We start from the raw sequence: 95,211 nt of genomic DNA, 5'->3' as shown, positions 1-95,211 counted from the left end.
GCATTGTATTCTGACATGGCTCGTTTCCTTGTGCATGAGGCTCGGCACTCATGGTGCAACCCTCGTTCATCGTCTGCACACGATGGAGGCGAGCCAGGGACAGGGGCAAGCGTGAGGCTGCCAAGCGGTCATACCGTCTGGGACGACTGCGGTGTCCTCTTCATCAACCGCAACCCCGCCGGCGAGATCACCTCGATCCAGGTCCGCCACAACATGTTCCCCGGCGTGGATATGGTCGCCTTCCCCAAGCGGAACGACGACCAGGAGTAACGGCAAGGGGGCGGCGAAAGCCGCCCCTTCACCGTTCCATCCCGTCGCTGCCGCGACGGCCTGCGGCCAGACAGATCATGCGCGACCCGCGCGAGGGCGCGGGCCATGATGGGCTGAGGACGTGCCGGGGGATCGACGCCGGCTGCGCCCGCGCTCACTCCCGCCCCGACGATGTTTCCCTTTCCCTTGTCCGCCACGCATCCGGGGGTCTGCCGGTCAAGGGGCAAGCGCCGCGCGTGCCGCGCGTCGTCGTCCGGGCGGGCCGTGTCCTCGGCTGCGCCTGCGGGCCGCACCACCCCGCCTTCCCGACCCCGTGACAGTCATCCCCCCGGCCACGGGCAGGGCTGCGCCCTCCCCGCTTTGCCGTCCGAAAGGCATGGGGCCTTTCGACGACACGCAGAGAGGTCCCGCCCATCGGCGGAAAGCAGGCGCCAAGCCCGCGCCGCCCGTCGCAAGAGAAGGACGATGCGAGATGCTACGCAATTTTGACGACCTGACCCGGAATGACGGCCGCTGGCTCAATCTCTGGGGCGCATTCGATGTGACCGGGGAATATCTCGGCACCTTCACCCTCGATGAGTTGCGCGAGAAGGCGCAGGTGAAGGCCAAATGGGTCAGCGCCGTTCAGTATCTGGGGGCGGGACAGCGCATTGATGACGCCGCGCTGGTGCATGACTGGAACGGGTTGCCGTCCGGCACCTGCATTCTCGACTTTACCGGGTTCCGCGTCTCGCCCGTCCGCGACATGGGCGGCAGCATCGAGGTCTGCGATCCCGGCGAACAGGCGTTCTGGTCGGTCTATGGGTTTCATCGGGAGGCAGAGGAATGGCAGATCGTCCATGACGCGCTGTCGGACGATATCGGCGAATCCCTCGCCCGGATCGTGGAGCTGACCGGCGAGCTGGTCGAGTATCGCGACCTGTCGCATGCCTATGCCAACACCTGCCTGCCCGATCTGGTGGACCTGCTGTCGCAGCGCATCCACGACGAAATCCCCGGCTATGACGACCCGGAACACTTCCGCGAGGATGATTTTGACGCCCATCCCCTGACCTATCTGCGCGAGCAAATCCTTGCCGCAATCGAAAAGCGGAGGGGCTGATATGGGCTGGCTGGTCTATAACCACACCCCCGCCTGCATCCGCGACGAAATCGCCCGGCTTTGTGGCGGCGAGGATGAAGAGCGCCGCAGCTATCCCGTGCTGATCAGCCGCAAGGGATCGGTCTGGTATGCAGCCGTCAGGTCGGAACCCAAGACCTCTGGTCGGCGCGAGGACGGGCTTTGCCCTTATGGCGACTACGTGACCGACGCAACCGGCGGTTATGTCTTTGCCGCGATCTTCCTGACATCGACCAAGGGCGGTAAATGGGGCTACAAGTCGATGGCGGAGACCGCCGGCCCCACGGATGCCGCCGCCCATGCCCCGGAAAAGCTGCTGTCGCTGCTGTCGGAGACGGTCAATGATCATGCGACCGACTGGCGGCAGCGGTGCCGCGATCACGCGGCCAGGGAAAAACGCCCGCTGAAGCCCGGCGACGTGATCCGCTTTGCCGAGCCGCTGCGGTTCAGCGATGGCACCGAGGGCTGCACCTTCCGCGTGAAGAAGGAGCGCTTCGCCGGCGCGAACCGCGCGACCACCTTCTTTACCTGCATCGAGACCGGGAAGGACTGCCGGATCAGCCGCGTCATGGCGCGGGACTGGACCCGCATCTGATCAACCCACGCCGCGCCTGCGGGCGCGGCCCCCTGCCCCATTGCCCAAGGATTCAGACATGGCCCATCCCGCCGTGACCGATTTTCTGCGCGCGCTCGACAGTTTCGACCGCTCGAAGACCCGCACCGAGATCTTCCGCATCTTCTGCGAAATGGCCTGGTGCGCCCTGGCAAAGCGCGCCTCGCCCTTCCCCGACCAGCGCGACCGGCTTGAGGCCGACTACATGTCCTGTGTCGGGATGTTCCCGAACAAGGACGATGTGCGCCGGATGCCGGACATGATGGGCCTGGCCTTGCAGACCATCGCCGCCGGCGGCGTCGATTTCTTCGGCCAGGTCGCGGCCGAGATCGGCGCGCTCGATGCCCGCATGGGTCAGTTCTTCACCCCTTACGAGGTCAGCCGCATGATGGCGATGATGACCCTTGGCGATGTGGCGGCCCAGTTCCAGACGCAGGGCTTCATCACCATCTCGGAACCCGCCGCAGGCGCGGGCGGCATGGTGCTGGCCGTGGCCGATGTGATCGCGGAACAGGGCTTCGATCCGGCCCGCCATATCTGGGTCGAGGCCGTCGAGCTGTCCCGCGCGACGTTCCACATGGCCTATGTCCAGATCGCCGCGCGCGGTGTCGCCGGCCGCGTGATCAATGGCAACAGTCTCTCGCTGGAAAGCTTCGATCAGGCATTCACCCCTGCCGCGCCCGTGTTCCATGCGCTGAACGGCCACCCTTTCGCCAAACAGCGCGAGGCCGAACGCCGGGCGGCAGAAGCCGAAAAGGCCGCGCAGGCGAGGCGTCGCGAGCTGCTGCGCAGCCTCGCGCCGGCCACCGCGCGTGCCGTCTGGCAATGACGATTGACGCAGGCCGACCGGCCCCCTAGCCTCGACCCCGACATGACCGATCCTTCTGCGACGAAGGTTCAACTGGGCCGCCCTCGGGCGGCCCCTTTCTTTGCCGGCGAAGTTATCCACAATTTCTGGGGATCGTTCCGGGGAAAACCCGATCGCCAGAATGACGCGAAGAGCCCTTCCACGACATTTGCGGCGACCCCGCCGCACGTAACCGGGAAGGAAGCCCATCCTCGCTACATTGAGTTGGTGACGTTCTCGCTCATGCGCCCCGCCAACTCTCGGGCTGCATCGCCTTCGCTGCTCCAATCGTCCGTGACCTCGCCGAGATAAGCCCGTCGCGCATGATCGAGTGCCATAGCATCTGAGCCAGACAATCGCGGAATCGCCCATTCGGCGGCAGCATCCTTCGTGATGAACCTCCCCGTGCTGGCCGTGTGCCACATCCGCGCAAGCGTCAGCAGGACATTCCGCTCGTCCCCGCGCAATCCATCCAACAAGTCCGGAAGTGCATCGCGCATGGCTTGGTTGACATGCTCTGTCGAAACGTCCGTCAGCAGTTCGCTCCTCGGCGGTCCGAACAACGGAATGGCCTCCTGATGGGCCTGTGCGATAACCAGAGAATATTCAGGATCTCGTTCAGGCATCGGCGTCTCACCGGCCTCGAAAGCCTCCCTCAGCCACTCTCCATAAACGAACTCCGCTCGCGCCGGGTAGTCACCGCGGCTGAGCTCGGCTTGGCAAAACACCATAACCTCAAGGCAGCGGGCGCCTCCCGGCACGGCAGGATGGCGTCCGGAAAGGTGCAGCAAGTCCAGCAACAGGCCGTTGCGCTGGCTCTCGGTCAGCTCGGAATGAACCACTGCCAGTAGATCAATGTCGCTCTGCGGCCGGAGACCGCCGGATACGGCCGATCCATGCAGATACACACCAAGCAGCGCGTCGCCGAGACGGCGGTGCAAGATCAGCACAGCCGACTGTATCTGTTCTGTCTGATGGAGTGCCACCTGCATGATGGTTTTTTAACGGGCATAGCTCATTATCGGAAGGCAGCTATGTCCGCATAGCCGACCACCTCATCATTGATCCAGCAGCAAACCTGCGGCCCGCGCGAGGGCGCGGGCCATGATGGGCTGAGGACGTGCCGGGGGATCGACGCGGGCTGCGCCCGCGCTCACCCCCGCCCCGACGATGTTTCCTTTCGCTTTGTCCGCCACGCATCCGGTGGGATGCCGGTCAAGGGGCAAGCGCCGCGCGGGACGCGCGTCGTCGTCCGGGCGGGCCGTGTCCTCGGCTGCGCCTGCGGGCCGCACCACCCCGCCTTCCCGACCCCGTGACAGTCATCCCCCCGGCCGCGGGCAGGGCTGCGCCCTCCCCGCTTTGCCGTCCGAAAGGCATGGGGCCTTTCGACGACACGCAGAGAGGTCCCGCCCATCGGCGGAAAGTAGGCGCCAAGCCCGCGCCGCCCGTCGCAAAGGAGGCCGACATGGCAGCGAAGTTCGATATCTATCAGCATGTCACCGATCAGATCATTGCCAGCATCGAGGCGGGCACGCCGGCATGGCGCAAGCCCTGGACCGGCGATGCTGGCGGCATCCCCTTCCCCCGGCGCAGCACCGGCGAGTTTTACCGGGGCATCAATATCCTGATGCTGTGGGCAGAGGCGGCCGAAAAGGGTTTCCGCAGCCCCTACTGGTTCACCTATCGGCAGGCGCAGGAGGCTGGCGGACAGGTCCGCAAGGGCGAGAAATCCGCGATCGTCGTCAAATATGGCACCGTGGATCGCGAAGACCCCGATACCGGGGAGGAAAAGACCATTGGCTATGCCAAGTCTTACCGGGTGTTCAACGGTGACCAGATCGACGGATTGCCCGAAGCCTATCATGGCGCACCCATCGAGGAACCCCGCGACCTCGGGACCGAGGAAGATCCGGCCCTTGAGGCGTTCTTTGACGCGACAGGCATCGAATGCCGCACCAGCGACGATCCGCGCGCCTACTACGATATCGCCGGGGATTTCGTGCATATGCCGCCGGTTTCGACCTTTCACGATGCGGGCGGATATTATGCCACCCTCGCCCATGAATATTGCCATGCCAGCGGCGCAGGGCACCGGCTGGACCGCTTTTCCCGGTTCAGCGACCGGGCGGCGTATGCGTTCGAGGAACTTTGCGCCGAATTGGGGCAGGTCATGGTCTGCGCGCAACTGGGCCTGACGCCTGATTTTGGGCAGTCGGCGGCTTATGTCGCGTCGTGGTTGCGCGCGCTGAAAGACGACAAGCGGATGATTTTCAAGGCCGCGACCGAGGCCCAGAAGGCCGCCGACTGGCTCATGAAAACCGCACCCGCCGGGATGATCGAGGAAAGGGCCGCTGCATGAGCGGCCCGACACCCCTGCCCGTCCTGACCTGCCGCAAATGCGGCAGCGTCAACCCGATGGTGATGCTTGCGCCGGTTGTTGTGCCCGGCGATCCGGACGGAACCTGCATCTGCATGGATTGCGCGCAGGCGCGCGGCTGGCTCGACCGTGACGGCAACCTGAAACCCGGCATCGAGCTCTAGCAGGCCGTGCCATGATCTATGAATTGCGAGACCATCCCGACGATCTGCCGACCCCCTGCGATACGCTGGACGAAGCCCGCCGCAGGGCGAGGCATCGGGCAGAGCGGTTCGGTATCCCGGTCCTGATCTATGAAATGGACCCCTTCAGGGGCGAACGCTTCATCGAGGAAATCAACTGAGGACGATCCCCGGCCAGCAGCGTTCTGGCCGGGGGTGATTTTCGCGGCCAGGATTGCCGGCTGCGCCGCCCCTCCTGGCCGCGTCGGCGCCGCTGGCGCAGCGCCGGAAGCGGAGACGCGGCTTGCGCCGCGTCGCAGCCTTCTCTGGCTGTGCCACCCGGCACGTTACCCACAGATTTCCTCGCGTCCCTTCGCTCTTTTGGGGCGCGTCCCGCTCGTTCATCTGCGAGGCCCTTCCGCCTGACGGCGTTCGGGCTGGATAACCTGCCGGCCGGCGCCGCCAGACCGGGGCGTGGCGATCACCGCCCTGCGGTCTTCATCGGGCATATCGGCGAACAAGAGCTGCGCCAGCCGGATCTTTCCACGGCGGCCGAGCTGCCGGCGCGCGAGGCGCTTTCCACAGGCCAGGAAATACGCGCGCAGTTCCTCATATGTCGCCATCGCGGCCCAAAACTCCGCATCGTCTTCGATATCGCCGAAGGGCACCAGTGGTGCATCCGCGCGCGCTTCCTCCAGAACGGCGGACATGACCATCTCCGCGTCATGCCAGTCACAGGCTTCAATCGCGTCCAGAAGGTTCTGAAACCGTTCCCGCCGGGACATGCGGTCCCCCTGCCCTTCCGCCTTGCAATCGTTCCCGCGTTGATTGGTCATCTGCGCCCCCCGTATCCATCGGGGTGCCCCCAAATGGAGCCCGCCCCGAAAACTTCGGTTTTCGGGGTCTGGCCTCGCCGAGAGTGGGGGTAGCAGAGGCAAGGACAATCGACGGAAGTGGTGCGGCCCGCAGGCGAAGCCGAGGACACGGTTCTGTCTATTGTCCTTGCCGGCGCGAGGGGCGAAGCCCCATAGCTCTTCGGACAAAGGGTCGGGATCAGAGACGCCTTTACCCCGTGCCCTTACCGGCTCGTTTGATCCAGGAACCGCGCGACAAAGGCGGCCCCTTCATGTTGAGCCCAATGATCATAAATTCTCTTGGGATCGAGCAGGTTGTGCGGGTCGATATGGGATATGTCGCCGAGATCAACCGTAACCGTGGTCTTGTAGTAGCAATTCGGCACATTGTCCGTAAAAGGCTCGATATGCGTGCGTCCAGGTCGGCCGGTCCTCGCAGTTTCCTTGAACTCGCCCGCAAATTTTCTGGCAATGGCTTGCAGAACTGTCTTGACCGGCAGATTGGATGCCTTTGCAAATGCCATGAACATGTCTTCGTGGCTCGTGGGAACCTTGAGCATGAGGTTGATCGAGGTCTTTGCCGTATTTTTGCGAGGCATTGAATTCGTGGGTGTTTTAACGGGTTCGACTGCTCGTTTATCCACGTCTTCCACTGCGGGTGCCGGCGTCTTCGCATCGGCCGAGACAGGCTTTGGCGCTGGCCGGGGATCTTGCCTTGGGGCCGGTTTCTTTTCCTGGGACGGTTCGTTCGTTCCGGCACGAGTCATGAAATCCGATGCGGGGAGCGCCGGCTTTTTCTGGCGCAGCATCTTCAGATCGTCGAGAGCCTTGCTCATCATGCATTTTCCTTCGCAAACTTGCCTTCGGTCACTTCATCGAAGATGGCGCGGGCCAAAGTCATCACATCTTCATAATACTTGCGTTTGACCGCTGGCCCCTTGTCGCGCATGACATTGAGAAGGCCGCGCTGATCCATTTCATTCAAAGCCGTGCGCTCTGCCAACATCTCATCCAGGATGGCTTCGCCGTAACTGTCGAACAGCGCAGACATTTCTGCCTTGTGGGACTCGCCCGCGCTTTTCGGCGCATTTATGAGGATGCGTGGGCTCGCCACCTTTGCGCTTTGAGCCCGGTATAGATCGACATATCTCATGATCTTGCCGACTTCAGATGTGTCGCTGCGGGACAGCCGGGTTGGCACTACGATGAAATCGGATACCTCGAAGATCATTCCCATGATCTCTGAGGATGACCCCTGCGTGTCGATCAGGCACATATGCTGGCCTGGCGCCTCCTTCAGAGCGATCACATGGTCCAGGAGTTCCATCTGGTCCATCGTTTTGAGGCTTGTGACGCTTTCGGACCAGCGGTCGTTCTCCATCCCGGCGGCATGCCATTCTGCCACGGCCACAGATTCATCCGTGTCGATCAAGGTGACGGGCATGCCTCGTTCGTCAGCGACCGAGGCGAACATCCTCACGCAGGTCGATTTCCCGACACCGCCCTTGCGGTTCATGAAACTGATTGTCGTGCATGCCATCTGCTCGCCCTCGTAATGGTTGCCGCGGTTTCCTCAGCGGTGGTGCCGGGAACTTCTGTTCTCCAGCAACTATGCCATAGCTATCGGCGTATGGCGACCGGCCGATTGCCAGTAGCCGATGGGATATGGCGAAACTGCAACGGCGAATGGCCTATAGCTATCGGGACTCAGCACAACGCAGATGGCGGCTCCGCTGTGGCAATTATGAGATGGCAATTTGCACACAGCAATCGGCAAAACGGCAATCGCTTATACGAAACGGCGAGTATGCATCGGCAATCAGCAAAATGAAATCGGCATTTACGCAATCGCAGGCAGCAAATGGCGACGGGCAAATTGCGTATAGCAACTACGAAACGGCAATCATCATATGGCGAGCGGCCATTCGGGATCGGTCGTTACGCGCCAGCAGATCGCAATTGGCGTATCGCAATCCCGATATCGCATACAGCGAATGGCGAGCGGCGTTTAGCAATCGGCGGTTGGCACTTTGCGCATCGCCATTGGGCATCGGCGTATGGCGCTTAAAAATGTGCGGAGTGATTGGAGGACGGCCTGGCCTCGAAAACCCCTTTGGAAGTCGCTCTGAACATGGTAATGGAGGTTAGGGTTGAAGGCAAGTGGTTGGCAGGAAGTGCATATTGTAAGACAGAATTCGCGTAGAGCCGATTTGTCGAAGGGCGGGCAGGCGACCCACCTGACCACGGCGACCCGCGATCAGATCGTGGCGCGGCTCAAGGAGGGCGTGCCGGTGGGCCGGATCGCGTCGGAGTTCGAGGTCGCGAAGAGCACGGTCTACCGGCTTCGCAGTGGCGCCATTGCCCCGCAGCGCCCTGCATTTTCCCCGACGGAGATGGTGAACTTCCGGATCTCGGTGGGGGAGAAGGAGGCGTTCGAGCAGGAGCTGGCCCGTGCCGGGTTCAAGGATCGGTCGGATGCGTTGCGTGCGCTGGTGCGCAATTCGGTCGGATTGCTGGACCGGAACTTCGCGTTCGTGGGCGAGGTGAAGGCGCTTTACGACGAGGTGTCGGCGATCGGGGTCAATGTGAACCAGATCGCGCGGGCGGTGAACCGCGGCCAGGCGCCGCCTCTGAGGGAGGCGGGCAAGGATCTGGCGGAGCTTAAATCGCAGCTTCGGAAGGTTCTGCCGGCACTGAATAATGTCGTCCAGGAGGCTCGGCGATCCAACGAGCGGGTCTGGGCGGCGGCGCGGGCCTCTGACGCGGCGGGCGAGGGGGAGAGCGAGTGAGTTTCCTTGCCGACGACGATGAAGGCGTCACGATCCGCCCGCATCTGCGGAAGGTGCGGGGCGGTGGTCGTTCGGGTGGTCGGCGCGGGTCAGGCCTGTCGGGCAGCCTGCTGAACAAGTGGAATTTCGCGGAAGGCTCGCGGGCTGCCGTTTTCAAGAAGATCGCCAGCGGCGGGACGCATACGCGCCACCAGATGCGCCGGCAGATGGATTACATCAACACCAAGGCGCAATACACGTTCGGGTTCAGCGATGCGCTGACCGACGACCGGCGTCAGTCGGAGGCTTCGCTTGAGGCCATCGCGGATAGCTGGGAGGCCAGCTGGCAGGGCACGCCGAAGAACGGCCACACATCGCATCTGCTGATCTCTTTTCCGCCCGATACGGCGCCGCGCGATGCGGCGGCCATCGCCGAGGAAATGTGCGAGCGGGCGTTCGGGTCCGAGAAGGAATTCGCCGACGATCGTTGGGAGTACATTGCGGCGCTGCACACGGACCGGTCGCACCCGCATGTGCATGTGCTGGTCAACAATCGCGGGGTCGAGAACGGCAGCTGGTTCTATCTGTCGAACAAGCTGGATGCACCGTTCACCTACCAGGGTTTCCGGAACCTGATGGTGTCGGTGGCGCAGGATTACGGCGTCCATCTGGAGGCGACGACGCGCTACGAGCGTGGCGATCTTCAGTATTCGCCATCCTCGGCGCAGTGGCGGCAGGGCAGGGTACCCGGCCAGCGGGCGCTGACGGATCGCGTTCTGGGCATGCTGATCGACGAGGCGGACGAGTGGGGAGAGGTGGCGAAAGCCGCGAAGATGGTGGGCAACGCGCGCGTGGCGGAGGTTGCGGACCGGATGATCCAGGGTATCGCCACGCAGAACCCGATTTCAAGAAAGGAATTCGAGATGGTACTGGAGAATGTCGAGACCCCGGAAGATTTCGCGGCGGCGGTCAGAGGGTGGGCGGAAGAAGTACGAGACACCGTTCTGACGCTGCCCCCTGAAATGCAGGGCAAGCATTTCGCGGAAATCGACGGCGTATTGTCTGATATGAAACGGGACTACGGGCTTGTCATCGAGGTTGAGGGGATCGCGCATCCCGGCCCGATGGCGAACAGCCTGCATGCCGATGGCGACCTTCTGGCTCGCCGGGCCGAGGATTATGTGCCCGAGGGTCGCGACATTGGCCGCGAGACGCTGGCGACCGCCGTCGAGATGTTCTCGGCCGGGGTTTCGGACGAGGACGATATCCGGGCCTTCCCGGGCGCGGAGCTGGGCGACAATCAGATTCGCGATTACAAGACGTCGCTGCGCGCGGTCGAGCTTGCCAATGTCGATTACAGCTTCGAGGCACGGCCCGGCGCGGTGGCGGATTTCTGGCAGAAGTTCGACGAGCTGTCAGGTGATGCCGGGATCGACCGGCAGTACGCCAAGGGCGTGTTCGAGAACGACCTGCTGAGCGACGATCAGAAGCGTGATGTTCTGTCCTCGGCGGTCGATCCCGAACGGGGTCCGAAGATCTCGGCCGACGAGATGTTCGACAGGGTTCAGGACGTGCGGGGCGAGATGCGGGCCAATATCATGACGCCTGACAGGGATTACCTGCGGTCCTTCATGCAGCGGCTCACCGAGCGCGAGTATCCCTCCGCGGCGCCGGAGTTCGCCAACCGCGAGAGCGAGCGGGAATACGCGGCGGCGCTTCGTGCCGAGTTCGGGACCAGGGGCTTTGAGCGCATGGCCGAGGGGGATTACCGCGATCTCCAGGCCATCACGCCGAACCGGCTGCACCAGCGCGAGCTGGCGGCCTCGGTGATGGCGATGGCGGAGCGTCCGGAACATGCCGCGAAGTTCGACCTGTCGCGTGATCAGATCGCCAAAGGCTACGAGGCGGCGGACGAGCCCCACAAGGCGCGGCGTGTGCTCAGCCAGAGCAGCACCGGCGACGATTTCTCGCTCTGAGGGGAGGGCAGCATGGAACTTGACCTGAAAGACCGGGTGCGGATCGTCGCCGGCATCGTCATGACGCTTCTGATCGCGGTGATCGCATCGAGCCTGGTGCTGAACGGAGCGAGCCGCGATTTCAGCGGCAGTCCGGTCTCGATCCTCGGCGTGCTGCGCGATCTGAGCCTTGAGACCGAGGCGCAGAAGATCGCGGCGGCGATCTTTGTCGGCGTGGTTGCGCTCTGCATCGTGTTCATCGGGGTGATGGTCTACAGCACCACGACGACGCGCTACGGCACGGCGCATTTCCAGGGGATCAGGGAGATGCGCCGGAACGGCTTCATCACGCCGCTGGAAGAGGGCGGTCTGATCTTCGGCAAGGTCGCGCGCCCGCCGAAGGAGCTGCGCGGCAGACCGCTGGAGGTCGTGGAAACATCGCCGAAGGAAGCGCTCAAGGCGGAGTTCATCTCGGCACCGATCGACGCCTTTCCGCAATGCCTGCTGATCGGTCCGACGCGCTCGGGCAAGGGGGTGTCCTATCTCACGCCCAACTGCCTGTTGGCAGATGGCTCGCTGGTGGTGCTCGATGTGAAGGGCGAGATCTTCCGGAACACGTCGCGGATGCGGGTGGAGCTGGGCGACGAGGTGTTTCGCTTCGCGCCCTATGATTTCGAGCATGGCTCGCACCACTACAATCCGCTGGCGCGCATTGCCGCGATCACGCATCCGAACCGCCGGTACGCGGAGCTGGACAAGCTCGCGGACAATTTCCTGGTCGCGAAAGGGGAGGGGTCGGCCTCGAACTTCCTTGGCGGGGCCAAGCAATGGTTCATCGCCGGCTGCCTGCGTGCCATCGAGATGGGCGATCCGACGCTGACCCGTGTCCATGCGCTGATGTTCGGGGACGGCAGCGAGGTCGGGGTGAGCGACAGCGACCGCTACAACGCCATCGCGAAGACATCGGACAACCCCATCGTGCGCCGCGAGTTCTCGAATTACGGGAACCTCGATCCGAAGATCCGGCAATCCTACAGCCAGGTCATGAGCGACAGCGGGCTGAAGCAGTGGGCCAACCCGCAGATCCAGGCCGTGACCCGTCGCGACGATATCCGGTTCGACGATATCCGCTCGCGGCGGCAGTCGATCTATATCGTGGTGCAGTCGGACGATATCTCGCCGCTGAACGCGGTGATCCGGCTGATGTTCACGGACCTGATCGCCTCGATCCGGCAGACCAGCTCGGACCACGACAGCGGGCTGGGACAGGTGTTCATCATGCTCGACGAGTTCGACCAGCTTGGCTACATGCCGATCGTGCAGCAGTCGATGAAGCAGCTTGCCGGTCACGGGGCGCGCACGACGGTGGTCACGCAGTCGATCCCCGGCCTGAAATCGGTGGGCTACAGCGATGCGGAGGTCGAAAGCCTGATCGCCGGCTGCGAGATGAAGATCTATATCTCTCCCAACGATCATTCGACCACGGAAGAGATCACCAAGGCGCTCGGCACCCGGACGGGCTTCAAGGCGTCCTACAGCTATACGCTGAACGACTTCTCGAACCGCAGCGTCAATGTCTCGACCGAAGAGCTGCCGCTGTTCACGGCCTCGCAGTTGCGGGGCTTGCCCAAATCAAAGGTGTTGCTGATGCCGGAGGGGCACCAGCCGATCCTGGCGGACAAGATCGTCTATTACGCCGATCCTGTCTTCAAGCCGATCTTCGAGCGCCAGAAGGGGGCCTATCCCTATCCGTCGCGCCAGTTGCAGCATATCGACCGGCTGGAACAGCAAGTTGTGCGGACAGCCGTGGAAAACCGGCAGATGCTCGAAGCAATCGCGGAGGCGAAGACGTTCGAGGCAAGCCCACAACGCGTGGTGGAAGGTTCGATTGTGGACCTTCCGCGGGAAGAGGCGGCCGCAGTTTACGAGAGCCGGATGAACGCCATCAAGGGCGCGGCACAGCAGGACGCTTCAGCAGTTGAAGCTGGAAAGAAAGCTGAAAAGGAGAAAGCAGAGCGATTGGAGGCCAAAAGGGCGGCAGCGATGAAAAAAATAGACTCGCTGTAAATCTTCAGATGATCGTGGGCTGCGGTGAGCGGACGTTCTTGCGCCGCTTAGCCATAGTGAAACAACGGGGCGCCTCACGGCGCCCCGATTGCATCCAGAGACGGAAACCAGATTTCAGCGATGCCGCGTTTCCCGGTCCGGCGGTCTTCCATGACCTGGATCACGCAGTGGATCGACTGGCGGAAGTTCTCCAGCAGTTCGCTGTGGTCGATGCGGGCACCGGACTGGCGGATCAGCGAGGACAGTTTCTCGAAGGCCATGCGGGCAGTGCTGGCATGGATCGTGGTCATGGAGCCTTCATGGCCGGAGTTGATGGCCTCCATGAAGGTCTGGGCCTCCGGTCCCAGCAGTTCGCCGAGGATGATCCGGCGCGGGTTGAGACGCAGGCATGCCTGAAGCAGCTTTGTCGGATTGCGCGGGCTCGCCGGGTCCAGCTCGGATTGCAGCATCAGGCTATTGGGTTGCGTGGGGAACAGCTCCACACCCTTCTCGATGGTGATGATGCGCTCATCGGGCTCGATGAACGAGATATAGCGCCGGGTGAGGGCGGTCTTGCCGCTGTCGGTGGCGCCGGAGATCATCAGGTTCATGCGTTCACGGGCCAAAGCCGCCAGAACGTCGTCGAAGTCGCAATTGCCGTCCAGCGCCATGCCGAAGATCGCGCGGGCGTTCTCGGCAATCTCGGCCTCAAGCGATTTGCCGAGATCGCGCAGCCGCTCGAAGCGGAAGTCCTTCTGCGCATCGCCGGTCACGAAGGCGCGCAGCGACATGGCGACGGGGCCGCCGTAGACGGCCGGCGATCTCACGGCCTGAAAGCGGAACTTGCGCATCCCGCCCTCCATGCCCGCGACCCAGAAATCGAAGGTGCCGGTCGCAAGGATGCGGTCCTCATCGAACTTCTCGCCGGCAGCGCCGGCGCAGAGTTCGGTGATCTCGATCATCTTCTGCGGCGGCAATACCGGGACGCCCTGCGGTGTGTGCATCTGGGCATGACCCTGAAGCTTCACCCAGATCCGGCCATCGGCATTCATCGAGCATTCGACCAGATCGGGCCTGACCAGGACCGGGTGCAGGGGCGTCAGCGCGTCGATCAGCAGCGGGACCAGCATCAGTAGAATTCCAGGTCGCTATCGACGCGGATCGACACGTTCGATCCCTGGTGCACGAGGATCGTCGGTTTCTGGCCGAGATACCCCTTCATCACATCGCCCACGGCACCCGACAGGCTGGCGCTGATATTCGCCGCCGCATCGTTCGACGAACCGGACGAATCGTCGCCATCGTCCGAGAGCAGCAACGGCAGGGCGCTGATGACGCTGACCAACGCGGCCGAGCCGAAGCGGGAGGCAAAGTGATTGTTCACCTCGCTGACCATGCCGGAACGGCCGAGGCGGTCGGAGCCATAGGACTTGAGCGATACGGTCTGTCCGTCCGTGGTGGTCAGGCGTGTCCATGCCACCAGGACCCGCTTCTGGGTCTGTCCCATTTCGGAATTATAGGTCCCGAACAGCTTCGAGCCCCTGGGCACCAGGACGCGGGTCATGTCCATCGACCAGACATCGCGCGAGACGATGGCCGCGACCTGGCCCTGAAGGTCGGAATTGATCGCGACCTCCAGGGCCGCCTCGATGATCGTGCCCTGTCCGACCGTGTTCGAGGGATTGGCCGTCACGGTGGCCCGGCGGGTCTCGGTCGCGGCGGCACTGGCGATCAGGAATTCCCGATCGCCGGACATGGCCTGCCGCTCGGCGCCGACTGTTCCGTTCGCGAAGGTCTCCGAGCCGGTCTTTCCCATCACCGGGGGCGCCTGCATCCGGCGGGCCAGCTCTTCCTCGCGGCGTGCGCGTTCCTCTTCCAGCGCCCTGCGCCGGTCGGCTTCGGCCTGCTCGGCCGCCAGGCGCGCGGCCTGTTCGGCCGCGGCCTCGGCTTGCCTGCGGCTGTAATCGGATTCGAGTTCGGCCTGCATCGCCGCGAGCTGGTCGGCGTTCTCCTGCTCGATCTCGTCAAGCCGTTCCTCGAACAGCCTGCGACGTTCGGCGGCAGCTTCCTGTTCCTCGGCGATCTGCGCGGCCAGGCGCTCGTTTTCCGAGCGCAGGCGGTCAAGTTCGCCCTGATCGTCGGCAACGCGCGTGGCCTCGATCTCCGGCTCGCCGAGGTCGGGCACCATGAAGCCGCTGCGGTCGTTCTGCTGGATCGCGGCGGATTGCGAGGTTTCCAGAAGCGCCCCGTCAGCGGCGTCCGGCTGTGAGAGGACGTAATAGACCCCCGCGCCGCCGACGGCGGCGAAGCCTGCGGCCAGTGCGGTGGTCCGCATCCAGCCGCTTTTGCGCGGGGTCCGCTTCTGGTTCAGGATCTCGTTGCGGGCGGCCATGGCGTCACCCCTTTCCCTGCTTTGCCAGCGCGGCGCGCAGGCGGTCCGACCAGATGCAGATTTCCGAATCGCCGAGGCGCAGCACCCAGCGGTCCTGAACGCTTGGAATGATCATCACGCCGTTCTCGATCTTGGTCTGGACCGAGTATTCCCGACCGTTGCCATCGGCGCGGAAGGCCGCCGGCATCGCGGCGTTCTGCGAGAACTGCATGTAGGTCTTCGTCCCGTCATCCCAGATCCGGGCGGGCATGAAGCCGGTCGCCCGGCTGGCCTGCTTGACGTAGTAGGTCCGCGAGTTCGGGCCGGGGCCGCGGATGGCGCTGCGGGCGGCGGCGCCGGATTTGGGATAGGCGAACTCGACCAGGTACATCGGCCGCGTCGCGCCTTCGATCATCTCGAAGACATAGGTGCCGCGCGACGTGGCAACCGACATGTTCGTGCGGACGCCGGTCTGGGTCGGCTTGACGGCGAGGCTGTTGTCGCCGAGCTGACCATAGGTGAAGCCGACATTGTCGCCGAGGGCGACGTTGATGATGTCCTCGCCCGGACCGAACTCGATGGTTGTCGCGGTCAGCACCTTCGTGTCGATCCGGTAGACCTGCCGTTCGGTGAAGACGACGGTCCGGACCCGATCGTCGGTTGGGCTGACAGAGGGGGTGATTTCAGCGGTGGCGGCGCTGCAAAGAGCACAAAAGCCGAACATTGCAGATGCGGCGAGAGCCGGGAAACGGGGCATGGCCTTATCCTTCCGATTGATGGTCGATGCGATAATCCGTCACCTGGAAGCCGAAGGGGTTTTCCCAGATCATCCGGTCGGAGGCGGTGTTCGCGGGTTTGAAGCGCCAGGAGAGGGTGACGATGTAGTTCGACGTGCCTTCGCGGGTGCCATCGACGATACGTTTCTGCAGGCGGACCTGGGCGGTGTCTTCGCTCAGCAGCGTGATCGCGTTGATGGAGACGAACACACGGGCGTCGCGGGAGATGAGCTTGCGGATATAGCGCGAGGATCCGGGGTTCCAGAGATCGAGCAGATCGTCGCGGGCGGTGCTGACGGATCGGGAGATCACCCGTTCGAGACGCTGTTGCTGGTCGTGAATGTCATGGGTCTCGCGATCGAGGACATAGTTGTAGACCCAGCTTTCGATCACCGCATCCCGTTCGGTCAGCGTGGCCCGGCCGACCTCATAGGCACGGATCACGTCGCCGGACTGGCGGTCCACGAGGCCGAGATAGGCTTGCGTGGTCTTGAGCGGCATCATGACGAGGATCGCGGCAGCCAGCAGCAGGGCAGCCAGACCGGCGATGATTGCCACGATCCAGGCCAGTTGTTCGCGCCGCCTGATGCCGAAATACATGTCGCGGTTCAGTTGGGATCTGAGGGCCTGATCGGTCACTTCGATGCCTTTCTCAAACGGGCGATTTCTGAAAACTTGGCCTGCATGGCGCGGGTGCGATCCGCTGCATTGCTGCGGGCCGCCATACCAGCGCTTGCGTATGACTTGTCGCTGGCGCGGGCCTGCATCATCGGTGTGCGTCCGGTCAGATAGCCGGTGCCGAAGCTGCGGGCGCGGCTGCGCACGGCACCCATGGGGTTCACGGCTGCCGAGGCGGCACCCGACATGGAGCCGAGATCGATCTGGCCGACCATGTTCGCTGCGATGGACGGCACGTCCGCGAGCATCTTGATGCCCAGACCTGCCACCGTGATGAAGCCCAGAACGCTCCTCAGATCCTGAATGCCGCTTTCGCCGGTATTGATATGGACAAGCAGCCCGGCGATGGTTCCGATCACTCCGCCGATTGCCACCGGATAGATCAGGTAGCCGAAGACGGCGGCCAGCCAGGCCTCGAACATCGAGCGTGTGCGGGTGAAGAGCAGGAAGAAGCCCATCAGGGGCGCGATGGCGATCAGAACCGCCAGCAGCATCTTCGCGTAGGCTACAACAAGGATATACACCACGGCGAGAAGACCGAGGACCGCGAAAAGCAGTCCGGCCACGATTGCGCGCGTCAGGATCGCACGACCGGTGACAACAGCGTCAATGATGTTCGACAGGATGAAGAACATGCCTCTTGCTGCTTCCTCGCTGCCTGCGGCGGCATCACCGGCGACAAAGTTGCGCACGGTGTTTCCGACCGTATCGAAGAGGGACGTTCCGGCACTGTAGATGATGTTGAAGTTTTCCCACGAAAACAGGAACATGTAGATCGCACCGATGCGGATCATGATGCCGATCAGCTGCGGGAAGGAGAATTCCGTGAAGCGGAAGAGCACGTTGATGCCGTAAAGGACGATCAGCAGCACCGCCAGAATTTCCAATCCGCCAGTGAGGACCGATGCCAGACGTTCGAAGGTGTTCTCTGCAACCTGTGTTACGCGATCATCGATCAGTTCGATGATAATCGTGATGAACTCCATTGCTCAGCCTCGTTCACAGAAACTACGCGCTTCAACGTCCAAGGCGGTGCGGAACAATATGGCAATCTCGTTCATCGCGCGGTCTTTCGCGAAGCTTCCGCTGATTGTTTCGCTGCTCGGGTGGTTTGCCAGGCGGGAGAGCAAGCGCCATCCCTTTTCGATTGGCACGGTCTGAGTTGCACAGGAACAATCGCCGGTTTGGAGCGCTGCACGGTCGGCAAGGTAATCCAATACGCGCGCGACATCGGAAGCATCTGTGGGCATCGGCAGGGCGGCTTCGCGTGTCAGCACACGATCAATCCGCCGATATCGCGATGGATCGCAATCGAATTTGCTACGAGAATAGGTCAAGTCGCCGGCACGTTCGAAATCGGTGACGAATGAGGCGTTGTCGAGCATAGTGCGCCTTTCATCGCGCAGACCAACCTCTGCCATTGCAAAATCGAAGCCTGTCAGGTCGATGCTGTCGGGATCGAAACTGTCCCAATAGGCTGCGCCGCGCGCCTTGGCCTCGGCCCGCTCCACCTCGATCTCGGCCTGCCGTTTCTGGCGTTCCAGCCGCTCGCGCGCAAAATGCGCCTGCGCGTCGGCCTCCTCGGCCTCCAGCAGATCGGAGACTGCGTCGGCATCGCCGCTGTTCAGGATCTCCAGCTTGTCGTCGTCCGAGAGCTGCGCCAGATCGGCGGGGCTGTCGGAGGATGCCTGCCAGGCGACCAGCGCCCCGGCGAGGGCAAGGGCGGCAATGGCCGTGGCGCCGATCAGGCGTGACTTCGGGGTCGTCATTCCAGGTCCTCCGTTTGGGGTTCTTCGGGCGAGGTCGCAGCGTCATCGGCCAGGGCTTCGGCCTGTTCCTGACGCACACGCTCCATGACGGCGGCCGTTTCAGGATCGGCGGGTTGTTCAGGCTGAGGGGTCGAGAACGGCAGGGCGGTAACGTTCCGCAGCCAGAGCCAGCCTCCGATGGCGAGCGCAAGCGCGACGAGCAAGAAACCGATCCAGACATGCTTCATCCGTCACTCGTCCTCAATCAGAGCGTCGTCGCCGGTGAGCGACAGGAACTTCTCGTCATCGGCCATCGTCGCGGCGTCGATCACACCGGCCTGGCCCATGGAGACGGTCTGGATCGCCTCCATGTTGGCCTGGTTGATGAGCGCGATGACCAATTCGCCCGTCACGCGGGTGTTGAGGTCGATCGCCTGCTTCAGATTGGTCGCGTCGTCGATCTGCCCGATCAGCGTGGCGGTGCGGTCGAGCGAGGCCGAGGTCTGTTCGATCGCGTTCTCGGCCGCGGCCGAGGTATAGGCACTGGTCGCCGCCTGCGTGCCGACACGTTGCAGATCCGGTTTGTCGCTGGCGGTCAGCGCGTCCACGCCGTCCTGCGTCAGACCGGCGCTTTCATAGATCCCGGCAATGACGTCGCCAGCAGGAGATCCGCCGACCGTGCCGTTGCCGAACACGGCCCCCCAATCGCCCGAACGGGCCGCTGCCAGCTGATCCTGAAGATTGCCGAGATTGAGGCCGCCCAGGAGGTCATCGAGATTGAGGCCGGCCAGCAGCGTGTCGAGATCGAAGCCATCTGTCAGCGATGAGACGACCTGTTCCATCTCTTCGAGTTGCCGGATCAGTTGCCGGGTCTGCTCGTCGAGAATGCCGTTCGTCCGGATCGACTGCGCCAGCTCGTCCTGGCTGGAGTTCAGGAGCGCGATCAGTTCGGCCAGCGAACGCGGATCATGGGTCGGCACGCCCTGCGCGAAGGCCAGGCCCGCAGAGAGGCACAGACCCGTTGCGGCGGCGAGATTGCGGAACATGCTCATGGTCAGCCTCCTGTCGTGGGGGTGTCGGTCAGGGTGAGGAATTGTTCGTCGGCGATCTGTGCCTGGACCTGGGCTGCGAAGCGTTGCGCTTCGACGCGCCGCTGGGTGGCTTCCATGATCGTCATCATCGACGCCAGACGCGTGATCTCGGCGCGCAGATAGGTGTTGAGGTCGATGGCCTCGCGGGTGGTCGTGGTCTCGGGAATGCGGGCGATCAGGGCACGGACGCGCCGTGCCGAGAGTTCCAGCTGGTTCGACATGGAAAAACCGAGTTCCATGCCCGCATCGGCCATGTTGCCAAGCTCGGCCAGGGCCATGTCGCCCGCGACCATGGTGCCGAGATCGTCCGGTGAGCCCATGCCGGCGGCATAGGCATTCGCATAGCCCGTGATCTTGACGACGTAATCCTGTGTCTCGGCATATGGGGGGATGCCGCCATAGCGCTGGACCGCGCCCGGGCCGGCATTGTAGGCGGCAAGCGCCAGCGGCATCGAGCCGAAGCTGCCGAGTTGCATCAGCAGGTAACGAGCGCCGCCATCGAGCTGGACGCGGGGGTCGTTGCGCTGCGAGGCCGGAATGCCAAGCTGATCGAAGGTGCCCGGCATGATCTGGGTCAGCCCGCAGGCCCCCTTGTGCGAACAGACCCGAACCTGAAAGCCGCTTTCCTGCTTCACGAGCGCCTGGAACCAGGCCCGGAACCCGACCGGCGAAATCCCGGCGCGGGCCAGCGCCGGATGCGTCTGGTAGCGCTGGACGGTCTCCACGATCATCTGTTCGATCGTCACCCGGCCTTCGCCGAAGAGCCGGCTTTCCGCACCCGTGACGGCGGAGGTGTCATAGGCGGCGGACACCGCTGCACCGTCCAGGTCCTCGAATTCCGCAGGCGCGAAGCCGCTCGTGTTCATCGAGGCAATGGCCGCGTCGATGGCTGCCAGCTGATCGCGATGCAGGGCGTTCATGTCGATGCGCACGCTGTTGCCGTCCTCGGCCTCGCCCACGATCCGGCCTTGCAGCACCGAGAGCGTTCCGGCGCGCAGGGTCCGCAAGGCATCGCTCACGGGAACCCCCTGGGCGAGCGTCAGGCTCGCCACGGAGGCCCCGAGCATGAGGCCGAGTGCAATGCGCCGGCTCCGGATCATGACTTCGGCACTGCCACCAGCGCCGAGCTGAGCGCGCCGGGCTTCAGCTTGCCGAAACAGTTCGAGCGGCGTTCGGACAACTCGCCGCTCTGCGCGGCACAGCCGGCCACCGCCAGCGCAAGAAGGAGGCTCATCACGATACGGGTCATGCCGTGTTTCCTTTCCAGAATTCGGGATTGTCGCGCCAGTCGCTGCCGAAGCGCCGTTCGGCCGAGCGGCCGCCGCCAAGGACAGTGAGATAGGGGCCAAGGGCCGAGAGATCGGTGTCGAGGATGTTCGAGCTTTGCCCGTCCCGCCACAGCGCCCGGCGGCCGCCGGCCTGCGAGCCGAGCAGGAAGGACAGTTCGGCGTCAGACAGCGCCAACCCGTCATAGCTGTCGCGGCCTGCCTGGTGGTGTGGCAGGATCAGTTGGTTCTGCAAGCCTTCGAGGATCGAGGCCCCGGCGGCGCAGTCCCGGATCTGCGAGACGAACTGCACCAGCATGACCACGACGACGTTCTTCTTGCGCAGCGTCGCCAGCCAGGTCTTCAGCTCGCGCTGGAAGTAGAGATCGTCGAGGAACACGCCCGCCTCTTCCAGGACCAGCAGGGTCGGGGTGCGGGCGCTGACGGTCTTCTCGATCTGCCGGAAGAGATAGGCCAGCAGCGCGGTCCGCTCGATCTCCATGTTGAGAAGCGCCGTCATATCGATACCGACGATATCGGACGCGCTGAAATCCACGATCGGGGCGCTGTCCTGGCCGAAGACCCAGCCGTACTGGCCGTTGGGGGACCATTCACCGACCCGCGCGCCGATATCACCCTCGAAGGAGCGGAAACGTGTCGTGAAGTTGGTGAAGTCCCTGAAAGAGGCGAGGGCCGTCGCGTTGCTTTCGACGGTGCGCGCCAGCTTCTCGGAATCGCTGACCGAAAGCTGGTGCCCCTTGCGTTCCAGAAGCGCGGTCAGCCAGCTGCGCAGCCATGCCTGACCTTCCTCGTCGGTTTCCGAGGCCAGCGGGTTGAGCCCGGTGTTCCGGCCCGCGCGCACGGCGGTATAGGTGCCGCCAAGCGCGCGCAGGGGCATTTCCAGCGACTGGTCCTTGTCGAAGGCGATGATCCGGCAGCCTGTGCGCCGCGCCTGCGCGGCCAGGAAGGCCATGATCGTCGATTTGCCGGCATCGGGCGGGCCGACGATCAGGGTGCTGGCAAACGGCGGCTCGGACTCCGCATGGGCGAAGCGGCCATGGAACGAGAAATCATAGGGCGAATTGGCGCAGCTCTTGAAGGTCGTGATCGGCGTGCCCCAATAGCATTCGGAGGCGGGCTTGCCGAGCCGGACCATGTGCAGCGCGGCGAAGTCCGAGAAGTTCCGGTTGGAGATGGTCAGCGGGCGTTTCTGAAACCCGTGATTGCCCGGAAACCGCGCGAACCATGCAGCGGCCAGCCCGTGCTTTTCGACGACGATCTTGAGCTTCTTCGAGCGCAGGATGGCCGTGACCGCCGTCACCTTGCGCTTGAGGGCATCGGGGGTTGCGGCATAGACGGTGACGATGGTCTGGCTGTCGCCAAAGCCCATCTGGCCCATTTGCAGATCCTCTGCGGCCTCCTGAAGCTGTACCGCGATCTTGCCGCCGGCGCTTTCCTCAAGCGTCTGCTCAAGCCGGGTTGTCGCCTTGGCCGAGATCAGGTCAGGCAGAAGCGGCTGGTAGGTGCAGGAGATCAGGGTATCGGGATCTGTGTAGAGCGTGTCGAGAATGCCGCCATGGGTCTGGGGCGAGAGGTTCGCCACGCTGATCACCGAGGCATATCGCGTCTCGAAGTCGTCGCCGATTTCCACGGCCCGGTCGTAGATCTCGATGGGCGTGCGGATATCGTCCACGATGGTGCCGGTCTCGGACCGGGCCAGCGGCGCATAGACGCCCGTCGAGATGGCGCGCAGAAAGCCGGTCAGCGTGCCGTCGTCGATCGCAAGCAGCTCCGAGCCGTCGCCCAGGGTCTCGGCCACGCTCTGGGCGAGTTCTGCAAGATCGGACAGACGCTCGGGCAGGGCATCCTGACGTCTATGGCCGAGCAGTCCGCCAAGGATCGGCATGCGTTCCGCCATGGATTTGCGCTCGATCACCGAGAGGAACAGCACCGGGACGCAGAGGCCCGCCGAGGTGATGTGGGTGCGCCAGGCCTGGTCCAGTTCCTTGCCGAAGCCCGGTTCGACGAAGGCTTTGGGCTGATAGTCGAAATCGTGATAGGCCGAGCGGATCTTGTGGAAGTGGAAGCTGAAATTGTTGCCGGACTTGTCCACCAGCTCGGCCAGCCGGTCGTTGATATGGGCCAGTTCGCTTTCGCTGGCCGTGAACGGGTTGACGCCCGCGATCTTCACGACGGAGACCAGCGCCCCGCTGCGCGTGGCGATGGCATGGTTATTTTCCTCGAAGAGATAGGGCAGCATGTCTTCGAGGTCGCGGGCGCCGCCGAACAGCGCCCGGATCGGACTGGGGAAAATATCATTCATACCGGGATCCGGAGCTGGCGCGCAGCAGCCGCTCGGGCGTGCGCGTGGTCACGACCGCGATGAAGCGCGCGAAATGCGGATTGATGACCGATGCGGCCCAGAGAGCCGCCCAGAGAACGGGGATCGCCCAGAGATACCAGAGACTGTCGAGGAAGATGAACGTGAGGAACGGCGGGATGAAGGCCAGCCCGGCCAGCGGCAGCGGCAGGCCAAAGAACCTGGCCTGCCGGTTGAGCCCCTGGATATACACGTTCTCCCGCATCACTCGGCGGAGCCCCGGAAGATCGCGATGATCGACTCGGCGAGGTTGTCGCCGCCGAAGATGAAGAACAGCCCGACGACGGTCACGCCGATCCACTTCCAGTCGATGAACTTGGTGAAGATCGCCAGAAAGCCGATGATCAGCAGGATGAGGACGACGGCGGTCAGGGCAAGGTTGTTGTCGCGCAGCTGCGCGATGATGCTTTCGCCGGTATCCTCGAACCCGGACAGATCGACTTCCTGGGCATGGGCCTGGATGGCCGCCGCGCACCAGATCCCGGCGGCGACGAGCTTTTTCCTGAAGTTCGGCATGGGGCAATTCCTTTATGTCAAACGGTTGCGATAGATCGCCATGACCTTGCGGACATGGTTCCGGGTTTCCCGGTAGGGGGGGATGCCGCGATACTTGCGGACCGCACCGGGGCCGGCGTTGTAGGCGGCCAGGGCGAGTTCGGGCGTGCCGAAAGCGCCGAGTTGCATCAGCAGATAGCGCGCCCCGCCATCGAGGTTCTGGACCGGATCGCGGGGATCGACGCCGAGAAAGCGCGCGGTACCTGGCATCAGCTGCGCAAGCCCCATCGCGCCGGCCGAGGAATAGGCGGTGACCTTGAACCCGCTTTCGACCTGGATCATCGAGTGGAAGTAGGCGTCCCAATGCCGGGGCGAGAAGCCTGCGGCGCGGATCGCAGGATGGGATGCGTACCGTGCTGCGGCTGCCGTCACCATGTCCCGGATGGACACTGGCGCCTCGGTGGGGACCAGCATCGAGCGGATCAGTGCTGGCTCGTCACTTGCTGTCCGGGAGTATTCGGGATCGTCCTCGGGGCGCGCGAAGATATCACGGGCCGCGCCGGCGTTCAGGACGAAGCCGCGGGTCTCAGAGAGGACATCGGCGCCGGCCGCAAGGGGCGTCGCCAGCAAGGATGCAAGGAGAGCACGGCGGGATAGTGGCTTCAGGGTGCCAGAACGATTTCCCGAATATTCACGATTATGGCCGCTCGGTGCTTGGGGACAGTTGAGCGACCATGGTGACGCCTTTCGATCCGGGAATGACGGTTGCAGTAATGCCCAGATCAGTTTGAGCGTTAAAGAGCCCGGTCGTGGTCTTGATCTCTTTGTATGCGTAATCTGATGGATCGAGTGTTGTTCCAGACTGCTCCGCCCGACGTCGCTCCCGGTACAGGTCCCGCTGTGTGACCACGACGCCGAAGCGACCCGTTTCCGGCTCGACAGCGACGAGATACCATGAGCCTCGGACAGTGTTCTGAGCCGGGACGGGGTCCTCCGCACAGACAACGTGCAGCTCCCACCCTTCCAGCAACCTCTCTCTACACATCTCAAGGGTGAGCACCTCGTTGCTAACCTGTACTTGGTTGGTCATGCGACGCGCTCCAGAAAGTTGTCTGACGCGTCTGCGCCAGACTATCAAATTAAGTATCTGCATTTCAAGTAGGTGAAATGATAAATGGTCACCTGCCGTTGCTTTATCGTTGTTACGTTTATTGCTCAGGCGTTTTCAAGCCGCAGAAGCTGGGAAGGTGACCTTTAGGGTATCCCTCGCTTCAGGTGGGTTCAGCGACCCGACCCTACGGAAAAACCCACTGGCCACCGACATCTACACCACGCACCGGGACGTCACTTCACGGATCTCCCACGCCCTTCAATATCTGCCTATCCATATGATCCCCGTGCAAGACCGAAATATCACCGGTAGTCTCCAGCACGGCAGCGCGGACCGATGCCAGATCCAAAACATTAGCCTCGCGCAACTTGGCGATCAGATCTTCCTCGGCCACGCGAGTTGCGCGTACCGCATTTAAGGGCTCTGCCTCAATCTGTGTGGGGAGTGGACAGAACATGGGGGTCCTGCGGGGCGTTTTCTGTTTGCGACGGTCAGCCGACCATCGAGAACTGCGGCCCTTGTGACGGCTACTCCCTGCATTCCCGGCCGGAAGTCGCGCGGCAAACCCATCAAGCACGACAAACGCAGCTACAAACGACGCAACAGGATCGAGATCATGTTCGGGCGGCTGAAGGACTGGCGCCGGGTCGCAACACGCTACGATAGATGCCCGAAGGTCTTCCACTCGGCCGTTGCTCTCGCCGCTACCGTCATGTTCTGGCTATGAAACAAGAACGAGTCCTGACCCTAAATTCGTTCGGCAAAGCGCCTGATGCGTTGCACCAGGCGCCTCTTGTTCCTGTCACATCGCGTTACTTGATGGCGAGGATGTCGAAGTTGTGGACGTTAGCGACCACACCGTCGTCCCACCCGCCAGCGACCAACTCCGCTGCCCGTTTGTTCAGCAGCCCGGCGACTTGACCGGCAAAGTGTGCTTCACGGCCAGCATTGTTGGTGAAGATGTCGAAGATTGCGAAGGATGTTTCGTCAATCTGCAGCGCCGCCCAGAACAATGTGCCGGGTTCGGTTTCTTCGACGATGGGACCAGCTGCGGTCAGCAAGGCTGCCAATTCCGGCCCTTTGCCGGGTGCTGCTTCGAGCGAGATGTACGTGGCTGTCGTGGCCGAGTAGAGATCAACCGGTTCCCTCATCGACAAGACATCGGAATTGTTGATGTTCGCGACAACACCATCGTCCCAGCCTCCGGCGACCAGCGCGTCGGCATTTTGGTTCAAAGCCGCGGCCACGGCGCCGGAGAAATGCGCATTGCGCGCTTCTTCATCCACGAAGATATCAAAGATCGCGAGCGTATCTTCGGCTTGCAAGGCAAACCAAAGCAAAGTGCCTGGTTCGGTGTCCGCGACAATCGGGGCGGCTCCGGCCAGAAATTCGGCGAATGCTTCGGTCTGGCCTTCAGCAGCGGGCATGGCGATGTAGCTGGCAGTGTGATTTTCCATTGGGGTTTCCTGTGCGGCTGCAGATGTCGTGATCAAGGCCAAAGCGGCGAGTGTCTTGAGAATTTGGGCTTTCATGGTCGCCTCCTGATTGAGAGGTTGGTGTGTCTGGTTTCGATGCACCCTTTTCCCATGCCGAATGCCTCAGGCACCAATCCCGAACTTCTATTCTTTGATAGACATGTGCTATGGTGAACCTCATGGCGGAAAGTGACGGAGACTGTGGCAGTGGAGATGAACCAGATCAGGTATTTTTTGGCTGTCTGCCAGCATCGCAACTTCACCCATGCCGCTAGCGCCTCAAATGTTTCCCAACCGTCCCTGACGACCGCGATCAAGAAGCTTGAACACGAGCTCGGGGGTGATCTGTTTGTCAGGGACCGCGCGGGATGCAGGTTGACGGCACTCGGAAAACTCATGCAGCCAAGGCTACAGAAAGCGCATGACGAAACGCAGGCAGCTAAGGCAGAAGCCGTCCGCCACACGCGACTAGCGCGGGTTCCTATTTCTGTCGGTGTTGGCGAAACGATTGGTCACAACCGGATTTCAGCCGCCGTGGAACGCTTCCGTACACGATTGCCGCAAGCCGAAATAGAGTTGATCGTGGCGTCTGCCTCCAAGCTTCTGGCCGGATTGCGAGAGGGTGAATTTGACGTCGTTGTCACAGCGACGACGGTCAGTGAAGAACTCTATCGAATAGACCAGCTCTATGACGAGTCCTACAAGGTTGTGGTGTCCAAGTCGCACCCGTTGTCTGAACGAGACGCTATTTCTCTTTCGACACTCGCTGAAACTGACATGCTCGATCGACCCAATTGCGAAATGCGGGATGCGTTGCATGGGGCATGTGCAGACCAAGGTCACGAACTCTACGCGGCCTATCGGTCAAATCGCGTGGATTGGTTAGTCGAACTCGCGCGGCAGGGATTAGGCGCGGTGATTTTGCCAACCACGGCAATTCCAGCAGACAGCGGCCTCGTTTCGATACCCATCGACGGCCTTGAAATTTCGCGAACTGTTTCTGCTCTTCGTTATCGGCACCAAACGACGAGGCCAGAGACAAATGATCTGATCCGTGAGATTGCGCGTGTGTAGGCGTAGTATCATTGATGGCCGACATTCGCGCATAGTGCAGTAACTGGTACTTTGGGCTCCAGGTGGACCTTCGTTGCAATGAAGTCGAACGGCAGCTCTGGGGCCGAAAACGACGGAACCCGGCGGGTTTCCCCGCCGGGCCCGAGGGGGAGACCCCGTTCTTTTCAGAACGGGATCTCGTCGTCGCGGTCGACCAGCTCAGGGTTTTCGTTCTCGGCCGATTTGGAGCGGCTCAGGAAGTCGACCTTCTCGGCGATGATCTCGCAGCCGTAGCGATCGGTGCCGGTGGCGTCGGTCCACTTGGTGTAGTGGATGCGGCCGTGCACGAGGACCTTCATGCCCTTTTCGCAGTGCTCTGCGACGGTCTTGCCGAGACCGTTGAAGCAGGTGATGCGGTGCCATTCGGTGTCCATCACCCGGTAGCCGTTCTCGTCGCGCATCACGCGCCCTTCCGAGAGGCGCGGCCGCGAGGTGGCCAGGGTGAAGTTGGTGATCTTCGTGCCGCTTTGGGTCGAGCGCACTTCGGGCTTTTGACCGATGTTGCCAGCGAGGATGACGATGTTCTGCATTTTGTAGCTCCTGTGTTTTCTGTCCCTGGGACCGTCCCTTCGACAAGACCCGGAAAAAGCCTGTCGGCTGGGGCGTGCACGGGAGACGGAACGGCGACCGGAAACCTCCAGATGGCCGGGGTGGAGCGGGCAGGTGACGCATTTCCTCAGAAACGCTAGCCAACACGGCCCGGACTGACGCGGGGTTGCGCGCCAGAGGCCGAACAGGCTTAGGGGATTGTCAGTCGAAGGGATGGCACCGGGGATAGGGGCGACCTGGGGCTCTCGCTGAACTCGGCCTTCTTGGCCAAGGCAACGGGGTTGAAGCATTTTCGAAGGTATCGACCCAGCGGCTCAAGCCAACCTCACCCCCCTGCCCTATCGCGGTGACATCCGTAGGAGTTGCGATGTTGCGAACTGACGGTTATCCCGGACCCATCATTCAGGACACGAGGGCCCAATGGCTAATTTCAATCTCGAGGCACTGTCGCTCAGGCCTTGTTGCGCAAATGCGGCGGGGGATTCACTGCGCGAATCCAGCATGAAAGCTGGCGGCCATGAGCAGACCGGCGCCGTACAAGACCACCAACTGGCATAGCTACAATCAAGCGCTGAGGCAGCGCGGAGGTCACGTCCGTCAAGCTGGTGTAAATTCCCCGATGGCCTGAGGGCATGATCAGGCGGCTTTTGTAGTTATGCTGAGAATGGGGTCTATTTCCTCCTTGTCGATCTGGGCGAAGGCCTCGACCATCATGTAGCGGCTCGAGGTCTGCCATTCGTCGTTGGCTTCGAACAGCACGGCACCGATCAGGCGCATGATAGATGCCTCGTTCGGGAAGATCCCGACGACATCGGCGCGCCGCTTCACCTCCTTGTTCAGGCGTTCGATGGGGTTCGTGGAGTGCAGCTTGGTGCGGTGCTGTCGCGGGAAGGACATATAGGCCAGCACTTCGTGCTCGCTGGCTTCCATGAGATCGGCCAGCTTCGGCCAACGCGGGCGCAACTGTTCGGACACCTTGCGCCAGGTTTCGCCCGCATGGGCGCGGTCGGGCTGGTCGAATGCCTGCCGGATCGCGGCGGCAACGACGGTGTGCTGGCCGCGCGAGACATGCGCGAGGGCATTCCTGATCCAGTGAACGCGGCACCGCTGCCATGTGGCCTCGAGCACACGGGCGATGGCTGCCTTGAGGCCGGTATGGGCATCACTGATCACCAGCCTGACCCCGCCAAGGCCTCGGGCACGCAATGAGCGCAAGAACTCAGTCCAGAACGTCTCGGCTTCGGACGGGCCGATCGCCAGGCCAATGATTTCGCGACGGCCCTCGGTGTTCGCGGCCACAGCGATTATCGCCGCGACCGGCACGATCCGGCCACCCTGGCGCACCTTGAGGTAGGTGGCGTCCAGCCAAACATAGGGCCACTCGCCGGTCAATGGGCGGTTCAAAAACTCGCCGACGCGCTCGTCTATGTCTTTGCACAGCTTCGAAACGGTGCTCTTCGAGATGCCGCTCAGCCCCATCGCCTGCACCAGTTCGTCGACGCGACGGGTGGAGACGCCGCCGATCCATGCCTCCTGTATGACGACGACCAAGGCCTGCTCCAATGTCTTGCGGGCCTCAAGGAAGCCCGGAAAGTAGCTGCCCTGCCGCAGCTTCGGCACCCGCAGGTTCAGCGTGCCCAAACGGGTATCGAGAGCGCGCTCTCGATAGCGTTTGAACTTCGACCGCTTCGGCTTGTCGCCCTCGACGTCAGGCAGGCGCGAGATTCCATGCCGCTGCAGGCATCGATGCAGCGCTGATCGCGTCAGGTGCGGGATAGACGGCTGGAGGGCATAGAGACAGTCATCAAGCGGTAGCAGCTTATGGCGCCGAAATGCGACGATGGCCGCCTCCTCAGACCCCGTGAGGACCGTCGAACGGGGCTCCTTTGGACCGGTCTAAAGATCATCGACAGTCTGCCGTTTGCGCCACTTCGCAACCGTCGTGGGATTGATCCCGAGCTCCCGGCTCAACGTCACGAGCGAAGCTTGCGATCGCTGTATTGCTGCTCTGACGGCGTACGTGGTCGTGGCGCTTCCATGACGAACTTGTCCCATAGGGCTTCCTTCCATTACTGTGAAAGGACCACACCATCAAATCGTGGGATCAAACACCTTATGGCAGGGTTCTGCTGGCTCATCTGGCCGACTATGACAGAGGCAGCCTGAAAATCGGTTATCCGTCCTAACGCGGCACTTCAAATGCGAGACCTCAGCGATGATTGTTGCTTTAACCGCTGAGGTCAGCGTGATGTACTTTACTGGAGGGCGGTCTCCTGAGCTTCAGTTTGTACCTCGTCAGTGATCGCCTGATAGACCAGTTGCATCACGTGGCGACGGTAATACGCACGACTCGGACCGGCGCGTTGGGACATCAACACAGTCACAAGATTGTACTCCGGATCGACCCAGAAATAGGTCCCGCCGTAGCCCGCCCACATGAACTGGCCTTCAGCACCGGGGACGCTGGCAATGCCGTCTTGCTCGCGAACCATCACGCCAAGGCCAAAGGTGTATCCTGGTGATCCTATTAGGAGCTGACCGGGCCCTGCGCCCGGATCGATCTCCCCAAGATGGTCGGAGGCCATGAGGCGCACTGTGGAGGGGCTCAGGATCCGCACCCCGTCAAGTTCGCCGCCATTGGCGAGCATCTGCGCAAAGCGAAGGTAGTCCCCGGCAGAGGAGACCGCCCCTGCGCCACCGGAGTCATTGGCGGGCCGCTGGCTCACGTCGATCATCGGCAATGGCTCACCGCTTTCCGGATCGATGGCGAAGGGTTCGGCAAGCCGCGCTGCAGCGTTCTGGGGCACGTGAAAGCCGCTGTCCTGCATCTGCAGGGGGCCAAAGACGCGCTCCTCCAGGAAGTCTCCAAGCCGCTGGCCAGAGACGCGTTCGACAACCCGGCCAAGCACGTCTGTCGATAGACTGTACTCCCACTGGCTCCCGGGCTGCCGCGCAAGGGGTGCGCGGCCCAGGGCCGCCACCTGTTCGTCGCCGGAAAGTGCGCGAGCGTCGAAGGCCATGCCATCGGGATTGAAGGATCCGGCTTCGGCATAGGCAGCCTTGACAGCCTCGTTCTGGGTCAGTTCGCCATAGGCGAGGCCCGACGTGTGCCGCAGCAGATCCTGAACCGTCATTGGGCGGTCGGTGGGCTCGGCCCCCTGCCCCGCATCGTCGCCGGCACTGACCTCTAGCCCTTCGAACTCGGGCAGGAACTTCTGCACCGGATCTGCAAGCTGCAGCTTGCCTTCCTCCATGAGGATCAGGGCGGCGACGGAGGTCAGCGGTTTGGTCATCGAGTAGATGCGGAAGATCGCGTCATCGACCATATCGGTATCGGCCTCTGGGGCAAGTTCGCCTACTGCCGCCGAGTAAACCAGTTGGCCATCCCGAGCGACCATGATAACGGCGCCTGGAAGCTCCCCGCGTTCAACTTCGGCTTCAAAGGTCGCCTCGATCCGATCCAGGCGTTCAGAAGACATACCCACCGCACTTGGCTCGGCGGTCGGAAGGGCTTGTGCCCATACCCCGGCAGCCGAGAGCACCGCAGTACTCCAGATTGCCAAACCCATCATTGGCTTCATGTGATTTTCCTCCCTGTACGGCGCTCCTTAATTACCTTCGATTGATCTGAACGCAAGTCTGCGCGCAACTCCGGCATCACTGCGCCGTGCAGTTCAAGACCTCCAATGCCATGGGCGCGCCAAGCCGCCAGCAAGCGATGCAAGGTGCATTCCGCAATGCCGCACACGACCGCCATGAGGGCCAATGGAATATCCTGCTCCAGATAAGGCTGCAGGAGCCGGAAACGCGCGAGAGCCTTCGAGGAAGCAAATCCGGGATCTGACATGGCCGGATCCTTTGGCGAGAAACAACAAGAGCATCCGCCTGTTCAGGTCATCGCTCAAGTGCTTTATGGAAGATCATAGAGTCTGTCCGAAAATTATCCCAGCAGCGGGTAGCTGGACAACTTGATTTCTGGACGGCTTTGCGGACAAATGGAGTGTGTCGGATGCCCCGGCGCACAGTTTTCCGCCGGGACCCATGTCCCTAATTGGCTACGCCCGCGTCTCAACCGCCGAAGAGGATCTCACCCTTCAGCTCGACGCTCTCCATGCTGCCGGAGCAACCCGCACTTTCGAGGATCACGGAGTATCAGGCGCCAGGACCGAGCGCCCCGGGCTCAACGCGGCTCTATCGTTCCTGCGGGAGGGCGACATTCTCGTGGTCTGGAAACTCGACCGCCTCGGCCGGTCTATGACGCATCTGCTTCAGACCGTCGCCGACCTGGAAGATCGCAGCGTGGGGTTCCGGTCGCTGACCGAGAACATCGACACCACAACCCCCACCGGGCGGCTCGTCTTCCACATTTTCGGCGCCCTTGATCAGTTCGAGCGCGATCTGATCCGTAAACGGACGAACGCAGGGCTCACGGCGGCGGCAGCAAGGGGGCGAAAGGGGGGCCGGCCGATGGCCGCCACTCTGGAAAGGGTCGCACGTGCCCGCCATCTAATTGCGACCGGCCTCAACGTCCGCGAGGCCGCCGCACGCGTGAAAGTCGGCAAGTCCGCTTTGTACGCTGCCCTGAGAAATGGCGAACCGAAAAACGATACAAACCCATAGCGGTCATCCAAAGAGCAAGGCGCAACGGCTGGGATGCAGGACGAAGCGGACGTTCGCTGCGCCTGCCGAATAAATATGTCAGCATTGGCAATCCACACTTAATGCGGCATCCCGTTTTCCTTTGCAGCGCTGATAATGCGGTGCCTTGGCCAGCCCCGACCCTCTACTCAATTTTTCTATACAGTTCAGTCACTTGATCAATGCCGCGGACTGCCGGAACTGCGGGTTGCCGGCGCTCTGCAACCATTCAAAGACCACCATCTCGGTCGTGACGATCTCGGCGCCGTGGCGCTCCATACGGCGCAGAGCAGTCTCCTTATTCTCGGGATGGCGCGAGCCAAGCGCGTCGCGCACAACCCAGGTCTTCCGTGAGGCCGCGAGCAAGCCCAGCACCGTCTGTAGTGCACAGACATGCGCCTCGCATCCGAGTACGACGACATGGGCGTCTGCGGGGATGCGAGCGAGAAAGCCCTCCTCGCGGCAGGCATCGAAGAACTGCTTGTGAACCAGTCGATCTTGCGGGACCATAAGCTCGTCGACTGTCGGGCCGAGACCCTTGGCGTTCTGTTCGGTGAAGAGGCACGGGATGCCCATCAGCGCTGCAGCGTCGGTCAGCCGCCGCGCATTGCGGACCGCCAGCTCGCCCTCATGGATCGCAGGCATCAGGCGCACTTGGAAGTCGATGACGAGAAGTAGGGAGCGTGCGGGATCAATGGTCATCATGGTCCTGTCCTTCCACAAGCCGCTCGACGCGCTCATCGACGTAAACCTCCATCAACTCGGGCGCCGAGGCTCCGAACATGCGGATGCGGCCGGTATGGAGTAGCAGCAGAAGCCCCGTCGCATGGGCGAAGCAATCCACCATCAGCAGATTGGCGCGCTCCGCTGAGGCACCAAGTGCCAAAGCGGCCTCGGCAATTGGCCGCAGGGCGGCTTCGAGCGCTGCGTTCAGCCGCTCGTCACGCTTGCGTCCCAGTCCTGCCGGCTTCATGCCGCCGCGAAACAGGTAGAAGCCTAGGTCCAGATCCCGCGGGTTCTCGGCATAGAACCGGAAGAAGGCCATCGCAGCGGCCTTTAGGTGCTGCTGCGGAGTCTTCGCCCCGGCGACGCTTCCCTCGACCGCGGCACCCAGGGACACTAGCGAGCCATGCAGCACCTCGGCATACATCGCCTCCTTGGAGTCGAAGTGAAAATAGAGCGCAGCGGGCGTGTATCCGGCCCTGACCGCGATAGCCCGCAGGCTCGCCCCGTCCAGCCCCTCTTCGGCAAAGACCTGGCGCGCGGCTTCGAGGATCAACGCGCGCTTGCGTTCGCTAACCGCTGTCCGCCGGGTTTGACGCTCCGCCACCATGCCCTCCTATCATCCTTGACAGATATTCTAACACTGTTCATTAATCTAACAGCGTTCGATATTCTAAACAATCCGGAGGGAATCATCATGCTGATGTCAGCTGCCGACTACCGGGACTCGCTCCGGGCCTACAAACCCCGCGTCTTCGTCAGCGGTCAGGCCGTTGAAAGCGTCGCCGATGAGCCGCTGCTGGCGCCCGGCATCGCCGGTGTGGGTGTCACCTACGACTTCGCCCTACAGGAACAGCACGCGCGCATCATGACGGCCCGGCAGGGCACCTCCGGCAAGACCGTCAACCGGATGCTGCACATCAACGAGACCTCGCAGGACCTGCTCGACAAGCTTGAGGCCGTGCGGCTGGTCTGCAGGACTTCCGGCTGCGCGCAGCGCTACCTCACGCATGATGCGCTGAACGGACTCTGGCAGGCAACGCACCTGATCGATGCCAACCATGGCACCGACTACGGCCAGCGGTTCCTGGCCTATCTTCACGACATTCAGGACCGCGACCTGACGCTAGGGGTCGCGATGACTGACGCCAAGGGCGACCGGTCCCTGCGTCCGGGCAAGCAGGTGAACCCGGATGTCTATGTCCACATCACGGAGCGCCGGAAGGACGGCATCGTCATCCGGGGCACCAAGGCCATCGTAACAGGCGCGCCCTACATGCACGAATTCCTCGTCATGCCATGTCGCACGCACATGCCGGAGGACAGCGCCTTTGCCGTCTGCTGCGCCGTTCCCTGTGACGCGCCGGGCGTGACGATCATCTCGCGGCCGGCGGGCCAGCCAGGCAACGCGGCGGCGAAGTTCTCGGCGAAATACGGCCAGGCCGTGGCGATGGTGGTCTTCGATGACGTCTTCGTGCCCCATGACCGCGTGTTTCTCGCGGGCGAGACCGAGGAGGGCGGCTTCCTGACGACCTCCTATGCAACCCATCACCGCCATTCCTGCATTGGTGCGAGAGCGGGCTTCGGCGATCTGCTGATCGGGGCCGGGGCGCTGATGATCGAGGCCAACGGACTCGACGCGGACCGTCACGGGCATATCCGCGATGAGATGGTGGAACTGATCACCATTACCGAAAGCTTCTATGCCTGCGGGGTGGCGTCTTCGGTCCATTGCACAAAGGATGCGGCCGGGTCAGTCATGCCGGATGCGGTGTTTTCCAACATTGGCAAGCTGCTGCTGGCCACGAAGATCTACGACATGCACCGCGTCGCCCATTATGTTTCGGGGGGGCTGATCGTCGCGCTGCCAGGACCGGACGAGGACCACAACCCCGAGACCACCGCCTCGATCGCCGCGGTGATGGGTGGGCGCGCCGACATCCCCTTCGAGCAGCGCGTAGAGGTTGCCCGTTTTATCGAGGATCTGACGGTTTCGCACGAGGCAGGCTGGTATTCGGTGATCTCGCTCCATGGCGGCGGTTCGCCCGAAGCAATGAAGCGCGAGATCTGGCGCAACTATCCGGTGATGGAGAAGGTGGAACTGGTCGAGAGCCTGCTCGACCGTGGCCTCCTCAACGACGGGCGGCGGGTGAGCAAGCAGCCGGGCAGATGCTGCACAATAGGATGCGAAACGCCTGAACTGACACCGCCTTCAGGGACGGCCGCCTCTTCCTTGGCAACGGAAAGGTCTGACTGATCTCTGGTGAGATTGGTCCCTGGCAATGATGAATGCACGATGAGGACGCCGTCTTGCGGCGCGCAACCAAGTATGAAAGGGCAGCTTAGGGCTCCTCGCATCGATCCTGCCACCTTACCTGTTCGGGGGCTTTCAGTTGCGGCTTTAAGCAAGGTCGCTGACAAATAGCGCCAGCAGAACCGTGCCATCTAGCGTAGAAATCCACAGCCATAACCGACCGCTATCGCCTGGGCGAGTTACACCTGATCCGCAGCCTGATCGGGCTCAGCGAGCGCCAAAGGGCAGGGCACGGATCATGAAATCTGAAATGGCGGCAGCCGCGATCCTGCTTTTGTCCATTCACCCGGCATTTGCGCAGGCGCCGCTCTGCATCCCGCCGGAAGAGCCCTTCGTGCCGGCCGACGACGCAGCTTTCGGGGAATATGGTGACCTGGTGGCAGAAGATTTCGAGCGGTATTTTTCGGAAGTCGGGCCCTACATCGCTTGCCTCGACGTCGCGCGGCAGGATGCTTTTGACCGTGCCCGAGAGGTTTCCGCACAGCACGAAACGTTTTGGAAACGGGCCGACGAGATGGGACTGACGGAAGAGGTTGCACCAGATGCTGACCCGGAGTGAAAATGCTCGCGCATACGGGCTGGCGCACGATCCATGTCGTCTCGCTGCCAGCCCTTGCCGGCACCGTTAAGCAGTCCATCGGCAACGTGATGGTGTCGCCAGTCCCGGATTTGCCGTAGCCGACCACCTCCTTGCGGATCGTGCAGCCGGTGGCCCGGGGCATCAGCCGCTGCGCCTCCTCCGTGGTCAGGGCCATGCCGGCCGGTAGTGTAAGCGTCGCTGCTCCTTCACAGGGTGTCATCACCAGGGCCGAGCTGCGCTGCATCCAGCTCACCATGACTTCCTGACTGCGCTAGGTGAACGTGCGGGTGTTCTCCGTCGGCGCTGTCTCAACGGCCGCAGCGCAGGCGCCAAGCACGTTGATCAGGATCATAATCCGATTCACGGAATGCACTCCGGAATTCACGGGCAAAGGATGCAGCTCAAGGTGGAATCACCAGTATCGTCGGCACACGCCCTGCGCAATCATGACACCGGCAAGATCCTTGCCGTCCGGCAGGCTGCAGCTGCCGACCCATCGGTCGTGACTGCGCCGCCCACTGGTCTGATAGAAAAGGTAGGTGTCGCGTTGCCCTTAAAGTGGCTCTGCCTCACTTTGTGTGGCGCAACTATCCTGAAACTGGAAAATTCAGGAGGGATAGTTGTGGGTTCGAAGAAGCACTGGTCACCCGGGATCGATGTTGCCGTTCAAAGCGTGGAGCGAAGTGAACGCGGCGGGTGGCTTGTATTCGGCGTCTTGGCGCCCAACGGCATCTGCCCAGACTGTGGATTCCATTCACGCCGACGTCACGGCTGGCGGCGTCGGCGGCTTCAGGATTATCCCGCGCATGGAAACAAGGTAACGGTTGATCTCGCGATTTGCCGTTGGCGATGTCAGGCACCCGCTTGCCCACGCCGGACTTTCTCGGACCAGATCGCCTCGATTGCGCATCCATTTGCACGTCGGACTTCGCGTGTCGGGGAGATTGTCAGTCATCTGGGGCATGCGACCGGCGGACGACCTGCCGAGAGGTTGTTGCATCGTTTGGGCCTTGGGGTCAGCGATGACACGGTGCTCAGGCATCTGAAGCAGTGTGCTCACGGCGCCGGCGAGGCGCCAACGGTCATCGGGATCGACGACTGGAGCTGGCGGAAGTCGCAAACCTACGGCACGATCATTGTGGATCTGGAGCGTCGCGTGGTGATCGACATTCTCGAGGATCGAGATGTCGTCACCTGCACCGACTGGCTGAGGCGTCATCCTGAGCTTGAGGTGATCAGCAGAGATCGGTGTGGTCTCTACGCCCAGGCCGCACGGCAAGGGGCACCGCAGGCGAAGCAGGTCGCTGACCGGTTCCATATCGTGCAAAACCTGCGGCAGGCCATCGAGGAGCAAATGAACCTCCACGGCCGTGCGACCGGCAGGGCGCTGCTGTCCGACGCAGACAATATCACCGCAGCCGGCAGGCTTCTGAAGTCACGCCTTGCGCACAGGACGTCTCGGGAAGAGATTTTCACCACCATCCATGCGCTCCGAAATCAGGGGCTTTCCTGCAGCGAGATCGGGCGGCGAACCGGGTTTCCGCGTCGCAGCATCGCGAAATGGCTGCAGTTCGAGACGCCGCCAGACCGCAGGCGGGCCGCTTTGAAGCGGACTTCCCCATGGTATTTTGAAAAGTTTCTGAGGCAATCCTGGAAGGACGGCATTCGAACTGGAAGCGCCCTGTTCCGTCTGATCCAAGAGCGTGGTTACGAGGGGAGTCAAACGCATTTGCAGCGGTTGCTGGCGGGTTGGCGCAGAGCCGAACAGCAAGCGACCGACCCCAAGGTAGAGCACGCGATACTTAAGCCAGTCCGGGACCCGGAAACGGGGCACGCGATTTCCCCGGTCATCGCGGCTGCCCTGTGCGTTAAACCCCGCGGAAAGCTCACCCCGGATCAGGTGCGGAAAGTCGACGCGCTCAAGGCCGGTTCTCCCGCCTTCGCAACGATGCGCAGCCTCGCCATGCGGTTCAATGGTATCATTCGCGGTCGCCAGGCAGACCCGCTCCCTGCATGGATCGACGACGCGATTGAAAGCAACCTGGCGCCCATCGTGCGCTTTGCCCGTACCTTGAACCGGGACTTGGACGCGGTCACGAACGCCATCGAGATGCCTTGGAGCAACGGCCAGGCAGAAGGTCAGATCAACCGCCTGAAGACCCTCAAACGCGCAATGTATGGTCGCGCCGGTCCAGAATTGTTGCGGGCGAGAATGCTACCGTTCCGCCACACAAATTGAGGCAGAGCCCTTGCCAAGAAACAGCGCGGTTGCGGCCTCGACGATCCTTTCCGCCGCTTCGGCCGAAGGGGGCCTGCCGCGCAAACGGCAGCCTCGGGTCAGTTCCTTGATTTCGGCTTTCACTTTGACGGGAACCTCGCTAAAGAATTCCGGAACTGCCCGGTTCCGTAATTGTCTAGCCAAGATCCGCTGAAGTTTGAAGGCATATCGCACATGATTTCGCAATTTTCCGGAACACGGGCTGTGACCCGGCTGCGCGTGCGGCCCGGTCGTCGCCATAACGCGCCGGGGCCATGAGGGCGGCATCCGTCCAGACGCCCGCCACCTTTCCCCCATTTCAGGTTTCACTTCGAAGGTTTCTCATGAGATCACTCTCTCTTCTTGTTTCCGGGCTGCTTGCGCTGCTCTGCGCCGTCCCGGCCTTGGCGCAGGAGGATCTGCGACCGGCCAAGCTGATGGTGGTGCAGCCGTCGCAGGATGTCGTCAGTCGCCGTTTCTTTGGCCGGATCACGGCGCGGAATACCGTCGATCTGTCCTTCCGCGCCGGAGGTCAGATCGAGAAACTGCCCATCCGTGAAGGCGAATTCGTCAAGCAGGGCGATCTGCTTGGCAAATTGGATACCGGTCCCTTCGAACGCGCGGTGCGCGAGGCGCAGGCCCAGCTGGATCAGGCCGAAAGACAGTTGAAACGCGTGACCGAACTGGGTGCCGGGATCGTGCCGCAGGCCGATATCGACGATGCCCGCACCGCCCGCGACGTGGCGCAGGTCGGCTATGACGATGCGGTCGAAAACCTTGAGGACGCGGCCCTGATCGCGCCGTTCGACGCGCTGATCTCGCAGCGTCTGGCGGACCGTTATGCGACCATCGCGGCGGGCGAGCCGATCGTGCGCGCCCATGACATGAGCGAGGTCCAGATCGAGATAAAGGCCCCCGAAATCCTGTTTCGCAAGTTCGGCGAACAGCCGGAATTCGCGGCCAAGGCGCGGCTGACTCATGACGGCCCGCTGTATCCGCTGGAATTTCGCGAACTGACCGCCGAGGCGACCGAGGTGGGCCAGACCTATCGCGTGTCCTTCGCGCTGACGACGGACACGCCCGACCATCTGCTGCCCGGCGCTTCGGCGACCGTGCTGACCGAAATTTCGCGCGCGGATGGCAATGGTGTGGTGATCCTGCCTGCCAGCGCATTGCGTTTCGCGCCTGATGGCACGGCGCAGGTGCTGGTCTTTGCCGCCGATGAGGGCGACGCGCAGACCGGAACGCTGACTGCCCATGACGTGGTGATCGAGCCCGGATCGGGCACCTCTTTCCGCATGATCGAGGGGCCGGAGCACGGCGCGACCATCGTGGCTGCCGGCGCGGCCATGCTGTCCGATGGCGACCGCGTGCGTCGCTTTGGCGGTCTGTCGGATGACGGGGGGCAGCCATGAACCTTGCACGCAAGGCGATCGAAGCCTCGCTGCTGACCTGGCTGCTGATCCTGGGTTGTCTGGGGGGCGGGCTGTGGGGCTATCTGAATGTCGGGCGGCTGGAAGACCCGGCCTTCACGATCAAGACGGCGGTGGTCTTTACCAGCTATCCGGGCGCCACGGCGGCGCAGGTCGCGCGCGAAGTGACCGAGCCGCTGGAATCCGCGATTCAGCAGATGGGCGTGCTGGATACCGTGACCTCATCGAACAAGCCCGGCCAGTCGCGTATCGACGTGGAAATCCTGCCGACGGTCAAGGGCGATGAGCTGCCGCAGGTCTGGGACGAGCTGCGCAACCGCGTCGCCGATGCCGCCGGGCAACTGCCCGAAGGCGCGGCCCAGCCCATCGTCAACGACGATTTCGGCGATGTCTTCGGCATCTATTTCGCCGTGACCGCGCCGGGTTTTTCCGATGCCGAGATCCACGAGATTTCCAGCTTTCTTCGGCGCGAGATCCTGACCGTCGATGGTGTTGCCGACGTGTCGGTCGCGGGCCTGCCCGAAGAGGCGGTCTATGTCATGCCCGACATGGCCATCGCGTCCAATCTGGGCGTCCCGCCCGACGCGCTGACCCAACAGATCAGGGCCGCCGCGCAGATCGCCTCGGCCGGGTCGCTGGCCGCGGATGGCAAGCGGTTCGATCTGGACGTGCCCCGCAGCACCGACAGCGTGGACGCGCTGCGCGAATTGACCATCAATGTCGGCAGCACGGTCGTTCAGATGACCGATATCGCCACGGTCGAACGGGGCCGCGTCGAAACGCCGCGCCAGATCATCCGTTTTAACGGCCAAGAGGCGTTCACCCTGGGTGTCTCCGGGATCGCCTCGGAAAACATTGTCGATATCGGCAATCGCGTGGATGCAAAGCTGCAGGACCTGCGCGGCGATCTTCCTCATGGCGTTGAATTTCACCCGATCTATCAGCAGCATGTCGTGGTCGATGAATCCTCGACCGGGTTTCTGAAGAACCTGGCCATGTCGGTCGCGCTGGTGGTGATCGTGCTGGCGGTGTTCATGGGGTGGCGGTCTGCGGTGGTTGTCGGCGCGACGCTGTTTCTGAACGTGATCGGCACCTTCTTCTTCATGGCGCTTGGCGGCATCGAGATGGAGCGGATCTCGCTTGGGGCGCTGATTATCGCCATGGGGATGCTGGTCGACAATTCGATCGTCGTGGCCGAGGCGATGCAGATCAAGATGCAGGGCGGCAAAACGTCCCGCGAGGCGGCGGATGAGGGCGCAAGCCGCATTCAGTTGCCGCTGCTGGGCGCGACCGTCATCGGGATCATGGCCTTTGCCGGGATCGGTCTTTCGCCCGACGCGACCGGCGAATTCCTGTTCTCGCTGTTCGCCGTCGTCGGGATCTCACTGTTGCTATCCTGGGTATTGGCGCTGACCGTCACGCCGCTGCTGGCGCATTACGTGTTCAAGCGTGGCAACGAAGGCGATGACGGCTATTCCGGCCCGATCTTCAACGCCTATCGCAAGGTGCTGGGCTTGTCTTTGCGCGTGCGCTGGCTGTTTCTGGCCGGTATGGTCGTGGTGACGGCATTGTGCTATCGCGGCTTTGCTCAGGTTCCGCAGCAGTTCTTTCCCGACAGCAACACGCCGATCTTCTACGCCCATTACAAGCTGCCGCAGGGCAGCGACATTCAGGCGGTATCGCGCGATTTGGAACAGGCCGAGGATTGGCTGCTGCAACGCGATGACGTCACCTCGGTGGCAAGCTTCATCGGCGGTGGCGCCACGCGCTTCATGCTGACCTATTCGCCCGAGGAATCGATGCCGACCTATGGGCATCTGATCATCAGGACCGAAACGCTGGACGCGATCCCGCCCCTGCTGGACGATCTGAATGCCTTTGGCCGCGAGACCTTGTTCGCGGGCGAGTTCCGCACCGAACGCCTGGCCTTCGGGCCGGGCGGCGGGGCGCCGATTCAGGCGCGGATTTCAGGGTCCGATCCGGCGGTGCTGCGCGATCTGGCCCAGCAGGTCAGCGATACATTGAAGGCGCAGGACGCGCCGCTGATGGATATCCGCACGGATTGGCGCGAATACGAACCCGTGCTGGTGCCGCAATATGCCACCCAGCGTGCGCAGACGGCGGGGATCACACGCTCCGACATTGCCGACGCCAGCCTGATGGCGACCGAGGGCATGACCGTTGCCACCTATCAGGAAGGCGACCGGCAGATCCCCATCCGCATCCGGTCGCGCGAATTCGGGGAAACCCCCGATCTGTGGGAGCAGATGATCTATTCCGATGCGGCGGGCGATTACCTGCGGATGGAACAGCTGATCGACCAGATCGACTGGCAGCCGCGCAACACCCTGATTCAGCGGCGTAACCGCGTGCCTACGATCACGGTCGAGGCGGGCCTGCCAAGCGGCACCAACGCCTCGGCGGTCTTTTCCCAGATCCGCGACGCGGTCGAGACCGTGCCGATGCCCAGTGGCTATCGCATGGAATGGGGCGGCGAATATGAAAGCAGCACCGATGCGCAGGAAAGCCTGGGCGGGCAACTGCCGATGACGATCCTGATCATGATCCTGATCTCGATCCTGCTGTTTGGCCGGTTGCGTCAGCCGCTTATCGTCTGGCTGCTGGTGCCGATGGCGGTGAACGGCGTGGTGATCGGCCTGCTGGTCACCGGGTTGCCGTTTTCCTTCACCGCACTGCTGGGCCTTTTATCGCTGTCGGGGATGTTGCTGAAGAACGGCATCGTGCTGGTCGAGGAAATCGATCTGGTCCGCGCCGAGGGCGTGCCCTTCCGCCACGCGATCATCGAGGCATCGACCTCGCGTCTGCGGCCCGTGGTTCTGGCGGCGGCGACGACGATCCTGGGCATGGCACCGTTGTTGTGGGATCCGTTCTTTGCCTCGATGTCGGTGACGATCATGGGCGGGCTGGCCTTTGCGACGATCCTGACCCTGATCGCCGCGCCGACCTTCTACTATGTGCTGTTCAGCCGCGAACATAAGGCCGAGGCCGCGATCCAGCCCACGCTTTAGCACCTGTCATGCCAATCCGCCGTGGCCCCGGATACGGGGCCACGGTTCTTTGAGGGTAAGATCGTCAGCGGCTGGCCGCGCCGATAGGCCAAGAACCTCAGTGCGTTGTCCCGTCACCGCATAGGCGGAAAAGTCCCAGTCCGGATGGGTCCACCGGAATGCGTGCTGCACGTGGTCCACGGTCCCGAACATCATTGAAAACCACGAGCGTTCGGGTCACTTGCCGACCGCCATCGGTAGGGCCAGCGACAATTGTGGAACGAAGGCCACCAACAGCAAGACCGCGACCAGCGGGATCAGGAAAGGCGCGGTCGCCCGGACGCAGCGATCGAATCTGACGCCCGATACCGCCGCCAGCACATACAGGACCAGACCGACAGGCGGTGTCAGCAATCCGATCGTCAGCGCCAGCACGATGACCACGCCCAGATGGACCGGATCGATCCCGACCGAGGTGGCGACTGGCAGCAGCACCGGCACCAGAATGGTGATCGCCGCAACGGTTTCCAGAAACAGCCCAAGCACAAGGACGATCAACAGGATCGCAAGCATCACGAAGGCCGGGCTGTCCGAGATTGACAGGATCGACCCCGAAAGATGGGCCGCGATCTGGTTCGACACCAGTATCCACGCAAAGATCGCCGCGCTGGCGATGATCAGAAGGATCGCCCTGGTGGTCTGCAACGTGTCGAAACTGACGCGCAGAAGATGTCGCCAGATCCAGTCCGACCGTGATAAACTCCGACATGACCGCCTCCCAATTTGGATTGTCGCGATCCCACCTTGGCACATCGATGCCGCCGGGGGGGGGGCGGTTACAGCATCAGAGCCCATTGTCGTCTATCGGTCCCTGACCTAGGGTCAGGACTCGTTCTCGATCATAGCCAGAAGATGACGGTAGCGGCGAGAAGGATGGCGGAGAAGAATGTCTCGGGGCATCGGTCGTATCGGGTGGCAACGCGCCTCCAGTCCTTGAGGCGCCCGAACATGATCTCGATGCGGTTGCGGCGCTTGTAGCGCCGCTTGTCGTATTTGACCGCCTTCTTGCGGTTCTTCCGGCCGGGAATGCATACCCTTATCCCCTTGTCTTTCAACGCTTCTCGGAACCATTCGGCATCATACCCTCTGTCCGCAAGCATCCAGCCAGCCTTTGGCAAGCTGCTCAGCAGGGCCGCTGCTCCGGTGTAGTCGCTCACTTGCCCGGCCGACATGAAGAACTGGATCGGGCGTCCTTTCGCGTCGGTGACTGCGTGCAGCTTGGTGTTCATGCCGCCTTTCGTTCGCCCGATCTGGCGCCCGCGCCCCCTTTTTTCACCCCAAGGCTCGAGGCCGTGCGATGTGCTTTCAGATAGGTCGCGTCGATCATGATCGTCTTGTGTTCGGCGCTCTCGGCGGCCAGGCCCATCATAATCGGGGCGAAGACCCCGTTCTCGCTCCAGCGTTTCCAGCGGTTGTAGAGCGTCTTGGCGGGCCCGTATTCCCTCGGCGCGTCGCACCATCGCAAACCATTGCGGTTGATGAAGATTATGCCGCTCAGAACACGCCGGTCATCGACGCGGGGCCTGCCATGGCTCTTGGGAAAGAAGGGTTTGAGGCGCGCCATCTGCGCCTCGCTCAGCCAGAAAAGGTTGCTCATCAATCAGGTCTCCTTGCGGGGCCTGAATCACGTCAAACGCCTGAAATCAATGGGTCTGGAGCCTAGTCAACAAGCTCGACGCCGAAGCCCGGGCCGAACGTCAGGGGCGAACCGCAGACCTGATCTCCCGTCTCGACTTCCTGATCCTCGACGAACTCGGCTATCTTCCGTTCGCCCAGACCGGCGGCCAGCTCCTGTTCCACCTGATCAGCAAGCTCTACGAGCGAACCTCGATCATCGTGACAACCAACCTGGCGTTTGGCGAATGGCCAACCGTCTTCGGCGACGCGAAAATGACCACCGCGCTCCTCGACCGTCTGACGCATCACTGCGAAATCGTCGAAACCGGCAACGAAAGCTGGCGCTTCAAGAACCGGGCGTAAACCGAAAAGGCGACCCCGCTGGCCCGCCGCCGCTGCGTTACATGGGGACTACGCAGCGCCGGGCCAGCTCAGCACCGGAGGGGTCAATATTGGGCTCTGACTCAAAGTTGATGCACCTTTTCAACTATGATGCCGCGACAAGCCGAGCCTTGAGCAGGTCGATATTCGCGCGACCATACATCTGGCGTTTCAGCGTCTTCAGGCGGTTGATCTGGCCCTCGGTCTGCCCGTTCGACCAAGGTTCCCGCAGCGCGGCGGCAACTGAGGCCTGGTCGCTACGAAGGCCACGGGCGAATGATGAGAGCATGCTGTCCTCTGCCTCGTCGAGCCAGGCGGCCAGGGCATTCTCACGGGCGTTTCGCACCATGTCAGTGAATCGGTCGGTCAGTTCCCGGGCAGTTGCCAGAACTGGTAGCGCCGCTTCGATCCGCGCGACCTGGATTGCATCGGCACGAGTCAGATGATCTCGTCCCATTGTCAGGAGCCGCGCGATCCTTCGGGCAGGTGGCGACTTTCTTGTTCCGGACGGCACCGCTTGTTCGGCGCGGCGCTGGCGTGTTGCCCACTCGCCGACGACCCGGAGACTGCCTTGAAATCCATCAGCCCGTAACCGGCGCCAGAGTTCTGCGCCATTACGACATCCGCCGCTCCACTCCCGCTCCAGCCGAGGCAACCAAGCGGTCAAGCTGCTCTCGCGGATGCGGAAAACATCTTCTCGCTCACCGCGGGTGATCTGGCGGACCAAGCCGCGGCTCAGCCCGGTCAGGCGCACGATACGTTTGATGGGAACATCCTCATCTGCCATTCGGCGGACCATGTGGTTGGTCTGCTGGCGCCTTTGAAAACCCTCGAATTGCAGCCTTTCCGCTGCCGTCAAAAGCCTAGGATCGAGGATCTCTACCCCGATAGCCTTGCGAATGGCTGGCATGTTCCGCCGCACGGCGGCCAGGAAGGCGGCACTTGCATTCTCTAACAGATGCCAACGATCCGCGACTTGAACCGCGTCCGGCAGGGCACGCGCCGTGGCACCGCCGTAGCCACCATTGCGATCACGGGCAACAACCTCGATCTCGGGACGCGCGCGGAGCCACGCTTCCACAGTGGCGGGCTCCCGGTCGGGCAGCAGATCGATGACCTTCCGCCGTTCGAGATCGCAGATCAGCGTGCCGTAGCGCTGTCCCTTCCGCCATGCCCAGTCGTCGATACCCACCACGCGGGGGTCCGCGACAGCCCCCTCGGTCTTCGCCCGAACGCTTCGCAGGAACGTGTCTTTGCTTACCGGCAGCAAAAGCCGTCCGGCAAGCGCCTGCGCGGGGCGCCCACCGAGAGCAATGCCGATGTGACGCACCAGTTCCTGCAAGCGTGACGTCCGGCGCGCATGTGGCCGCGCGACATCAGGCCGGAACCGTTCTGAAAAAATCTTCGTTGGGCAACTTACTGCGCGGCAACGAAATCGACGAACAAGCAGCACCAGTTCAACTTCTCGGCCATGGGCGGGGAGATCGGTTGGCCGACGCCGATACTTGCTGTGGACATGACGAGAGACCGTGCCGCAACTGGGACATGCTGCCGAGGCATCCAGGGAACGGGCGTGGACCCGGATCCTGTTGCCATCAAGCTCAACCTGGTCGGCCTTCAACCCTGCCGGTAGAAAATCTCGTCGCGAAAACCAGGAACCCATCGGCAACCTCCATCAAGTTCGCCGAGATATAGCGCTCTGGCAACTCAACTGCACCAAATGCGCGACAGAACCAATATTGGACGCCGATAAGGGGTCACGATTGGATGCTGATTGACAGCCTACAGGCCAACATCTTGGCACATTGCGATGCCGTCTGGGGAGGGCGGCAACCATCCCATCTATCGATGGTGGACATCTAGCAGGCACTCCATCTCCCCGTCAGAGCGGGGAAACCGGACGGATACCTTTCACACGGTTCGTGGCAACTCCGTTCCGGCGGTTGGCCTGTTCGGGCGGGGGCTCCGCGCCGGCACCATAGCCCAGATGCGCCGTCAGTTCGGCTCCCAGCATTCGTTCCATCAGCCGGACCTTCAGCTCTTTCATCAGCCCGGCATCGCCAAGCAGATCCTCAGGCCGCTTGCAGCCTTTCAGCAACTCGTCCAGCAGTTCGTTGGAAATTGTCATCGTCAGTGCTCCTTTCAGGAAGCATGGACCGATTCAGCGATACACAGAAGACCGGACACTCTCCTATCTAGCGACGCTTGTCGATGAAGCCCCGTCGAAACCGCCTAAATACATCTCGGAAACCGATCCCGAGGCCGCCTGGTCGGTCAAGGATGGCCCCGGCCGCTTCAGCTATGAAACCAATTACCTGATCGACACCGATCATGGGATTATCGTCGATGTAGAGGCTACGCCTGCGCGCCTGAGCCGAGAAATCACCGCCGCCAAAGCGATGCTGGACCGCAGTGCCGACCGGCACGATTTCCGTCCTGACCGGATCGCGGCGGATGGTTCGTACGGCACCGGCCAGTTCCTGGCATGGCTCTGGCGGCGCAAGATCACGCCGCATGTGCCGGTGCTCGACCGCCACCACCAGACGGGCGGCAAATACGATATCGGGTACTTTCAGTACGACGCCGAGCGCGACAGCTACACCTGACTCGAAGGTCATGAAATGCCGCTGCGCCGGATCAGGGAAAAAGACCGGATCAAAAGCTACTATTCCGGCAAGCCCACCTGCGGCACCTGCCCGATCCGCAAAGCCTGCACCGACGCCCCATTCCGCACCGTGACGCGCCACATGGACGAAGACGCCCGTCAGGCCGCGCGCGATCTGGTCAGCAAGGCAGCCTTCGACACCAGCCGACGACGTCGCAAAAAGGTCGAGATGCTGTTTGCCCACCTGAAACGGCACCTCGGCCTCAAACGCCTCCGGCTCCGAGGGCTGAAAGGGGCCACCGAAGAATTCCTCCTCGCCGCCTCCGCCCAGAACCTAAAACGTATGGCCAAAATGGTCCCCTGCTAAGCGCCAAAGACCAGACCGACAAAACCCATAGCTTTGACCGCTATTACAGCGGGTTAAAACGGTTTAACCACCCCAAACACAACATGTAGTAAGTCGAGTTTTTCACCTAAATCGACCGTTTTGGGCGCGTAGTTTCTGGCAAGGGGTTATTGTCCTCCTAACCGACGCGCTTCAGGCTTTCCGCGCAAGTTCTGCAGTGGCGAACTCTGCTACTCCTTCGTCAACACCGTTTGTGAAGCAGGCCACCGTCACTGGGTCTGGTCTGTCTGGGAAGTGATAGACAGCGTTCACACTGAACGGTCCAAGCGCAGCCGTCACGCTTGGCCCGAAAGAGCTCACCGGACCACGACGCCACTTGCCCTTGTGAGCGGCAGCAACGAGGACTGCACCCATGCAAGAACCCTGTTCAGGATGTCGGGCGCCGTCCGATCCAGCGGCGCAACGGTTGACCGTAGGTCCGGGTGAAGGCCTTTTCCAGGGCGGCAGCATCCGAATATCCGCAGCGTAACGCGATCTCTCGCAGCGGCAGCTCGGTGGCCGTGGCCAGTTCCCGCGCCCGCGTCAGGCGCAGCATCTGGGCATAGCGCCCCGGCCCCATACCGATCTCGGATTTGAACATCCGGTTCAGGCTTCGCAGCGACGTACCGATCGTGGCGGCAAGGTCAGAAAGTGGCATGGGCGTCTCGACCTGCTCGACCATCATGCGGATGGCTTCCTGCAGCTTCTGCGATCCGCGACTGCCAATCCCCAGCCCCATCCGCGACCCAGCCTGCTTGCGCACGGCGTCATGCAGGAACATCGAGGTCGCGGCGAAAGCAGCCGCGGTGCCGAACGTCCGCCCGACCAGGGCCAGCATCATGTCCAACGACGATGCCGCGCCGCCGCTGCTCCAGACCGGACCGTCCAGGACGTATCGCTGATGGCTGACCGTCACCTCGGGGAAAGCCTCGGCGAAATCGGCAAGCACGCTCCAATGAAGCGTCGCCGTGTGACCCTGCAACAGCCCTGCTCGCGCGATCAACCAAGAGCCGCAATCGGCGCCGATCAGACGTGCCCCCCGTCGTGAAACGCGCCGCAACAGCGACGAGATGCGACCCGTGGAATGCTCGCGAAACCCGTATCCCGCCACAACAAGTAGTGCGTCCGGCGCCCCTAGTTCGGCCAGCGGCATGTCGGGCAGGACCCGCAAGCCGCTGGAACTGCGCACGGGGCCGTCATCGGCGGTGACGGTGCACCATGAAAGCTCGGGATAGCCGTGATCGTGAACCGCGCGCAGCGGCTCAATCAACGAGGACAGGACGAAGTTCGAAAAACCGTCGAACAGCAGAACGGCATAGCGAGGCATGGAAACGGGGCCATTTGTGACAATAAAATGGCATTATTGAACAACAAATGCGTAACGTGAACCCATATGATCGCCCCATGCTCCCGGCATCGGACGACCGGGGGAAACCTGACATACCCAAAAGGAGGAAACCTTGCCCCTGAGCATAAACCGCGAGGTCTTCATCACCTGTGCCGTGACCGGATCCGGTGGCACGCAGGACCGCAGCCCCCATGTGCCACGTTCGCCCCGCCAGATCGCCGAAAGCGCGATCGAGGCAGCAAGGGCGGGTGCCGCCGTGGTCCACTGCCATGTCCGCGATCCCGAAACCGGCGCACCCTCGCGCGACCTGGCGCTCTATCGCGAGGTGACCGACCGCATCCGCGCGGCCGATACCGATGTCGTGCTGAACCTGACGGCTGGCATGGGTGGAGACATCGTCTTCGGTTCGTCCGAGGCCCCCTTCCCCGTCAAAGCGGACGCCACCGACATGATCGGTGCGACCGAGCGGATGGCCCATATAGCCGAATGCCTACCCGAGATCTGCACGCTGGATTGCGGGACCATGAATTTCGCCGAGGCCGATTACGTCATGACCAACACGCCCGGCATGCTGCGGGCCATGGGCGCCATGATGACCGGGCTGGGCGTCAAGCCCGAGATCGAGGCCTTCGACACGGGCCACCTGTGGTTCGCCAAGGAGCTTGTTCGCGAGGGTACGCTTGCATCTCCAGCTTTGGTGCAACTGTGCATGGGCGTGCCATGGGGCGCGCCGAACGATCTGAACACCTTCATGGCGATGGTGAACAACGTGCCGGCCGACTGGACCTGGTCGGCCTTCAGCCTGGGGCGCGACCAGATGCCCTATGTCGCGCAATCAGTGTTGGCAGGCGGGAACGTGCGCGTGGGCCTCGAGGACAACCTGTTCCTGGACAAGGGCGTCCTTGCCACCAATGCGCAGCTTGTCGAACGCGCCGTATCACTGATCACGAGCATGGGGGCAAAGATCCTCGGCCCCCAGGATGTCCGCCGCAAGCTGGGCCTTCGCAAGCAGGCCCGCGTCGCGAAGGTGCCCGCATGACCGGGATGAAAAAGAAGGCCGCCATCATCGGCGGCGGCGTCATCGGTGGCGGTTGGGCCGCCCGGTTCCTTCTGAACGGTTGGGACGTCGCGATAGTCGACCCCGACCCGCAGGCCGAACGCAAAATCGGCGAGGTACTGGCAAATGCCCGCCGCGCGCTGCCCGCGCTCTATGATCGAGCACTGCCACCCGAGGGACGACTGAGCTGGCATGACGACATGGCCGACGCGGTTGCCGACGCCGATTGGGTGCAGGAAAGCGTGCCGGAAACGCTGACGCTGAAACATAAGGTACTGGGCCGGCTAAGCGCGATGGCCCCCGCCCATGCTGTCATCGGATCCTCGACATCCGGCTTCAAGCCGTCCGAACTGAACGCCGAAGGCGCCCGCGCCATCGTCGCGCATCCCTTCAATCCGGTCTATCTGCTGCCGCTTATCGAACTGGTGGGTGAGGCCGAAACCTGCACCCGCGCGTCCAAGCTACTGCGCGATGTGGGCTGCCATCCGCTGACCCTGCGAAAGGAGATCGAAGCCCATATCGCCGATCGCCTGCTGGAGGCGGTCTGGCGCGAGAGCCTCTGGCTGGTCAAGGACGGCATCGCCACGACCGAGGAGATCGATGAGGCCATCCGCATGGGCTTCGGCATCCGTTGGGCACAGATGGGTCTGTTCGAGACCTATCGCATCGCGGGCGGCGAAGCGGGAATGAAGCATTTCATGTCCCAGTTCGGCCCGGCGCTGTCCTGGCCCTGGACCAAGCTGATGGACGTCCCCGAGTTCAACGACGAACTGGTGGACCTCATCGCGTCGCAATCCGACGCACAATCCGGGCACATGTCGATCCGCGAACTGGAACGCCTGCGCGACGACAACATCGTGGGCATGTTGCGCGCGCTGCGTCGCACGAAGACTGGCGCCGGCGGCGTGATCACGGCGCACGAGGCCACCCTGCCCGCCCCCGTGCCGGGCGATTTGCCGGGCGACCTGCCGGTCACGGGCGACAGGCAGGTGCCGACCAGCTGGGCCGACTACAACGGCCACATGAACGATGCCGAGTACTTGCGCGCGGCATCCGATGCCACCGACCGCTTCATGGAGATGATCGGCGCGGATACGGATTACATCGCCTCGGGCTGCAGCTACTTCACGGTCGAGACGCATACCCGCTATCTGGCCGAGGTCCATGCGGGCGACCGTCTGCGCACGACCACGCAGGTGATCGACGGCACCGGCAAGCGGATGCACCTGTTCCACCGCCTTGTGCGCGGCGACGGGACGCTGGCCGCCACGGTCGAGGTGATGCTGCTGCATATGGACCTGACGACCCGCGCGACCTGCAATCCCGAGGGTATCGTGGCCGAACGGCTGTCCCGGCTGGCCGCTGCGCATGCGGACCTGCCTGCCGAAGGCAGCGGTCGCCATGTCGGCCAGCGCAGCAAACCCGCGGTGGAACCCGCGTGACAACCTTGCGCCGCTGCATGATCTGTGGCGGCGCATCCCACCAAGTCATCCGAAACGGCCATGCAGCATGATTGCCATTGAACAGTTCGAACGCGAATTCCAATCCGGTCTGGACACGATGGCGCGTCTTCCCATGAAGGATATGCGTCGCGGCTACGACGTGCTCTGTACGCGTTTCGCTCCGGCCCTCCCGTGCGGCATGACCATTCGCGACAGCGCTGTCGGCGGCGTGCCGCTGCGCCATCACCGTCCGTCATCCTGTAAGTCCGGCACGGTGGTATACCTGCATGGCGGAGGCTTCACGATCGGATCGCTCGACAGTCATCAGGGTGTCGCCTCCGGGCTCGCGCAGGGGCTGGGCCGCGAGGTGGTGGCAGTCGGCTATCGCCTTCTGCCTGAGGCAAGCTATGCCGATGCGATGATGGATTGCCGCGACGCGATCTTCGCGCTGGACCCGGTGGCGATTGTCGGCGACAGCGCCGGAGGGCGACTGGTCATCGACATCGCACAGGACATGGTCGACGCACCGCCACTGGGGTTGATCTATCCGGTCGTGGGACGGCCAAGGGCGGAAACGCTCGGGCCCGATGCGCCGCTTCTGTCGCGCGCGGACGTCCTGTCGGCCTGGACAGCCATCGAGCCCCATGCCCCGGCCGACGCCCCCTGCCCGTCCGCGCGGATCGAGGTTCTGGGCGTCTCGCGCGATCCGCTGACCCTGCCCCTTGAACATGCGGTCGCCGAATGGCGCGCCCTTGGGGCCATCGTCGGCTATCGCTGCGCGACCAACATGCTGCATGGCTGTCTGCACGCCCGCGAAGCCCTGCCCGCGATGAAGGTCGCCTGGGACGAATTCTGCGCCTCGCTGAAGGCGGCGATCGACGGATGACAAGAAGGGCCCGGCATCTGCACGGACCCCGCACAGCAACAAAGGAGAGCGATTTGAAGCATAATCTCGGCATCAGCATAGCGACGGTGCTGACGGTCGCAGCCCTTGTCGGGGCGGCCGCCATCGCACCCCAGACCTTCCAGTCCATGCTCGAGACGATCAAGGTATCTGTCATCGGCAATATGGGCTTCATCTTCACCTGGCCCGCATTCCTCGCATCGGTCTTCTTCGCCGTGGCAATGTTCACCCCGGTCGGCAAATTGCGCTTCGGCGAGGGTCCCCCCGAATTCTCGACTCTCAGCTGGATCGGGATGCTGTTCGCGACCGGGATGGGGATCGGCCTGCTGACTTGGGGTGTCCTCGAACCGAACTATCACGTCGATGCCGGTAACAGCCGCGATCAGGCGCTGCTCTATGCGTTCAACCATTGGGGCCTGCTGGCTTGGGCCGGATATCTGGCCGTGGGCGTAATCTTCGCTCATGCGATGCACAACATGGGCATCGGGAAGCCGGCCGAGACACTGCTGGGCGGCGGCGTGCTCAGCCGCATCAACCTGATCAGCCTTGTCGTCTCGACCGTGATCGGGCTGTCGCTGACCTTTTCCTATGCCGCCGACCCGCTGAGGCAGGCCGTCGCGCGCTATACCGGCGTGGATCTGGACGCGGCGATCGTCATCCTGGTCCTGTCGGCCTTCGCCATCGCCTCCAGCACGACGGGCATCAAGCGCGGCATCAAGTGGCTCAGCAACTACAACACCCTGTTGGCTCTGATCCTGATGACGGGCGTCTTCGTGCTGTCGCAACCGCTGGAAATTTTGGGCACCTTCGCGCGTCTGGTCCCGGAATATATCGTGCGATACCCCGCGATGGCCACCGATATCGGCCTGGGCGATCCCGAACGCAAGGCATGGCTGGCCGACTGGCTCTATGCCTTCGAGGCGGCCTGGTACGGCTGGTTCGTCTTTACCGGCGTCTTCATCGCCCGGATCTCGAAGGGGCGGACCCTGCGCGAGATGGTCGTCGGCGTGATGCTGATCCCCAGCCTGTTCTCGTGCCTGTGGTTCACGGTCATGGGGATCGCCGCCCTGACGACCGGTTCCGGAGATGTCTTCGCCCTGATGTCCACGCTGGACGACAGCGGGGTCCTGTCGGTGATCCTGACGCTGAACATCCTGCTGTTCTTCGTAACCAGCGCGGATTCGGCGGGTCTCGTCTGCGAGATGCTGACCGTGCGCCATTCGCGCGCATTCTGGATCTTGATGATGGCGGGCCTGGCGGTCGTGATCAATCGGATGGATGGCGATATCTTCAAGGTGATTTTGTCGCTGATTTCGGTAGCTGCAATTCCGGTGGCATTCGGGGTCTTCGCCCTGACTGGTGGCTTCGTGCTGCTGGCAAGACAGGGCCGAACTGGCCCCCTTCGCTCAATCTGACCATGATCGAGTCAGCGAAGGCCCCCGTCACGGGGGCCTTTTCCTATACAACTGGCCTTGTTGCGCAAATGGGGCGGGGGATTCACTGCGCGAATCCTGCATGATAGCTGGCGGCCATGAGCAGACCGGCGAAAACCCCGTACAAGACCACCAACTGGCATAGCTACAATCAAGCGCTGAGGCAGCGCGGATCGCTGACCGTCTGGTTCGATCCCTCGATGCAATGGGAAGCGGCGCCTTCCGGGCGTCGCGGCCGCCAGCAGGCATACAGCGACGCGGCGATCCAGGCCTGTCTTACCATCAAGGTCTTGCTCGGCCTGCCACTCCGGCAAACGACTGGTTTCGTGGCGAGCCTATTGGAGCTGTCCGGGCTCGGGATGGGCCGTGCCGGCCTTCAGCACCCTGTCCCGGCGACAGAAGACCTTGGACGTGACCATCCCATACCATAGAACCGCATGGCGAGGCTGCGCATCGTTGCGAAGGCGGGGGAGCCGGCCCTAAGATCGTCGACTTTCCCGTGATGTTCAAGCCGCCGCCCGCCACATCCGGTATCGTCCCTGCCCTGTTACCTCCCGGATGAGGCCACGCTCGACCATCCAGTCGATGTTGCGCTGAACCGTTGCCCGATGCGTGCCTGTCAGTTTCTGGGCCATTTGGACTGAGACCAGAGGCCAGCTTGTGAAGAGGCCCCGCAGCATCGGTGGCGTCTTGCCCGAAAGTGGCGCCATCGTTCGCTCCGCGGCAGCCGACCAGTCCTCGATCTCCTCGAGCCGGCGCAGGGCTGCGAAGGTCGCGCTCTCCATCGCGTTGAGCCAGCGCGCCAACCGGGCCGGCGGGTCCCCGGTTGCGCGGAAGCCCCCTCCTCCGCCCATTGCGATCGGTGCGAAGAAAGCGCCGGGCGTGCTCCCTGACGGCGCGAGATCGCCGATCGCGACACGCACCGCTGTCACCGCGGCCTCCAGCGGATCATCGATCGGCGACAGCTCCGCGATATGCCAGAGATGGAAGCCCACGCAGGCCCGTGTCACGGGGTGGAGGTCTTCGGCCTGATCCATCATCGCGAGCCATCCGGCGGCCCGGTCATCGAATGCTTCGCGCTCTGCCATCTCGACGACGCGCGAAGAGGCCTTTGCCCGTTCGAAACGCTCTCCCTGCCCCGGCCGGTCGCGCCGATCAAGGAAGGCCTCCAGGTCGTCCGTTCCGGACCGAAGCGTCAGCAGCGCGGGTCCGCCGGACAGTCGGCGCACGGCCCAGCCGATCCGGTACATGGCCTGCGCATCATCCGTTGCGGTCGACACCCGCAGCGCCATGTAGAGTGACAGCCGGTCGAGTCCAATCCGGTCCTGCGTCAACCAGCTGAGATCCGCGGCTTCGATCAGGGCGAGCCGTTGCCGCCAGCCAGCCGGGCCGCGGCGCAGGCGTTCATCGAGGATCCCCAGGCGCGCAGCAACACGGGCGAGCTGCGCCGCCTGCCCGGCCTCGGCCGCGCGCCAGGCATCGACGATTTCAGATTCCCTGGCCTCGGGCGCGGGTCCGGGCGGCAGGTAAACCGGCTCGTCCTCAAGCGCCCCGGGCAGAAACCAGAGATCCGCGTTATCCTCGTCTTCGGACGCCTCCAGGTCTTCAAGAGGCACCCCGTCATCGTCCCATGATCTATGGCTAAATTTTCTCATATGCGCATTATAGGACTATTTTGCGCTCTTGGAGAAGGAATTTGAGATCTCTCCGTTTTCTCTACTATAGAGGTGTTCGAGCATGCCGTCTTCTCGGGACTGTTGGAGCGCCTCTCGTGAGCTTCAGCCCATAAAAACAAGGCTTCTCGTGCTCTGCACGACGAGAGAAATACCCATTGCACACGTTTACAAACGGTCATTTATTAGTGATATTTTAAACTGCAAAACAGGTCTCTGCCCCGTGCCCCTCATAGGTTACGCTCGCATTTCAACTGAAGATCAGACTGCCCTCCCCCAGTCGCAGGCTCTGAAATCCGCAGGCTGCTTCGAGATCTACGAGGAGCAGGCTTCGGGCGGGAACCGCGCGCGGCAGGTTCTGGCGCGGGTGCTTGAGCGGATCGGCAAGGGCGACACGCTGGTGGTCGTGCGCATCGACCGGTTGGCGCGGTCGCTGTCGCATTTGCTGGAGTTGATCGAGCGGCTGGAGGCGAAGGGCGCCTTCTTCCGATCGCTGACCGATCCGATCGACACGTCCTCCCCGCAGGGCAAGTTCACCCTGCAGGTCCTAGGCGCCGCAGCGGAGTTCGAGCGCGCCCTGATCCGGGAACGCACGAAGGCCGGACTTGCCAGCGCGCGGACCAAGGGCCGGGTTGGCGGCAATCCGGGCCTGCGCGCCCGAGACCCCGCCGCACTGCGAAAGGTGCGACTGGCGCGACAGGACGGCTATATGGAGCGGTTGAGTGAAACTGCGCAAGACTGGGTGCCCCATGTACGCCGCCTGCGGCCCGACTTGGCCTGGGAAGACGTGGTGCGCATAATCAACGGCCCCTTGCCCGAGGCGCGTCGCTGGACCCAAAGCCGTCTCTTGCGCGCTGTGAAGGCCTATGTCCGCGACGGCTTCCTGCCTGCCGAGGTGCTGGCCCGCGCCGGACGCCGCGAAACCGCTGACCGCCTGCCGGCTATCGTGGCTGCCATTAAGGGCGCGGACCCCAACATCACGCTCCAGGCGATCTGTGACCGGCTGGAATCAATGCGCGAACGCACACCGCGTGGACGGGCCAAATGGCAACCGTCCTCTGTGAAGATGCTGCTGGAGCGGGCTGAACAACTTGCGTTGCTAGAAAATGACAATGCGATGAGCAAGTAGTTGACGTGATCGCCGCTCCGCAGCGGATTCTCATCCGGTACGTTGCCGCATTGTACGCGAAGGCCACAGGCCGAACATACTTGTGTTTCAGCTGCGCTCGTCCACTAGATGTGGAAAATCCTTGCGCGAATCTGACTCTTACGCCAATAGTCACGGAAACGAGGCAAAAAACGTCATTTTTCGTGAACACGCCAAAGAAGTGGTGTCTCGGAGGCGAGAGGGCAGATGAACAAGACCTTTGTGCATGAGGATCTCAATGCGGTGATCCGCCAGCATTCGGAATGGTTGGCCAACCAATTGCATTCGCAACGTGAGAGCCTGTTTCCACCCGATGCCGAGAAGACCATGCGCAAATTCACCTCCGGTGAGGCAGCCTCGTTACTCGGTGTCAACGATTCCTATCTTCGCAAACTCAACCTCGATGGCAAGGGGCCTTCTCCCGAGCTAACCGCTGGCAACCGTCGTCTCTACTCGGCGCAGGACATTCAGGCGTTGCGCGTGCTCCTTGAAAAAACCGCCCGCAAGCCGGGTGATTACATTCCCGGGCGGCGGGATGGCGACCACCTTCAGGTCATCGGAGTGATGAACTTCAAGGGCGGCTCAGGGAAAACGACAACTTCTGCTCATCTCGCCCAACGGCTTGCCCTGCGCGGATATCGCGTGCTGGGCATCGACCTGGACCCACAGGCTTCGTTCACAGCGCTGCACGGCGTTCAGCCGGAATTGGATCTCGAAGATGGCGGAACGCTCTACGATGCGATCCGCTATGAAGACCCGGATCCAATCCGGCAAGTCATCCGCAAGACCTATATCCCCAATCTCGACCTCATCCCCGGTAATCTCGAACTGATGGAGTTTGAGCACGATACCCCTCGTGCCTTGGCGCAGGGCAATGCCGGGTTGTTCTTCTTCCGCGTGAAGGAAGCGCTGGCTCAGGTGGATGAGGACTACGACGTCGTTGTCATCGACTGCCCACCGCAGCTGGGGTTCCTGACGATGTCCGCACTTTCCGCGGCGACCGGTGTATTGGTGACGATTCACCCCGAAATGCTCGATGTGATGTCCATGTCGCAATTCCTGCGCATGACCGCCGACCTTATGGACGTGATCGCGGAGAGCGGCGCCGACATGTCTCATGACTGGATGCGCTATGTATTGACCCGCTACGAGCCGCAGGACGCGCCGCAGAACCGGATCGTGGCATTCCTGCGAACGATGTACGGGGAAGCCGTTCTGAATTCGCCTATGTTGAAGTCCACTGCAATCTCCGATGCTGGCCTGACCAAGCAGACGCTCTACGAAGTGGAACGCAGTGCGTTCACCCGTTCCACCTATGATCGCGCGATCGAGAGCCTGAACACGCTGAATGACGAGATCGCCGAGTTGATCCAGCAAACCTGGGGGCGCACATGACCAGCGGCAAGAAGAAGCGCATGTCAATGCTGGACAGTCTCGCGGCCGCCGGGGCGCCCTCCCCTGCCCCGCAGGCGAATGCAGTGACACCGATGATGACCTCGAACCGCGCCCTTCGCTCCGCCCGCGACGCGGTAGATGCCCATCACGTCTGGGAACTGGACCCGGCGAGCATCGAGGACGGGCGCATGGCTGACAGGCTCGACCCGGCCGATGTGCTGGACCTGCGCGATGCGATCGAGGCGAACGGTCAGACCGTCCCGATCCTCGTGCGCCGTGCGCCAGGCGATGCCGACCGATACCTTCTGGTCTATGGGCGCAGGCGGCTGGAGGCGATCCGTCAGTCAGACAAGGTCACCAAGGTACGCGCGCTGGTCGCCAACCTGGACGACGACAGCGCCCTACGTGCCCAGATTTCCGAGAACATGGCTCGGCGTGATTTGTCCTTTATTGAAAAGGCCCTGTTCGCGCAGGAACTTGTGTCTTCCGGCTTTGGAAATCAATCTCAGGTTGCAGAAATTCTTACCGTCACGAAGTCTTCCATATCCATGGCGATCGCGATCGTGGACATGGTCGGGCCGGATCTGGTGCGCACCATCGGTGCCGCGCATGGCATTGGCCGGCCCCGGTGGGAATCACTTGGTCGGGCCATCGACGAGAATGGTCTGGACCGGGAGGACCTGATCCGGATCGCGAAAGAAGCACACGTTAGGGCCGAGGACTCCGTGGTTGTGGATAACGCCGGACCCGCCGATGACCCGTCCGTCCAGGCGTTCGAAGCGGTGACCAAGTTCGTGACGAAGGCGGTCAAGCCAGCCAAGCCCCCCTCCCCTGCCCGGCCCTCCAGCGTCCCGCTGAAGATCGGTGGCAAGCGTGGCGGCACGGTGAAACGCACCACCAAGGGCCTTTCGATCGAGTTGGTGGGCGGAGAATTCGCCGATTGGTTTGAGACGCAAGTACATGACATGATTGAAGAACTTCACGAGCGTTGGAAGCAGCGTTCGGAAGACTGAGGAAGAGCAGAAACCAACGAAGGAGGCACGAAAAGGCAAAAGAAAAGGTCCCGCAAAGCGACCACTCCACGAGACCCTAACTTGTTTCTAGCACCTTCAAGGTAGTGTCCGGAGCCGTTTTCCGCAAGTCCAAAGTGATTCGCGGACCGGGATATTTTTGTCTTCGTGAACGACAAAATGGACTACACGCCCGTAACGCCGTTCCGGCGAACGATAGATGCTGCCATACTGAAACATCAGGCAGCGACCCAGGAAGACCTGCCCCCGACCGGCGCCAACAAGTGGGAGGTCTTGAGGGAGCTCGCTGCCGCTCGAGACGCGTTCGGCTTGTCCGATCGGGATCTGACAGTGCTTCAGGCACTGGTCAGTTTTCACCAAGCGACGATCCTTGGAGGGAATGACAGCGAGTTGATCGTACATCCGTCCAACAAGGCGATTTGCGAGCGCTTGAACGGCATGCCCTGCTCCACAATGCGACGGCACCTCTCCAACCTCGTACAGACCGGTTTCGTCGTCCGCCGCGACAGCCCCAACGGCAAGCGCTATGCGCGCCGCTATGGGGACGAAAAGGTTGCGTTCGGGTTCGATCTCTCGCCGCTCGCGTTGCGCTTTCAGGAGGTCTGCGAGGCCGCCGAAGCCGTCCGGGCTGCAGAGGAACGTTACAAGCGCCTCCGCGCCACCGTAAGCCTAATGCGGCGCGACTTGGCAGGTCTGGCAGAGTACGGCAGCTCGCTGCGCCCGGATTTGGGCCTTTGGGATCAATTTTCCGACCTTGCCGTCCTGGCAGCCCGAGATCTTCGCAGAAAGCTCGAGATGGCCGATCTCAAGCAGATCGAAAAGGCTTTGGGTGCGGCTCTGGACCAGGCGCGAGACCTTCTTGGGGATGGCAATACAGAAAATATGAGCACCAATGATGCTATTTCTGAGCAGCACCATCAGAATTCAAATAAAGACCTTTATGATTTTGAACCTCGCTTAGAAAAAGCGCGGGATCCAAGCAATGCGCTTGAACGAGCAAACGCTGGAGTACGTGTAGATCGTCGTGAGGATGAAGGAGATCCCCCCCAAGAACCTGAAAACCAACTCATGCCGAATATCCCTCTTGGACTTGTTCTCGCTTCTTGCCAAGAATTCAAATCATATGCTGAACAGCCTGTGCGCCATTGGCACGACTTGGTCAGGGTCGCTGATATCGTCAGGCCCATGATGGGAATCTCTCCGTCCGCTTGGGATGAGGCCAAACGTTACATGGGTCCCGAAGAAGCGTCTGTCGTCGTTGTTGCGATGCTTGAACGGTTCGGGGATATCCGATCCCCGGGTGGGTATTTGAGATCCTTGTCAACCAAAGCGGCTATCGGGGAATTCTCTTGCGGGCCGATGATCATGGCGCTGATGCGTCGGGATGCTGCATGAGGAGTTCACAGTTGTGAACCGGGCTGAGGTTTCTTCCTTGTCCGCCAAGTTCACAGCTGTGAACTCTTTCCCTGCATGGCCAGAGTACGAACAGCTGGCGATCCAGCCGATAGAAGTATGTCGAACCTGCCCGTCACTCAGGCAGGTCACCATCGCCAAACAGGTTAGGGAAAAGACGTTCCCGGTAGTCCAATGGGAAAGCCAACCGCACCGGCGTCTTCGGTGACGCAGAGGTCAGGTATCCGGCGGCGGTGAGTTGGCGGAGCGTATTGCGTGCCGTGCGCTCGGAAGTCTTGAGCACGACCTGGGCATCGCCCCGATCCAAGGCACCGTGGCGAAGAACGGCCGAAATCAGTTCCGGCGCTCGCTTGTCATCAATAGTATCTGCAACAAGACGACGATACCGTTTGTCCAATCCGCCGAGATCAAACAGCTTCGCGGAAAACGTGACCTGGTCGTGCGTCACTTTCAGAAACCATTCGCTGAACGTCTTCAGTGCCGCCTCTGACAGGTTGCCGCGCCCGTCTCGGTCTCCGCGGCGTGGGCTGTCGGCCAGATCCATCATCCGTTTGTACTCACCCCGATCGGTCAAACCGCGGGCCAGCCCACGCGATACGGACCAGAGCCCCTGGCCACCGATCCCTGCTGTGAGGGCCATGGCATGGGACATTAATCTGCTGACACGACCGTTGCCATCCGGGAAAGGGTGGATGTAGTTCAGCCGGTGATGTGCCGACGCGATCGCGATGATCCGTCCGCTCGAAGACCGCGCCGCAATTTGAAACCGTTTGTCAAAATGATCCATGAACGCCGCAACGCGCGACGATGAAGGAGGTAGGTGGCGCCCGACCGCAACTTCTGGATCGTCATCCTGGCGCATGCGTCCTGGAACGACGGGCTCTAGTGTGCCGTCGGGATGTTCGATGACCCGAAATTCATCAGGCATCTCGTCGTAGAAGCTCTTATGGACCCAAGTCAGGAATTCGACAGATGTGGGGCAGGGCAGGGTGCCCTTGCGATGCATCTCGTCGATAGCCCGTTGAACGATGACGTGTGCCCGGGCCTCAAGGGCGAGAGGGCGGGTTTCCTCTTCAAGCTCGGCGCCAGCCAGCGCCCTTTCGATGTCGCGGGGGCGTGTGTTGTGTCCTTCGATCAGGTTGGAGTAGTAGCAGTTCATCACGCGGACGAGATCGGCAAGCTCGGCTGCGCTGTCAGGATGCAACCCTTGTCCCAGCCTGGTGGCTTCCCTCTGGATGTCGACCGAAAGGTCTGCCAATTCTGTAGGAATATGCTCCTCGAAGAAGCAGGGTTCGATTCTGGCGGGTGTTTCCAGCATTTTTGCCGATCTTCTATGTTTGCAAAGCAGTTGAAAAATATACACATTTTGGGTTTTGAGGCAAGGTTTTGCCGATATGTGTTGCCGATCTTGCCTGCCGATCTGAATTTGCTGTTCCAAATCAAGGGCTTCTGGAGACGGCCCGGTATTGAGCCGTTTGTTGAGTGCCCGTTGGTTATTGAAAAGGACAGGGTCCGTACCCGGGAAAAGTAAAAGTGTCCTTCGGGTTTTGTGACTGACGGATGAGGGCCTTTGGGGTCCCTCGGACGGGTCCGGGCCGGGTTCCGGTCTGCCGTTCCGGATGAAGGGAGTTCCCATGCAAACAGGTGTCTTGCGCGTGCTCCGCGCAACCGCCGCCTCCTGGTGGCGGCATAAAGAGCTGCGTCGAACTGGCCAGACGGCGCTGGCACAGCGGCTCGAGCGGAAAGCCGTTCTCCGCGATCTCGGCTATCTCAGGCAGGCTGCGACAGTGCCGGACGCGCATGTGATCTGCGGAGAGGGCGGCACGTTCATCCATCTCGGTTGGTCCACCGTCTCGACCCTCGCGCCGATCGAGCGCTTTCCCTTGGCCACTCTTGCGGTCGCACGAGGGACCCCGTTCATCGATATCCGACCCGTCACCGATGTCATTGCCTTCGCCAACCCATACCCAGGATAACCCAAGCGACAGACCTGCTTTGGGAGGACAGCACCCTTCATGGTTTGCCGATCGCGAGATCCTCTGCGGTCCTCCCGGAGGCAATCGCCTCGGAGAACCATTTCGGCTGACGGCGACGCCCTGCCCAGGTTTGCGATGGGTTCTCGGGATTGGCGTATTTTGGAGCGGCCGGACTGGTGATCTTGCCCGCCTTGCTCGTCGTCACCAGTTCCGAGAGAGAAAATCCATACTCGCGGGCCGCCGCGTTCGCCGCCTCGTATGCCTCGCGACGTTTGCGTTCCGAATAGTGCGAAATGCGCTTCTCGATATCGCGTTTCAGCGCCTTCAATTGCGGTAGGTCCAGAGTATCCAGGTCAATCATTGGCATAAACATTATTCCGTCAACTTACTTCAGTTCCGCGTTTTATTGCCGTTATGAGGACAGAATTCGATCGCTAAGCCTCTATGATCGTGCCCGAGTGTCCGGGCAAAAGGGGGCCACTTAAGAAATCCCTTTGGGCGCAGCTATGGCGCGCTCGCAACGCAGCGATTCGCAGTGGCTGCCGGCCCCCCACATACTCATCTTTTGAGTACAGTATTCGGCGCAGATCATATGGATACGATGCCTAATACTGATCAAGGATAATGGACAGGAGTGCCGATTTCCTTGTCGATCCAGATCACGCCTTTCGGTTGAGAAATTTCGCGGTGCTTATTCCGGCCTTGATGACGTAAGGCGGCAGGGTGAGGGAGTAGTGCCCGCAATTGATCTTCGTAACATGCGACCGCGCCCCCGATCTATCCAGTTCATCAACCAAGCTCTCGGATAAAGCGGGCGTTACGACAGTGTCTCGCTCTGCCAGCAGTATTTGGATTTCTAGATCAGGACGGGCCAGTCTTTCGGCATAGCGCTCAAGGTCGAGCGGCGCCCATGCACGGCGCAGCTCGCAAAGCGCGATCTCGCCGTCGAGGCTTGCGCGAATGTGGCGCGTGGCACTTCCAGTCCACACCATATCGGCGAAACTGCCGGCCGTGAGAAACAAGGCGGCTTTCGTTACCTTGGCGTCGTGAGCCGCGATCAGGCCAGCGACCCAGGATCCCAAGCTGATGCCGAGTACAGAGACCGTGCCGTAACCACGACGCTGCAAGTATGCGACGAGCTGCCTTCCGTCCAGCACGGCCTGGCGAACAGACTGGATTGTGCGGCCGAGGTTTGGGCTGAGCATGTAGTCGGCGTGATTAGATTCTGGGCGGTGGCGTTCGAGATGATATGGCATGGCCATCTCGATAACCGTGAGACCGCACCACGCAAAAAAACGAGCAAGCTGCGCGTTCCGCGAGGTCGCGTTCCAATGGTGGAGGACGATCAGGGCATGATCGGATGACCTTGCTTCCGTAACCTTGGCATGAACCGTATTATTCTCGGGAGTTTCGGTGCAAACGCTCGATGGAAAGCTGATCCAGTCGTCTTTCCAGCTCGCCACAGGGGCTTCAGTGCCCACACTGAAAAATGAGGGTGAGTCCGCGACGGCTGCAGCAGCGAGTGCGCCAAAGTCAGCCAGCGAGGCCGCACACTCGGCATTCGGAAACGCAAGGTCTGTACGGAGCTCCAGACCCGTAGTCTGCTTGATGATATTACTGCGCTGCCCGCGGCGCGCGTCATAGCGGTCCAGCCACCTATGATACATGTAGGCGTACCACCTGTCGCTCGCAACGACTTCCGAAATAGGGATCGAAGAGGCCGTATACGGCAACGACGATCGCGATCGCCAGGAAGATCGAGAAGCCAGCCACGACACCGATCAGCAAGTAGACGAGGGCGAGGAATAAGACCGCAGTGGTGGGTCTTGCCAACGGCACCTGAACGGGAGCTGCGTTGCCGATGCGGATGGCGGTATAGAGATACACCGTTCCCACCATCAGCGCTACAAGCAGACTCGTGAAATGGGTTGGCATACTGTAGTCGCCCCAATCTAGAGGGTTGGCGAAGCTGGTCATGATCGACCCGGAGTCCGAGATGAGCCATCCCCATACGCTCGGCGCATTGGTAACGACATACAGACTTTGTAGCTTCATGCACATCGCGACCAGAAGTCCGGCGACCGAAGCACGGAGGACCCCTCGCATGATCCTAGTTCCCGCCGACTGAGCTTCGTTGAAGGGAGCGACGCTCGGCTGCGGTCCCAACGCCTTGCAGATATGTGCGAAGTCATCGACCAGATTGGATAGCAGGATGAGGCCGGCGATAAAGAGGTAGAAGCACAGGCTCATGTAGAGATATGCTGCTCCGGTGAAAGCGGCTTGCTCGAAGATCCCAAACTCGTCTGGCCGCACATAGGCCAGAGATCCCCAGTCTATCGCGAAGGCTCCGTCACCATGCAGAACCGGAAGCAGGCGGACACTCACCCACTGAAAAACACCCGCGAAACCGAGACAGAGCAAAAACGCGGCCCAATAGGTGTAAGAAGATGCCTCGACCCGCCGCATCCATTGATCGGATCGATCATGCTCACCGATACAGGATAGAAGTGCAGCGCGGTTCTCGTTCTTCCAGGTAGTCACTTGATCGATCACGAAAGCAAAGAAGATGGGCTTCAGGATCAGGAAAACGACGGTCCAGTTTGGCGCCCAGAGAAAGCCAACCTGCTTGGTGATCCCATCGTCGCGGACATAGGTGACGCTGTGGATCGACAGGAAGTATGACACGAACTGCAACGCGACGGCGCCGGCGAAGACCGAGGCGGGCAGGTTGAGGGGCGATCCGCGACTGAAGATTGCCTCCGAGACGCGAGCGAGGTCGAACCCTGGTCGGTGAACATCGCCCTGAACCTGCTCTGGCGCGATGTCCCCTGGCGGATCAACGGGCTCCTTTTCTGTCCCGCCGTCCGACCGATGGCGCGAATGCCGGCGGGCCGTGAGGCGAGCCTGAGATCTCATCAACGCAACTTGCCATGCACTCGATCCTTCCGGATCGTTGCAGCCTAGCACCCTTGCGAGCCACCTGATGTTGCTGGTGCTGATTCCCTTCTCGTTGTCCTTGAACCAGAGCTGAACTGTTCGCAGATCAATCCCGGTGCGGTTGGCGTCGATCTGTGAAATCGCCTCGGCAAGCAACTCGGGCGTCCACGGCCCCTGCGGACACCCGTCGTGATCGACTGGGCGACCGATGCCGGTTGCCGCGACACGCATGAAAAGCGACTTGAAATCATCGTCGCTATCATCCGGCATAGAAAAATATTTTCCGTTCTTGATCAAAGGTATAGTAGCCCAGATTTCGCAACGTTTCGTCTTGCTTCGTATCGTATCGTGACAACGCGCGCCAGCAAAGACAGAGCGCGTGCTGAGGCAGCGGCAGAATACCGCGCTCTCAGATCAAATTCTGACTGGTTCTAGACGCTTAAGTTTGATGGGATAGGATGATGAAGCACGGTGACCACACAACAAGGCGCGAAGCCATACTGACCCAGACATCTCGTGTGGGCGCGGCTGTCCGGGCGGTGTACCGCTGGAACACGGGTGAGATTTCGCAGATCTCGGTACCTGCGAATTTCAGATTCGATGCTGCGGTCGCGGTTCGTCCCAAGGTCTACCCTCAGTCGGGCGTTGCCTCGCAGGCAAAAGTGGATTAATCATAATACGTAATCGCTCTGCGAGCAGGTATTATGTATATTAGACGCACTTTCCGCACGACAATCTTGGGTCTGGTCTCTGTCAGCCTCTCTGCTTCCTTAGCTGCGCCTGCCCGGGGCTACCCGATCGACTGCGCGATATTGCTCTGCCTTGCGGGTGGGTTTCCTACATCCGCCGAATGCTCCGCGGCACATGACGAGATGCTTCGGCGGATCACGCCGTGGCCGATCGAGCCGCCCGTGCAGTTCTGGCGTTGCCCGATGGGCGGTACCGTTGGCTTGTCGCAAAATGTCGGCGAGCCTTCCCCAGAAATCCGCATGTATCGCGATGGCATCGAGGTCTGGCAGCTGTCTAAGCGAACAACGAACAGCAGCGGCGGGCGGGAGTCTGAGGCTTACGCGGTGCGTAATTCCTACGATGATGCCGGCACTTTCCAGAGTGGCGCCGTGGATCCCCTGGCCGTTCCGCCATGGGTCGATGAACAGGTGCGGATCCGTACCGGCACGACGATCCTGAGCGATTTCGGAAGCTTTGACGCCATCCTGATGCGACACCACGATTACCTTGGCGAACCCTCATACGAGTGGATCAGGTACTGAGTGCTGAAGCCATGGCCCGCGTGGTGTCGGACCATCCGGGCAACACTCTCTCCGCATATTTGCGCTGAAGCCCCACAGAGGAGCACGAGCAGAATCAGACAGACCACCGGAAAATGAAAACCCCCCGCACGGGGTCCGCACGAGGGGGCTTTGGGGCGTAACACAGGTTTGGCGACCTGCATTGCTCAACTCTGTTAAGAGCATAGTTACCTTCCCAACCCCGAAAATCAAGAGCAAAAACGCATCTGTGCGAACAGATCCGATATGCCTGCGGAACCTGTGCCTCAACAAACATGAGGACAGAGATGGCATTTCAGAGGGCGGCGCATCCCGCCGCGACGCGGGCCTACCGCGACACCGAAGACGAACACCCGACGCTGCCGGGCAACATGCAGCGGGACAGCTTCGCGGCCCTGGTGGAGCGCGTGGCACCGCGCCTTGGCGTCGGCCGGGCAGCTGCGAACGCCTTTGTGCGCCTGGCGTCGATGACCCGGCCGAGTGACTGGACCAGTCCGGACAGATCCCCCGTCATCTATGCCGCGGCTGGCGAGGTCGCAAAGATGCTGGATCGATCACAAGTGCGCACGCGCGTGATCACTGCCGAGCTGGAACGCGCCGGTCTGATCGAGCGCCGGACAGGCGCGAATGGCAGCCGGTCGCGGACGTCGGGAACCGGGCTCTATTTCGGGGCAGCGATTGCCCGCGCCGCTGAATTGATGGCCCTCGATGACCAATTAAAGGCCGAACGGCAGCAGGCGCTCTTCCTGCGCGGCCAGCGCAGCACGCACAAGCGCCATCTGATCCGCGCGCTGGAGGGCCTGTCGGAGCTCAGCCCCCATTGCCCGGAGGCTGAAGCGATCCGGCAGGAGGCGGAGGCGTGGCCTTCAGCCGAACGGCTTCATTGTATGGACCTCGCGGCACTCGAATCCCATGTGGATGAGGCGGACAGGCTGTGCAGAACTGCACTGGATCTTCTCGAAAAACGGGAAGAATCAAACGGTGAACCGTTCGAAAACAATCGACCCTATATACAAGATACAACTGAAGAATCCTTGGTATCCTGTAACGAGACCGTGGATAAGCGGAGCGCGGGCTTGCCCGCGCACGACAAATTCCATGTCGTGCCGCCTAACGGCGGCCCGAATTGCCGAGAAAAAAATGATGGGGCGGCGAGCGGAGCGCTCAAGAGCGAATTTATCGCCCGGCTTGGACCACAGAGGCTGTTCGATCTCGCCTCACCGGACATGCAGCTGTATCTCTGCGGAAGGGCAGAGCCGGAATATCTACGATTCCACGATTTTGTCTGGGCTGCCGAGCGGCGGGTTCCGGAACTCGGCATCAGCCCCGACGCCTGGAACACGGCGCGCGAGGTGATGGGCGAGGACAGTGCCATGCTGTCGATCCTGATCCTCGATGCCCGCAAATCCGAGCCGGGCCATGTCATCTTCAAGCCTGGCGGATACTTGCGGGCCATGACGGAACGATATCGCCGTGGCGAGCTGTACCTGATCCGCAGCCTGATCGGGCTCAGCGAACGCCAGAGGGCAGGGCACGGATCATGAAACCCGAACTGGCGGCCGCCGCGATCCTGCTTCTTTTCATTCACCCGGCATTTGCGCAGGCATCGATCTGTATCCCGCCGGAAGAGCCCTTCGTGCCGGCCGACGACGCAGCTTTCGGTGAATATGCCGACCTGGTGGCGGAAGATTTCGAGCGGTATTTTTCGGAAGTCCGGCCCTACATCGCGTGCCTCGACGCCGCGCGACAGGATGCCTTTGCCCGTGCGCGGGAGGTTTCCGCACAGCACGAGGCGTTCTGGAAACGGGCCGACGAGATGGGATTGACGGAGGAAGTCGCACCCGATGCTGACCCGGAGTGACTTGGCGGCCGATGCCGGTCCGGCGCTCGATCCGCGTCGTCTCGCTGCCAGCCCTTTCCGGCTCCGTTCAGCAGTCCATCGGCAGGATGATGGTGCCGTCGGTCCCGGATTTGCCGTAGCCGACCACATCCTTGCGGATGGCGCAGCCGGTGGCCTGCGCCATCAGCCGCTGCGCTTCCTCCGTGGTCAGGGCCATGCCTGCCGGGTGTGTCAGCGTCGCTTCGCCTTCACCTGGCGTCATCACCAGGTCCGAGCTGCGCGGCGTCCAGCTCACCATGATCTCCTGACCGCGATAAGTGAGCGCGCGGGTGTTCTCCGCCGGCGTGGTCTCAGTGGCCGCTGCGCAGGCGCCAAGCAGACAGGGGATCAGGATCATAAATCGCTTCATGGAATGCACTCCGGAATTCACGGGCAAAGAATACAGCTCTAGGTTGAGTCACCAGTATCGTCGGCACGCGCCCTGCGCAATCATGACGCCGGCGAGATCTCGGCCGTCCGGCAATGTGCAGCTTCCGATCCATCGGTCATAGCTGCGCCTGCCGTTCAGATGGCAGGCAAGGGACTGGCCTCTGACCAGCCGCTGCATTTCGGTCTTCGCGCGCTGGCCGGCCGGCGTGCCCAGCTCGGCGCAATCGAGCGATCCGAAGCGAATGGCATGGCCGCCGACTTCGATCGTGTCGCCGTCGCGCACCTGCGTCACAGGACCGGCGATCTTTTCCCGCGCCAGGATGGGGACCAGCCATGGCACGTATTCGGGAAATCGCTCCGCTGGGTCGATGGTCACGATCAACAGCGCCAGGAGGCTGAGGACAATAAGGGCAGGGGACTTCATGCCACGGTTTCTAGCAGAAAAGCAGGCTGTGTTCATGAAATGTTTTCATCGCTCGACGCGGCCATGGTAATCTTCATCTGAAAGGAGATCGAGCCATGACCCGGCCCATTCAGATCAGGACTGCAAGTCAGCGCGAAGTTGCGGCCTTCGTGGCGCACCAGCGCGATGAGGAAGGCAAAGCCGCCCTAGCCAGAGCGGCGCGCGATTGCGAGTGGCAAGACGACTTCGATGACGAGGATCTGGAATGCGAGGCGTGGGAACAGGCTGCGGCGCAATTGCTCGATGAAGGACGAGAGATCTTCGGGAGCGAAGCTGCGGCGCAGATGGAGTTCGATCGCATCGTCAAACGCCGGGCCAAGGCATCCGCGCAACAAAATCTCTCCGGGGGCAGATCATGGACGCCAAGCCCTTTTGAAGAAAGTCGCGCGTTCTTCCTGGCACTCCGCCAAGGCGTGCCGTTGATCCTTCTGCTCATCTTTGTCGGCTTGCCAGTCGCGACGTTAATCGGAACCGTTAGCGCAGTTCCACTGATGGCCGCGATCGCGGGGATCGTCTGGTATGTCCATAGCCGGATGTTGGAAAACATCAGAGAGATGCGACCCGCGGACGACGATTGAGGGGCGGCCCCCAATTCATCTTAGTATGTGTCCCATTTGGGTACACCCATTATGGACGTTCTTCATGAACACCGCCTACAGCGGAATGACTGTTCAATTTGGGTCTGTTTATATATATTGAACACATTTCGCCAAGGTCATACCCAAAATGAACAAACCGAGCCCTAGAATCGGCTACGCCCGAACATCGACCGTCGATCAGAACCTTGATGCCCAAATCGAGGCTCTGACGGCTGCCGGATGTGGGATGGTGCGCCAAGAACAGCGCAGCGGGACCACGCTGGAAGGCCGCCCAGAGTTAAGGACGATACTCGACTTCATCCATCCAGGCGAAACCCTGGTGGTCACACGGATCGACCGGCTGGCGCGGTCGATGCAGGATCTTCAGACTATCGTTGCCAGGTTGAAGGCGAAGGGGGCCCATTTGGCAGCCACCGAACAGCCCGTCGATACGTCAACCGCAGCGGGCAAGGCGTTCTTCGACATGCTTGGTGTCTTTGCTGAGTTCGAGACCAATCTACGACGGGAGCGGCAAGCTGAAGGTATCAAGGCCGCGAAACGAAAAGGGGTCTACCGTGGCCGTCCGCCCAAGATCGACATGGGACAGGTGCAGGCTAAACTTAGTGCAGGCATTTCTCCGACGAAAATTGCTCTCGAGATGGGGATTTCGCGCGGCACTGTCTATAAAGCAAAGGCACAGATGCCGAGAAGCGTAGATGGGCAAAAGCAGTAGCTGCGCCCCTCGCACCGGTCGAGCTGACCCGTGGCGTACGGGCGGCCGGCGCGCTCAATCCACGCTGCGCCTGCGAGCGGCATCTACAGAAGGGCGGACACCGGTCATTCGCTGCGAACCGCGTGGATGACAGGTATGCATAGTGGAGAGCCATTTGCAAAGTTGCCAAAATCTGAAGGGGAGGCAGAAGCTCTTTGCCACATGTGCGGTAGGAAGAGCAGACGCTCGCAGCAACTGCAGCTTTAGGAAATGAGTAGTGCAGCCTTGATCACTTCCCAAACCTCCTCCAAAGATGAGTGAGCGCTCATCGCCGCCTATTGCTTGTGAAGAGCGAAAATGTGAACGAAAGATCACCACTGACGGAAAGGGAGAAAAGGTATTCTGTATGCCGCAGCGAGAGTAGAGGGCATTTCCTTAACAAAATTACCTTAAAAACGAAACGTTCTTGGACCCCCAATAAAAAATGAGAACTTTTGCTTATACGAAAGATAGCTTGGGAAAGCTGATTACTCGCGAAGACAGAGTAGCGTATGGAGTTACAACCGCTCAAGAAGAAGCTGATGCCATTAATCGCCTTCAGTCAAAGCTTCACACCCAAACGCAACCGTTCTCCTTCAAGGTCTTTATGAAGAACGGCCGAACGATGTGCAAGCCTCTAGACATCGAAACGGCTATCCTGGTCAGAAAGGTAAATAAAGATTTCTCTGATCTGACTAAAACAAGGGTTTCAGATCGCGTTGAGACGATTTCTGCCCTAAAGTCCATCTGCTCAGAAGGACTTCCCATGACAATTATTCGCCTCGACATAAAAAAATTTTACCAAAGCGTTGATACTAAAAAGATCCTAGACTGCGCCTGTGGAGGAACTAAGAGCACCTACGCACTACGTAGAAACCTTAAGCACTACGTCAACTGGTCTCGGGATCATGTCAAAGGCGTTCCCACTGGAGTGTCGCTATCCTCGTCGCTAACCGAATATTATTTGATGGAGCATCTTGATAAGGTAGCCACATCTCTTCCAGGGGTTCACTTTTACAGGCGTTATGTCGACGATATTATTATGGTTTGCGGGAATCGACGATCTTCGAACGAATACATTGAAGATCTAACGAAGATACTTCCCGACGAGCTGGAGTTTAATTCCGGACGTGACAAGCGAGATGTGATAAACCTGCACACCCCACAGGATCACGGTGCATTCAACTATCTTGGATATAACTTCTCTATAGGCGCAAAAAATGCCTCCGGCAAGTCTGGCTACAGATCGGTAAGCCTAGACATTGCGCCATCGAAGATTTCCAAAAGGAAAAGTCGCTTTGTTCAGTCATTATTGCAGTTCCTGAAAGATGGGAGCGAAGCAGATCTCCGGAGAAGATTTCTACTCCTGAACAGTGGGTATACCTTTTGGGACTCCAATAGGGGTCGTCAAATGAGCGCCGGGCTATGCAACACTTACTCTGAAATAGATCACCCTTCGAAGGCACTATCCGATCTCAGGAATTTTTACCGCGTCAGCATGCTCAGTAAAAAGTTTCAACTGCACCACAGGCTGAGGCTGTCGCACCTATCCACATCTACTAGACGTTCGATTATTTCACTCGACCTCCAAATGCACGTCCAAAATCGAAAACACTTCAATTTTTCGCCTGAAGAACTTCAACGCTTGTCCAGCTGCTGGAAAAAATGAGTAAGTCAAAGAGTGTTATCATTCAAAAGAATGACTGGAGCCGAGCTCTTCTCAGCGAAACGACGCCTGCAGAAATTCCAGTGCTGATTTCAAATGATGGCTTCTATCTTAACATAAAGTCAAAAGACTTCCCGGAACCATTGTCGGTTCTAAATAAAGCATTTATAGCACCCTCGAAAACCAAACAATTCTCCATCCCATTTAGCTACAAAATCTCAAAAGATGAAAGTACCCTGCGCCGGCTAAGCCTACCCCACCCACGCTCTCAGCTCGAGATTGTGGCGTTCTATGCAAAGTACCACCCCCTTATTCCTCACTATTGTAACCGCGGAAACTTCTCGATTCGGCGCCCACATCAGGTTGCGAGCCACTACTATGTTGAAGGTTATAACGAGGATGCTTTTGCTTACAGATCCCAAATCATCGAGATTCAAGATAGGGACAAGTCTGCAAAGCATGCTGTAAGTATCTTTTCTTATCGCAGCTTTAGGCGACTTCATGAGTTTTTTGACTCGTCAAGATTTTCGAATCTAGAAGTAAAATACTCTAAGATGGCGTCTATAGACGTGAGTAAATGCTTTGACAGCATCTACACGCACTCAATTTCTTGGGCCACGAAGTCCAAAGTGGAAGCCAAAAGCGACACTAACGCAGAAACCTTTGGCGGGTCTTTTGATCGCTTAATGCAGCTTATGAACTACAACGAGACTAACGGCATCATCATCGGCCCCGAAGTGAGCCGAATATTCGCGGAAATTATTCTTGATAGAATCGATGTCGACGTCGAGACAGCATTGAGTCGTGCACGTGATAAGAATAACGTCGAACCCTATCTTAGAGGGAAAGACTACGATGTTTTTAGATATGTGGATAATTTCTACATATTCTACAACAATGATCGAGTCCGAAGGGACATCATTGAGGCCATTGAGCGCGGCCTTGATGAGTACAAAATGAGCCTCAACAAGTCCAAGTCTGAGGTTTCTGACCGACCCTTCTTCACGAAGAAGTCCATGGCAATATCTGAAGCAAAGCAGATCAGAGATAGATTCTTTGACGCGCCTATCGAGACCATATGGATAGATGGAAAACGTATTGCCGGCATACATGCACAGGCGGGTTCTATCCCTCCGCTCAGCGACTTCCCAAACAATCTCCGCCGTGCGTGCTTCATGGCTGGTAGCAATTACTCAAGTGTCACGAGTTTTTTAATTGCCGCCTTAAGATCACGCATACAGCGCGTACTTGAATCCCGAAATGTTTTTGAAAGTCATCTGGTAAAAACTAGCCATCTCCCAGAAGGCGAGGTCCGTCTTGATTATCAATCTAAACTTGCCTCTTACATCTCGGCTACGGTCGATATGTGCATGCACATGTACACTCTTGCACCGTCAGTTCCGAGTTCGCTGGATGTCGCCACGATCCTTCTTGTTTCTGCGGAGACATTGAAGGAGATAGATTTAGATCATTTCCTTCATATGCAGGAGAGACTTCAACTAGCTGTTTCGAAGCTCATGACCTCCTCTGCAATTACGGCGCTTATGGAAAATAACACTGCAGTTCCCATTGAAGTATTAAATATTCTTTGCGCGCTAACTGCCTTCGACTACGATGCAAAACACATTGAGGAACTGGTCTCTATTTCGGTAGGCATCGAGACGTCTTCCAACTACTTCGAATTCATTACAAAGATTTTCGTCCTGAGCAGGATGGCTGGAAGTGAGGAAGCTATATCATCAATCTTCGAGGCTGCAAAATCGAAAATTCTAGGTGACGTGGATTTGCGAATTAATTCCGAAAATCTGCACTTATTTTTAGACTTGCTGTCCTGCCCTCATATTGCTCGCCCAGATCGCAGGGGCCTATATAAGGGCGTCATCAGTAGCTTTAACGAACTAACCAAGAAGGCGGAGAAGCCAGGCCCGTCCCTCCCCAACAAGGCTAGCAATGTAGCTTTAGATGAGATGCTCGAATACATGGAGAAGAATCCGTGGTTCGTCGATTGGGAGAAAATTGATTTGCTACGGCTCATCCAAAAAAAGCGGTTGAGGAGTGGTTACTCTTGATCTACCTCTCCATTCATCGATCTTCCTGTGCTGTCTGCGATGGGGCAACCTGTCAGGCTCCCGACTCCGATGGTGGTACCAATTCGCGTTGCCAGAGGTACGAGGGGGAAGCGGTTTGGCATAAACGGCGCAGCCCTTAGGGTTCGTGTCGTCAACCTCGAAAGGGGTAGCTCGCTAGCGGCTATTGAGGAGCGTATCTAGATGCGTCCTTCTTGTGCAGCGAATGGGCACACACCAAAGGTCGGTGCTGGAACGAGCGATTGTCTGGCTGCCTCGGCGGCCCGGCGATCGCTCTGGAAGGCTCAAGCTTGCCATCGCTCTGCGGTCAGAGAGTTTTGGGTTCGCTAACCTTCAATCAGCGTTGAGCCTTGCCACGATCTGAAACGACACCTGAAGGTCTCGTTCTGGGAAATTCGGGGGAATCCGTTTAGTTTGCGGCAGAACATTCGCTGCGCCCTGCATGAATGTCCTGATCGGGCATGGCTACCATCATCTGCTACGAACGGCAGCAATGGGCCGACCTTACCTCGGCCGATGGCATCGGTGCGCGGTTCGTTCCCAGACAGGTGACGACCGCCGTTCGGCGCAGAATCCACCGCTTACAGATCGTCTAAGGCGGTGGTGTCCGCGGTGATCCCGATCCCCTCACAGACAATCTGCATTCGATCAGAGGGAAACGGTCGCAGGAGACGCGCAGCATCCTCGGCGCTGCCAGCGAGCCAGGTGTCATAATCCTGCTCGTCCAGGATCACCGGCATCCGTGTCGGATGCACTGGCTTGACCAGATCGTTGGCCGTTGTCGTGACCATTGTATGCGTCAGCCAATCGCCGGCGTCACCGTCGATGCCTGGCTGCCCCGCGCGCCAGAGGCCGGCGAAGGCAAAGGGCGGGCGCGCTGCGCTGCCCTTGACCGCGAACCAGAAATCCGTCGCCGGGTTCCTGCCCTTGGCCTCGCGGAAGGCCGAGCCCGGAATCAGGCAGCGTCGATTGAGAAAACTGTCCTTCCATAGCCCAGACGACCGCAGCTTGTCGTCACGGGCATTGTTCCAGGCCGCGGGCTGGATCGGCTTGCCGGTCTTCTTGCTCACCTGTGGCGTCAGGAATCCCCAATGCATCTCTACCAGCTCGCGCCGGCCGTCTGTGCCAAGGCGGACAACGGGGGCCTCGTATTTCGGCCAGATGGCTGTCTGGCCCCGATAGTTGCCGAGATGATCGTGCTCGCCCATCACCTCGAAGATCTCGCGCATCACCGCCTGTGACGTGGTATTCGCATAAAGATTGCACATGCTCGCCCCCAGCGTTTTAGCCCTGCATCCCACCATACGCCGCCGCGATCTGCGCGGAAATGCGGGCCAGCTCCGTGATCCGTCGCGGTGCCGGCTCAAACCGGCTGGCCACGATCCAGGCCTCCCGCAACATGCGCCCCTTCGGGTGACGTTCGCACAGCACATCGACCGCGGCGATGACCTCGCGCGACAGCGGATCACGCCGCGCCGCGCCGGCGGCCGCGGCGTCGAGCGTCGCGATGGCCGCGGCCTGGGCCTCGCGCCCTGCGATCTGTTCCGACCAGGCGCCGCCGAAGGCGACATTGCGAAGCTGACCGGACCTGTCCATTTTGCCCCCTTGCTGAATGAGAACAAACATAGAACATAAGGGGCGCCCTGCCCATCCGCGACATCTGGTGTCATGTCCTCCTTCCGCGTCCTCTATCTCGATATGAACAGCTTTTTCGCGAGCGTCGAGCAGCAGCTCGATCCCGCGCTGCGCGGCCGGCCCGTAGCGATCACCGCCGTCGATTCGGACAGCGGCGCCTGCGTCGCCGCGTCCTACGAGGCGAAAGCCCATGGTGTCAAAACCGGCACCCATGTCCGGGATGCGCGGCGCCTTTGCCCCGGCATCATCCTGCGCCCCTCGCGCCATCGCCTCTATGTCCGCTTCAACCTGGCCGTCGCCGATGTTCTGGACCGCCATGCCGAACTGACCCATATCCGCAGCGTCGATGAGTTCCAGCTGGCCCTGTCCGGCGAGGCTCGGACCCTCGTCGGCGCCGTCGATCTGGTCGCACGCCTCAAGGCTGCCGTCGCCGCCGAGGTCGGCGACTGCCTGCGCTTCTCGGCCGGGATCGGGCCAAATCATCTCCTCGCCAAGATCGCGGGCAAGCTGGAGAAGCCGGACGGATGCCAATGGCTTGGGCCGGAGAACATGCCAGAGGCCATCGCCCACCTGTCCCTGGACGATCTGCCGGGTATTTCCACCGCCATCAAGGCGCGGCTCTTTCGCGCCCGCGTCTTCGATGTTCCGGGCCTATTCAGGCTCGATCCGCGGCACGCCCGGCTGATCTGGCGATCCGTCGAGGGCGAGCGGTTCGTGCGGATGCTCCAGGGCATGGAGATCCCCCTGATCGCCACCGAGCGCGGCGGATTCGGCAACAGCAAGGTGCTGTCGCCCGAATACCGCGATCCGCGCCGTGCCTACCTGGTCGGCCGCTGGCTGGTCGAAAAGGCGACCGCGCGGCTGCGCCGCGACGGTCGCGTCGCCGGGCGCTTCAGCCTGTCGGTCAGTTTCATGGCCGGCGGGGTCTGGTCCCGGAACGTCAGCTGCTTTCCGACACAGGATACCGCGATCTTCCTGCGGCTTCACCGCGCCCTGTGGGTGCGCCTCTGGCGCAGCGCACGACCGGGCGCGGTCATCAGCATCAGCGTGCATCTTGGCGATGTGGGCTTGCTGCTGGACCGGCGCGGGGATCTGTTGATGCCACTCGCCCCGGCCGAGCTGACCCGTGGCGAGAAGGTCTCGCGCGCGCTCGATCAGATCAACGCCCGCCACGGCGACGGTGCGATCCGCTTCGGCCTCAACACGCCCCATCCGGGATTCTTCGAGAGGGGGTAGCCTCGGCGGCATCCGCATGGCGATCCAGGTGGCCGAACTGGCGCGTGCTGGCATGACCCCAGACTGGATGCCGGGCGTCGTCCCACGCTGTGTCCCGATGGAAATCAAGAACAACCAGCATGGTGAGCGGGCGACGACCATCATCGTCGGCATCGAGCGGGTAAAAACACGCGGGAAGTGGCGAACGGTCGAGGTGCTGGCTTGCCCGGTCACCTGGCGGCCGCATCCCGAACAGATCGCATCCGCCCGGCGCGGCTATGACGACTGGTGGCAAGCGCTGGACTGGGTGCGCGATGGACTTCTGGCCGGTCGCATGCTGCGCGAGGTCGAGGTCACTTCGGCGATGCCGAAGGTGCGGCCGTGGCAGCTTCGATGCAGCTGAAAGCCCTTGAAACACGCTTAAAGTCTGGATTTCAGCTTCCGGCTGAAATACGGTCCTGAAAAGTAGTCCGGGGACAGATTTACCAATGGCATCAATAGACAACGGCTCTGACCTCGGCATTGAATCCAGCCTCTTCAAAACCGCCGACAAGCTCCGTGGTAATATGGAGCCGTCCGATTACAAGCACGTCGCTTTGGGCCTGATCTTTCTCAAGCATATCTCGGACGGGTTTGAACTGAAGCGCCAAGCGCTGTTGGCCGAATACCCCGAGGATGCAGAAGACCCCGACGCCTACCTCGCGGAAAATGTGTTCTGGGTTCCCACCGACGCCCGATGGTCGCATCTGCAAGCCAGCGCCAAGCAGCCCACTATCGGCAGGCTGATTGACGAGGCGATGATCGCTATCGAGAAGGTCAACCCCTCGCTGAAGGGCGTTCTGCCAAAGGACTACGGCCGACCCGCCCTCAATGCCGTCATGCTGGGCGAACTCATCGACCTTATCTCAGGCATCGCGCTGGGCGAGGGCAAAGACAAGGCGCGCGACCTCTTGGGCCGCGTCTACGAATATTTCCTCGGCCAGTTCGCGGGCAGCGAGGGCAAGCGCGGCGGCGAGTTTTACACCCCCCGATCAGTCGTCCGCACCATGGTCGAGATGCTGGAACCCTACAAAGGCCGCGTCTATGACCCCTGCTGCGGATCGGGCGGCATGTTCGTGCAGTCCGAGAAGTTCGTCGAGGCGCACGGCGGCCGTCTGGGCGACATCGCCATCTACGGGCAGGAGTCGAACTACACCACCTGGCGGCTGTGCAAGATGAACCTCGCCGTGCGCGGGATCGATGCCGACATCAAGTGGAACTCCGAGGGCACCTTCCACAAGAACGAACTGCCCGACCTGCGCGCCGACGTCATCCTGGCCAACCCGCCCTTCAACATCTCGGACTGGGGCGGCGAACGGCTGCGCGAGGATGGGCGCTGGAAGTATGGCATCCCGCCCGCGGGCAACGCCAACTTCGCCTGGTTGCAGCACATCCTGCACCACCTGTCGCCCACCGGCACGGCGGGGGTGGTGCTGGCCAATGGCTCCATGTCCTCCACCCAGTCGGGCGAGGGCGAGATGCGCCGCGCGATGATCGAGGGCGAGGTCGTGGACTGCATGATCGCCCTGCCGGGGCAGTTGTTCTATTCCACCCAGATCCCGGCCTGCCTGTGGTTTCTGGCGAAGGACAAGTCGAACGGCATCGCGCGCGACCGCAAGCTGCGTGACCGGCGCGGCGAGGTGCTGTTCATCGACGCCCGAAAGCTGGGCTTCATGGTGGACCGCACTCGGAAAGAGTTTGCCGACGCCGACATCGCCCAGATCGCCGAGACTTACCACGCTTGGCGGCTGGGTGAGGGCTATGCCGACGTGCCCGGCTTCTGCAAATCGGCAAGCATCGAGGAGATCCGGTCCCACGGCCACGTCCTGACCCCGGGCCGCTATGTGGGGGCCGAGGCGGCGGAGGAGGACGAAACGCCCTTTGCTGAACGGTTCAGTGCCTTGCAGGAACAGTTGGAGGCGCAGTTCGCCGAGGCCGAGGAATTGACGGCGACCATCCGGGCGCGGCTCGCGGGGGTTGGGGTGTGAGGGGTAGCGGTGTTTCTGTCCGACTTGGCGAAGTGACGGAAATCCTGACGGGGTTTCCCTTCAAGAGCAACGACTATTCAGATGATCCCTCCGACCCGAAGTTGCTTCGCGGTGACAACATCGCACAAGGTCGCGTGCGCTGGGACGGGGTCAAGAGATGGCCGCAGGCGCGAACAGCAGAAGTCGCGAACTATTGGCTCAAGGAAGGCGACGTAATCCTTGCGATGGACCGCCCGTGGATTGAGGCAGGTCTTAAATTTTGCGCCATCCAGGCCGACGATTTGCCTTGCCTATTGGTTCAACGGGTCGCGCGGCTACGCGGATCAAATGGACTTGATAACGGATTTCTGCGGTATCTGATCGGCAGCCAGGCTTTCACTGACCATGTTCTGGCGGTCCAAACAGGGACAGCGGTCCCTCACATCAGCAGCAAGCAAATTCAAGGCTTCCGTTTCGAGTTGCCCCCACTCTCTCAACAATGCGCGATTGCCGCCACCCTCGGGGCGCTGGATGACAAGATCGAGTTGAACCGGAAGATGAACGCCACGCTGGAGGCCATGGCGCGGGCGCTGTTCCGCGACTGGTTCGTCGATTTCGGCCCCACCCGCGCCAAGATGGAAGCCCGCGCCCCCTACCTCTCCCCCGACCTCTGGTCCCTCTTCCCCGACCGGCTGGACGAAGAGGGCAAGCCGGAGGGATGGGAGGAGAAGCCACTCGACGAAATCGCCGACTTCCTGAATGGGCTTGCCCTGCAGAAGTTCCCAGGCGAGGGTCAGGCCAACAGCCTTCCGGTCATCAAGATTGCCGAACTCCGAAACGGTATCACAGCCAACTCCAATCGCGCCTCACGCAAGGTTCCCTTGCAGTATGTGATCAAGGACGGCGACTTCCTGTTTTCATGGTCGGGCAGCTTGCTCGCGAAGTTCTGGACCGGTGGCGAGGGCGCGCTGAACCAGCACCTCTTCAAGGTCACCTCCGACCGTTACCCGGCGTGGTTCTTCAGCGAGTGGGTGCAGCATCACCTCGAAGAGTTCCAGATCATCGCGGCCTCGAAGGCAACCACGATGGGCCACATCCAGCGAGGCCACCTGAAAGCCGCCATGACGATATGCCCCCCGGACAATATCATCCCTAGGCTTGGCGAGGTCGTCGCACCCCTGATCGACAGGATCGTCCGAAATGAACTTGAATCCCGCACCCTCGCCCAGACCCGCGACCTCCTCCTCCCGCGCCTGATGTCGGAGGAGTTGCGGGTGGCCGATCTTGCCTCATTCGATCAGGAGGCCGTCGCATGAAGCTGCCAGTGCGCACCAAGAACGCCATGCTGCTCGGTAACGGCCTGATCGCCCATGTCCGCACAGTGCAGGAGTACCGGAAAAAGCACGGCAAGCTGCCCCAACGGCCCTACCTGACCTACACCCAGCTGGTCGAGCAAACCGGCGCGAAACTCGCCATGGTCGGCATCGGCAATTTCCTCGACGAGGTGATGTCGGCCATTCACGCGCCCGATGTCCCCGAAGCGCTGCGGGGCCTGACCCTGTTCGTGACCGACAAGACCGGCTTTATCGCGTATGGCACCGGCAAACACGACTGGCGCGGCATCGATGCCAAGAACGCCCCAGCATACCGCAAGGCTGTGCTGGACCAGGACTGGACGGACGTGGCGTTCATTTCGGCTGATGGCGAGGTCTGAAATTGCGGACCTTGCTTCACACATTCCTGGAGCTCGGGGACGCGGTATCGCGGAACTTGGCCTTCGCACATGCCAATGACGGCAAGATAAGCTATGGCGAAGAGACCGTAACAGAAACCAATCTGCTGGAAATTCTGCGTTGGCACTCCGACCGCGGTACGCAATTGACCGCTATCTCAAAAGGTCAGGAAGCCAAGATCGGAGCCGATTGGGAATGGGTTGTTGTCGGGCGGAAATACAGTCTTTTCATGCGTGTGCAGGCCAAGCGCACGAAGAAAAACGACAGCTTGACGATCAAGCACAAAGTCGGCAAAGCACCCAATGTTCAAGAGCAGATCGACGTTCTAATAAACAATTGCCCTGCGGCAAAACCCGGCGAAGTAACTTGGAGGCCGGTATATTGCTTCTATTCGAAGAATTCCGAGCGAAAGCGGTGGAAGTCCCCTGGAGGAACAGCCCCTTGGCGCTCCTATGAATATGGGTGCCTCATTGCAGACGCGACAGATATTAAGAAGAAGACCGGCATCAAGAAAATTCAGGATGTCGAAGACGTATCGCTTCCATGGCATATTTTCTTTGCGCCGTTAGGTTTCAAGACGCGGTACCTTTTTGCGGAATGGGCCGAAGGTAATGACGGCATATTGGGCTTCTTGATGTCAGAAGATTTCGTGGCTGTATCGCCGGACGAGGGGATGATGGCGAAGACTTCGATGCCGATAAAATGCCAACAAATGGCTTTCCAACTATCGAACAACTGAACGGCGAGATGGCAATCGACAAGGACATAGTCGGCATCAGAGAAACTAACCCTGAGGAGCTAGAGCGCGTTCGCACTCGGGATCGTCGGGACGGAGTTGATGCTCCTCGGTTCCTGATCATCGATGTAAAAGATGAACCGAGCAGGAGGCGCTGATGACCACCTTGTCAGAAGCCGAAGTTGAAGCCGTCCTCCTCGATCACCTCGCAGCGCTGGGCTACACCTGCATAAATGACGCTGTGTCTGGCCCCGATGGGCGCATTCCGGAGCGAGAGGCCTATTCAGACACGTTCCTGCCCGGTCGCCTCCGCGACGCAATCACCCGCTTGAACCCACAGATCCCAGAAGACGCCCGCGAGGATGCGTTGCGAAAGCTGCTGGGCATCGAGCGTCCATCCTTGATCGAGGAAAACCGCCGCCTGCACCGGGCTATGGTTGAGGGCGTGCCAGTGGAATTTCGGGCAGAAGATGGCTCGATTTGCGGTGATGCGGTGCGGCTGGTAGACCTTGAAGATCGGCTGAACGACTGGGTGGCCATCACGCAGTTCACGGTGATCGAAAACGGCAACAACCGCCGACCGGATGTAGTGGTGTTCCTGAACGGCCTGCCGGTCGGCGTAATCGAGGTGAAGAAGCCAGGGGCAGAGAATGCCACGCTCGGCGCGGCCTTTAACCAGTTGCAGACCTACAAGGCGCAGATCCCGTCGCTTTTCCGCGCCAATGCAGTCCTGGTTACAACAGACGGGGTAAAAGCGCGCATCGGCTCGCTGACAGCCGATCTGGAACGCTTCATGCCTTGGCGGACGACGGATGGCACCGACGTAGCCCCCAAGGGCGCTCCTGAAATGTCCGTGCTGATCGACGGAGTCTTCGCGCGGCCGCGCCTCTTGTCGCTGATGCAGGATTTCACGGTCTTTGGCGACACGCCCGGCGGCATCGCCAAGATCATCGCGGGCTATCACCAGTTCCACGCAGTAAAACGGGCCGTGGCCAGCACGGTGGAAGCCAGCCGCTCTGGGGGCGACCGTAAGGTTGGGGTAATCTGGCACACTCAGGGATCGGGGAAGAGCCTCCTTATGGCCTTCTATGCCGGACAGCTGGTGCGCGAACCGGCAATGAAAAATCCGACCGTTGTCGTCATCACCGACCGCAACGACCTTGACGACCAGCTCTTCGGCACCTTCTCTATGTGCCGCGACCTGATCCGCCAGACGCCAGTTCAGGCCGACAGCCGCGAGGACCTGCAGAAGGCGCTGTCGCGCGCCTCGGGTGGGGTGGTTTTCACCACTATTCAGAAGTTCGCCCCAGAGAAGGGTGAAGCATATCCTCTGCTGACTGATCGCCGCAACGTAGTGGTGATCGCCGACGAGGCGCACCGCAGCCAATACGGGTTCAAAGCACGTATCGAAAAGACGGGCGAGATCGCCTATGGCTTTGCAAAGCACCTGCGCGATGCGCTGCCCAACGCGTCTTTCATCGGCTTCACCGGCACCCCAATCGAGCAGGACGATGTGAACACGCCAGCCGTGTTCGGCCACTACATCGACGTCTACGACATCAGCCGTGCCGTCGAGGACGGGGCGACGGTGCCGATCTACTATGAAAGTCGGTTGGCACGCATCGAACTGCCTGAGGCGGAAAAGCCTAAGGTCGATGCCGAGATCGAGGAGCTGACCGAAGACGAGGCGGTCAGCGAACAGGAACGGCTTAAGCGCAAGTGGTCCACTGTCGAGGCGCTGGTCGGAGCTGAAAAGCGACTGCAAATGGTTGCCGAAGACCTCGTCGCCCATTTTGAGGCGCGGGTGCAGGCGATGGATGGCAAGGCCATGGTGGTCTGCATGAGCCGCCGCATCTGCGTGGACCTCTATAACCAGATCGTGGCGCTGCGCCCCGATTGGCATTCCGACGACGATGGTGCCGGGCTGGTGAAGATCGTCATGACCGGCTCCGCCTCGGATCCGGAAGCCTGGCAGCCGCATATCGGCGGCAAGGCGCGGCGTGACCTGCTCGCCAAGCGTGCGAAGGATCCGAAAGACCCGCTCAAGCTGGTGATTGTGCGGGACATGTGGCTGACCGGCTTCGACAGCCCCTCGATGCACACCATGTACATCGACAAGCCGATGCGCGGGCACGGTCTGATGCAGGCCATCGCGCGGGTGAACCGGGTGTTTCGCGACAAGCCAGCAGGGCTGATCGTCGACTACATTGGCATCGCCCAGAACCTGAAATCCGCGCTGGGCCAGTATTCCAAATCGGACCAGGAGCAAGCTGGCATCGACGAGGCCGAAGCCGTCGCTGCCCTTCTGGAACGGCTGGATATCGTGCGCGCCATGTATCATGGATTCGACTATTCCAAAGGGCTGACCGGCACACCGCATCAGCGCCTTGTCGCGTTGGCCGAGGCATTGGATTGGATCCTTGCAAAACAGGACGAGGCTGCCCAAAGGGAAACGGACAAGGAGGCCAAGAAGGCGGCGCACCGGCGGTATCAGGATGCTGTGCTTGGGTTGTCGAAGGCATTTGCGCTTTGCTCGGCAAGCGATGCTGCCCGAGAAGTTCGGGATGAGGTCGGGTTTTTCCAGACCGTGCGCGCCGCAATGATCAAGGCTGCCGACACATCGGGTCGGTCTGCGGCGGACAGGGATCTTGCGATCCGCCAGATCGTGAATGGCGCTGTGGCCTCGACCGAAATCGTCGACATCCTGTCAGCGGCCGGGCTGTCGTCACCGGACATTTCCATTCTGTCGGACGATTTCCTGGCCGAAGTCGGGCAGATGGAGAAAAAGAACCTCGCCCTAGAAGCCCTGAAAAAGCTGCTGAACGACGAAATCAGGTCGCGCAGCAAATCGAACGTGATCGAAACACGGAAGTTCTCCGAACGGCTTGAAGAGGCAATCTCGCGCTACCACACCAACGCTATCAGCATCGTCGAGGTACTTCAGGAACTGATCGCATTGGCCAAAGAAGTCCGCGAGGCCAGAAACCGTGGCGAGGAAACCGGCCTGACGCCCGAGGAAATCGCTTTCTATGATGCACTTGCCGACAACCAGAGCGCAGTAGACATTCTAGGCAATGATCAGCTGAAGATCATCGCACACGAATTGCTGAATGGCCTGAAGGCGAACGTTAGCATTGACTGGGCCCACCGGGACAGCGCCCGAGCACGATTGCGCGTTCTCGTAAAGCGCATCCTGCGGAAGCACGGCTATCCGCCAGATTTAGAAGAGGCGGCCGTACGGGGCGTGCTCGCTCAGGCGGAGGCGATGCTATCGGAATTTTCGAGGTAAGATGAACCCATTGTGCGATTGGGGAAAACTGACCCGTAATCGAAGCTATTGAAAGTCTCAGAAGGTCGGCTGCATGAAATTCAAACCACGCAACCTTCGCGCAATCGCCGATATGGTCATTGGGGATGCCGAGCATTTTCCTCGACGGTCCAGTTTTTTCATCACCAAGTTTTTCGAAGAGTGCGATCTCGACTTCGTTCACGATGGCACCACACGTGCGATCTGGGCCTCTCAGCGCCTTGAAGAGCTATTGGAAGAACCCCAACCCGCCGCCTTTCAGCTGCCAACGCGCTTTGTCGTTTTGCTCCGGACGCTAATGGACCCCCGAGAGGCAGAGGACGGTGACCTTGATCGAGGTAAGGCGTTGGCATTGCTGAACGAGCCTCTGACAAGGGAGGGCTATGAAGCATACTATGACGAGGATCGGACGCTGCAGATTCGCCACGTTGGTAGCAAGACAGTGTCAACGGCGACCAATCCCCATCGCCCCTTAACCCCCAAAGAAACAGAGCGTAAGAGGCAGTTGAACGCTTATCTCGATGCCTGCAGCGAAGACGGGCTGATCGAAGAAATCCTTTTGCCTCTGTTCCGGCAGCTTGGCTTCCACCGCCTTACGGCCGCTGGTCACGCCGACAAGGCCCTAGAATATGGCAAGGACGTCTGGATGCGCTTTGTTCTGCCCACCCAGCACGTCCTATACTTTGGCATTCAGGCAAAAAAGGGAAAGCTTGACTCAGCCGGGATGACGAAAGGATCAAATGCCAATATCGCCGAGATTTATCAGCAGGTCTTGATGATGCTGGGGCATGAGATTTTCGATCCGGAAACGAGCAAGAGAGCCCTTGTCGACCATGCCTTTATCGTTGCCGGTGGAATCATCACCAAGCAAGCGCGCAATTGGTTGGGAGGAAAGCTCGACGCCTCAAAGCGCAGCCAGATAATGTTCATGGACCGTGAAGACATCCTGAATCTTTATGTGACCTACAATATACCCCTTCCAGCGAACGCCCTGCCAAAGCTTGACCCGCTGCCGGATGAGATTCCGTTCTAATCGGGTTATCGGTCAACGGCCCCGTTTGGGCTGACCCCCCCCTTCCAATGGTTCCTCCCCGGCCCCGAACGTATGCGGGGGGGCGCAGCGCGGCATTTCGCTAGCGACAGGCAGTTTCACCGGGGAAGCCAGGCGGAATCCACCTGCCGTATGATCTTGGAAAAAGCGACTCGTTTTCAAAGGCTTGCGGAATCACGATCTTGGCGCGCTGGATTCTTTGCGGAATCCAGGGAATCCAGTTTGCCATAGAGTGATTGCGGGAAGCAGCGTTACGGCGTCGCCCTTCGGGCCGCGCCCCCGGTTCCGGCCTCATGGCCTCCACCCGAGCTGATCGGGTCGCTGCGCGCGGCTGCGGCATCCGGCTGAATGTCTCGTGCCGAGCCATCCCCCCGAACGCCGGTCCTGCGCGCCCTGCCCCGACGATCTCGCCCCTCGCGGGCGGGACCGCTGACGCAGGCGCAAGGCGCTGAGCGAGACAGCATGGATCGAGCGAAGCGCCGGGAGGCGATCCACCCAGAACGAATTACGCGAAACGCGAAACGGGATTTGGCGGGCGGCGCGATCCGCTGATGGCGGATAGCAAACGGCGGATTGCTATCGGCGGATGGCAATCGGCAGCCTGGGGTGACGGGCAGTAGGACAGACGCGGCCCGCGCGAGGGCGCGGGCCATGATGGGCTGTTGCCGTGCCGGTGGATCGACGCAGGCTGCGCCCGCGCTCACCCCCGCCCCGACGATGTTTCCCTTTCCCTTTGTCCGCCACGCATCCCTGCGTCTGACGGTCAATGGCCAAGCGCCGCGCGTGCCGCGCGTCGTCGTCCGGGCGGGCCGTGTCCTCGGCTGCGCCTGCGGGCCGCACCACCCCGCCCTCCCGAGCCTTGACAGTCAGCCCCAGGGCCGCGGGCAGGGCTGCGCCCTCCCCGCTTTGCCGTCCGAAAGGCATGGGGCCTTTCGACGACACGCAGAGAGGTCTCGCCCATCGGCGGAAAGCAGGCGCCAAGCCCCGCACCGCCCGTCGCAAGAGAAGGACGATGCCCATGCTGGCCGAAGACAACTTTGCCGTGGATTTCAGCTGCACCACCTGCGGGACGATCATCAATGCCCTGACCTGCCCGAGCCATTGCCCGCAATGCCACGCCGCCGCGCCCGATCACGGTTTCCCGACCGCCGAGGCCGTGAAGATCGCGGAACAGAACGACCGTTTTCGCGCGGGGCTGCTGACCGGGACCGCAAGCGATCTGCGCGGCCAGGTTGTCGTGACCTCTGCCGTCAATGGCATGGGGAGGGATTTCCTGACTGCCGCGCTGATGGCGGTGGCCGGGGACAGCACGTTCACCCCGGACAATGACCCTTACGGCGATCATGGTTTCGGCACCGTCACCGTGCTGACCGTCAAGCTGTTCTGGAAGATCGACCTTTACGACGAGGAACTGGTTTACGGCTCGCCCGCACCGGCCAACCCCGCCGTCACCCGGCGCGTCCTGACCATCATGTTCCCCTCCGATTACTAATCCGTGATCCCGGCCCGCGTCATGCTCCCGGCGGGCCGGTCAACTGCCAAGGCAACCGGAAAGGAGGTGAGAACAACGAACCAATGGCTTGAACAGCGCATCGCGGAAGCGTGGGCGCTTATCAGGAAGGGCGGTCACTCCGCCAAGATCGGCCACGCCTTCCTGAACCAGCACGGGGTCATGTGACCCCCTCGCCTCACCCGATCACGGGTGGGGCACCGATAACACGAAACCACAGTCGCAAACAAGGAAAAGACCCATGAAACAAGGTGCCATCACCACCGCCCCGATCCAGTATTTCCCGCTGGACGCGCTCTATCTCTCGGACATGAACCCCCGTCAGGACGTTGATGCCGACCGCATCGACCAACTGGCCGACAGCATCGTGGCCGTGGGCCTGTTGCAGAACCTTGCGGGGCTTGCCGACGAGGCCGGAAAGGTCGGGATCGTCGCGGGCGGTCGCCGTCTGCGCGCCCTGATCCGGGCCTTCGAGAAACATGCCGATCTGCTGGACCGCCGCCCGGAACTGGCCGAAATCCCGGTCCGTCTGGCCCCCGACGCGGCCACCGCGCGGGCATGGGCCAGCGTCGAGAACGCGGCCCGCGAGGATTTGCACCCCGCCGATGAAATCCGCGCCTATGGCCGGATGGCCGACACCGGCAGCGATGTGCCGACCATCGCCCGCGTCTTCGCCGTGACCGAATCCCATGTTTACCGCCGCCTTGCGCTGGCCGCCCTGCCCGCCCCGATCCTCGATGCGCTGAAAGCGGGCGAAATCACCCTTGAGGCCGCGAAATGCTTCACCGTGGCCCAGGACGAAGCCCTTGCGCTCGATATTCTGGACCGCGTGCGCGGGCAGGACGTGTCGGCCCACCGCCTGAAACAGCTTCTGCAACCCGAGGCGATCCGCGACACCGACCGCCGCGCCGTCTATGTCGGGCTTGCCGCCTATGAAGGCGCAGGCGGCCCCATCACCCGCGATCTGTTCGCCAACGAGGTGTTTCTGGGCGATGGCGCGCTGCTGGACCGGCTCTTTGCCGAAAAGCTGGCGATGGACGCCGAGGCCATCGGCCATGGCTGGACATGGGTCGAGACCAGCCCGGAGTCGTGGATCAGCTATGATGTGACCTCGAAGCTGGACCGCATTTACCGGATCGAGGGCGAACTGTCCGAGGAACAGGCCGAGCGTTTCGACGAATTGTCGGAACTGGCCGAGGCCGAGGCGCTGGACGCGGACGGACAGGCCGAACTCGATGCGCTGGACGCCATCGCGCAAGGCGATTTCACCGATGCGCAGCGCGACCATGCCGGGCTGTTCATCTTCGTGGACAGTCGCGGGCAACTGACCGTGCAGGCCGCCTATGTCCGGGCCGAGGACCGCGAGGCCGCGATTGCGGCGGAGGTGCTGACCGGACACGCCGCGCGGAGCCGCGACGGCAGCACCGCCGATGCCGCCCCAAAATCGCCCATCAGCAACGCGCTGCGCGACGATCTGGGCCGGGTGGCGCAGGGCGCGCGGCAGAATGCGGCGCTGCGCGATCCCGAACTGCTGATCGACCTGCTGGCCTATCAGTTGAGCCACGGCCTTGCCTGGCGCAAGCCGTTCGGGCTTGCGACAGAGGACGTGCCGAACTGGCCGACCACCGAGGCCGAGGGATATGCGCTGGACGACCGCCTGACCGCCAACCCGCCGCGCGACATGTATGGAAAGGACCTTGCCAAATCCTTCCGCGCCTTCCGTGCCAAGGGGGCCGGGCATGTTCGGGGCGAACTGGTGCGGATGCTGGCCGCGCATTACCGGGGCGGGTCCGATGAACTGGCCGCGCTGATCGACAAGGAAACGAAGCCCGCGATCCGCGACGTGTGGACGCCCACCGCCGCGAACTTCTTTTCCCGCGTCGGAGGCCCTTACCTCAACGACCTGTGGCGCGATCTGCTGGACCTCGCCGCCGATCACCCCACCGCCACCAGCTTCGCCAAGCTGAAAAAGGGCGAGAAGGCGGCAAAGCTGGAAACCCTGTTCAGCGATGCCGACACCCGCAAGGCGCTCGGGATCACCGAGGCGCAGGAGGCCCGCATCGCGGCATGGCTGCCCGAGGGCATGGCCTGATAACAGCGGGGCGTGCGGTTATCGCGCGCCCCGATCCCTGCAACCCGGATTGAGAAAGGACAGCACAGATGGATTATGCACGGGAGAAATCATGGCACGGTCTTTCCTGCACCTGCGGCGGGGGCTACCGCGTCGGCCATGCCATCGGCTGCGAATATTCCACGGCGGCGGACAACCTCACTCAGCTCGAGTCTGATCTGGCGCGCGCCGTGACCCACGGCGATCATGCGGAAGCCGCCGATCTGCGCCGCATCAGGGCAGCGATCGAGGTTGTCGCCGCACGATCCGCCACGACAGGCTGACCCATGCGCTTCCTCAGATCGCCCCGTCACCCGTTCACCGACACCGCCCGCAAGCGGGCCGCGCTGGCCCGCAGACAGAAAGCCGACCGGGACGCCCTGCCGCTCTTCGCCGCCGAGATCGCGGCCCGTCAGAAAAGCCCCGATGATGTGATGCAGGCGCGCGCGAATGCCTGGGCCGCGCACGAGGCCCGCAGCCGCCAGCGTCGCGCCGATCAGTGGCGGCGTGCCCGCCGCCTGATCGACGCCATGCCACCACGGCAGCGGCGCAGGGTCCGGGCGGCGTGGGACGGCGCACCCTATCCCGCCGATCCGGTCTATCTGCTGGATTTCCTGCACAGCCTTGAGGCCGGGCGGATCGCCCTCGATGCCCTGCCCTTCACCCTGCGACGCGTGAACCCGCGCGGTCTCGCGATCGCCTGAAAAACGGCGGCGGGAGTCACCCGCCGCCAGTCCAACAGGGAAGTTTGTTCAATATGTCTGACTGCACGACACATCGCCATCCTGTTTTTGCCGTCCCCTGTCCGACCTGTCAGGCGAGTGTCGGCGCATGGTGCTGCCGCCCGCGCGGACGCTATCGCGACTGAGCCTTACGCTTTCCTTCTGCGACGAAGGTTGACTGGCCCCGCCTCGTGCGGGGTTCTTTTTGTGACGAGGCAGGAATTGCCCTGTCCTGCCCTCGGCAGAACGCCGGGAGACAGGACAGGCCCGGCGCTTCGCGCCGAGCCGCGCCCTGGCGCGGCAGCGACAGCCAACCGGCGCAACAATCGTGCCTGGCTGTTAACCCGGCCGAGCCTCGGCCGGGGCCAGGCCGCACCACCCCACACGGTCTCTGGAGTCTCCCACACGGGTCAAGGACGGCGCCGCGCCGAAGGGGCGCGGCTTGCAAGCGCCTGTGCCGGGCGTCCCTGACCTCGCGTGTCCGATACCGCCGACCGCGCAGGGCGGGCGATATGCCTTCTCCGAGACGCGGCAATCACCTATATTGACACCAAGGAGCTATACACATGACCGACGCTGAAGCCCGCAAGTTCGATACCGAGATCGCACAGCTTGCCGCCAACACGGCTAAGCTGAATGCCGAAACCGCCAAGCTTCTGGCAGAGACCAGAAAGCTCACCACGGAAGCGCGGTGGTACCTGCTCGTCGTCGGATCCGGCGCGACACTCGCAATTGTCGCTATTGCCAAGCTGTTCTTCTGACAATCCTGCGGCCCCTTCGGGGGCCGCTTTGCTATGTGCCGAAGCTGGGGCGCGCTGGATAACATAGGGCGGCTGACGCCGCCCTTCCCTGCCTTAGCCCGACTTGCAGCAAACAACCAACCGGACCAGTGCGGACGTTCATCCAGAAAGCAGCGAATGCCGGCGCCGAGCCCTTTTTTCCATTTGTTTTGCGATGCAGCAAAGGTCTGTTCTGGAGCTTGACGGTTGCGAAACCCGAGTTTAGACAGGGGGTTCAGGGGTCCGCAAGAACCCCGTGAGGCGCCAGCCCAATCTTGCATCCTTCCAACCTGTTTAAGGAGGATGCTTAATGGCGTCATACAATGAAATCCCCGTATCGACATTGGCCCGCTTGGTGGGCACACCTGATTGTCCCGTACTGCTTGATGTGCGCATTGATGAAGACTTCGATGCGGACCCGCACCTGATCCCTGGCGCGGTGCGTCAACCATTTCTTGACGTGATTAAACTTGCCCACGATCTCACGGGCCGTCCGGTCGTTGTCTACTGCCAGAAGGGCCTGAAAATCAGCCAGGGTGCCGCCGCGTTGTTGCGATCAGCCGGTGCGAAGGCGGAAGTCCTCGAAGGTGGGCAATTCGCCTGGAGAGATGCCGGGCTTCCGATGGTCCTTGCGGAAAAGCTGCCGCCACTAGATGCCAGCGGACGCACAGTCTGGGTTACACGTCACAGGCCAAAGATCGACAGGATTGCCTGTCCCTGGCTTATTCGCCGGTTTGTCGACCCGAATGCCCAAATACTGTTTGTCGCCGCATCGCAGGTTGCCAGTGTCGCAGAGCGTTTCAATGCGACGCCCTTCGACATTGAAGACGTTTTCTGGAGCCACCGCGACGAAAAATGCACGTTCGACACGATGATTGAAGAGTTCGGCATCAGTCATGATGCGCTTGAGAGATTGGCCGTAATCGTGCGTGGTGCCGACACCAACAGGCATGATCTGGCACCCGAAGCGGCGGGACTTTTGGCCGCCTCACTGGGTCTGTCTCGAATGTATCGTGACGATCTGGAACAGCTCGAAGCTGGCATGCTGCTTTACGACGCATTCTATCGGTGGGCGCGCGATGCCACGGATGAAGGGCATGCCTGGCCCGCTGCATTGACGAAGGCGTAGGTTATGAGTGGTTCCAGTGACGTCCTGATGGACAAAACCCCGACGCTCGCGGAGGCGACACGGGTTTGGTGGAAGATCGGCATCCTGTCGTTTGGCGGTCCCGCCGCCCAGATCGCGCTCACGCACAAGGAGGTCGTCGAAAACCGCAGCTGGCTCTCTGAGCAGCAGTTCCTGAATGCGCTGAGCTTTTGCATGCTCTTGCCCGGCCCCGAGGCGATGCAGTTGGCTACCTATGCCGGGTGGCGGCTGCATGGCACGCTCGGCGGCTTGATCGCCGGGCTGCTGTTCGTCTTGCCCGGTGCCGCCGTGATCATGTTGCTGGCGACAATCTACAGCATCTATGGCGATGTACCGCTGGTGGAGGCGCTGTTTTACGGAATCAAGGCTGCCGTTCTGGTGATCGTGGTCGAGGCATTGTTGCGGGTCGCGAAAAAGGCACTTTCGCAGCGCGCGCATTGGCTGATCGCGGCATTGGCGTTTATCGGGATATTCTTCTTGTCGATCCCCTATCCGTTGATCGTCCTAATGACGGGCCTGTTCGGCTGGTTCATGGGAACCGTGGACATGGATCGGAAGGCCGTGGACATGGCGCACGTGTCGGTGGGTAAGACGAGCCTTACGATCGCAACATGGCTGGCGATCTGGCTACTGCCGCTGCTCGCCCTCGGATGGTTGGGCGCGCCGGACATCCTGGTTGAGGTCGGCAGGTTCTTCTCCACACTTGCCGTCGTGACCTTCGGCGGTGCTTATGCTGTTCTCGCCTACATGGCACAGGATGTCGTTGTCCAGTTCGGCTGGCTAACCGCAGGCGAAATGGTCGACGCCCTTGGGTTGGCGGAAACGACACCTGGCCCGCTTATCCTGGTCACACAATTCGTCGGGTTTCTCGCCGGTTTTAAGGACGGTGGGCTTTTGCTTGGCCTGAGTGCTGCCGTGGTGGCGCTTTGGGTCACCTTCGCGCCGTGCTTTCTCTGGATATTCGTTGGCGCACCTTACATCGAATGGATATCGAACCAACCACGACTGAGAGGCGCTCTCAAGGCAATCACCGCCGCCGTCGTGGGCGTCATCCTAAATCTTTCGATCTGGTTTGCGCTGCATGTTCTGTTCTCTGGCGTGAACCGGCAGAAGCTGGGACCCATAACGCTTTGGCGGCCTGACCTTGCAACCATCGAATGGCTCGCCGTAGCCCTGTTCATCCTCAGCGCCTTCCTGGCTTTCCGGCTACACTGGGGTATCATTAGGATTCTGTTGGTGGCGTCGCTTCTTGGAGCTGGTTTGAGGTTGTTTCTCTGAGGTCTACCCGAAGAACATGAAAAACTCGGACTGCCTTTGCGATGCGCCGTACCCGTAGTGCGGTCCGGATCAGAACGGCTCACCCTGTGCGCGGCATCCAGAAAGGGAACTTTGGTTTCGAGACAACGTCAGAAGCGGTCATTCGAAGCCACCGCAGCGAACTGGCGCTTCGTCCGCAGTGCGTAAGTTCATGTGGAGCACGGCGAAGGGCCGCTTTGGCACGCGCGAGGGGGCGACCAAAGCTATCGGCGCATCGCCGTCAAGCCGGCGACCGTGCCCCAGTCGCGCTGTCGCGCGACCCGAGCCAGCCAGGGCGATGCGGTCGGCTGCGGCGCCTGCGGTCTGTCTCGTCCCGAGCCAGATCCTCGATCGCCGGTCCGGACCGCCCTGCCCCGCCCGTCTCGGCCCATCCGGGTGTCGGTCACTTGCGCGGGCTGGCCTTCAGCCCTCGCGCAGAACCGGATCATCGGGCGGGCTTTCGAGGCCCCTGCCAATCCCGGTCGCTCTCCCGCCGGGACGCGTGCATCCTGCCGGGAACACAGGCGGCGGGGGCGGTTTCGGGCGCGGCCAGCAGGGTTGCGGTTGATCCGGACACGAGATGCGCAGTCCCAGCCCTTGCCATCCTTCCCGCTGTCGGTCCGTCGATCGCTTGGCTCCGTGGCCGGTTGGTCCTGTCCTGCAAGGGGCGTTTCTTCCTGATGAAACATGACAGGGCAGCGCGGATGACGGCCTTCGGCCTTCAACGACGAATTTCCCCTGGCCTGCGGCCATTCCGCGCGCACCAAATTCGCCTTTGACAGCCGCTATTTCTGCCCTGTCCCCAGGGGTTTCATCGAAACGCCAGGCAGGAAAGGAAAATCCAATGGCCACCGAAAACATGAAGCTCCGCGTCAAGACCGGCGAGAAGGACGGCAAGAATTCTCTAATGACCGCAGTCAAGCCTTGCTCGCAACACACGACGGCCGCCCGAATTGATCTGGCGGGTTGCTCGATTATGAATGCGGCGGGCAGGATGCCGGGGCAATGTGCGACGGCTGATCATACTCTAATCCGCGCGTT

90 protein-coding genes and 7 pseudogenes are annotated in these 95,211 nt (G+C 61.4%); 56 read left to right on the top strand and 41 right to left on the bottom strand.

All coding sequences use genetic code 11. The annotated features are described in order from the left end of the window. Positions 1–111 precede the first annotated feature (111 nt). The 4 genes from AC13CR_RS02735 (at position 112) to AC13CR_RS02720 (ending at position 2,832) form a co-directional block, all read left to right on the top strand. A complete protein-coding gene (locus AC13CR_RS02735) occupies positions 112–270 on the top strand; it encodes a hypothetical protein (RefSeq protein WP_482900663.1) in 159 nt (52 codons plus the stop codon). Between the two features lie 472 nt (positions 271–742). Beyond that, the gene (locus AC13CR_RS02730) at positions 743–1,372 is read left to right on the top strand and encodes a hypothetical protein (RefSeq protein WP_482900662.1); all 630 of its coding nucleotides are present in this window, start codon (positions 743–745) and stop codon (positions 1,370–1,372) included. Position 1,373: 1 nt separating this feature from the next. Then, entirely contained in the window at positions 1,374–1,985 is a 612-nt protein-coding gene (locus AC13CR_RS02725) for a DUF6927 domain-containing protein (RefSeq protein ID WP_482900661.1), read from the top strand. 58 nt (positions 1,986–2,043) lie between these two features. Continuing rightward, positions 2,044–2,832: an N-6 DNA methylase gene (locus AC13CR_RS02720; RefSeq protein ID WP_482900660.1), complete on the top strand. Its 789-nt coding sequence runs from the start codon at positions 2,044–2,046 to the stop codon at positions 2,830–2,832. 233 nt (positions 2,833–3,065) lie between these two features. On the opposite strand, the gene AC13CR_RS02715 is transcribed toward AC13CR_RS02720, so the two are convergent. After that, positions 3,066–3,842, bottom strand: coding sequence for an aminoglycoside adenylyltransferase family protein (locus AC13CR_RS02715; RefSeq protein ID WP_482900659.1), 777 nt, complete (start codon positions 3,840–3,842; stop codon positions 3,066–3,068). A 473-nt stretch (positions 3,843–4,315) separates the two neighbouring features. On the opposite strand from AC13CR_RS02715, the gene AC13CR_RS02710 reads away from it, so the two are divergent. The 3 genes from AC13CR_RS02710 to AC13CR_RS02700 are packed head-to-tail and all read left to right on the top strand — an operon-like array spanning position 4,316 to position 5,570. Further along, positions 4,316–5,209, top strand: a complete 894-nt coding sequence (locus AC13CR_RS02710) for an ArdC family protein (RefSeq protein ID WP_482900658.1) — start codon at positions 4,316–4,318, stop codon at positions 5,207–5,209. Beyond that, entirely contained in the window at positions 5,206–5,391 is a 186-nt protein-coding gene (locus tag AC13CR_RS02705) for a hypothetical protein (protein ID WP_482900657.1), read from the top strand. Before AC13CR_RS02710 ends, AC13CR_RS02705 begins: the two co-directional genes overlap by 4 nt. Positions 5,392–5,402: 11 nt before the next feature. Beyond that, entirely contained in the window at positions 5,403–5,570 is a 168-nt protein-coding gene (locus AC13CR_RS02700; RefSeq protein ID WP_482900656.1) for a hypothetical protein, read from the top strand. Between the two features lie 219 nt (positions 5,571–5,789). On the opposite strand, the gene AC13CR_RS02695 is transcribed toward AC13CR_RS02700, so the two are convergent. From AC13CR_RS02695 to AC13CR_RS02685, 3 genes are all read right to left on the bottom strand, one after another. After that, positions 5,790–6,098: a hypothetical protein gene (locus AC13CR_RS02695; protein ID WP_482900655.1), complete on the bottom strand. Its 309-nt coding sequence runs from the start codon at positions 6,096–6,098 to the stop codon at positions 5,790–5,792. 368 nt (positions 6,099–6,466) lie between these two features. Then, a complete protein-coding gene (locus AC13CR_RS02690) occupies positions 6,467–7,078 on the bottom strand; it encodes a hypothetical protein (RefSeq protein ID WP_482900654.1) in 612 nt (203 codons plus the stop codon). After that, complete coding sequence (locus AC13CR_RS02685; protein ID WP_482900653.1) at positions 7,078–7,782, bottom strand: ParA family protein; 705 nt, start codon at positions 7,780–7,782, stop codon at positions 7,078–7,080. The genes AC13CR_RS02690 and AC13CR_RS02685 overlap by 1 nt, the downstream gene beginning before the upstream one ends. A gap of 670 nt (positions 7,783–8,452) precedes the next feature. Here AC13CR_RS02685 and AC13CR_RS02680 point away from each other — a divergent pair. From AC13CR_RS02680 to AC13CR_RS02670, 3 genes are read left to right on the top strand one after another with little or no spacing between them, the layout of a single operon-like run. Next, entirely contained in the window at positions 8,453–9,031 is a 579-nt protein-coding gene (locus AC13CR_RS02680; RefSeq protein ID WP_482900652.1) for a helix-turn-helix domain-containing protein, read from the top strand. After that, entirely contained in the window at positions 9,028–10,986 is a 1,959-nt protein-coding gene (locus AC13CR_RS02675; RefSeq protein ID WP_482900651.1) for a relaxase/mobilization nuclease domain-containing protein, read from the top strand. Before AC13CR_RS02680 ends, AC13CR_RS02675 begins: the two co-directional genes overlap by 4 nt. Positions 10,987–10,998: 12 nt before the next feature. Next, positions 10,999–13,032 carry a type IV secretory system conjugative DNA transfer family protein gene (locus AC13CR_RS02670; protein ID WP_482900650.1) on the top strand — a complete coding sequence of 678 codons (2,034 nt, stop codon included), beginning with the start codon at positions 10,999–11,001 and terminating at the stop codon, positions 13,030–13,032. Between the two features lie 74 nt (positions 13,033–13,106). Here the strand turns inward: AC13CR_RS02670 and AC13CR_RS02665 are convergent, their stop codons facing one another. The 16 genes from AC13CR_RS02665 to AC13CR_RS02590 form a co-directional block, all read right to left on the bottom strand. Beyond that, positions 13,107–14,141 (bottom strand): ATPase, T2SS/T4P/T4SS family, encoded by a 1,035-nt coding sequence (locus tag AC13CR_RS02665; RefSeq protein WP_482900649.1) that lies wholly within the window; start codon positions 14,139–14,141, stop codon positions 13,107–13,109. Continuing rightward, on the bottom strand, positions 14,141–15,403 hold the full coding sequence (locus AC13CR_RS02660; protein WP_482900648.1) for a TraB/TrbI/VirB10 family type IV secretion system protein: 1,263 nt from the start codon (positions 15,401–15,403) through the stop codon (positions 14,141–14,143). Before AC13CR_RS02660 ends, AC13CR_RS02665 begins: the two co-directional genes overlap by 1 nt. A 4-nt stretch (positions 15,404–15,407) precedes the next feature. Next, positions 15,408–16,139 (bottom strand): TrbG/VirB9 family P-type conjugative transfer protein, encoded by a 732-nt coding sequence (locus AC13CR_RS02655; RefSeq protein ID WP_482900647.1) that lies wholly within the window; start codon positions 16,137–16,139, stop codon positions 15,408–15,410. Between the two features lie 4 nt (positions 16,140–16,143). Further along, positions 16,144–16,797, bottom strand: a complete 654-nt coding sequence (locus tag AC13CR_RS02650) for a VirB8 family type IV secretion system protein (protein WP_482900646.1) — start codon at positions 16,795–16,797, stop codon at positions 16,144–16,146. After that, positions 16,794–17,822, bottom strand: a complete 1,029-nt coding sequence (locus AC13CR_RS02645) for a TrbL/VirB6 family protein (RefSeq protein WP_482900645.1) — start codon at positions 17,820–17,822, stop codon at positions 16,794–16,796. Before AC13CR_RS02645 ends, AC13CR_RS02650 begins: the two co-directional genes overlap by 4 nt. A gap of 3 nt (positions 17,823–17,825) precedes the next feature. Continuing rightward, a complete protein-coding gene (locus AC13CR_RS02640; RefSeq protein ID WP_482900644.1) occupies positions 17,826–18,605 on the bottom strand; it encodes a hypothetical protein in 780 nt (259 codons plus the stop codon). Then, positions 18,602–18,832 carry a hypothetical protein gene (locus tag AC13CR_RS02635; RefSeq protein ID WP_482900643.1) on the bottom strand — a complete coding sequence of 77 codons (231 nt, stop codon included), beginning with the start codon at positions 18,830–18,832 and terminating at the stop codon, positions 18,602–18,604. The genes AC13CR_RS02640 and AC13CR_RS02635 overlap by 4 nt, the downstream gene beginning before the upstream one ends. 3 nt (positions 18,833–18,835) lie before the next feature. After that, positions 18,836–19,636 (bottom strand): type IV secretion system protein, encoded by an 801-nt coding sequence (locus AC13CR_RS02630; protein WP_482900642.1) that lies wholly within the window; start codon positions 19,634–19,636, stop codon positions 18,836–18,838. Positions 19,637–19,638: 2 nt separating this feature from the next. After that, positions 19,639–20,694 carry a lytic transglycosylase domain-containing protein gene (locus AC13CR_RS02625; protein WP_482900641.1) on the bottom strand — a complete coding sequence of 352 codons (1,056 nt, stop codon included), beginning with the start codon at positions 20,692–20,694 and terminating at the stop codon, positions 19,639–19,641. A 77-nt stretch (positions 20,695–20,771) separates the two neighbouring features. Further along, positions 20,772–20,924 (bottom strand): hypothetical protein, encoded by a 153-nt coding sequence (locus AC13CR_RS02620; protein ID WP_216033824.1) that lies wholly within the window; start codon positions 20,922–20,924, stop codon positions 20,772–20,774. Then, entirely contained in the window at positions 20,921–23,263 is a 2,343-nt protein-coding gene (locus tag AC13CR_RS02615) for a VirB4 family type IV secretion/conjugal transfer ATPase (protein WP_482900640.1), read from the bottom strand. The genes AC13CR_RS02620 and AC13CR_RS02615 overlap by 4 nt, the downstream gene beginning before the upstream one ends. After that, positions 23,256–23,525, bottom strand: a complete 270-nt coding sequence (locus AC13CR_RS02610) for a VirB3 family type IV secretion system protein (protein ID WP_482900639.1) — start codon at positions 23,523–23,525, stop codon at positions 23,256–23,258. The genes AC13CR_RS02615 and AC13CR_RS02610 overlap by 8 nt, the downstream gene beginning before the upstream one ends. Further along, positions 23,525–23,836 carry a TrbC/VirB2 family protein gene (locus tag AC13CR_RS02605; RefSeq protein WP_482900638.1) on the bottom strand — a complete coding sequence of 104 codons (312 nt, stop codon included), beginning with the start codon at positions 23,834–23,836 and terminating at the stop codon, positions 23,525–23,527. Before AC13CR_RS02605 ends, AC13CR_RS02610 begins: the two co-directional genes overlap by 1 nt. A gap of 12 nt (positions 23,837–23,848) precedes the next feature. Then, positions 23,849–24,445, bottom strand: coding sequence for a lytic transglycosylase domain-containing protein (locus tag AC13CR_RS02600; RefSeq protein ID WP_482900637.1), 597 nt, complete (start codon positions 24,443–24,445; stop codon positions 23,849–23,851). 67 nt (positions 24,446–24,512) lie between these two features. Beyond that, complete coding sequence (locus AC13CR_RS02595) at positions 24,513–24,905, bottom strand: hypothetical protein (protein WP_209059467.1); 393 nt, start codon at positions 24,903–24,905, stop codon at positions 24,513–24,515. Positions 24,906–25,164: 259 nt separating this feature from the next. Then, positions 25,165–25,383 (bottom strand): YetF domain-containing protein, encoded by a 219-nt coding sequence (locus AC13CR_RS02590; RefSeq protein WP_482900636.1) that lies wholly within the window; start codon positions 25,381–25,383, stop codon positions 25,165–25,167. A gap of 75 nt (positions 25,384–25,458) precedes the next feature. Here AC13CR_RS02590 and AC13CR_RS02585 point away from each other — a divergent pair. Beyond that, positions 25,459–25,653, top strand: a pseudogene (locus AC13CR_RS02585) (transposase); the annotation flags it as partial. Between the two features lie 85 nt (positions 25,654–25,738). On the opposite strand, the gene AC13CR_RS02580 reads toward AC13CR_RS02585, so the two are convergent. Next, entirely contained in the window at positions 25,739–26,458 is a 720-nt protein-coding gene (locus AC13CR_RS02580; protein WP_482900635.1) for a putative quinol monooxygenase, read from the bottom strand. A 156-nt stretch (positions 26,459–26,614) separates the two neighbouring features. Between AC13CR_RS02580 and AC13CR_RS02575 the strand changes: the two genes are divergently transcribed. Beyond that, complete coding sequence (locus AC13CR_RS02575) at positions 26,615–27,475, top strand: LysR family transcriptional regulator (protein WP_482900634.1); 861 nt, start codon at positions 26,615–26,617, stop codon at positions 27,473–27,475. Between the two features lie 164 nt (positions 27,476–27,639). Here the strand turns inward: AC13CR_RS02575 and AC13CR_RS02570 are convergent, their stop codons facing one another. The 4 genes and pseudogenes from AC13CR_RS02570 to AC13CR_RS02555 all read right to left on the bottom strand — a co-directional run bounded on the left by AC13CR_RS02570 (position 27,640) and on the right by AC13CR_RS02555 (position 31,910). After that, positions 27,640–28,044: a single-stranded DNA-binding protein gene (locus AC13CR_RS02570; protein ID WP_482900633.1), complete on the bottom strand. Its 405-nt coding sequence runs from the start codon at positions 28,042–28,044 to the stop codon at positions 27,640–27,642. A 655-nt stretch (positions 28,045–28,699) separates the two neighbouring features. Continuing rightward, positions 28,700–30,118: pseudogene (locus AC13CR_RS02565) on the bottom strand (IS256 family transposase). Positions 30,119–30,318: 200 nt separating this feature from the next. Further along, positions 30,319–31,644, bottom strand: coding sequence for a serine hydrolase domain-containing protein (locus tag AC13CR_RS02560; protein ID WP_482900632.1), 1,326 nt, complete (start codon positions 31,642–31,644; stop codon positions 30,319–30,321). Further along, the gene (locus AC13CR_RS02555) at positions 31,641–31,910 is read right to left on the bottom strand and encodes a hypothetical protein (RefSeq protein WP_482900631.1); all 270 of its coding nucleotides are present in this window, start codon (positions 31,908–31,910) and stop codon (positions 31,641–31,643) included. Before AC13CR_RS02555 ends, AC13CR_RS02560 begins: the two co-directional genes overlap by 4 nt. A gap of 194 nt (positions 31,911–32,104) precedes the next feature. Between AC13CR_RS02555 and AC13CR_RS02550 the strand changes: the two genes are divergently transcribed. Continuing rightward, a complete protein-coding gene (locus AC13CR_RS02550) occupies positions 32,105–32,683 on the top strand; it encodes a recombinase family protein (protein WP_482900630.1) in 579 nt (192 codons plus the stop codon). Positions 32,684–32,872: 189 nt separating this feature from the next. Here the strand turns inward: AC13CR_RS02550 and AC13CR_RS02545 are convergent, their stop codons facing one another. Further along, positions 32,873–33,406, bottom strand: coding sequence for an isochorismatase family protein (locus AC13CR_RS02545; protein ID WP_482900629.1), 534 nt, complete (start codon positions 33,404–33,406; stop codon positions 32,873–32,875). Next, positions 33,393–34,034 carry a TetR family transcriptional regulator gene (locus tag AC13CR_RS02540; protein ID WP_482900628.1) on the bottom strand — a complete coding sequence of 214 codons (642 nt, stop codon included), beginning with the start codon at positions 34,032–34,034 and terminating at the stop codon, positions 33,393–33,395. Before AC13CR_RS02540 ends, AC13CR_RS02545 begins: the two co-directional genes overlap by 14 nt. Before the next feature lie 15 nt (positions 34,035–34,049). Here AC13CR_RS02540 and AC13CR_RS02535 point away from each other — a divergent pair, with 15 nt between their 5' ends. From AC13CR_RS02535 to AC13CR_RS02510, 6 genes are all read left to right on the top strand, one after another. Then, positions 34,050–35,681, top strand: a complete 1,632-nt coding sequence (locus tag AC13CR_RS02535; RefSeq protein WP_482900627.1) for a 4-hydroxyphenylacetate 3-hydroxylase family protein — start codon at positions 34,050–34,052, stop codon at positions 35,679–35,681. A gap of 295 nt (positions 35,682–35,976) precedes the next feature. Further along, positions 35,977–36,297, top strand: a complete 321-nt coding sequence (locus tag AC13CR_RS02530) for a hypothetical protein (protein ID WP_482900626.1) — start codon at positions 35,977–35,979, stop codon at positions 36,295–36,297. Beyond that, the gene (locus tag AC13CR_RS02525; protein ID WP_482900625.1) at positions 36,294–36,416 is read left to right on the top strand and encodes a hypothetical protein; all 123 of its coding nucleotides are present in this window, start codon (positions 36,294–36,296) and stop codon (positions 36,414–36,416) included. The genes AC13CR_RS02530 and AC13CR_RS02525 overlap by 4 nt, the downstream gene beginning before the upstream one ends. Positions 36,417–36,940: 524 nt before the next feature. Beyond that, positions 36,941–38,557, top strand: a complete 1,617-nt coding sequence (locus tag AC13CR_RS02520) for an ISL3 family transposase (protein ID WP_482900664.1) — start codon at positions 36,941–36,943, stop codon at positions 38,555–38,557. A 362-nt stretch (positions 38,558–38,919) separates the two neighbouring features. After that, complete coding sequence (locus AC13CR_RS02515) at positions 38,920–39,990, top strand: efflux RND transporter periplasmic adaptor subunit (protein WP_207470264.1); 1,071 nt, start codon at positions 38,920–38,922, stop codon at positions 39,988–39,990. Further along, positions 39,987–43,037 (top strand): efflux RND transporter permease subunit, encoded by a 3,051-nt coding sequence (locus AC13CR_RS02510; protein WP_482900624.1) that lies wholly within the window; start codon positions 39,987–39,989, stop codon positions 43,035–43,037. The genes AC13CR_RS02515 and AC13CR_RS02510 overlap by 4 nt, the downstream gene beginning before the upstream one ends. A 216-nt stretch (positions 43,038–43,253) precedes the next feature. On the opposite strand, the gene AC13CR_RS02505 is transcribed toward AC13CR_RS02510, so the two are convergent. Further along, complete coding sequence (locus AC13CR_RS02505; protein ID WP_207470267.1) at positions 43,254–43,829, bottom strand: SLC13 family permease; 576 nt, start codon at positions 43,827–43,829, stop codon at positions 43,254–43,256. An 86-nt stretch (positions 43,830–43,915) separates the two neighbouring features. After that, a protein-coding gene (locus AC13CR_RS02500) for an IS5 family transposase (RefSeq protein ID WP_482900623.1) occupies positions 43,916–44,673 on the bottom strand; the annotation gives its coding sequence in 2 pieces (ribosomal slippage) (positions 43,916–44,337 and positions 44,337–44,673; 759 coding nt in all). Positions 44,674–44,726: 53 nt separating this feature from the next. On the opposite strand from AC13CR_RS02500, the pseudogene AC13CR_RS02495 reads away from it, so the two are divergent. Further along, a pseudogene (locus AC13CR_RS02495) lies at positions 44,727–45,056 on the top strand (ATP-binding protein); the annotation flags it as partial. Positions 45,057–45,180: 124 nt separating this feature from the next. Here AC13CR_RS02495 and AC13CR_RS02490 read toward each other — a convergent pair. Further along, a complete protein-coding gene (locus AC13CR_RS02490; RefSeq protein WP_482900622.1) occupies positions 45,181–46,737 on the bottom strand; it encodes an ISL3 family transposase in 1,557 nt (518 codons plus the stop codon). Positions 46,738–46,980: 243 nt separating this feature from the next. Further along, positions 46,981–47,202: pseudogene (locus AC13CR_RS02485) on the bottom strand (transposase); the annotation flags it as partial. Here AC13CR_RS02485 and AC13CR_RS02480 point away from each other — a divergent pair. Together AC13CR_RS02480 and AC13CR_RS02475 are read left to right on the top strand one after the other, a co-directional pair. Next, positions 47,189–47,680, top strand: coding sequence for a transposase (locus tag AC13CR_RS02480; RefSeq protein ID WP_207466257.1), 492 nt, complete (start codon positions 47,189–47,191; stop codon positions 47,678–47,680). The pseudogene AC13CR_RS02485 and the gene AC13CR_RS02480 sit on opposite strands and share 14 nt — an antisense overlap. Positions 47,681–47,695: 15 nt before the next feature. After that, positions 47,696–48,046 (top strand): transposase, encoded by a 351-nt coding sequence (locus AC13CR_RS02475; RefSeq protein ID WP_207466260.1) that lies wholly within the window; start codon positions 47,696–47,698, stop codon positions 48,044–48,046. 406 nt (positions 48,047–48,452) lie between these two features. Here AC13CR_RS02475 and AC13CR_RS02470 read toward each other — a convergent pair whose 3' ends face one another. After that, on the bottom strand, positions 48,453–49,391 hold the full coding sequence (locus AC13CR_RS02470; RefSeq protein WP_207466262.1) for a GlxA family transcriptional regulator: 939 nt from the start codon (positions 49,389–49,391) through the stop codon (positions 48,453–48,455). Between the two features lie 133 nt (positions 49,392–49,524). Here AC13CR_RS02470 and bcoG point away from each other — a divergent pair, with 133 nt between their 5' ends. The 5 genes and pseudogenes from bcoG to AC13CR_RS02445 all read left to right on the top strand — a co-directional run. After that, positions 49,525–50,451, top strand: coding sequence for a 3-dehydrocarnitine:acetyl-CoA trimethylamine transferase BcoG (gene bcoG / locus AC13CR_RS02465; protein ID WP_207466264.1), 927 nt, complete (start codon positions 49,525–49,527; stop codon positions 50,449–50,451). Further along, positions 50,448–51,911, top strand: coding sequence for a carnitine 3-dehydrogenase (locus AC13CR_RS02460; protein ID WP_207466266.1), 1,464 nt, complete (start codon positions 50,448–50,450; stop codon positions 51,909–51,911). Before bcoG ends, AC13CR_RS02460 begins: the two co-directional genes overlap by 4 nt. Before the next feature lie 199 nt (positions 51,912–52,110). After that, positions 52,111–52,797: an alpha/beta hydrolase fold domain-containing protein gene (locus AC13CR_RS02455; protein ID WP_207466268.1), complete on the top strand. Its 687-nt coding sequence runs from the start codon at positions 52,111–52,113 to the stop codon at positions 52,795–52,797. 53 nt (positions 52,798–52,850) lie between these two features. Continuing rightward, a complete protein-coding gene (locus tag AC13CR_RS02450; protein ID WP_207466270.1) occupies positions 52,851–54,230 on the top strand; it encodes a BCCT family transporter in 1,380 nt (459 codons plus the stop codon). A gap of 116 nt (positions 54,231–54,346) precedes the next feature. Continuing rightward, positions 54,347–54,674: pseudogene (locus tag AC13CR_RS02445) on the top strand (transposase); the annotation flags it as partial. An 80-nt stretch (positions 54,675–54,754) separates the two neighbouring features. On the opposite strand, the gene AC13CR_RS02440 reads toward AC13CR_RS02445, so the two are convergent. Next, positions 54,755–55,903 (bottom strand): helix-turn-helix domain-containing protein, encoded by a 1,149-nt coding sequence (locus tag AC13CR_RS02440; RefSeq protein WP_207466272.1) that lies wholly within the window; start codon positions 55,901–55,903, stop codon positions 54,755–54,757. A gap of 241 nt (positions 55,904–56,144) precedes the next feature. Here AC13CR_RS02440 and AC13CR_RS02435 point away from each other — a divergent pair, with 241 nt between their 5' ends. The 4 genes from AC13CR_RS02435 to repC (AC13CR_RS02420) all read left to right on the top strand — a co-directional run bounded on the left by AC13CR_RS02435 (position 56,145) and on the right by repC (AC13CR_RS02420) (position 60,889). After that, entirely contained in the window at positions 56,145–57,050 is a 906-nt protein-coding gene (locus tag AC13CR_RS02435) for a recombinase family protein (RefSeq protein ID WP_260278612.1), read from the top strand. 225 nt (positions 57,051–57,275) lie between these two features. Next, positions 57,276–58,463: a plasmid partitioning protein RepA gene (repA, locus tag AC13CR_RS02430; RefSeq protein ID WP_260278594.1), complete on the top strand. Its 1,188-nt coding sequence runs from the start codon at positions 57,276–57,278 to the stop codon at positions 58,461–58,463. Further along, entirely contained in the window at positions 58,460–59,476 is a 1,017-nt protein-coding gene (repB, locus tag AC13CR_RS02425; protein WP_482900621.1) for a plasmid partitioning protein RepB, read from the top strand. The genes repA and repB overlap by 4 nt, the downstream gene beginning before the upstream one ends. A 177-nt stretch (positions 59,477–59,653) precedes the next feature. Then, positions 59,654–60,889, top strand: coding sequence for a plasmid replication protein RepC (repC, locus tag AC13CR_RS02420; protein ID WP_260278596.1), 1,236 nt, complete (start codon positions 59,654–59,656; stop codon positions 60,887–60,889). A gap of 133 nt (positions 60,890–61,022) precedes the next feature. On the opposite strand, the gene AC13CR_RS02415 is transcribed toward repC (AC13CR_RS02420), so the two are convergent. Continuing rightward, a complete protein-coding gene (locus AC13CR_RS02415; protein WP_482900620.1) occupies positions 61,023–62,225 on the bottom strand; it encodes a Fic family protein in 1,203 nt (400 codons plus the stop codon). Between the two features lie 301 nt (positions 62,226–62,526). On the opposite strand from AC13CR_RS02415, the pseudogene AC13CR_RS02410 reads away from it, so the two are divergent. Beyond that, a pseudogene (locus tag AC13CR_RS02410) lies at positions 62,527–62,868 on the top strand (hypothetical protein); the annotation flags it as partial. A 52-nt stretch (positions 62,869–62,920) separates the two neighbouring features. On the opposite strand, the gene AC13CR_RS02405 reads toward AC13CR_RS02410, so the two are convergent. The 3 genes from AC13CR_RS02405 to AC13CR_RS02395 form a co-directional block, all read right to left on the bottom strand. Next, entirely contained in the window at positions 62,921–63,244 is a 324-nt protein-coding gene (locus tag AC13CR_RS02405) for an H-NS histone family protein (RefSeq protein ID WP_482900619.1), read from the bottom strand. Between the two features lie 298 nt (positions 63,245–63,542). Further along, complete coding sequence (locus AC13CR_RS02400; protein ID WP_482900618.1) at positions 63,543–64,550, bottom strand: alpha/beta fold hydrolase; 1,008 nt, start codon at positions 64,548–64,550, stop codon at positions 63,543–63,545. Further along, positions 64,540–66,117, bottom strand: coding sequence for a helix-turn-helix domain-containing protein (locus AC13CR_RS02395; RefSeq protein WP_482900617.1), 1,578 nt, complete (start codon positions 66,115–66,117; stop codon positions 64,540–64,542). The genes AC13CR_RS02400 and AC13CR_RS02395 overlap by 11 nt, the downstream gene beginning before the upstream one ends. 575 nt (positions 66,118–66,692) lie before the next feature. Here AC13CR_RS02395 and AC13CR_RS02390 point away from each other — a divergent pair. The 3 genes from AC13CR_RS02390 (at position 66,693) to AC13CR_RS02380 (ending at position 68,970) form a co-directional block, all read left to right on the top strand. Then, positions 66,693–67,091: a hypothetical protein gene (locus AC13CR_RS02390; RefSeq protein ID WP_482900616.1), complete on the top strand. Its 399-nt coding sequence runs from the start codon at positions 66,693–66,695 to the stop codon at positions 67,089–67,091. A gap of 305 nt (positions 67,092–67,396) precedes the next feature. Further along, complete coding sequence (gene repC / locus AC13CR_RS02385; RefSeq protein WP_482900615.1) at positions 67,397–68,653, top strand: replication initiation protein RepC; 1,257 nt, start codon at positions 67,397–67,399, stop codon at positions 68,651–68,653. Further along, positions 68,650–68,970 (top strand): hypothetical protein, encoded by a 321-nt coding sequence (locus AC13CR_RS02380; RefSeq protein ID WP_260278416.1) that lies wholly within the window; start codon positions 68,650–68,652, stop codon positions 68,968–68,970. The genes repC (AC13CR_RS02385) and AC13CR_RS02380 overlap by 4 nt, the downstream gene beginning before the upstream one ends. 67 nt (positions 68,971–69,037) lie before the next feature. Here the strand turns inward: AC13CR_RS02380 and AC13CR_RS02375 are convergent, their stop codons facing one another. Continuing rightward, positions 69,038–69,358 (bottom strand): hypothetical protein, encoded by a 321-nt coding sequence (locus AC13CR_RS02375; protein WP_482900614.1) that lies wholly within the window; start codon positions 69,356–69,358, stop codon positions 69,038–69,040. A 48-nt stretch (positions 69,359–69,406) separates the two neighbouring features. Then, a complete protein-coding gene (locus AC13CR_RS02370; protein WP_482919985.1) occupies positions 69,407–69,838 on the bottom strand; it encodes a thermonuclease family protein in 432 nt (143 codons plus the stop codon). A gap of 59 nt (positions 69,839–69,897) precedes the next feature. Between AC13CR_RS02370 and AC13CR_RS02365 the strand changes: the two genes are divergently transcribed. From AC13CR_RS02365 to AC13CR_RS02345, 5 genes are all read left to right on the top strand, one after another. After that, on the top strand, positions 69,898–70,419 hold the full coding sequence (locus AC13CR_RS02365) for a hypothetical protein (protein WP_260278419.1): 522 nt from the start codon (positions 69,898–69,900) through the stop codon (positions 70,417–70,419). A 148-nt stretch (positions 70,420–70,567) separates the two neighbouring features. Further along, the gene (locus AC13CR_RS02360) at positions 70,568–71,152 is read left to right on the top strand and encodes a recombinase family protein (RefSeq protein WP_482900612.1); all 585 of its coding nucleotides are present in this window, start codon (positions 70,568–70,570) and stop codon (positions 71,150–71,152) included. Positions 71,153–71,615: 463 nt separating this feature from the next. After that, positions 71,616–72,839 carry an antiviral reverse transcriptase Drt3a gene (gene drt3a, locus AC13CR_RS02355; RefSeq protein ID WP_482900611.1) on the top strand — a complete coding sequence of 408 codons (1,224 nt, stop codon included), beginning with the start codon at positions 71,616–71,618 and terminating at the stop codon, positions 72,837–72,839. Then, positions 72,836–74,905 carry an antiviral reverse transcriptase Drt3b gene (gene drt3b, locus AC13CR_RS02350; RefSeq protein ID WP_482900610.1) on the top strand — a complete coding sequence of 690 codons (2,070 nt, stop codon included), beginning with the start codon at positions 72,836–72,838 and terminating at the stop codon, positions 74,903–74,905. Before drt3a ends, drt3b begins: the two co-directional genes overlap by 4 nt. Positions 74,906–75,384: 479 nt before the next feature. Further along, entirely contained in the window at positions 75,385–75,519 is a 135-nt protein-coding gene (locus AC13CR_RS02345) for a hypothetical protein (RefSeq protein ID WP_482919984.1), read from the top strand. Here AC13CR_RS02345 and AC13CR_RS02340 read toward each other — a convergent pair. Both AC13CR_RS02340 and AC13CR_RS02335 read right to left on the bottom strand, forming a co-directional pair. Continuing rightward, the gene (locus tag AC13CR_RS02340) at positions 75,505–76,191 is read right to left on the bottom strand and encodes an SOS response-associated peptidase (protein ID WP_482900609.1); all 687 of its coding nucleotides are present in this window, start codon (positions 76,189–76,191) and stop codon (positions 75,505–75,507) included. The two genes, AC13CR_RS02345 and AC13CR_RS02340, sit on opposite strands and share 15 nt — an antisense overlap. Before the next feature lie 16 nt (positions 76,192–76,207). Next, entirely contained in the window at positions 76,208–76,519 is a 312-nt protein-coding gene (locus AC13CR_RS02335; protein ID WP_482900608.1) for a hypothetical protein, read from the bottom strand. A 102-nt stretch (positions 76,520–76,621) separates the two neighbouring features. On the opposite strand from AC13CR_RS02335, the gene AC13CR_RS02330 reads away from it, so the two are divergent. The 16 genes and pseudogenes from AC13CR_RS02330 to AC13CR_RS02255 all read left to right on the top strand — a co-directional run. Then, entirely contained in the window at positions 76,622–77,794 is a 1,173-nt protein-coding gene (locus AC13CR_RS02330) for a DNA polymerase Y family protein (protein ID WP_482900607.1), read from the top strand. Beyond that, a pseudogene (locus tag AC13CR_RS02325) lies at positions 77,793–78,176 on the top strand (hypothetical protein); the annotation flags it as partial. The gene AC13CR_RS02330 and the pseudogene AC13CR_RS02325, both read left to right, overlap by 2 nt. An 85-nt stretch (positions 78,177–78,261) precedes the next feature. Continuing rightward, positions 78,262–79,800: a class I SAM-dependent DNA methyltransferase gene (locus tag AC13CR_RS02320; protein ID WP_482900606.1), complete on the top strand. Its 1,539-nt coding sequence runs from the start codon at positions 78,262–78,264 to the stop codon at positions 79,798–79,800. Then, on the top strand, positions 79,797–81,095 hold the full coding sequence (locus AC13CR_RS02315) for a restriction endonuclease subunit S (protein WP_482900605.1): 1,299 nt from the start codon (positions 79,797–79,799) through the stop codon (positions 81,093–81,095). Before AC13CR_RS02320 ends, AC13CR_RS02315 begins: the two co-directional genes overlap by 4 nt. Then, a complete protein-coding gene (locus AC13CR_RS02310; protein WP_482900604.1) occupies positions 81,092–81,493 on the top strand; it encodes a hypothetical protein in 402 nt (133 codons plus the stop codon). The genes AC13CR_RS02315 and AC13CR_RS02310 overlap by 4 nt, the downstream gene beginning before the upstream one ends. An 11-nt stretch (positions 81,494–81,504) precedes the next feature. After that, the gene (locus AC13CR_RS02305) at positions 81,505–82,251 is read left to right on the top strand and encodes a DUF6615 family protein (protein ID WP_482900603.1); all 747 of its coding nucleotides are present in this window, start codon (positions 81,505–81,507) and stop codon (positions 82,249–82,251) included. A gap of 154 nt (positions 82,252–82,405) precedes the next feature. Continuing rightward, positions 82,406–85,537 (top strand): type I restriction endonuclease subunit R, encoded by a 3,132-nt coding sequence (locus AC13CR_RS02300; protein ID WP_482900602.1) that lies wholly within the window; start codon positions 82,406–82,408, stop codon positions 85,535–85,537. 73 nt (positions 85,538–85,610) lie between these two features. Further along, on the top strand, positions 85,611–86,588 hold the full coding sequence (locus AC13CR_RS02295; RefSeq protein ID WP_482900601.1) for a hypothetical protein: 978 nt from the start codon (positions 85,611–85,613) through the stop codon (positions 86,586–86,588). Positions 86,589–87,624: 1,036 nt separating this feature from the next. After that, complete coding sequence (locus tag AC13CR_RS02290) at positions 87,625–88,098, top strand: DUF3768 domain-containing protein (protein ID WP_482900600.1); 474 nt, start codon at positions 87,625–87,627, stop codon at positions 88,096–88,098. Between the two features lie 259 nt (positions 88,099–88,357). After that, positions 88,358–90,208: a ParB/RepB/Spo0J family partition protein gene (locus AC13CR_RS02285; protein ID WP_482900599.1), complete on the top strand. Its 1,851-nt coding sequence runs from the start codon at positions 88,358–88,360 to the stop codon at positions 90,206–90,208. Positions 90,209–90,276: 68 nt separating this feature from the next. Further along, positions 90,277–90,510 (top strand): hypothetical protein, encoded by a 234-nt coding sequence (locus tag AC13CR_RS02280; protein ID WP_482900598.1) that lies wholly within the window; start codon positions 90,277–90,279, stop codon positions 90,508–90,510. Positions 90,511–90,513: 3 nt separating this feature from the next. After that, positions 90,514–90,930 carry a hypothetical protein gene (locus AC13CR_RS02275; RefSeq protein WP_482900597.1) on the top strand — a complete coding sequence of 139 codons (417 nt, stop codon included), beginning with the start codon at positions 90,514–90,516 and terminating at the stop codon, positions 90,928–90,930. Between the two features lie 584 nt (positions 90,931–91,514). Continuing rightward, the gene (locus tag AC13CR_RS02270) at positions 91,515–91,709 is read left to right on the top strand and encodes a hypothetical protein (RefSeq protein ID WP_260278435.1); all 195 of its coding nucleotides are present in this window, start codon (positions 91,515–91,517) and stop codon (positions 91,707–91,709) included. A gap of 328 nt (positions 91,710–92,037) precedes the next feature. Continuing rightward, positions 92,038–92,856, top strand: coding sequence for a chromate resistance protein ChrB domain-containing protein (locus tag AC13CR_RS02265; protein WP_216033804.1), 819 nt, complete (start codon positions 92,038–92,040; stop codon positions 92,854–92,856). Positions 92,857–92,883: 27 nt separating this feature from the next. After that, positions 92,884–94,152, top strand: a complete 1,269-nt coding sequence (gene chrA, locus AC13CR_RS02260; protein WP_482900596.1) for a chromate efflux transporter — start codon at positions 92,884–92,886, stop codon at positions 94,150–94,152. Positions 94,153–95,014: 862 nt separating this feature from the next. Beyond that, positions 95,015–95,211 (top strand): hypothetical protein (locus tag AC13CR_RS02255; protein ID WP_482900595.1); only part of this gene is annotated, 197 nt, incomplete at its 3' end.

It is taken from the genome of Paracoccus sp. L-17 (assembly GCF_056857655.1).
This window is presented reverse-complemented; position numbering and strand designations above follow the sequence as displayed.

What these genes read in the sequence shown, in the direction of transcription:
- AC13CR_RS02730 (WP_482900662.1), top strand. Translation starts at nt 743, where the DNA reads ATGCTACGCAATTTTGACGACCTGACCCGGAATGACGGCCGCTGGCTC.
- AC13CR_RS02725 (WP_482900661.1), top strand. Translation starts at nt 1,374, where the DNA reads ATGGGCTGGCTGGTCTATAACCACACCCCCGCCTGCATCCGCGACGAA.
- AC13CR_RS02720 (WP_482900660.1), top strand. Translation starts at nt 2,044, where the DNA reads ATGGCCCATCCCGCCGTGACCGATTTTCTGCGCGCGCTCGACAGTTTC.
- AC13CR_RS02715 (WP_482900659.1), bottom strand. Translation starts at nt 3,842, where the DNA reads ATGCAGGTGGCACTCCATCAGACAGAACAGATACAGTCGGCTGTGCTG.
- AC13CR_RS02710 (WP_482900658.1), top strand. Translation starts at nt 4,316, where the DNA reads ATGGCAGCGAAGTTCGATATCTATCAGCATGTCACCGATCAGATCATT.
- AC13CR_RS02705 (WP_482900657.1), top strand. Translation starts at nt 5,206, where the DNA reads ATGAGCGGCCCGACACCCCTGCCCGTCCTGACCTGCCGCAAATGCGGC.
- AC13CR_RS02700 (WP_482900656.1), top strand. Translation starts at nt 5,403, where the DNA reads ATGATCTATGAATTGCGAGACCATCCCGACGATCTGCCGACCCCCTGC.
- AC13CR_RS02695 (WP_482900655.1), bottom strand. Translation starts at nt 6,098, where the DNA reads ATGTCCGCCGTTCTGGAGGAAGCGCGCGCGGATGCACCACTGGTGCCC.
- AC13CR_RS02690 (WP_482900654.1), bottom strand. Translation starts at nt 7,078, where the DNA reads ATGAGCAAGGCTCTCGACGATCTGAAGATGCTGCGCCAGAAAAAGCCG.
- AC13CR_RS02685 (WP_482900653.1), bottom strand. Translation starts at nt 7,782, where the DNA reads ATGGCATGCACGACAATCAGTTTCATGAACCGCAAGGGCGGTGTCGGG.
- AC13CR_RS02670 (WP_482900650.1), top strand. Translation starts at nt 10,999, where the DNA reads ATGGAACTTGACCTGAAAGACCGGGTGCGGATCGTCGCCGGCATCGTC.
- AC13CR_RS02665 (WP_482900649.1), bottom strand. Translation starts at nt 14,141, where the DNA reads ATGCTGGTCCCGCTGCTGATCGACGCGCTGACGCCCCTGCACCCGGTC.
- AC13CR_RS02660 (WP_482900648.1), bottom strand. Translation starts at nt 15,403, where the DNA reads ATGGCCGCCCGCAACGAGATCCTGAACCAGAAGCGGACCCCGCGCAAA.
- AC13CR_RS02655 (WP_482900647.1), bottom strand. Translation starts at nt 16,139, where the DNA reads ATGCCCCGTTTCCCGGCTCTCGCCGCATCTGCAATGTTCGGCTTTTGT.
- AC13CR_RS02645 (WP_482900645.1), bottom strand. Translation starts at nt 17,822, where the DNA reads ATGGAGTTCATCACGATTATCATCGAACTGATCGATGATCGCGTAACA.
- AC13CR_RS02640 (WP_482900644.1), bottom strand. Translation starts at nt 18,605, where the DNA reads ATGACGACCCCGAAGTCACGCCTGATCGGCGCCACGGCCATTGCCGCC.
- AC13CR_RS02635 (WP_482900643.1), bottom strand. Translation starts at nt 18,832, where the DNA reads ATGAAGCATGTCTGGATCGGTTTCTTGCTCGTCGCGCTTGCGCTCGCC.
- AC13CR_RS02630 (WP_482900642.1), bottom strand. Translation starts at nt 19,636, where the DNA reads ATGAGCATGTTCCGCAATCTCGCCGCCGCAACGGGTCTGTGCCTCTCT.
- AC13CR_RS02620 (WP_216033824.1), bottom strand. Translation starts at nt 20,924, where the DNA reads ATGACCCGTATCGTGATGAGCCTCCTTCTTGCGCTGGCGGTGGCCGGC.
- AC13CR_RS02615 (WP_482900640.1), bottom strand. Translation starts at nt 23,263, where the DNA reads ATGAATGATATTTTCCCCAGTCCGATCCGGGCGCTGTTCGGCGGCGCC.
- AC13CR_RS02610 (WP_482900639.1), bottom strand. Translation starts at nt 23,525, where the DNA reads ATGCGGGAGAACGTGTATATCCAGGGGCTCAACCGGCAGGCCAGGTTC.
- AC13CR_RS02605 (WP_482900638.1), bottom strand. Translation starts at nt 23,836, where the DNA reads ATGCCGAACTTCAGGAAAAAGCTCGTCGCCGCCGGGATCTGGTGCGCG.
- AC13CR_RS02595 (WP_209059467.1), bottom strand. Translation starts at nt 24,905, where the DNA reads ATGACCAACCAAGTACAGGTTAGCAACGAGGTGCTCACCCTTGAGATG.
- AC13CR_RS02590 (WP_482900636.1), bottom strand. Translation starts at nt 25,383, where the DNA reads ATGTTCTGTCCACTCCCCACACAGATTGAGGCAGAGCCCTTAAATGCG.
- AC13CR_RS02580 (WP_482900635.1), bottom strand. Translation starts at nt 26,458, where the DNA reads ATGAAAGCCCAAATTCTCAAGACACTCGCCGCTTTGGCCTTGATCACG.
- AC13CR_RS02575 (WP_482900634.1), top strand. Translation starts at nt 26,615, where the DNA reads ATGAACCAGATCAGGTATTTTTTGGCTGTCTGCCAGCATCGCAACTTC.
- AC13CR_RS02570 (WP_482900633.1), bottom strand. Translation starts at nt 28,044, where the DNA reads ATGCAGAACATCGTCATCCTCGCTGGCAACATCGGTCAAAAGCCCGAA.
- AC13CR_RS02560 (WP_482900632.1), bottom strand. Translation starts at nt 31,644, where the DNA reads ATGAAGCCAATGATGGGTTTGGCAATCTGGAGTACTGCGGTGCTCTCG.
- AC13CR_RS02555 (WP_482900631.1), bottom strand. Translation starts at nt 31,910, where the DNA reads ATGTCAGATCCCGGATTTGCTTCCTCGAAGGCTCTCGCGCGTTTCCGG.
- AC13CR_RS02550 (WP_482900630.1), top strand. Translation starts at nt 32,105, where the DNA reads ATGTCCCTAATTGGCTACGCCCGCGTCTCAACCGCCGAAGAGGATCTC.
- AC13CR_RS02545 (WP_482900629.1), bottom strand. Translation starts at nt 33,406, where the DNA reads ATGATGACCATTGATCCCGCACGCTCCCTACTTCTCGTCATCGACTTC.
- AC13CR_RS02540 (WP_482900628.1), bottom strand. Translation starts at nt 34,034, where the DNA reads ATGGTGGCGGAGCGTCAAACCCGGCGGACAGCGGTTAGCGAACGCAAG.
- AC13CR_RS02530 (WP_482900626.1), top strand. Translation starts at nt 35,977, where the DNA reads ATGAAATCTGAAATGGCGGCAGCCGCGATCCTGCTTTTGTCCATTCAC.
- AC13CR_RS02515 (WP_207470264.1), top strand. Translation starts at nt 38,920, where the DNA reads ATGAGATCACTCTCTCTTCTTGTTTCCGGGCTGCTTGCGCTGCTCTGC.
- AC13CR_RS02510 (WP_482900624.1), top strand. Translation starts at nt 39,987, where the DNA reads ATGAACCTTGCACGCAAGGCGATCGAAGCCTCGCTGCTGACCTGGCTG.
- AC13CR_RS02505 (WP_207470267.1), bottom strand. Translation starts at nt 43,829, where the DNA reads ATGTGCCAAGGTGGGATCGCGACAATCCAAATTGGGAGGCGGTCATGT.
- AC13CR_RS02490 (WP_482900622.1), bottom strand. Translation starts at nt 46,737, where the DNA reads ATGGGTTCCTGGTTTTCGCGACGAGATTTTCTACCGGCAGGGTTGAAG.
- AC13CR_RS02475 (WP_207466260.1), top strand. Translation starts at nt 47,696, where the DNA reads ATGCCGCTGCGCCGGATCAGGGAAAAAGACCGGATCAAAAGCTACTAT.
- AC13CR_RS02470 (WP_207466262.1), bottom strand. Translation starts at nt 49,391, where the DNA reads ATGCCTCGCTATGCCGTTCTGCTGTTCGACGGTTTTTCGAACTTCGTC.
- AC13CR_RS02460 (WP_207466266.1), top strand. Translation starts at nt 50,448, where the DNA reads ATGACCGGGATGAAAAAGAAGGCCGCCATCATCGGCGGCGGCGTCATC.
- AC13CR_RS02455 (WP_207466268.1), top strand. Translation starts at nt 52,111, where the DNA reads ATGACCATTCGCGACAGCGCTGTCGGCGGCGTGCCGCTGCGCCATCAC.
- AC13CR_RS02440 (WP_207466272.1), bottom strand. Translation starts at nt 55,903, where the DNA reads ATGAGAAAATTTAGCCATAGATCATGGGACGATGACGGGGTGCCTCTT.
- repA (WP_260278594.1), top strand. Translation starts at nt 57,276, where the DNA reads ATGAACAAGACCTTTGTGCATGAGGATCTCAATGCGGTGATCCGCCAG.
- repB (WP_482900621.1), top strand. Translation starts at nt 58,460, where the DNA reads ATGACCAGCGGCAAGAAGAAGCGCATGTCAATGCTGGACAGTCTCGCG.
- repC (WP_260278596.1), top strand. Translation starts at nt 59,654, where the DNA reads ATGGACTACACGCCCGTAACGCCGTTCCGGCGAACGATAGATGCTGCC.
- AC13CR_RS02415 (WP_482900620.1), bottom strand. Translation starts at nt 62,225, where the DNA reads ATGCTGGAAACACCCGCCAGAATCGAACCCTGCTTCTTCGAGGAGCAT.
- AC13CR_RS02405 (WP_482900619.1), bottom strand. Translation starts at nt 63,244, where the DNA reads ATGATTGACCTGGATACTCTGGACCTACCGCAATTGAAGGCGCTGAAA.
- AC13CR_RS02400 (WP_482900618.1), bottom strand. Translation starts at nt 64,550, where the DNA reads ATGTATCATAGGTGGCTGGACCGCTATGACGCGCGCCGCGGGCAGCGC.
- AC13CR_RS02390 (WP_482900616.1), top strand. Translation starts at nt 66,693, where the DNA reads ATGCTTCGGCGGATCACGCCGTGGCCGATCGAGCCGCCCGTGCAGTTC.
- repC (WP_482900615.1), top strand. Translation starts at nt 67,397, where the DNA reads ATGGCATTTCAGAGGGCGGCGCATCCCGCCGCGACGCGGGCCTACCGC.
- AC13CR_RS02380 (WP_260278416.1), top strand. Translation starts at nt 68,650, where the DNA reads ATGAAACCCGAACTGGCGGCCGCCGCGATCCTGCTTCTTTTCATTCAC.
- AC13CR_RS02375 (WP_482900614.1), bottom strand. Translation starts at nt 69,358, where the DNA reads ATGAAGCGATTTATGATCCTGATCCCCTGTCTGCTTGGCGCCTGCGCA.
- AC13CR_RS02370 (WP_482919985.1), bottom strand. Translation starts at nt 69,838, where the DNA reads ATGAACACAGCCTGCTTTTCTGCTAGAAACCGTGGCATGAAGTCCCCT.
- AC13CR_RS02365 (WP_260278419.1), top strand. Translation starts at nt 69,898, where the DNA reads ATGACCCGGCCCATTCAGATCAGGACTGCAAGTCAGCGCGAAGTTGCG.
- AC13CR_RS02360 (WP_482900612.1), top strand. Translation starts at nt 70,568, where the DNA reads ATGAACAAACCGAGCCCTAGAATCGGCTACGCCCGAACATCGACCGTC.
- drt3a (WP_482900611.1), top strand. Translation starts at nt 71,616, where the DNA reads ATGAGAACTTTTGCTTATACGAAAGATAGCTTGGGAAAGCTGATTACT.
- drt3b (WP_482900610.1), top strand. Translation starts at nt 72,836, where the DNA reads ATGAGTAAGTCAAAGAGTGTTATCATTCAAAAGAATGACTGGAGCCGA.
- AC13CR_RS02345 (WP_482919984.1), top strand. Translation starts at nt 75,385, where the DNA reads ATGGCTACCATCATCTGCTACGAACGGCAGCAATGGGCCGACCTTACC.
- AC13CR_RS02340 (WP_482900609.1), bottom strand. Translation starts at nt 76,191, where the DNA reads ATGTGCAATCTTTATGCGAATACCACGTCACAGGCGGTGATGCGCGAG.
- AC13CR_RS02335 (WP_482900608.1), bottom strand. Translation starts at nt 76,519, where the DNA reads ATGGACAGGTCCGGTCAGCTTCGCAATGTCGCCTTCGGCGGCGCCTGG.
- AC13CR_RS02330 (WP_482900607.1), top strand. Translation starts at nt 76,622, where the DNA reads ATGAACAGCTTTTTCGCGAGCGTCGAGCAGCAGCTCGATCCCGCGCTG.
- AC13CR_RS02320 (WP_482900606.1), top strand. Translation starts at nt 78,262, where the DNA reads ATGGCATCAATAGACAACGGCTCTGACCTCGGCATTGAATCCAGCCTC.
- AC13CR_RS02310 (WP_482900604.1), top strand. Translation starts at nt 81,092, where the DNA reads ATGAAGCTGCCAGTGCGCACCAAGAACGCCATGCTGCTCGGTAACGGC.
- AC13CR_RS02300 (WP_482900602.1), top strand. Translation starts at nt 82,406, where the DNA reads ATGACCACCTTGTCAGAAGCCGAAGTTGAAGCCGTCCTCCTCGATCAC.
- AC13CR_RS02295 (WP_482900601.1), top strand. Translation starts at nt 85,611, where the DNA reads ATGAAATTCAAACCACGCAACCTTCGCGCAATCGCCGATATGGTCATT.
- AC13CR_RS02290 (WP_482900600.1), top strand. Translation starts at nt 87,625, where the DNA reads ATGCTGGCCGAAGACAACTTTGCCGTGGATTTCAGCTGCACCACCTGC.
- AC13CR_RS02285 (WP_482900599.1), top strand. Translation starts at nt 88,358, where the DNA reads ATGAAACAAGGTGCCATCACCACCGCCCCGATCCAGTATTTCCCGCTG.
- AC13CR_RS02280 (WP_482900598.1), top strand. Translation starts at nt 90,277, where the DNA reads ATGGATTATGCACGGGAGAAATCATGGCACGGTCTTTCCTGCACCTGC.
- AC13CR_RS02275 (WP_482900597.1), top strand. Translation starts at nt 90,514, where the DNA reads ATGCGCTTCCTCAGATCGCCCCGTCACCCGTTCACCGACACCGCCCGC.
- AC13CR_RS02270 (WP_260278435.1), top strand. Translation starts at nt 91,515, where the DNA reads ATGACCGACGCTGAAGCCCGCAAGTTCGATACCGAGATCGCACAGCTT.
- AC13CR_RS02265 (WP_216033804.1), top strand. Translation starts at nt 92,038, where the DNA reads ATGGCGTCATACAATGAAATCCCCGTATCGACATTGGCCCGCTTGGTG.
- chrA (WP_482900596.1), top strand. Translation starts at nt 92,884, where the DNA reads ATGGACAAAACCCCGACGCTCGCGGAGGCGACACGGGTTTGGTGGAAG.